The following is an 83,940-nucleotide window of genomic DNA, read 5'->3' as shown; positions in this document are numbered from 1 at the left end:
ATTTGAGACAGCTTCTTTTTTTGGTTTCTAAGGGGTTTACAAATACGTCCCTGCTTCTGCAAACTGACACGATTAGATGTCTGCGTATTTCTGAAAGTCAGCGATTACTCCCGGAGTAGTAGTGGAAAGCTGGTGAAGATTTACGGACTATTTTCTAGAATCGCCTCTACTTTACGCCCGATTATTTTAAGCATCCTTTCAAATCCCACATCTGTAGGGTGGGTGCCATCCACTGTTCCTTCCGAATCATCACCTATCAAATGGTCTGTAGGTATGTAATACAAATTTTTGTAACCTGCCTGTAGCAGTCTTTCATACTGTAGCTTAAAATTCTTATTCTGCTCGGTCAATTGCGCGCTCCATTTTAAATTATAATTGCCGACCTGACGGGTAATACTCTCTATCAGCAATATGGGTACCTGAGGATGGGATTTACGAATCCGTTTCACAAAATTAAACGTTCGTTCTTTGACTTCTTCGGGACTACTATTTGGCACACAATCCATGATGAGTAGACCCATAGAATCAATATCACATAGCATATCAGCCACGGCAGGCTCCATCCGGGCATTGCCACTCACGCCCATGTTGATCACATTGGCGTTCAACCGCCGCCCTAATTGCGCTGGATAAGCTAATCCCGGGCGGCTTGCGGAAGCACCATGGACGATGCTGGAACCATAAATCACGACCTTTTTGTTAAAAGACTGTCTGGTACCAACAAAGGTGGCTTTGTCATCAATAATCAGGTCAAAATCCAATAGCTCTTTATACAAGGGAAAGTAAACAAGAAATTCTTTTTCTGTTTTCGCCATATCTTCAACAAGCGTAGCTTTACTTTCCGCCATGTTCAGATCGGGACGAGCTACCCCTGCAAAGCGCCACCCACTGGGCTCTTTTACATATACATCAAAACCCCGTGACATAATCGGCGTGGAATTATTGCCTAGCGCCGCATCCGCCGTCTTCCATCGTAAAGATAATTTGCTCGTATTGCTCTTAAACGTAATAAACATTCCTGCAGCATGGGTATATAATTTCTTTACCGCAGCAGGAAGTTGCCTGTACTTCGCTGTATCTATCCGATGAAATTTTGATGCGTTTTCAAAAGCTCTTCCCTGCAGCTCAAATTTGGCCGACGAAATAACCTGCTGGGCGTATAAAGATACTGAGCCACAAACAAGAAGGAGGAAAAATAGGATACTTGTCTTTTTTCTCATGATGTTTCAATTAATAGCAATAGAAATGATTCTAATTGAATAGTGGCCATCTCATATTATCCATAAGATGGCCATCTACTTATAAAGGTATCGAATTTATTTCACTGTAAATACCGTAGCTACAGCGCGTTCACCTTCATGGTCAAACTTTCCATTATCTGAAGGATAGTTAACCACGCCTTCGCCCTTCACCCAAGCTGTGGAGGAACCGCCACCATCATAGTTTAACGCGGAAGTGCAGCCCAAGGCAGCCATTAACTCGCCCAGCTGGGGTATCGTCAGTCCCTGTGATTGTGATGAGCGGCCATCAATAACAGCTACAATAAGTTTATTGTCCTTGGTAAGCCCCACTGCTGTACGGGGATGTCTGCTGGTATTGAAATCTACATTCAACTGCTCCAGCACCTGACCATTCTGCATCAATAACGGGCCGCCAGCCAGTGCAGCGGTGGCGCTCAGCGTCCCCCAGCCTCCTGCGGGTTTCGGCACAATCTGATAGCTTTGCCCCGTAAAGGTAAATGCACCATTTTCACGGTAGCTATTAAATCCATTCACAGTCTGATTGATTACCTGGCCATCGTATTTGAAAAATACGGTTGATCCGCCTGTACTGGTATTAAAGTAACTGCCGTTAAATGCCACCAAAGCGCCCTTAGCCGTCGCGGCAGCACTTGTTTTTAGAAATCCGGTCTTCACATAGGGAATTTCCAGCTGCATGCCTTTCTTCAGATCGATCTCAAATACATTGACATATTGTTTGGTTTCAAATATCCGTGGAAATTGGTAATATTTCCACAGCACACCGTCAGCAACCGTTTTTGTATTCCAAGCTGCCGTATTGATAATCTCCGCCAAGTTTTCTTCCTGGGGAATACTGTAGTCATAGGGCAGCTGCGTTCCGCCCTCATTTTTCTTGCATGAAATAACAAGAAAAAGCAGCAATAAGCTATATATAAAATTTCTTTTCATCTGTTTTACTTTATTTCGCCGATCCACTTTAATTTTAATGGAACCACTTTTTCAATTGTTTTCTGGTTAATAGTGTATACGGCCGATTCCATATTGCGGTAAAAGACGACCTTGTTTTCTGATGGCAGTAATCTTGCCGCACTTACGTTGCCCGTCCCCCAGCTATAGGGCCAGTTGGCAAAATAGTGTTGCGGCACAGTTTCCCGCTCATACTGAAAGGCCTTTCCTTTTCGCTCCGCCAATAGCACCTTGTCCTTTCCGATCAATACCAATGATTTTCCCTGGATATACCCTGTATTGATTTGGCTCCAGTTCAATGTGTCTGGCAGCGTCAGCCATTTCTGAATCGGTTGTTCATCCAGCACCTTAAAATCTTTTTTTGAAACTTTACGGCAATAGCCATCAAAGAGGATGTACCATACGACCACGTCGTCAATATATATCGGTGGATTAAACTCTGAACTCCCTTTCAGAAAAGGAAACAGCTTCTCCACTGGACTGACACTATAGCTTGTGTTAGCTACATCCGTTGTGTAGACCATATCCTGTGTGAGATAATAGGTGCTGTCTTTTTTTGTCCATACCGCTTCCGGTGTCAGCCAGGTGCCTTTTAACGTAAAAAGATGGTTGTCATCGTAAGCGTTAAATATTCCGCCATAATCAAGACGGTCTTCCTTTTTGGGCTGAATAGCACCTTCAATAAAAAATTTCGCTGTCACCCCATCGTATTTTTCCAGGCGTGCAGCAACAGCGATCGCATGCCAGTGGTTGGAAACAACATACACCGTATCTCCAGGCTGGATGATTCGCTCTCCAGCGTTATTTTTGAGGCGTCTGCTGAAAATATAATTCTGCACCGTCGTCTTGGAGTTTTCCTCCTTGAAGATCAATGCCGCAGGTACCCCCTTGCTGACCAATTGCAGCGCCATGGACGAAGCTTCACAAATCTTGGAACCGTGCGCACCACAACCTCCAGACACCACAATAGCATCCATCGGCCGGATATGGTAGAGCTGGGCAGCAACATCTACCCGCTGGGCCAATACCTCAGGATCGGCTGAACCCAATAATAGCAGGATATTCTTGTGCTCAGCAGCTCGGCTGTTGCCTAATAGAAGAAGGGTAAGGATAAATAAACAGCTTAATTGTTTCATCTTATTTCACTTTTGCACCCATCCAAGTAGAAGAGCGCGGGTTATTATTGATATCTTGTTGCATGCGACTATCGTCCAATGCCGGCTTATATTTCTTGGCAAGCTCCAGCAATCCGGATGAGCTTAAACCATAACTCATGGACGGATTTTCGGCACCGATGGGCAGGTAATCCGGATTCAGCATGGTCGCAGGTTCAAAGCTTAGCTTTGGAACAATGCTTCCATCAGCGCCATACACCGCCTTCGTAGCAACAGTGTGCTGGATTAATGGAACAACAGCAATGTTATCCGAATAAGCATCAACATCGCTTGAACTGCCCGCCTGAATATTGCCCGAAACGATTGAATTGATCAAAGTCAAGTTGTTGACATTGCTGCGGCGATAGACACCTCCGCCGGGACCAACAACGGCATTCTTGGTAATGGTTGTACTGATTACGTCTGCCTGACAGTTATCATACAGCATCAGTCCGCCACCGCCGTTGGCTGATGTACTTGAATTTTCAGCCAGCAGGCAATTAACAAATACCCCTTTTGATTTTTCACGCAGATAAACCCCTGCTCCATAGGATGTATTTGAATTGCCAACCACCTCACAATTATAGAGTGTAATAGCTGCATTTGGATAAGCGTGTAAGCCCCCTGCGGTGCCTTTGGCACTATTGTGATTAAACTGGCTATCGTAGGCAATCAGTGACCCATCGGCGATCCATAGTCCGCCACCGTTATTTCCGCTGTTGCTATTATTGTTGATGCGACAATTTTCCAACCTGAGCTGGGCACCTGAAAACGCATAGATGCCGGCAGCAAAACCTGCAGTTCCCTTATCTGCGGTCGCTTTATTATCAATCACCTCCACATTTTTGAGCAGAACCCTGGCCATACCAATTAACATACCGCCACCTTGGCCACGGCTGAATTTTACGTTATCGATCGTTGTACTGGCACTGCGGTCGGTGGCATTTCCCCCTTTGATGCTGATATTTTCCAGCATAACCTGATTTTCAGGATCCGGGGTTGCCGTCACTGTGACTGTGTGAAACACCGATTTTCCACTGGAAAGCTTCCCCTGAAAGATGGTTTTATACAAGGCCGGATTGGGCTGATCTCCAGGTTTGACATTGGCCGCGTATCCGCCTATTAGGCTGACATTTTTTGCGATCTCTATGGTTTTATCGGATTCCTCATTCACATCACCATTGCGAATGGTTCTAGTTGGAATATAGGTTCCCTCGGCCAAGAATAGGGTACTGCCTGTCGTTGCTTTTTCGAGTGCCTGATCGAGATCTGTAGCACTACTCCACGAACTGCCATCTCCCTTACCTGCGGGAGTCACATAAAAAACGGGCACTTTTCCGGATTCCTGCAAAATCAAGATCTCCTGCGATACATTATCGTTCAGCCTGAGCAGCAAAGTCGCCGAACGTTCATCCTCCGAATTTTTCGAAACAGAAAACCGGATCTTATTTTTCCCTTTGGGATACACCGTACTATCCAGTTTGATCCAGTCTTTGTCGCTACTGACGGTAATCGTTGCATTCGCCAAGATGTCCAACTGATAGGTATCGGCCCTACTGCCGACCTCCATATAATCCCGATCGACCAGGAGCCGCTGCTCACTTTCGATTTTATCTTTTTTACAGCTCTGTATGCCTAAGGCAGACAAAAGAACCATAAAAATATATAACGATTTTTTCATTATAATCAATGTTTTTTGAACCTACTTATTGTTTTGTGTTGCTATAAATCTGCTGCAGCTGACGGTAACATTCAATCAGCTGGGCTGTGGTTTCATAATGACACTCAAACATGAATACACCTTTATATTTAATTTTTTCCAGTGCGGCCAATATGGTATTCCAGTCATTCTGCCCTTTACCATTACAAGGCAGGTAGTGACTTTCCTTTGTTCCATCCCCATCCGCGACATGAAGCGTCTTGACGCGCGGTCCAAAAGCCAAAAGCAGCCGCTCGGGATGTGCAATATGGTTCATATCCACTGCAATGCCAACCTGATCAGGAAAGCGGGCAAAAAGTTCCTGACATTCTTCTACGGTCCGCAGTAGGGGTCGTTCCCGCTCCCCTACCGTCAGCGAAGGCCCGAGCATATTTTCGATGACGAGTTGAAGCCCTGCCCCCGATACCGCCGTGTACAACTCATTGACAGAACGTACCAGCTGCTCCTTGCGGGCCTCGCGTCTGTTGGGTTCGAGATAATAGGATGGGTGAAACAGAATCACCTGCGGATGAAGACGGTAAAGACCTTCCAGTAGCTGCAAATGCATTCGCATCACCTGCTGCCGCTGCTGTTCGTCCAGCGTAGAGATATCTATTTTGGCGGAAAAGGGCATATGGATAGACCATACCTTCACCGCAGCTTTTTTCAGTACAATGGCCAACGAATCGCATTTAAGCAACCATTCAGCCTGCGGGATTTTTAAACTGAGGTCTGCATTGACGAAGCTTCCGAGACCTGCAATCTCTATATAATCCATACCAGCTTCTTTGTCTGCTTTTAGCTTTTCAAATGCTATCTTCCGGATATCAAGAGAGTAGCCAACGGCATAATCAGGCCGATCCTGTTTTTGACAGTACGTATATCCAGGGATCAAAAGATAACAGAGGATCGAAATAAAAATAAGTTGTTTCATGTTATCTGTATAATTTCTCCCATTCAGGATTTTGTTTCAAATTTGGGTTTAACTTGATATCTTCGATTGGGATCGGTGCATAGTAATCACGTTTTTCATCAAACTTACCCCGTTGATAAAATGGATCAAGTGACCCCTTATTGGCATTCTGTGTATTCGAAACTGGGTCCCAAAGTGTCCGCTGATTGATATTGATCAAGGTGGTCACCGTACCCGGTGCACCCGATGTATTACCTGTATGGACATACACATCCGCCTTGCCATCTCCTGTAAAATCATAAGCTCCGATACCGGGAAAATAAACCCCGACAATAGGCTGATTCAGTTTGGATCCGGCTTTCCATCGCATTAAGTCATCCCAGCGCTGTCCTTCGTTGAACAATTCGATCCGTCTTTCGCGCCGTATTTCCAAAAGAACTCCCCTGAATGCACCAGCATCAACATTGGGATACATGGCCAGCAGATAGGGGTCAGGGTTAGCATTCGCTTCAGCGAGGGATAGCATCGGCATCCCCGCACGGCTACGCAACTTATTGACCGTCAAGTCAAGGTCGCTTTGACTGATCGTCCCAAGTTCGGCTTTTGCTTCGGCATTGATCAGCAGTGCCTCCGCATAACGGAATAAGATGACATCAAAATAGGAGGCCGATACGCCCCATTGCAATTTATCCGGCAATGCCTTGATCAGACGGTAGCCTGTCGTGGTGATCGTCAAGTTGACAGGCTCATTCGCTGTTTCGCCGTTAGCTCGGAAGTCTGGCCCCGCTGTTGTCTGTGTAAGCCTTGGATCTCTATTCTGCATTTCTTGATAGAATTCCATGGTCTTGTAACCTGATCTATCCGTAAAACGGCTTCCATCCTTCATCAGATAGCTATTGATCATATCTTTGGCGATACCGTACGCCCCCGAAGTTGCTGAGGTAAAGGAATAGCCAAGGCCATGCACACGCATGCCCAGTTCAAAATCAATGGCAAGGATAGTCTCCACCTGATCCTGATTATTTCGGGCGAATAGATTCCGATAGGCTTGATCCGCACCGCCCTGGCTGTACAAGGTATAGGCCCCACTATTCATCAATTCAGTCGATGCACTAACAGCCTCATTCAGGAACTTTTCATGTCCTGCGATCTGATGGTATTTTCTAAATGTTCCTTCAAAGAGTGCCACCCTTGCTTTCAGCAGCAGCGCCGTGTATTTAGTGATCAAGTTAAGCTGTTTTTCAGCTGGTATATTTTCGATCGCATAGTCCAGATCGGCCATAATGGAATCCATCACCAGCTGTCGGGTGTCCCTAGCCTTGAAAAGGTCTTCATCTTTGGCACTCAGCACCTTTCCGTACCAGGGCACGTCACCGAAAGTTTTCACCTTATCGTAATAAAAATTCGCTCTAAAAAAACGGGCTATGCCGCCGTATTTCTTTTGTGCTACAGCGTCGGGAACTTTATGGTAGTTGGCCAGAAAATAATTGATCTTGCGCAACTGGCTCCAGGACCAACCGCCCGAACCGCTTCCCACGGGGACAGTTCGATTGCCCTTGATCCGGTCGGCAACCGTAAGGGGTATCATATTATCCGAATTACCATCGTTTGTATACCAGGATTCATTGGGTAAAAAGGTGTAAAAATCATTGGTGGCCACCTCCAGATCCTTTGCTGTATTGAAAAAATAAGGCGCTTCCACCTGGTCCTCCGAGGGACGGTCCAAATAATCTTTCTGACAAGCTGCCAGCGATAGCAAGATCAACAGACCAAGTAGTTTATAGGTGTTTGTTGTAAGTTTCATTATCATTGCGTTGTCAAGTATTAAAGCGTAAGCATTAAACCAAAAGAATAAGTTTTACCCATGGGATAGTCCCGTAGCAGTCCCCGCTCCGAGGAATCCGCAGGATCATTGGCACTTGCAGGCGAATTATAATTGATCATTGCACCTGCTTGTTCGGGATCTATATACTTCGTCAGATGGCCAAAGTTCCAGGTCAACAGATTCTCGCCGCTGAAGTAAAACCGTAATTTTTCAACTTTATAGCGCCTTGTCCATTTCTGCGGTAAGGTGTATCCCAACGTAAAATTTTTCATCCGTAGGAACCCAACATTGGTCAGGTAATAGTCGTTTAATTCGTACAGCGACCTTCCACTCTGCAGCGACGAGTATCCCCGATAGATCTGTGGATACCTGTTCCCTTTATTGTCCGGCGTCCATGCATTATCTACCAAGTCTTTGCGTACAAAGGAAAGATATGGGCGCTGGTAGGAACCCCAGTATAAATCTCCTGTCGGGTACCAATCCTGTTTGGCAACACCAGCAAAGGCTGCCGAGAGATCAAAATTATTCCAGGAAGCACTCATATTGATTCCAAATGGAAATTTCGGCATGGCATTACCAATGGGTTTAATATCACCGTGGTTGGCAAGCGTATTATCGCCTTTGTCGATGCGTCCATCACCATTGAGATCCACGTATTTCACATCGCCGCCGCGCAACATATTCCATTCACTATTTTGCGACACACTCAGAATATCATTATATACTTTGGAGAGGGACAATTGTGGATCCTGGAAACTATTCTGGTAGCTCAATGCCTCCGCATCGGACTGAAACTGTCCGTCGATATGGTATCCCCAGATCTGCCCTAGCACCTGTCCTTCGTAATAGGAGCTCAACAAGCCTTGTGGATTATTATATTTCGTAATGATCCCTTTAAAATTAGTGGTATTTGCGGCGATGTTGAAACGAAAGGGTGAGCCGGCAAGGTCAAATTTATCCTGGTAGCTTACCCCCACTTCAAAACCTTTATTGCGCAAAGCAGCATAGTTTTCACGCAGTTCATTAGCTCCAAATACCGCTGGAAGTGGCTGCCCCGGAAGATACATGCCTTCAACATCCTTCTGATACCAGTCAAAGTTGATATTTAGCTTGTTCTGGATCAGCCCAAGATCAACACCGAAGTCAATGCTTTTGGTCCGTTCCCAGGTGACGACATTCGGCAACGGTGCCGGTGTACTCGCCCCGATAAGACGGGAGCCTCCATTTAGCCAAGCCAACTGCTGCACCGTCATCAATTCTTTAAAGGTATTGACACCTACAGTCTGGTTGCCGAGCTTGCCATAAGAAGCTCTGAGTTTTAAGGTAGGTATACTGCCTTTGATCGATTCCCAGAAGTGCTCACGATCTAGCTGCCAGCCTAATGAGACGGAGGGAAAAAATCCCCATCGGCTCCCGCTTGGAAAGCGTGACGAACCATCATACCGCGAATTTATTTCCAGCAGGTATTTATTATCGTAGGCATAATTAAAACGGCCAAATACACCCTGAATAGCCCAATTTTCAGCTGTTCCACTCAGGCTATACATGGAAGTCCCCAGCGCCAGGTTGGATAGATCTTCGATCAGCAGGTCGTCCATGGCCCCGGCGATACGGTCCCGGTCAAAGGATTCCTGATTGTAGCCTACCAATAATTTGAACTGATGTTTTTGCGCCACACTTTTTTCGTAGGTCGCAAACAGGTTCATCGCGTTATATTTGTCTTTCCAGCGGTATTCTGTCAGACGGTTGAGCCCTGCTGTCGTATAATTGAGCTTGTTGCCCGAATAGTAACTAAAGGGGTTGAGGCGTGTGCTCCGTGAAAAGTTTTCGATACGGTTGCTATAATCAAAATTTACCTGTAGGCCTTTCATTGGCTTGAGCAGGACACGGAAGGTATTGGTAAACTCTTCACTATTGCGTACCTCCCAGCTTTTTCCGGATTCCAGCCCTGCATTGGCTCCCTGACCGCCAGTACCCACACCGATATCCGTTGGAATACCATCGACAAAATTGGGGTAAAAAGGCATTAGATTATACCAGGTCGTCGTGCTCCAAAGTCCCCCCAGACCATTACTGTACCCCCCATATTCTTTATCCTTTTCGTTGATGAACTGCGTATTGTTTGAAATTTCCAACCAGCTGTTGGGCGTGAATACCAAATTGGATTTCATATTCTGGCGATCCATATTCGCATCGTCATTGATATTGTTGATCGTTTCCCGTTTGAATACACGTCCAGAGAGATAGGCTTTCAACTTTTCACTGCCACCTGAAATGGCGATATTATGGAAGTTGGAGGGCTGATATTTTTTAAATAGGTAATCCCACCAGTTGGTCTTATAGAAAAATTTATAGGTTCCGTCTGTCTGTTTCTCATGAAAGGGCGCAATCTCACCTGCAGCCACCATTTTAATTGCGTCCCAGTCCATTGCATTGTAACGTGTATAGGAACTGCCGTTATAACCATACAGTGCGGCATCTACTGTTTTACCATAGACATAGGGATCGGAGATATAGTCGGTACGGGAGGCGGGTGTAGTCCAGGCAAAATTATTGACATAATCGACCTTAACTGTTCCTGCCTTTCCTTTTTTGGTGGTGACCAAGATGACTCCAAAAGCACCACGGGCTCCATAAATGGCCGCCGAAGCAGCATCTTTCAGGACAGAAACACTTTCAATATCGTTGGGATTAACCCGTGTGATATTCCCTTCGATCCCGTCGATCAATACCAGCGGGCCGCCCTCATTGATGGAATTGAATCCCCGCACATTGATATCGGGTGTTTTGGATGGATCACCGCTGTTGAGCTGTATATTCAAGCCCGGCATAAGTCCCTGGAGTGTACCTGCAATATTTGCACTTGGACGCAGCGCGATATCATCCGCATTGACCTGCGACACAGCTCCCGTCAGATTGGCTCTTTTCTGTACACCGTAGCCCACGACGACAACTTCTTCCATTGCATTGATAGCCGGCTTCATGGTCACATGCAATGTCGACTGCTTTGCCAGCGCTATTTCCAGCGGCTGATAGCCAACCATCGTAAATACAAGTATGGCATCCGGGCTGCTGACCTGGATCTGAAAGCTGCCATCCTCCCGACTGAGTGTTTTCTCCTTTTTGCCTTTTTCACTGATAGTAACATTGTCCAACGGTCGGCCCTGATCGTCTTTGACAAATCCTTTGACCGGGTACAGCTGCGGAGCCTCCGTAACCGATACCTGGCGAACGGGCTGATCCACTTGTTTATTCAAGACAATATTTTTATCCGCTTTGACATAAGATAACTGCAACTGGGCCAATAGATCTTTCAAGGCTTCTTCAAAAGAAATATTGTGGTAGCTCACGCTGATACGGTCGTCTTTTGCGATCAGCGATTCGTTGTAAAAAATATTGTATCCGCTTTGCTTCTGCAGTTCTTTCAAGACAGCACTCACTTTCACATTATTCCGCTTCAGATTGACGGTCTGGCCAAAAGAAAATGCATGCAGCTGCAAATTGGCTGCGAATAAGAGAGGAATTGCTAATGACAATTTCATAGAAATTGGTATTTTCTGGGATCTTACCTGACATAATTGGGTCGGTCCGATCAATTTTTTTTTATTAAATTGCATTCGGTTGAGATAAAATTTAACGGTTTTACTATTCATCCATGTCGAGAAAAAGACAAAACTTTCAGGGGCGTTGGCGCGCTCCTGATTGTTATATATGCTTCCCTTCTCATCAGCGTTAGTTTAGCACATATATCCTCCTTCCTTTACGTTCGAAATGTACGCCACCGGCGAGAGAAATTGTTTTCAACAATTTATCGATATTTTCATAGCGGGAGATTGTCCCGGAGAAGTGCTGTCCCTGCAGCTGATCTTGGTAACTGATCTCGACATCATACCAGCGTTCTACCTCGTCCATGACCGTTTGAATGGATGCATTATCAAAAGCAAAATTTCCATTTTTCCAGGCAAGACTATAGAACGGATCCACTTGTTCCTTTTTCACGCTCTTGCGGCTTTTATCGAAAACGACCTGGTCATTGGGCGCTAGGACCTGTTCTTTCAAGGCAGCATCGCCAAAAGATAGCTTGACTTTTCCTTCTACCAACGTGGTAACGATTTGATCCCCAAAACTCCTGATGTTAAAATGTGTTCCAAGAACCTCGAGTGTCTGTGCTCCACTTTGCACGATAAAAGGTACCCGTTTGCCTTTATTGTCCATTTTAGCCACTTCAAAATAGGCTTCACCTTCGAGCTGCACCGACCGCAACTTCGCATCAAATTTTACAGGATATTTGATCTTACTGCCTGCATTGAGCTGCACAAGACTTCCGTCGGCCATCTTTAATGTATACTCTCCACCTCTAGGGGTTACGACCGTATTGTAGACGATGTTATTTGTTGGTGACAACATGTCTTTGAGCTTATAACTGATTTGACCTTTGTTATCTTTGGTGATCAAATATTCGCCTTGGTCAAGGACTGTATCCGCATGGAGCAAACTGAGGTCGATCTGTTTTCCATCTTCAAGAATGATTATGGCTTTATCAGAACCCGGTACGATCGACACCGTAGACAGCTGCTCTTTTGGCTGCATATCCACGGTATAAAAGTTGTAGTAGCCCCATAGCACGGCTCCGCAGAACGCAAGAAAGATTGCCGCCACCTGCCACCATCTACTCCTGAAATTAAAATGTCCATCTGTAGTTCTTTGGTACGTAGATGCAGGTGTTGCTAATCTCGGATCGGCTAATATATTTTCCATCATCCGATGTGGATCGGGGTATGTTGCGGGCTTTGCAGGGTACGAGTTCTCTCGCCAGACTTTCTCCCAAGCCTGCAGAAATGCAGGATCATCCATTAATCCTACAAGCAGTTCCTGTTCTTCTTTGCTGGCTTGATCAGCAAGATATTTACGTATTAATTGGCTGTATTGTTCAATTTGGTTCATTCCTTTGGATCGATTTCAACTACATAATCGCACGAAGCCGGAAAAAGTACCAATAGAAAAAATTTTTTTTTACGGATTTTAGGCGACCTAACTTTTTAGCCCCCTGAGATGGCTAATTACAACTACAGGAAAAGAGGTGGCAACCCGAGTTGCTTAGAAAAAAAAGATGGACAGGATTTTATCCAGCTTGAACCGGACAAATTTTGAGGCGAGACTGAGGTGATTACGCACGGTATTTTTGGAGAGCCCTTCTTCATCGGCAATTTCCTGATAAGATTGATCTTCAAACTTGCTCCGCCGGTAAACTGCCTGCTGCTGTGGAGGCAATTGTGCAATAATAGATTCTAAAATGACCTGTAGCTCTTTGCCATCCAATTCTTCCTGGAGCGAAAAAGAACTTTCAGGCCAACTGTGCTGAAGCGACTGCAGATAGTTGGATCGGACCAGCGATTTACGGAAATTGGATATGGCCATTCTCTTTGAAATAGCAAATAGAAAGGGAAAAATGGCTTCCGGACCGGAGAGCTGCATTCTTTTTAAATAAAATTCAATAAAAACTTCCTGTGTGACCTCCTCCGCATCACTGTCACTTTTGCAGAGTTGTCTGACTTTAAAATAAATAATCGGCTGATAATAATTGAACACAATACCAAAAATAGACTGATCTCCAGCTTGTAATAAGAGAAAATCGTCCATTGATATGGAAATATGTTTCAGTCCAACGATCATGAATTCGGTATATTTAATTGATGCAAATTAACCTAACAGATGTTAATTTCATATAAAATTAACATTAATATCCATAATTTCGAGCTCAATCTCCCTATAAAAAAAGCAGCACTCTCCATGCTACAGGTCTGGCTAATTTCTTAATTAAACAGATTAGTCTTAGTAAAATTCTCAAATTTCAAAGTCACTTTAGCGACCATATAGTCTGCCGATTCCTCGATAATATCAGCGCTTACTGTACAGTTTAGCTTTTCGCCTTTTTGTTTTTTCAAGGATTTAATCACGTCGCTACGGCTATTCGACTGTGCATTGGTAGCTTGGATCTTTTGGTTAAAATCAGCTGCAAAATATCAGCTTTTAGTTTCATTGTAAAACTAGTTTGAATACTATATACTATGGCAATAATAAGTAATTTTTCTAGACTATTTCAATCTCCTATTTACAGAAAACTTTTCTGTAAATGGGTTATAAAGCTTTAAACCTTTGGAATCTCATCAAAATAAGTCCTCATAGGTAACAAGAAAAATTACGACCAATGTTGTGCCACAGGTCAGACTGCGGCACAACATACATGCTAGTTATTCTTTGTCACGAAAAGATCATCAGCTCCCTCATTGATAGGGATATACAATCTTTCCCAGCTTTTTGAATGAACCATTTCCCAGCTATGCCCAGTACCTTTCAAATCTTCAGCCAAAAGAATCGTTCCAGGTTTGATTAAAAAAGTTGAACCATCGCTGACTTTAAATCTGATTTTACCTTTCAGCGTAACCACGTATTGTCTTCTTGGAGCTGGATGAGCATTTTTCTCCCATTCTTCTGTTTTATTGCTTGTCCAAAATGTACTCGTATTGGCGTGTTTCAATGTTGGAATAAAGCCTTTTTGAAACGAGCAGGTTCCATCCGGATTGTTGATCAATCGTACTGCAGGCATTTTACCTTCGGCTTCCACGTTGACCGTCTTAATTTTTCCATGGCCTTCTTGCGCTTTCACAGCGGTTAAGCTTGATGTTGCCAATATGCAAGCAATAGTTAGTTTGGATATCATTTTCATTTTGTAATGTTTGAAATTATTATTTTGTTGTTTTAATTTTAGAATTCATAGACTGTGTCGTGTACCATCATCCGTTCGAAATAAGGTTTGTATTTAGCGACAAGGGCGAGGTGTCCCGGCAGTTTACCATAAGCCTCTAGTTCCTCCAATGTCGCAAATTCCATAGACGCATTGTAGGTAAACGAGTTGTCCAATACCGCCCTTGGTGAAGAAGCAGCTGGCTTTCCATAACGTACATTTTTGACATAGGGAAGCTTTTTAAGACCTTCAAAAAACTGTTTAAACTCTTCTACCTGTTCAGCAGACAATTCAGGTTTTAGCCAAAAAAGCAAATAGTGGAAATACACTTTTTTAGTTTTTGATTTTTTCTCTTTTGCCATCAGTGAGGTGGCCGCAAAGCTCATAACACCAGCAGTACCTAGTGTAAGGATAAAATCTTTTCTTTTCATGTTATTGCTATTTAATTAAAATCAATTCTATATTTAAGCACAAATGCCCACTTGTGATCTGTTACCACAGCTTGATCCGCAGCATTTAAATTATAGATCGGACGATTTTGCGCATCAAAAGTCAGCCGACTGCTATTACCGTGCATCAGTAGCGAGATACCTGCATCATAAATTAGACTTTTGTCTTTCAATGCCTTGTAGTCCCCTACTTGTACAGAAACCGCTGGCTGCAGCTGTAAATTATGTTTGGATGGATTGAAATAAGGGAGTGTACCGCCGACCTGTGCGTAAAATGTATTTCCCGTGCCAGCATTTGGCAAGCTATTTCCCGCACCATTCAGGCTTGCATTGGCCGCATCGATACCTGTCGCCGGGTTGTTTGTCCCTGCAAAGCGGAGATAGTTAGGACCATAATCGCTGTGCATGGCCATACCATAGGCACTAATCGAAGTTCCCTTCACTTTGTCGATGGGCGCGTCATAGATGATATCCGCTGCAAAATTGCGCATATCGTCATTTTTGGTCATCTGCCGTTCATCCAGATGCCAAAGGGCATTGTGCATATACTCAAATCCAGCCCCTATGCTGAGCACATCTTTTTTACCGAGGTATGTACCCGAATTGAATGGCGTTTCGTTACTTTCTTTATCGTGAAATGCGTAGCGGAAGTACCCTGACACATCTTTACGTGCTTCGTTTTTGCTAAAGGTGGCTTTATTTAATTTAGGATCAGCGCTGGCGGCGGAATATGGATCGGCAAGTACCACCCGATAGTCAAATTTTCCAAGCTGCCCTTTTGCATAGATGCTCATTTCACGCACGACCATATCAGTCGCCCCAGTATTGGAAGTCGCATACAAAGGCAAGTCGTAAAGAAGCGTATTAAGTGGTCCTGTTGTAAAACGCGAAAGACCGCGCCAAGTCGAACGGCCGCCACCGATTGCAAGTTTTGGACTGAAACTATATTCTGCATAGGCATCCAAGAGATCCATATATGTATTAGTCTTGCTGTTGACGTTTACGTTGGTAGGCCCCATCTGTAATACAAACAGTAAATTTTCGGTAGGCTTGTAAGTCATCTTTGCCCTAATACGCCGCAAAGAAAGATCAGATACATTCGAAACGGACTCGTTGTTTACCAAGCTTCCCGGATTGAGCTGACTATATCTCGCCCACAGCTCAGCGTACCCGCTGAAGCTGATATAACGTGTATGCTCCTTATTTAAGAAATGAGTAAGTTTTGGATTTCCAAAATCATTGGTTTGCGCCTCGGCGAGCTCTGCGCTACCTAGTCCCAAACTGAGGAACAATGCCAAGGTAAGCTGTTTTTTATTCATGATTCAACCTAATTTTGTTTTTTTGATAAGTCAAAATTAGGCTGAATATGGAGGTGATATTATTAGAAAACCATTAGAATTTTTAGCTTATTCAAGCCCCTTTAGATAGGCCAGTTTAAGTTCGACTGAAAACACAGTCCCTACATGGAGAGTTGAATTAACCGCTACGGTCCCCTGATGCATCTCAATAATCCGCTGAACAATTGAGAGGCCGATGCCATGTCCCTCTTTTGAAGGCGTACCCGCCACACGGTAAAACAAATCAAAGATATGCGGGATATCCTTGCTGTCTATTCCGATACCATGATCTTTAACCTGCACCTGCGCTACGGTTCTATTTCTGGAGAGCAGTACCTGGGCATGCCGATCGGCACTATATTTACAGGCATTCTCGATCAGATTAGCAAAGGCCACTTTCAAGAGGTAGGCATTTGCAGATACCAAGATTTCCTCTTCGTCGATTGCAGCATTAGCATCAAAAGCGATGCTTACCCGATAGTCTTTATTTTTCTCTAAGACCACCAACTTTGCTTCGAGCAGTATTTCATCCAGTCTGAATTCTTCAAAATTTACCTGCGAACTATCGTAGTTTGCCCGGGCAAAATCCAGCAAGGCTGTCGAAAGTACCGTAGCCTCCTTCGCATCGAGCAATGCCCTATCAATAGAGTTAAAATACTCATCCACATTGGTATTCAGCTGCTGCGCCAATTCCAGTTCGGCGATCATAGCTGCCAAAGGTGTTCTAAATTCGTGTGAAATAATGGATACAAAATGGCGCTGGTTGTTGAAAGATTTTTCCAACCGATTGAACGTATTGTTGAATGTTTCGATAAGTTCTGAGAGCTCATCTTTTGCATTACTATAGGAGACACGCGTGCTCAAGTTGTGTTCGGACACATCCTTTATCTGATGTATAATGTAATTGATTGGCTTAAGAATATAACGTGCAAATAGAAATGAAGAGAAAAAAATAAAAAATAGGGCAACGATATAAATCGTTATCAAAATATTTTTCAGCCGTTCCATATGTGCAAAGCCCGTTACATCGTACGCATGTCCGATCAAGAAAAAAGGCTTACCCTCAAATTGATAGTTCAAGCCCATATACAGTTCTTTGCCTTGCTCCCATGTAAAAAAATTAGACGTTTTGAAAGATTCCAATCTAACATCGGGATACGTCGGTTCGCCTATATCGGAAAAAACAACCCTATTCTGCTGATCGAAAACAGTAATCTGTGCTTCGTTGATCAGCTTTTTATTTTGTTCATGAATTCTTCTTATCTGATGTTCCTGCACCTGAGCATCAAAAATAAATTCTGCGCGCCAGATGATCTTATAGCGCAGCCGATCCACAAATTCTTCCTGCCGATTTAATTCCGAGAAGAAATAAACCGCATAAGCGAATAGAAACAAAATGATAGCCGAAGAGAGCGTAAATACCCAGGAAGTTCTATTAACAATCTTCATTCTTTATTGGATAAAATAAATCCATGTCCGGATTTGGTATGAATCAATTTAGGTGAAAAATCCCGGTCTATTTTTTTACGCAAATAATTGATATATACATCAATATAGTTTGTTCCGGTATCAAAATTTTTGCTCCATACATTACGTGCTATTTCATCCTTGCTGAGCATGGTCTCCCTATGTTTCAAAAAGAAGTGGAGGAGATCAAACTCTTTGGGAGTCAACTTGATAAGTTTTCCCTGACTATGAACCTGCTTACTCCGGAGATCAATACTGATACGATCATAGGTCAGCATCCCCTGAATCTCTTCTTCACTGATTTCCCTGTGCCGCTTGAGCAAGACAGCGATACGTGCAAAAAGTTCGCGTATTTCAAAAGGTTTCACCATATAATCATCGGCTCCCGCATCAAAACCAGATATTTTTTCATCGATACTGCCCAATGCTGTGAGCATGATGATTGGGATCCTGGGGTAAGCCGCACGCATCTGTTTACTGAGCTCTATGCCATTCATTCTTGGTAACATAATGTCTATGAGAAGTAAATCATAGTCAACAGATTTGGCTTCTTTGATTGCTGATTCCGCATCACCAAAAACATTGACCAGGTAGCCCTGACTTGTTAATCCTTTTTTCACACTCGAAGCAACGCGTTCATTGTCTTCTACGACCATTATTTTCACCATTCTAGCATGCTTGTATGTATCTACTAATACTGCAGGACAAAGTTAGTTATTTTTCAAAAAGGCTGAAGAGTTAGGTTTCAACTTATTAAATGTAACAGCAGTATAATCAAAATCCTATGCCCTCCTCATAGTAGCGCAGCCTCCATGAACTTTAGACAACGGTCAGGAAAACTCGGTAAATTTACCGTTATCGCTATTGCTAAAATGGCATGGTTACCACTCGTGCATTATATTGACCTTTTTTAATCACAAATAAAACTGCATACCCACCAGCCCCATCGCCGTTAACAGTACTGATGTATAAAATATCATTTGGGTCATCATAGTAGCATGTTGCAAACTCGTTGTTTACATTAAATAGGTTTTCAATTTCCTTTGCCGGGATCTGGATAAATCTCCCCTTTATAGTAGCTTGAATAGAGGTGTAATGGCTTGTAGGGATTTCGCCATCTGTTCCCCAGACCTGCTGCCCTCTAAATTTGTCTACAACGGTATAACCATCATATTGAGTCGATGAAAAATCACCTTTATTTTTTTCATAATCGAAACTATCGGAATTTATTTGCACGGTTATATCTTTTGTCATAAATTTTGCGGTGCCTTCATCAGAAAGTACAGTAGGGATCTGCTTGTAGGATTCTATATATTTAATTCTTGAATGGTGTACATACCCAGTAATGCTCTTATTTCTTTTGTCTGTATAATCAACAATTACCCAATCGCCAAACTTTTCATCAGGAAATGCATAAACAATTTCATCAGCAGCAATTTTTGAAACAACCACGCTATTCACTGTAGCTTGTTTCCTCACATTTACGTAGCCGTCTTTGTCAATGATTTTTGCAAATTGGGCCGAGGCCAACTGGCATACAGTGAGAAAAAGTAGTACTAAAAGATATCTGTGATTCATTTGGTATAAAGTTATTACTGATAATATTTTGACCCCGACTAATAAGATCTTGGACCATACGATCTTCCTTACGATGACTCATATTTACGAATATGGGTGAAAGATAATAAATCCGCTACCTTTATATCATTTATTGATTAAAAATCTTTTAAAATATATGCTCAGACTAGCTTTTTATGAATTTATATAATGAAAATCCTCTTACCCGTTTTCTACTGAAAACTCGCTAGCGTTAATGACTTTTTGTAGATAAATTTCATCACTAAACAATTCTAAATGCTCTTGCAACAATCATTATGTCGTTAGAAGTGGAAGCGGTTTTAATAACAGAACAGTATAACTTATTATTAACTCATTCCATAAGATTTGAAATCATATTCCTCCTCCGTAATGGATTATTAATGATTTCCTGAATGAATAATCCCCAATCCTGTTCCAAATCATTTAGATCGTCAAATAGCGCTGGATAGTTGAATTTAGGAGCAAATGGAAAAGAAAATCTAACAATTAGGTCTTCTTTATGATAAATCAGAAGCTCCATTGTATTCTCCGCTAGTGGTATCAAATTTACTTTACAATGATCTCCCACATGGAACGTTGTTGTACCAAATAAAAAATAAAGTTCATTTTTCTCTACGTACAAAGCTGTCAAAACATCTTCAATCTGTCTGTACCATCCATAAATATTGGTGACTGGCTCCAAATTTTTAAACTCTTCGCCAGATTCTAAATCAAACAGTATATCGTGTAATTCAAAATTTCGTAGTAGTTTCATAGCTATCTATTTTTTAGAAAAGTTGGTATTTTTAACTACTAAATCCCCGGAGATTATTTCATTCAAACCAACGTGTCCCTGAATGGATCTAAATAATTTAATCCTCGTTCTTCAAATATTTCCTCAAGCTTTTCGGCACCATTTTCCTTTTTAAAAGCTACCTCCTCCTCCGTAATCGGCAGCAACCAATAGAAATGGACTGACTTATTGTTATCGAGGGTAAGAATTTCGAGTTTGGGTCCGTCGAGATAAGGTAGCGAAATAAGGCCATAAGAGCAAGAAGAATCCAAGCGCCATCCTCTTCCCCAGTTAATGGTATGCCAATGGCCCAGACTCGCGCCAAATTTATGATAATGTGCTACGACTATTAATGATTCAACTAATGTTTCATCTTGCTCACTAGAAAACATATGCAGTTCGAGGGCAAATTCATCATGCAAGCCAGACATACCTATAGTCGCATAAGCCCACATGTTCCGTTCGGTTGTTGGGGGAAATTCCAGCACCCTAAAATGATCGCCTAGATCCTTATAGGGACCTTTTGGCCAAGTCAAAACGTTATATTCCTTTCCCCAATTACAGGTATAGTGTTCTAAAAGTTTCTGAAAGTATAAGACTGTATCCATTTTTTAATTTATTAAAAATAATCTACTCCTATAAAACTATTTCCATATAACTTTTGTTCTTACTATACAGAACGACAACAAGCTTCATTTCGGCAAGAACATTTAACATAAAAATTGGCGTCGTACAGTGAAAATCCAATAGTCTTTAAAAACATTGGATGACGAAACAAAAAAGAGGAAACGATAGGAAACATAAAAATTACTGTACAAATAAACGCTAAGAGAAAGGGTCTGATGAGAATCAGGCCCTTTTGACGTAAAAAAGCCACCTCTCCCGACGTGGCTTCGAACTAAATTTAAACATATGATTCACTAGTGCTTTATTTGTAACTTGGTTTCGCAACGCACTAGTTTTTAGATACTATTTATAAGAATTGATCGATTTGGATACTTTCCAGTCGTTGCCCACACGCTCCAAAGTAATTAGATCAGTCTTGGTGAAGTTTTCAAATTTTAGAGTCACTTTAGCTACCATATAGTCTGCTGACTCTTCAAGAATATTGGTGCTTACTGTGCAGTTCAGCTTCTCTCCTTTTTGCTTTTTAAGGATTTAACCACTTCACTCCTACTGTGATTTTGTACATTGGATGATTGGATCTTTTGATTGAAATCTTCGGCAAACAATTGTTCTACACCTGCTGATTCCCCCTCAGTAGTTACCGCAACATAGTGTTCTAAGGCAAAATCTGCTGTGGAAAGGTTAACGTTTGCCTTTGCTGATTTTGCTCCTGGTCCTTCAGCTGCCATTGCAAATATAGATACTGCGATTAGGGCTGCTGCCGCGAATGTTTTTACTAATGATTTCATAATGTCTTTTTTATAGTGTTAGTATTGTTGTTCTTATTTGTTGACTCAAAACTACAACACAAGAGGTCCCTAGCCTACGGGCTTTAGACCAACATCAAAAAAAACTCGGTGAATGGTGGAAATTGGGAGGTGAAAATATGTACGGATACCAAGTCTAATTTCTGAGCGGCTTTTAGTTTCCTGGATAAACTAAATATCAACTAAGTAAGGGCGAATATTAGACCAACTCTCACGAATACGAATCGCTCATCCTAGCCAAATATCTTGTGATTACTTTTAGTATTAGATAATTATAATATGCCCAAAAGGCATACATTATTAAACAAATAAAACTTAAAAACAATGAAAAAGTTATTGATGAGTTTGGTAGCCCTAGCTGCGCTATCAAGCACGGCCTTCGCCGGAACTGAAGCAAAAGCCACCAAAGAAAATGCAGAAGTAAAGACAAGTACTTCGGCAGCTGCCGAAAACACCAACAAAGTTGAAGTTGCCGAATCAACAAAGGAAAACAAAGCAACGTTTCTAAGAAAGTGTGTTTACACGCTAACGGTCTACAATACTAGTGGCCAAGTGATTGACACCTTCACTTCGCAAACCTATGTTGAAAATTCCTGTTCAGGATTCTTCGACAACTGCAGAACGATTTACAGGCATATGCTTGCCCACGGTGAATTAGGAATATAGTCTTCAAATTATATTCCATTCATCTTATAATTGATGAAACATAAGCGGGGCTTAGGCCTCGCTTATTATTGATTTAAAAGCCTGAAGGGGAAAAATAAATCAAAATCAAAATCAAAAAATATCTACTATCGTAAGATCCATGTCGCGATTATTTTTAGACTATCAAAGATAAAAATCCAGTGAACGCATACTTTTTAACCCGATTAAATATTTGGATTACCTTATCGAAATTTTAAATATCGAAACAAAAGGGCATAAGTCCGAAAAAGCCACATCGCTCGACGTGGCTTCACAACATATATATTTATAGGGAATAAGCATTATTGGTAGGAATGAATTGACCTGGACACCTTCCAATCGCCATTCTCGTAAACCAAAGTCACGAGGTCTGTCATGCTAAAGCTGTCAAATTTCATTGCAATTTTTGCAATCATATAATCTACTGATTTTTCTACGATCTTGATATTTACTTTGCAATTTAGCTTTTCTCCGTGTTGATTTTTCAACGATTTAATCACAGCGCTACGCCCATAGGTCAATATGCTGTTAGCCTGTATCTTTTGGTTGAAATCGTCCGTAAACAACTGCTCCACGCCTACCGATTCCCCCTTGGTGGTGACTGCAAGATAGTGATCCAGTGCTAAGCCTGCCGTGGAAAGGTTAATGTTTGTCTTTTCTGATTTGTCTCCCCATCTTTCAGCTGCCATGGTGAATGTGGACAAGGCGATTAAAGCTATTGCAGTGCAATTTCTTACGAATGATTTCATGATATCTTTATTTTATTGTGTTAGTTATCGTGTTTCTACTTGTGGGTCCAAAACTTCTGTTTAATATGCATTTACCCCATGGTCTTTAGACCAGTGATCGAAGAAACTCGGTGAATTGTCATTTACCAACAAGAGATTTCGATCCGGAAGCATGCCGAAGAAATTTAGGACACATTTCGACAACCACATGCCAAACACTATACCAGTCGGCCAAAGGCGTATATTTATGCTTTCTGGGCCTTAAAATGGCCTTTTATTAATCTTCTTTTAAAAAATAAATGTGCGCTTGCGAACAGTTTACAAACGTATTGTCCGCATCGGTACAATGGATAAAGCGTTAAATAGAGACCGTATCAGTTACGCAAACACGGCATTTACAGAAGCAAAAAAGGAATGAGAAGGAAGGAATAACAAACATAAAAAAGCCCGAGAACAATCGGGCTTTTCCAAACGGCAAGTGCTACAAGGCCATTGCTATTCGGTATAAATGGACAAACATCCTCAAATCTGTCTTACGGACAAATCTACAACGTGTTACTTCAGTTTCTGTAAGCGCTCTTTCGCCGCGGGCACAATATCATCGTTTTTATCATAATTGTCAATCACACTTTTCAAGGTACTCTTCGCCTGGAAGGTATTGCCTTTGCGCGCATAGGCATCAGCAAGCAATAGGAAGCTCTTGGCAACCCAGTATTCTTGTGCTTCCCGATTGTTGATCACATCAAAGGCTGTTTCCAGCGCCTTATCATATTCTTTGTTATCATACTGCATTAGTGCCACGCGATAGCGCGCCTCTGCTCCGACTGCCGACTGGCTCTTCAACGCGGCCAGGTTAAATTCTTTCATGGCAGCCGCTACATTCTTTTCTTTTAGCAAGGCTTTTCCACTGTATAGGTGCGCTTTCGCAATTTCTTCCTCGGTTGCGTCCTTGTAATTCTTGATCAGGCTTACGTACTTGGCCATTTGCTCCATATCGCCGAGTTCGAAGTAACACACCATCAGGTTCGTTACTGCGTAGCCATAGTTCTTTTTATATTCTTCGTTGAGCTCCAATTTTTTGAGGTGTACAATGGCCTCGTTGTATTCCTTGAGGTCCAGGTACAGCGCAGCCACCGTCAGCAAGGTATTCTCTGAATACTTGCTCGTCCAGTCGTTCAGGATGATATTCAGATCATGCAGTGCTTCCTGTGGATGCCCCGTACGGTACGAACTCACCCCACGGATGTAACGGGCGAATTTTTCTTGTTTGGGTTTTGGAAATTTATCGAAATAAGCATTGATCGCCTCCACAGCGGCTCCGTATTCTCCCCTGGCGAATAGAGACTGTGCGGCCTGAAAAGCCATATTATCCAATTCCGCAGGACTCAGATTACTGACATTGGTACCCACGGCATAACGGATATAGCTTGAAGCATCCCCCTGATCGAGGTAGATGTTTTCAATGAAACGCATGGCCTGCTCTGCCTCAGCAGTTCGGGTATACTTCTCCACCACCTTCTCGAAAGTCGCTTTCGCCGCTTCGGGCTCATCGTTATTGTACTGCACGAGCCCTATGGTCATTAAGGCGCGGGGAATATAACTGCTACGGGGGTACTTTTCGACCATTGCTTGCAGCCCTTCGATAGCGCGGCCATAATCACCCATCGTGAAATAAGTGTAGGGAATTTCAAAGGCAGCATCATCTGCATAGTTCGAAGATGGAAATTGTTTCAGTACGGACCGCAGCGTACTGAGCTTGGTTTCATTGTCGCCTTGTAGACCAAATAAAATACCACGCTGGAAGAAGGCATAATCCTGGTTTGGCGCTTTGCTATTAATCAGCTGGTCGTAGTACTTGTTTGCCCGACCATAATCGCGCAGACACAAATACGAATCACCTAGACGTGCAATAACATCATACCGAATATTTTGATCCACGGTATTTCCTCCGGCAGTCAGAAAGCGTTCAAAATATTTGGCCGCCAACTCAAAACGGTTATTTCGGTATGCCGCATACGCCAGCCCGTAATTTGCATAATTATAGACATCAGTATTCCGAGCGACGGGCAGGCTTAGAAACTCGGAGAAGTTTTCTACAGCTTCACCAAATTTGCGCACTTCATACATGGCTTCTGCTTTCCAATAGGTCGCAAGAGCCGCCATTTCAGCATTGACCGGAAACTTTTCTGATCGCATAAACATAGATATGCTATTTTCGAAAGCACGCTCATTATAAAACTCCAATCCGCGGTAGTAGGTTACCTTTTGATAGATCGCATTGACTTCCCGACCGCGCTCTTTTAACGATTCCAGCATACTGACACCAGCATGGAAATTGGTCGTCCCCCGTAGAATTTCAGCGGATAGTGTTTCCGCACTTTCCTTTCTTTTTGAACCCGGATCGACAGGTTTCACTTCCTGGGCGATATATTTCTCGAGGACTTTTTGCGCAGCCTGGGTGGAGTCCATTGCAAACAAGATTTTAGCATAGTTAAATAGCGCATCGGCCTTCACTTGCCGGTCCAAATCCAGCTTTGTAGCTTTGACAAAAGCATTTCGTGCAGCTTGCTTGTCGCCCGTCTCCAATGCGATATGACCTAAGGTCATGATCGCCCCCTGATAAAAGGCATCCGAAGGTTTTATGGCCTCCAACATACCGCTCGCCCTTTTGTATTCGCCGGCACCGTAAGCTAGGTAGCTGATGCGATAATTATCGACATTGCTTTGTGAAGCGTCTGGATGCCGTTGCATCAATTCGTGGTAATAGGCCTGTTTATATTTTTGCTGTGCTAAATAAGTGGCAGTGGCAATCTGGCGCAGTTCGGTCTCAATAGCATCACGGTTGATAAGCGTCATATCCGGGCTGCGGCGCACCTTAACGGCATCAGCCAGCATGGGCCGGTAATCACGTACGACATCAATGGAATCCATGGTTTGAACCTCACCGGCGCCACTTCGCACACTTTGCTGTTGTGGTTTCTCTTTCTTATCTTTCTGCTGTTTCCCCACTTCCTGCGCATAGCCTGTAAGCAGTAAAGCCGAAAGCGTTCCTGTAAAAAGGTATTTAAGATAGTTGTAGCTCATTCTTTCTTTCAATATCATTGTTCGTCCGTATTTCTGAGTTTTTCCAAACGTTCTTACGCCAAGGAGGCTGTAGTGCAATATTTATCTAAACAAATAGCCAAAACTAAAGAATTCTAGCCACATTCAGTAAATTATCAGCCTGAAAACAGCCGCATTAGCTAATTTTTACCTTACCGTTGTTTGATTTTTACGATTTAGAATAACATAAGCTATTCCCAATGCGTCCTCGGCAACCGAGTTGATTACAATAATGAAGCCACTTTCTATAAATCCAAGAGATAATCGCATGGGCGACCTCAACGGCCAATACTGCCCGCATCTTGGCCTAGATGTACATTTTTTCTACTTCTAAAAAATAGTTCTTTGATCGGAATAAAGTTCTGAGGCAGGGAAAAAATCAGTAAAAAAGCGAGTGTTTAATAGGGCCATTTCAATAGGTGCTTATTTTTCCAATAGGATAAATAAAAAAACATATTCTTATTATTAATGACAATATAATATATTTAGGTATATAAATATAAACATATGTTTAAGCCATTTCTTATTCTCTTCCTAATTTTCATTTCCTGCCACGTGAAAGCTCAAAAAAGCAGTTCTTATTTTTATTTAAAGAATACCGCAGATAGTTTAATTTTTGAAAAGAAGACACCTGAAGCTTATTTGTTATATCGAAAAATGGTCAAGATTAGTGATATAGATCCGTTTATTGATATAGAATTGGTAAAATTAGCACTAAAAGTAAAAGACAGTAAAACAGCGGAAAAATATTTAAAGCAATCTATTTTAAACGGTGCTTCTTTAGGGATGTTAGAGGTTGACAGTAATGTAAATAGTTTTTTAAAACATCATACCAATTGGAGAAAAACCTACGATTCACTTCGTCAAAAACATCTAAGCAAAATAGCTCATTTGGAGGACCGCACAACTTTACTTAATATGTTGGAAAAGGATCAGGCATTGCGTTCCTTATTGGGAGTTATTGAATACAAAAAAGCTGATTCTCTTATTTTCGCTAGTGACACGGCTAATATGGCCGTGATAAAGGAGATTATAGCGAGAACAGAGTTTCCAAATCTTGAAACTGTTGGCATGGATGGCGTAAACGCTATCTTTATATTATTATTACATACTTTAAACAATGGGATTGAGGATGCCAAAAATATTGAAATTTTGACACCATTGATGAAAAAAGCGGTTATAGACCTCAAGTATCCACCTTTCAACATGGCTTTAGTTATCGATAGACACCGGGCCATAATCCGTCAAAAACAGATTTATGGATCATACTGGGAAATGGGTAAACAAAACAAAAGAATTGTTACACCGATTGAGAACATTGATGAGGTAGATGTACGAAGAAAAGAAATTGGGCTACCACCGCTAAGTCTTTTAAGGAACCAAAGAGGGTATGAATTACCTGTGGATTATAAAAACTAAGTGATAATTTCAATTCAGCCAAAAAAAACATCACCTTGATTTAATCTGCCTTTTCATAAAAAAAATCGCAGGTATCATCTACAACAATGACAATACTATTTCCCCGTTTTTTTATGACTAATTCACACGAAGCAGTACCTCCAGAATAACGCAAAACCAATCGCGTATCAAATACGCCGTATGCTACATGGTATTCTCCATTGCCAAAAAAAGAACTTCGATATTTATTGTTATCCAACAAGGTTAGCTCATCATCTCTATCCGGCAGCTCTGCACCTGCAAAGCATTCGTGATATTTGAAGTCATATTTCCCTAATACCATCGAATGCGTAATCAATCTTGAATAAATAATAGCTGTAGCTATTAAAAACAAGATAAGTAAGAATGGCCAACTTCTAGTTTTCTTCATTCCTTTAAATAAAGATATTATTGTTCTTTGGATTTACGATTAAATTTAGAGTTAAAACTTAAAAGAACAAATTTACAATCATAAAAATCTGTGATCATACAAAAAGCCACATCGCAGGATGTGGCTTCTAAACTAAATTTATAAACATGTGATTCACTAGAGCTCGGCTTTTGCTATGACTGAGCTGGCCTCAAATTATGAGCTACTATTTATACGAATTGATCGATTTGGACACTTTCCAGTCATTTCCTTCACGGACAAAGGTTACTAGATCGGTCTTGGTGAAATCTTCAAATTTCAAGGTCATCCTGGCCACCATATAATCGGCTGATGTTTCAAGTATCTCCGTACTTACCCTACAGTTTAGTTTCTCACCTTTTTGTTTTTTCAATGATTTTACCACTTCACTACGTCTATTTGACTTCAACTTTGCTGTTTGAACCTTTTGATTAAAATCTTCAGCAAACAATTGTTCTACACCAGCCGATTCTCCTTCAGCCATGACAGCAACATAGTGCTCTAAAGCAAAGTCTGCGGTTGACAAGTTAACAGTTGTTTTTGCTGTTTTTGATCCTGGGCCCTCAGCTGCCATTGCACATGTTGAAATTGCGATTAAGGCTGCTGCTGCGATTGTTTTTACTAGCGTTTTCATAATATCTTTATTTTGTCGTGTAAGTTTTTCTGTTCTTATTTCTTAATTCAAAACTACGGTTCACTAGAGCTCTAACCGACAGATTTTAGACTAGTTCCCCACAAAACTCGGTGAATGACTGAGATCAAAAGGTGAACGTCAAAATACATTAAGAACATAAGATCCATTTTATTAACTCCGTGCCAAATACTATACCAGCTGTCCCTGTGCGTTCAATAACGCCCCCGATGACCTATTAAAGCACATTTCGTATCTTTTTTCAAAAAAAGTAGATGTACGGGTGCGAACAGTTTAAAACAATATCGTTCACATGCGTACACTATATTAAATGCTGGCAAAAAGATGAACTGAAGCCATAAGAGGTAGATAAAAGCTACGAGCATCGATACAATAAAGCAAGGTCAAATGCTCTTAATTTTTGCCTTGTTGTCTATCGTTATTGCCTGTTTAGGGCTATTCGGTGTAATCACATTCGCTATTCAATTGCGGATAAAGGAAATTGGTATACGTAAAACATTAGGCGCAACATTAAGCAACCTCGTTTATCTACTATGCTCTGATATGGTTAAACTGGTCGGTATAGCACTGTTGATTGCACTGCCGCTCGGATGGTTATTGATGAATCAGTGGCTGCAAGAGTTCGCTTATCGCATTTCGGTCAGCTGGTGGATACTTGCTCTCGCAGGGATTATTGCACTGGTAATTGCTATTCTAACCCTATGTACCAGAGCAATAGCCGCTGCAAAAGCTAATCCGGTCGACAGCTTAAAAGTGGAGTAAGAATTTGAAAACAACCTCTTCCTCAATCACGCCATTCTACTACCCGTACGGCTGTCGCGGGAGCATCAGCTAGACCCTCAGCATCCTTTTGCACTGTAGGCTGCACAAATAAAGCAATTTTACGTTTCTTTTGCCACAACTGGGTATCATATGTAGGTTCCCAGGCTCCTACAGACTGATCACAAAGATCAATAATATTATTAGCCTCTTGCTGCATCCCATTCAACCTCAGTATCGAAGGTCGGTAACCGCGCTCTTGATCCCGAAAGACCAGCGTCAACATTGTTTTATGATCTTTTCCGCGAACCAATAGCTGCGGCCTGGCAATTGGAATATCCTTTGTTCCACCACCACTCAGCGTAAAGGGTGTTTTTCTAAAATCAAAAGACCGGATCTTCCATTCACCCTCTTGTAAATAGATGACCTTGTATTGTGGGATCTCTGATCCTGCGTCACGCCAGTAACTGGCGATAAAAGGATTCCCTTTTTCATCCGCAGCGATAGAGGTTTGATTAATCAATTCGTGCTGTTGTGGGATACGGGCTGCGTATTCAACGGTAGATTCTTTCATAGGTAGCTCGTACCGCATGCCATTACTCTTTTGCCAGGTTAATCCGCCATCGTTTGAACATGCATAAGCCATATCATGATTGCTTTCCACATTGGTACTTTCCCGCCACACCCAAGAAAGATGTATCGTTCCCCGACGATCCACATAACTTTGCCAATAGGCATTTCTCCGCCCCTCGCCATCAATCAGATTGCTATGCATCCGCTCCCACTTCTGTTGTTTACTGTCGTACCTATTAACCACAAGATTACCATGACCGGATCCGCCATCACGATATAAAAACAGCAACTCACCACTGGGCAACTTTAAGAATTCAGGATAGGTCACCTTTGATTCATTTTGTCCCAGCATGGCTTGCTCATAACCTAGCACAAGACTATTGGGGTGAAGGGTACGTGCATATCTCAACTTGCTGTCATGCTGATCCCAGCAAACGTGGAGATATCCTGCCTTATCCACCATAATACTGATCACATTATGGGCATCCTTCACATGCCCAGTATAACCCGAACGTCGCAACTTCCAGACCTTGCCAGAAAGTAACCGCTGACCTAGAACTACATATCCAGCTTCGTCATAATAAGCGATATATTGGTATTTACCATTGCTGGTTAATGAATTTTTACGAAATACGGTTGTGTTGACCGTGTTCTTTGCCCAACCATTTCCGACAAGCGTATTCTTAATTTTCTGCCCTTGTGCATTGTAAATAAACAAGAGGCACGCGCAAGCGAGCATCCCTACTCTTATTAGTTGATTTAGATATTGCTTCATTGAATTTTTTATACATTTGCTGATTCCGCCAAGTCCTTTTGAAAGGAGTCTTATCACCGGAATTTGGGGTTATTGAATGGCTTTGCTCTGATCTTTATGCCAGTCCTGTCCTGACCAGATACGCCGTGCACTCCAGTCGCTCGCTTCACTTGTCCAAAAAGAATCTCCGTCGGGTAATCCCAAAGGCAAAAAAATTACTGAACATAAATAGGGGCTCCCCTGATTATTGTACGGATCGCCCAAGCCCGGCTGATTACCATACATACCCAATGTCAACCAGCCCTTTTCATACGTATTAGGGTTTTCAGTCGATTTTCTCAGTACCGCAGACAGAGCAGCCTTCACCTGTCCTTCGCTAAGCTCCACAGGGAGCCGTTTCTTGAAAGCCATATCGGCGAGATGATGGAAAGCTGCCGCACGATAGATTACAGACCTTCCCGTCGGGGGGAAGCTGCCATCGGCATTGATCATCCGCTCCTGAATTAGGGCATAGCGCGCATTGCGGAGCTTGATTTTTGCAAACATCCCATCATAGTTTTTAGTTTTCAGCTGTATGAAATCCATAATTCCGGCCAGGAAGGGATGGATAACATAACTATTATAGTAATCAAACGCATAATGCGGACCATCCATGTACATTCCATCGCCAACATACCACTGTTCCAATTGCTGCAGCGCATAATCAACGCGCATCACGTCCCAATCATCCGAATACTTCGCTAAAAAAACTTCATTCATCGCTGAAAAGAGCAACCAGTTTGAATAAGCCGGCCGAAATTGGCGGGTAATTTTTATGGATGCTACCAAATTCTTTTTTGTCTGTTTGTCGATATGATCCCACAGCCAAGGACTTCGCATAAATCCCAAAGCGATAAATGAGGCATCAACAAGTTGTTGACCACCGAGATCAAAACGCATAAAATCCCGCGCATTGCTGTCCAAAGCATTTTTAAGTGCTTGAACAGTCCATGCTCTATACTGATCGCGTAACTTTATCTCTTCAGCCGAACCGCCATCCAAAGAAAGCCAGGGCGCTATGCCTGACAATACCCTTCCCAAGACTTCAACATATTGTACTTTGATGCGCTGTTCCTTATTATCCACGTGTATAGAAGTCATTTGTGGCATAGTTAACCGTAGGCTATCATGGGCCAGACTGCGGAGGACAGGACGCAACATCTGATCCATTTCTTTAAGCCAAAAAGCTCTATCCGTCTCCTTTGCTGATACAGGTTTCTCCTTCAAGCCCTGTCCAAGGGCAGTATGGCCTGTCAGAAAAATGACCAAGAACAATAAAATCTTATTTTTCATTTTCAAATCCAATCTATTTTTGAGCTAAATAACGATACATTTCCGAGCCGGCTAATAAAAACGCACCTACACCAAAAGGAGCTGTAGAGTTGGTACCCACCACCTGTCCGGGGATAGCTTTTTCACCGATCGGTTGTACATACCCAACTCTGCCATCGGGTTGTAAAGCGACCTCACTAAGATATTTCCAGCCTTTAACCGCAGCATCTTTAAATTTAAAATCGCTTAGCAATCCATTATTTATTCCCCAGAGCAGTCCATAAGTAAAAAAAGCGGTTCCGCTTGTTTCCCTGCCGGGTGCATGTTCGGAATCTAACATGCTTCGAGTCCAGAATCCCTCCTGCTGTTGACAACTCATGATAGCGGCTGCCATTTCCTTAAAACGCTCCTGATAGTAGGTATAATGTTTATCCTCCTCAGGTAGATCTTGAAGAACCTTCGCAAATGCCGCGAAAACCCAGCCATCGCCCCGGGCCCAAAAATCCTTTTTGCCGTGTAAGCTCTGGTGTTTGGGGAAAACATATTTTGCATCACGGTAATACAATTTCGCTTCCTGATCAAACATGATACTATCGGCATATTGCAAATAAGTATACATCTTATCCAGATAAAGTGAATTCCCTGTCAATTTGTACATTTTAGTCATCACCGGCATCACCATATACAAACCATCGGCCCACCACCAATAGTCCTGTTTATTGGAGTGGATCTGATATTCCATGACTTCTTGAGCACGTGCAATCTTTTCAGGGCTTGGCGATAAATGATAGAGATCGATATAGGTTTGGAAACAGATTTGCCAATCACCAAAAAGAACGTGTTCGTCTGTTTCCCCATAGTTGTATTTCCACAGTTGCGTATCGGTAGACTTGGCTCCTTTCCAATCATTGTATATCGCCCAATCCGTAGAATATTTTAAGTCTCCTGCTGATTTTGAAATCTTATAGAATTCCATATTTCCGGTATGATAAGCTGCCTGATCCCAAAACGCCCAAACTTCGGGCTTATGATGAGACTGCCAGTATTGGTTTGCCTTACTTAGCTGAGCTAGTACGGTCTTTTTGTTCAATTGCTGTCCAAATGAAAAATGTCCTACAAACAATAGACATAAGATTAAATTGATCCGCATATATTTAGATGTATCGTATTTTTTGATAAACTAGCACATAAGCTGCTTAAATTGGTTTGTACACTATTTTAATAGAGACACTTATTACTTTCATCCCGTCCTCTTTTTGCTTTATGAAGCAAAATCTTACTCGTAAAAACTGTTCGTCTTAAATAAACGTACAATATACACTTATTTTAAAAAACAATCGTATCTTTAACCATATAATCTTCAAATTGACTTTTTCTGATCACAAAAGTTGTTTTCAAGATAATAACCTATGATAAGGAAGAATCGATAAATTATCTGATATCGGAAATACCATACTAACATCGCTGCTAACATGCCTAGTTTGAACAGACTCCTACATTCACGTCAGGCCTTGATCCTGATATTCGTTCTCATCCTTGTTCACACAAGCACGCTGACCCGCGCGCAATTCCCCAAGGAGATGAATAAAGATTTATCCAATAGTTCGGTGAAATCTATATTTCAGGATAGCCATGGCTTCATGTGGTTTGGTACCTACGACGGGCTAAACAGATTCGACGGTTATGATATAAAAACCTACAGAAATCAGCTAAATAACGAAAATAGCATTCCGCATAATTATATCTATTGTATAGCAGAAGACCATAATAAAAAATTATGGATAGGAACTGGTCAAGGAATTGGAGTCTACGACCGAAATTTTGATACTTTCACGCGTTTAAATTATATAGACCAAAAATCAAAACGGTCATATCATCTCAATGCCGATACGAAATCCATTCAAATCGATAGTGATAATAATATTTATATCGGCACAAACGGCTGGGGGCTATTTTACAAAAGTCATCAAGAAGCATATGCCATACAAATTGCTTTTAAAGATTATAAATCGAACCTATCCACCTTATACTACCACGTATCGGCCACGCACATTGACGCGACCGGCATGGTATGGGTTTTTATAGAGGGACGCGGTTTATATGCTTTCGACAAAAAAACTCAGCAGTTGAATCTTGTATCGAAGGCTATTACGAGTGCAACCTGTATGGCTAGCACAAACAGCGGTGAACTCTTTATTGGTAATTACGAGGGGCTATTTGTTTGGAAAATCAAAGACCATATGCTTTCGTCCTTGTATCCACAGGAGCTTAAATCGAGCCAGATCAACATGCTGACGCTGGAGGGGCAAAACAAACTTTGGTTAGCCACCCAAAACAATGGCATTTTTATACTTAACCTATCTCATGGAAAAGCAGCAAATAAAAATGTTCTACAGCCCGTACAATTTTCACTGAATAGCAAAACCATTTATACGGTTTACATAGACTCCCAGCGTAAAATATGGATTGGCACCGGAAAGGGCGGCATTGAGACCATTGATAACAATGGCTATAAATTTAATTATTTACAGCAGAAACATTATGCGGGATTTAACTTAGCGCACAAATTTGTACGTTCTTTCGTTGAGTATGATAACAAGATCTGGATTGGTACCGAAGGTGATGGCCTTTATGTATGGGATAACAAGACCAATCAGGTTCAATCTTTTCAAAAAGGGCCACAGCAATTGCCAGACAATACGATAAACCATCTTTTGACCGGAACTAACGGAGATCTATGGATCGCAACCGAAAGGGGCATTGCGCGTTATGCAAAAGGTTCGGCTTTAAAATATTATGTTTGCAGGACGCCAAATGGGGTCGTAAATAACAGTGTACAATTACTTTTTAAGGATCAGGATGAGAAGATCTGGGCAGCGACATTTTCTGAGGGAAGAGTATATACATATAATCCGACAAGCGACCAATTTGAAGTCTTCAGCGAAGACATCTATGATATCAATTGCATGATTGACGATAAACAAGGTAATATCTGGATGGGGAATTACAATGAGATCATACAGCTAAACAAGAAGACACGAAAAAGCGCCAGGTATTTAATCGGAAAACCTGTTCGTGCCATTCGGCTCGGAAAAAATAACAGACTTTGGTTAGGAACAGAAGGTAAAGGGCTCTTGGCATTTGATAGCAAATCAAAAAAGATTGTCGAAAATTATTCCACAAATGAAGGTTTGAGTAACAATGCCGTACTTAATATTTTGGAAGATAAAACCGGGAAACTATGGTTAAGTACCTTTAATGGCCTCTCGAAGTTCGATCCTTCCACTAAAAAAATTGTACGATACGAAGAAACGGATGGGCTTCAAAGCAACGAGTTTTCTTATGGAGCAGCATTTAAGCTCAAAGATGGCCATCTTCTTTTCGGAGGAAACAACGGTTTTAACATCTTTGATGCAGATAGTATCAAACTGAAAATTTATGAACCTGCCTTAGCAATCACAAGTCTTAAAATTAACAATAAAAAGATTGCCGAACTGAGCGACCGGGTCGATATTGGAAAAGATAATACTATTCACAAATTGACCCTTCCCTACAATCAATCTACTTTTTCGCTGGAGTTTGCCGCCTTGGAGTTTGATTCGCCACAAAAGATAAAATATAGATACCGCTTGGAAGGTTTAGACAAGCAATGGAACGATGCCGGGTCTACCCGATCTATCAATTACAACGGCCTGCATGAAGGAAATTATACCCTGCTTATTCAATCGACCGACTCGGAAGGCAATTGGACAAATAAGCAGATTAAGCTCGAGATTCAAATTCTCCCGCCTTGGTATAGAAGCTGGTGGGCTTACCTGCTTTACACGCTGGCTATGATCTATACGGGGCTATGGTATCTGCGCTATCGGAGGAGGCAAATCGCTTTAAATTATGAAATACAGCTTTCAAAATTCACCATCCAAAAGGAAAGAGAACTCAATGAAAAGAGGCACGCATTTTTTACCAATATATCGCATGAATTTAGAACACCGCTGACCCTAATTATTAATCCGATTAAAGATCTGCTGAAGACCAATAAAGAGTCTGAAGACAGGGCTTCCCTTCAGGTAGTACATAGGAACGCCAAAAGGCTTTTGAGCTTGGTGGACCAGCTGCTTGTATTTAGAAAAACAGAGGACGGTGCCGAACAGCTCAAAACCAGCATTTTCGACTGTCAAAGCTTTATGAAAGAAATATTTCTATATTTCGCTGCCCAGGCAAAATTACAAAAGATAAATTATCAGTTCCAGGAAAATTCCGATCCGGTCTTTGTCAATGCCGACAAAGAAAAAATTGAGATCATCTTATGCAATCTAATATCAAATGCCTTTAAATTTACGCCTTCCGATGGCGCTATTCATATTGCTCTATCGCAACAGGGTAGGGAATTAACCATTCAGATCAAGGATTCGGGAAAAGGTATCCCCGAACATCTTGGCGATAGAATATTCGACAAATATTTTTCGGATCCACTGACTGGCCCCAAAAAACAAACGGGATTCGGGATCGGCATGTATCTGGTCAAAACTTTTGTTGAAATGCACGCCGGAAAAATAAGTTATACGAGTTCAACAACAGCGGGAACAACATTCGACCTCGTTTTGCCTATCGTGGCACAACAAATGCCGGCCGAAGAACCATTGGCAGATGTAGCGCACCGCAACGAGTCGGGGATTCAAATGCTATACGATGCACAAGTGGTGACAGAAACAGCTCCCACATTTCCAACGGCCATATCAAGCAAAAAATTCAGTATCTTATTGGTTGACGACGACGATGCGATCCGCAGCTATCTTACCGACATTTTTAAGGTAGAATATACGGTCTATGGTGCCCGTAATGGCGTTCAGGCATTAGCTATGATCAACGAAAAACAACCTGATCTGGTCATAAGTGATATTATCATGGAAGAGATGGATGGATTGTCACTCTGCAAAGCCGTAAAATCTAATGCTACGCTCAACCATATTCAAATCATCCTGCTTACTTCAAGTACTTCCGACGGCACGAAGTTAGCCGGAATTCAATATGGTGCCGATGATTATATCCACAAGCCATTTGATTCGGAAATATTGTTGCTTCGGGTCAAGACATTACTGCAGAACAAAAAGAACCTTCAGGACTTTTTCCTTAACGCTATCACATTACAGTCGAATGAGCTAAAGATATCGATCACAGACAAGCTATTCATAGAACGGTGCATTGAGATTATTGAAGAGAACCTACTGGAAGAATTGACTGTAATAAGCCTTGCCGAAAAAACGGGGATGAGTCATTCGTCACTTTATAAAAAAATTAAAACAATTTCAGGCAAATCGATCAATGAATTTATCAGGTCGGTACGACTCAAAAAAGCAGCAGAAATGCTTATTTTGACAGATTCGAAAATTAATGAAGTAGCTAACTTAACAGGTTTTTACGATCAGCGCTACTTTAGACAACAATTCAACAAATTGTTTGGCGATACACCATCCGACTATGTCAAAAAGTACCGAAAAGCATTTCAGAATGAATTCCATGTAGACCGGCCTTAGTCTGAATTGTTAAAAAGTAAAATAAGTCCTGTACAACAATCACGAGCTCTTTCTGTTGTACAGGACGCTATAATTATTCGACTGGTTTTAAAACGAAGGAGAATGAATAATCTTTGTACGGCAATGTATATTCGTGAAGCGGCCATGCTCCCCAGCTATTGATTCCGCCTACGCCCATTTGTCTGAGGTCAATATTAACTTGCGTTTGTTTCCTTTTGACAAGGTCAGCGGCATGGCGTTGTTGTCGCTTGGGACCGTCGTCCAAATCCTTATCAAAATAATGCAAAGCGCTCATACTGAAAGTAGAATCTGCCGTAAAAAACAATCCCTCACCTTGCTTATTTCTTATTTCCATCCACCTGACATCGGTCTTATTACCTGTCTCCTGTGGCATTACATAAGGAAAATACTGTTGATCGACGGTCTGTTTATAAATTCCGACATGCGATGCAAAATTACGGTCGATGTAATTCTCCTGTGGTCCCCTACCGTAGTAATTAATGGCCTCAAAGCCAGCAGGCATGATCCATTGCATGCCGAAACGTGGCAGAACAGCAACCTTTTTTGTGGTGTCAGCCGTGAATGATTGAGAAACGCGCATTTCACCCCGTTGATTAATGCAGTATTTCATTGCTAACTGTCCATATACCTGAGGCATTTTGTAGGCCGCATAGACATAGACCAGGCTATCGATTAATTCGGATCTAATTTCAAGTAATTCAATAGAATCCGTAACCTGTTTCCAAGATTTCAGTTTTTCAGGTGTATTTGCACCGAAATCGTTATCATTCGGTGCACGCCAATAATTAGTCTTAAATAAAGCATGCTCATCCATTAAATCCCGTCCTTTGTAATGATATCTGGTCAGCCATCCTGATTTAAGGTCAAACTCCATCTGCAGCTGTTTTGCCGAGATAATCAGATTTCCATCTTTTCGCTCAGTCTTGATTTTCCCCTGTGCCACAATGGTTGTCTTAGGTTGAAAAACACCACCTAAAGACAACTGTTCGGTTGCAATAATATGCCCCATAGGAAGTAAGGGTTCGGCTTTTTTCAATCGATAAGTCAGATTCAGAAATTTCTCCCCACGTGCATCTGTTTGATAAGGGATAGACAGCACACCATATTGTTGCGGCAACACATTCAAGTGACTGATTAAACCAGATTGGGCTTTCTTTCCATCAACAATAAGCTCCCATTGAAGTTCAACATTGTCAAGTCCGGTAAAAAAACGTTCATTGTAAACCTGTATCTTTTTCTCCTTCATTAGGCTGCTATGGATATCTTGATATACTTTCTTCATTTCCCAGGCATGCGGATAGGGTGTCCTATTAGCATAAAAAATGCCTTTGGAAGCATAATTCCAGTCCGTTATGGCTTCCTTAGGCTCATAGTCTCCACCATAGGTATAAACCGTATCGCCTTTAGCGTTGATTTTAATAAAACATTGGTCCACAAAATCCCAGATATATCCGCCTTGGAATATTCCTTTATTTGCCCGAATGATGTCCCAATAATCCTTAAAATTTCCTAATGAATTTCCCATGGCATGGGCATACTCACATTGAATAAAGGGCCTTTGGGGCTTAGGATTGCGCGCTGCATAATTTTCCATCGCCGATGGGCTTGCATACATGGGAACAATCAGATCGGTATTCCAATCAAATCTTAATTCCCCATAATTATTCACAGCCCTTTCGTATTGTACAGGGCGACTTTTATCGAGCTCTTTCATCCGGAGGTAGGCCCGATAGAAATTGTAGCCATTTCCAGCTTCGTTGCCCATGCTCCAAATAATTACGCTGGGATGATTCCGGTCGCGCTGAATAAGACGTTCAACACGGGCAACATGTGCCTTTTCCCAGGTCGGCCTATTGGCCATCGTATAAGACAGATCATAGCCCATGCCATGAGATTCGATATTAGCCTCATCAATCACATACAATCCATATTGATCACAGAGTTGCAACCAATATTCGGCATTGGGATAGTGGCTGGTACGGACAGCATTGATATTGAACTTTTTCATGAGCTGTACATCACGCAACATATTTTCTTTGGAGATCACATGCCCTGTTACAGGATCTGTTTCGTGCCTGTTTATTCCCTTGATAAGTATAGGCTGTCCATTCACGTGCAACTGACCTTCTTTGATCTCAACCCGACGGAAGCCCACTTGCTGGGGAACGACCTCGCTGAGTTTACCCTCGTGGTCTATTAGCTTAACAGTCACCTGGTATAAATTTGGCATTTCGGCCGACCATAGTGCAGGACGCTCTATGGTCTGTGCAATATCCATCTCTTGTCCCGAGACTTTAACAGTTTTAACTGACACAAGACGACCATTTCTATGTAATGAAACCTCTGCTCTTAACTCATCTTGACTGCTCTGGTTAAAAATCAGCTTAGTATTTAGCTGTCCTTCATCAAAAGAATCGTTGAGGGTCGGTGCCAACTGAATATCACGTAGATATATCGGTTGCCGTGCCAGCAGATAACAGTCTCGTGTGATTCCACTGAGGCGCCACATGTCCTGATCCTCCAAATAATTTGCAACTCCCCAACGCATGACGCGCATTGTGATTAGATTTTTTCCTTTTCTCAAATATCTTGTTACATCAAACTCGGAAGGTAATTTGCTATCCTCCCCATACCCCACATATTGACCATTTACCCAAACAGATAGATTTGATTTGGCAGCCCCAATATGGAGGATAATAGGTTTGCCCTGCCAATCCTCAGGAATGACTACCTCTCGGCGGTACACAGCCGTGGGGTTGAAATCCATCGGCACAATTGGTGGATTTGGTTTTCCGATCAAATAAGTGAATTCAAAACCGGAGGTCGTATACATCGGGAAACCGTATCCATTGAGTTCCCAGTTTGCAGGCACCTGAAAATTAGCCCAAAGATGATCATCATAAGTCAACGATTCAAAATTGGCCGGTAATTTTGACGGACTATCTGCCCATTTAAATTTCCAGGGACCATTCAAACTTAAATAAGCGGAAGATTCACGCCAATCGCTATTGACGATCTGAGACGTATTCGGAAAGGTCACAAAATCGGTATGCATGGGCAGCCGGTTTTCTTCGGTTATCGTTTCATCCAACCAAGGGATTCCTTTTCGGACAAGAGTATCTAGCTGTTGCATTTTACGCGATCCATGTGTCAAGGTAACACTGGACTGCGCATGTCCAAAATTGAATATCAAACTATAGAGTAGAATAAGCACCAATTTATTCACAAACTGCATGTTTTATTATTTAGCGATTAAGAAATCAATTCAAAAAAGAGTGGTTTGTTTCACAGAATGTAGGTTAAATACGGCCATACGGCAGGCCTAGTGAAATACACTTAAATCCCATTGATCCTTCCAATTTATCTGTACTTTTTCATTCTGGAGATCTACCGGTAGCCAGATATATCTGCTATCCATAAGATCTTTGGGGTTCCAGCGGTCGGCCATAAAGATAAAGGCATCTGTTTTTCCTGCGACAGGAAGAATAAATGTGGATTGACCGCCATAAGTCAAAGCCGAATTTGGCCCTTGCATTGGATCCCCTAGGGATTTCCAGGGGCCAAAAAGACTCTTAGCGACATGGAGCTCTGCACGATTTGGAGCCCAGCCGGTGCATCCGCTGGTGATCAGATAATACTGATCTTTATGCTTGAATAAAGCCGGGGCTTCCCTATGATTCCGGAAGAGTAAGGAATCTTTTGCTGTCACATGCAGGTAATCATCGGTTAATTGAACCAGGCGTAAGGCATAGTTTTCGTCCGATGAATAGATTTGGTAAGCCCTGCCATCGATGTCTACAAATAAACCCATATCACGTGACATATTGTTATTTGGCCGGAAGCTGTGGACAAACTGAAACGGCCCAAGCGGAGAGTCACTGGTAGCAACGGCGGCCCTGGCTGCTGCATAGCCTTGCCCTTTCAACTCAAGATGGAACCACATCACATATTTCTTCAGCTGCTCATGATAGATAACCTTTGGCCGTTCCATAATACAGCCCCAGGCAATATCGCTTGTAGAATCTGCGCTAGGTGTGAGAGCCAATCCTTCAAACTTCCAGTTATACAAATCATTGGATGAGTACACATTGACGCCCTGGGATGTCGTTCCGCCACGTTTCTCACCATACCAATAATATTTTCCATTTTGATGAAGTACGCCGCCGCCATGGGCATTGATCACATCACCGGATTGGTCTTTCCATATTTCCCCTGGCGTAAAGCTATTCATTTCAGCACGTTCTACTTTTTGATAGACCCGGATATAATCAATTTCATATTTAGCGGGAAGTAATTTATCAGCTATCGTGCCACCGTTTATTCCACCGAGGGCCAAATTTAACAGGAGATAATGTGGTTGGGTAAATGGATTGAATCCTGTACCGTCCCGATTGACCAATTGATCCATAGGGACGTGAAGCATTTCCATATCATCCACATAAAGCGTAATGGCATCTTCATCCCAAACCATGCGCCAGATATGAAATTGATCTGCCCAAGCCTTTCCGCCAAGATCTTTGACTGCTTTTGTCTTACCGAACCAATGTGCTTTCCACCGTTGGTCAGTGCCAGTTGCGATATTGGCTAATATATTGCCGCGATAATATTCCATGATATCTATTTCACCATTGGATGGCCATTCCTTGCTCGTGCCTAAAGTCCAGAATGCGGGCCAAAGGCCCTCTCCAACAGGGATACGCGCGCGGATTTCAAAAATTCCGTATTTCCAGTGCTGCTTTCCTAAAGTATTTATCGAAGCCGAAGTATAGGTTATCTTTTTACGGCTGGCAATCCAATCAGAGCTGCCCTGAATAAAACCCGGATGATTACGTTGTTCTTTTTTTGCTTCAATAACCAACAGGCCATTACGACAGGAAGCGTTTTCCTTTTGATACCACTGCTCTTCCCGGTTGCGTTTGAAACCTTCTTCGTAACTCCATTTAGTCGTGTCGGGTGCACCATTATAATCAAATTCATCCGACCAGACCAATTTATACTGCGGTAGGATGGGCTGTTGACTATAGGCGATAAAACAACTTGACAGCAAACTAAGACAGACAGATAAAAGTTTTTTCATGATTTAGTTTAAGTTTCTTTGAGTTAACTGCTCGTGATGATCAGTAAACAAAAATATCCCCCTTTTCCTACGTAGTCAAGGGGGATATTGAGTCAAAAAGAGGGATATATTCGTATTTGTGTAATAATGAGATGACACATATCCCTTTTTATATTTCTACAAGCCGGTTGGGGCAGTTCCACTGATCAGTGACCATCCTGGATTCTGATAAATAACGGAATTTTCTGCTGTTCCATCATCCGAAGCCAACTGGAAATGCTCGACGGCAATAGGTGCAAGATAATGCGCCATGGCAAATTTCACCCCAGTATAAGACAGGGCATTGCTTCGGACCTCCAATGGTCTGAGGTATTCACTCCGTGCAGGATCTGAAACGACAGATTTATCATTGGTAGCGCCATAAATCAGCTGTTCGGGTTTGTACCAATCTTTCATCGGCCCCCAGAGTTTAAAGCCTTCAAAATGGTCTGCTGTTGTAATCAGCTGGTCCATCGCACGCCAGCGCTTGAGATCCATCCAACGTAGACCTTCCGCCATGAGTTCGCTTCTGCGTTCGCGACGTATATTGTACAATGTAGGTGACACAAACTGTCCTGCAGAATACGCGCCCCAATCTTTCTTCTCTTTCTCCATTTGTGTTGCAGCAATGGTTGCATTGAAATCTTGGTCGACCTTAGCACGTGTACGCAATGAGCGCCAATAGGCCTGCGCCTTCGTATCTAAATTTTGATTCTTTTCGAAACAGGCCTCCATATAATTGAAGTAAGCTTCGGTAGCTCGGAAGGTAATACTACCCGTAAATCCCTGTCCGTTTAGCGTTTGTAAACCGTCGTATGAAATACCTTTACGTATAGTATACCCCGTTGTATAACGTCTTTCCCAATCGGTATCGTAAACAGTCGGTGTGGGTTCAATAAGGGTATAGTGCGTACCTTGTCCAATATTGACCAATACATTCTTTTGGCCGGGCTCTTTTAAAAACAATTGTAAACGACCATCGCGATTTTTCCGAACATCTGCGATGTAATCATCGCCCGCATAACCACTGCCGGAAGCGTAAATAGGCAGTCCATTGGACATCAGGAAGCTTTCAACAAGGCCGCGTGTCAAACCAACCGCATAATTGCCACGCTGTGCATATACCGGTACATTGTGTGTCACCAAACTCTGGTTGTATTGTCGCCACAAAAGTACTTCGCCATAGCTGGACATATCCACGGCACCAAACATACTGAAGTAAGGATTCTCATTGTTGGCAGATTCTATTATTCCGGTGTTGCTCACCAGCGGCACATTGTCAGCAACCGCAGCTGCCGATTCCATGGCCTGCGTTAAAAAGTAGTCGATCTCTCCGGCAATACTTCCCGTCGGAAATGCATAATTGCTATTGTATGATTTTGCCGCACCAGGCCATCCTGGTCCTTTAGGGACGAATGCGGTTCCGCTAAAGTATTTGAGCCAGGTACCTTCGTACAAAGCTACTCGGGACTTGAACAGCTGGGCTACATTTTTTGAGATCCGCTGTTTCTTGCCATCGGGAGAACTTTGGTTCAGCAAGGTAATGGCCGAATCCAAGTCTGAAAGTATAAAACGCGCGACTTCATTTCTTGGTGAACGCTTGCTCGCTTCCACTAAAATACTCTTATCCTTATCCGACATCACATTGCGAATAATCGGAAAATCGCCCAAGGCCTGCAATTTCCCAAAGTAAACATAAGCCCGTAAAAAATAGGCTTCACCGATATAATGTGCTATGTTACTGGAATTTCCGAGAATACGATTTTCCTTCCATTTGGGAACCACCGTATTGATAAAATAATTCATCTGATAAATACTTGAAAAATCCCAGTCACCGCCGTTCGATCCAACGCGCCATTGGCCTGGAATAAACTTATTATCGAGTGTTGGAGTAGCCATATTGTCTGTATTTCCGTCGATGCCGAACGTGCCAAAGGACCAGTTGCCATGCGAAGGAAACAGTCCAGCATATTGATTTACGGTATAAGCAGCAAGTTGTGATTCCTCATCCAGATACGCTTCAGGTATGATGGACGAAGGGGGTGCAATATCCAAATATTTATTGCAGGAAGCTAGGCCTACCAAAGCGACAAGGCCCAATTGCATCAATCTAAAAATAGTACTATTGAATTTCATAATGAATCGACTTAAAATGTAACACTTAAACCTGCAGACCATACTTTTGTCAATGGATAAACCGTTCCGTTGCTTCCGCCATCAATAGTTTCGGGATCAAACATTCCCGCTACACTTGAGCCGGTCCAGATATTTTCTCCGGAAACGTATACGCGTAGACGCTCCACACCAAAACGTTTGGTTGTTTCTTTCGGTAAGGTATAGCCTAGCTGAATATTTTTTATGCGGATATAGGCTGCATTTTGCAAAAAGCGCGTCTGCGTCTGTTGATTTTTGGAGGTTCCAAAAACAGGACGTGCGTAATACGCATCAAGATTTTCGCCCAATGGATTGTCTGCGGTACGGAAATAATCAAGATGATCGACCAAGCCCGTTGACCACCATTTTGAAGTTGCTCCCCAAAAATAATAGCCACCTTGCCAATAGTCGCGTTTCATGACACCTTGCATGAAAACACTAAAATCAAAATTTTTGTAATCCGCATTCAGATTCAATCCAAAGGAGTAACGCGGCGTGCTGTTTCCAATCACACGACGATCACCAGGATCGGCCTCTGTATTGCTTCCACCATCTATTTTTCCGTCGCCATTCAAATCCGCATACATGATATCGCCTGCCCCCCATTGTGTTCCTAATGCATTTTGTCCACCATTGGGCAAGCTCGCCAGATGTTGACTCATCTGTTCCTCTGTCTTTGCGATACCAAGGGTTTGATATCCCCATATTTCACCTAACTTTTGGCCTTCCCGATAGTTTGATAATGACCCTATTGCGTTTGGATAGCGTGTTACTGTTGTGGTATAATCCGACAGGAGAAACTTTGCTCCATATGCGAAACCACTGGCTGTACGGTCATTCCAGCCCAGTGTAGCTTCAAACCCTCTTGTTTTTAAGTCGGTATTATTTGTTTGAGGAACCTGGGTTCCTAATGTATTAGGCAACTGTGGAGCTGGGCCGACCATATTAAATGTTTTCCGTTCGAAGACCTCAAAAGACCCAGAAAGTCGGCTATTTAAAAAAGCAAAATCGACGCCTAAGTTTTTGGTATTGATGGATTCCCAGGTCAATAAGGCACTTACCAAGCCTGGAGCCGAAGCAGAATTTGGTCGAGCATTATTAATTAGCCAAGCGCCATTGGCTGTACCCGTTGGTTGCGTGACATAAGTCGGATACCAGACATCGGTATTTTGATTACCCAGTTCTCCGTAGGAAGCTCTTAATTTCAGCATATTAATAAATGGTGCCGACTCTGCAATAAAGTTTTCTTTGGCGATGTTCCATCCTGCAGAAACTGAAGGAAACCAGCCCCAGCGGCTATCGCTGCGGAAGCGTGATGAACCGTCATAACGCAAATTAGCTTCCAATAGGTATTTTTCTGCATAATTGTAATTCAATCGGCCGAAGAAACCCGCTGTTGCCCATTTTTGATATTCGCCAGATACAGAAGGCACTACTGCTTTTCCATTGATGTCTGTGCCGGAGGTCAGATTCAATACCGGTTGATCCGGGATAATGATTCCGTCGCGTTGCACACCGAGATTGCGATAGGCCGTGTGTTCAATCTGACCACCGACCATAACTTTAACATGATGGTCGCCCCAGCTCTTATCGTAATCAGAAAAGATATTAATGTTATAGTAGTTTTCCTTTAAACCAAATTCGTACACATTGGATGAGTTTTTATACAGATACGGATCACCATTCACGTCATGGTTGTAAAGACGCTGCGAGTCCCAATGACGAAATTGAGTTGTGGTTCTATAGTTAAAATTACCAGTTGTACGCCATCCTTTAATAGGTTCGAGGATGAGTTGTAACTGTTGGTAAATGTAATCCTTACTTGATTTATCCTGTCCGCCTTCTTTCATGGCAAGTGCAGGTGAGGGAGAACTGAACAAGTATCCATTTGGATCATACAGAGGCAGCGTTGGCCAGCCCTGTCTGCCTAAATCATCATAAAAACTATTGGTCAATGCAGCCGGACGGTCGTAGTCTTCACGCACCAATCGCGCGTTGTAATTTACCTGAAAGATGTCAGATACTTTAGAATTGATTTTAGCAGCAACAGCGTAACGGTCGTAATGATCCGTATTGAAGGCCATCAACCCTTGTTGTTTCATAATATTACCTGAAAGGTAATAAGTTGTTTTTTCGGTTCCACCATTGAGGCTTAGGTTGTGCTCCTGAGCAAAAGCCTGATCCCGATACATGACATCGAACCAATCGTTGTTGTCGTTACCATAGGCATATCCTTCAGCCCAATACAATTTATTGTTTGGATCGACTATCGTCGAATTTTTCAGGCTTCCGTTTTGATAATCCAGGATGCGCTGCAGATGCTCCGCGGAGAAATGTGGTGAACCACCTGCGTTGACTTCGGCCTGATTAAAGTATTGCGCAAATGTATAAGAATCCATCATCTTCGGCATTAATGTTGGGGCATTCATACGAAAGCTATTATTATAATTTACCGATGTACGTCCAGCCTTTCCAGATTTTGTAGTAACTAAAATAACCCCAAAGGCAGCTCTAGAGCCGTAAATTGAAGCCGCTCCAGCATCTTTTAATACAGATACGCTTTCAATATCCTGTGGATTTAGTGCCGCCAAAGACCCTTCAGAACCATCGATTAAAATCAGTGGTGCCGAAGAAGAGGTTCCGATGGTGCCCGTCCCCCGGATATTAATGGATGGATTGGTTTCCATCGTTCCCGAGTTTTGGGAAATATTTAGTCCTGGTGCCAGTCCTTGCAGTGCCTGGATCGCATTTCTTACCGGCCTATTTTCTAGTTGCTTGGCATCCACCACCGCAACCGAACCGGTCAGGTTTGTTTTTTTCTGCGAACCGAAACCGACCACCACCACTTCATCCAAAACATCTCCTTCGGAAGCATCAAGTTGCACGTTAAGCTCGTAGTTCCCTTGGCTGATCTGTTTGAGCTGACTGAATTCAAAGCGCTGTTTCGCATAACCTAGAAAGGTAAATTCTAATGCCGTGACTGTGGCAGCACTGATCGTATATTTTCCCTGTGTATCTGTTTGTGCTTGCACTGTGGAACCGATATTTTTGACGGTCACTCCGGCCAGTGGCCTATTATTTTCGGTAACCTGGCCCCGTACAGTTATTGACTGCGCATAAGTCTGCTGTAAGCTTAAAAGTAAAAAGCAGATACAACAAAGCCAGCACGGTGTGAATACTATTTTTCTTTTCATAAGTAAAACTGTTTAGTAATTAAAATATTTTGATGAAGCGTAGTACGGCAATATGAGGTAGCATTATTGCGTTTCTTTGGGAATTCAAGGATCAAACAATCCACTTTTGATTGGTAAATTCATCATAATTAAACTTGGTTATTTAGCTGTTTTTGAGTTTTAGCCAGCTTACTTTTCCTACACCTATTTTTTATATGATTTGGAGCGGGTATTCAGCTAATCAGGCAAACACTCTTGGTTATTTAATATTGCCAACACCATAAAATGTCGTATTGACACTTGCAATATTATCAAAAACGTTACAACGGAAGGGGGGTAAAATCTTCTTATTTTAAGGGGCAAATTCGTCAAATCAGGCTTTTTGCCCTCAAAAAAAGCCGCATCTCCCGACGCAGCTAAACAACCTATATATTTATTTATAGTGAATGACTAAAATGAAAATTGAACTTCAAAATGCATAAAGAACATAAGATCAATTTTGTTAGCTCCGTGCCAAATACCATACCATAGGGTCCTCTAGTTCATTTATACCTTCTGAAGCGCATTATAGCCTAATTTAGGATCTGCTTCAAAAAATGAAATGTACGTATGCGAACAGTTATTATTCGAATTGTTCACATACGAACAGCACATTAGAAATGAAATAGAAGATTAGTACGCCCAGAGGCGCTCCCTGATGCGAAGCTGTACCGAACATGCCCCAAACGAAAGCCGAGCGATTCCGCATTACAAACTCATTCCCAAGGTAAACACAACGCCTTTAGATTCCAGATCTACATTTCCGTAACCTATCCCTGTCAAAGGCATTTTAACAAAAGGTTTTACGCCAATATTAATTTTATCGTTAATTTTCTTCTCAATGGAGATCGAGAAATCGGCAACACCAAAGATATGCTGGTTCTCTCCATTCACTTCATAGACGGCACTTTTCTGAGATCCGCCATAGCTACCTCCACCTTCGTAGTCGAAGGTATATTTTTCCTTTAGCATAAAATAGCTCGAAAGTCCTGCACTGACATTGAACTTCACTTTTTTACCTTTCAAAACCGTATAACTCGCTGTCAGTGGTACATCAAGAACATCACATACAGCGCTCACATTGCTCGGCAATTGTGCCATTTCCGGTGGATTTGATGGCGCATAAAATTTATACGCTGACGTATAATTCTTTTTAGCGTAGGTAGCACCCACAGACACACGCAGTGCTTTTGTGAGGGGATAGGAATAGGCCAAACCGATATTTTCACTAAGGGAGGATTTACCTGCCCCCCGCACGCTTGTCAGATCTGGCCCGGCCAAGAAACTAACAACCGACCGCTCTCTTTCCTGCGCATTGGATCCCACACTTTCTTTAGGCTGATAAATGGCTGCCAGACGCTCCCCTGTCCCTTCAACCGGTTCTTCTCTTAAGTTGAAATGAGGCAATCTTTGATTGTTATATTCCATGGTTGGAATTGTGAATACAGTATTTAGTTTTCTTTCTTGCCCGATTATCGGATTTGCATCGGCTATCTTCTCCAAACGGATATCTTGCAGTACGATGGTTTCATTTGAAATCTGGAACACATTATTCGCACGTTTGTTCGGCTGAAATGCAATCCAATCTTGATCCCGTTTGGTTTCGTCTGGCGAATACTCCTTAGGTTGAACAGTTTTGTTCTCCGGAACCTCCTTTTCAGGCGAAATACCGGCTGTATTTATTTCACCTGGTAAATTATTGGTTTTAAATAACGCGCTATTCCAAACAAAAAAGATCGTTAAAACTGCTGCAAGTGTAGCTGCCAAGCTCGTTAAGACGACGATCTTTCGTCTCTTTACACGCCTTTCATTGTCCAATCGCGATTCTATATCTTGCCAATGTGATTCATCAAAGTCAAAGTTAGCATCACTTAAGCCCGACCTAAATAGCTCATCAATCTTATTCTTATCCTTTTCCATCATCTTTTCTCCTCCGTTTTACCAAATTTTACCCCTTGAACTTCCACCATTTCCGCCAGTCTACCACGTGCTTTATGCAGATTAGATTTTGATGTTCCAATGGCAATTCCCAGCATGCCACTAATTTCTTCGTGTCCATAACCATCGATCGCATAGAGATTGAACACTGTTCTGTAGGCAGGTGGAAGCTGCTGTACCATCGCTAATAAATCTTCATAGTTTAACTTTTGACTGATGCTATCATCCTCAATAATGGTATGCTCATACATGGATACATCTACCAAGATGCCCTGTTTAATCTTTGCCCGATAAAAATCAATTGCAGTATTTGTCATGATTTTTTTGATCCATATGGAAAAAGGCTTCTGAAAATCATATTTGTTGATATTTTTAAAAACCTTGAAAAAGCCTTCATTTAAAATACTGATAGCATCTTCCCTGTTATTAGCGTAGCGCAGACATATCCCTAAAGACATAGCGTAGTAGATGGTGTAAAGATCTTTCTGAGCCCTGCGGTCCTCATCAATACATCCTTTAATAATATGGATAGATTTTTCGTCAACTTCTGTTATCGCCACTCGATATTGCTTCTTTCTTTTGATAAATATAGTATTAAGTCTTATACGAGAGGATAATCGAAAAGGTTGCCTCCAAAAAATATTTTTTTTCAACTCAATTTCCAAGCAACCTTTTCACTGACCTGATCGTAATATCAAGACATTATTTTAAAACATACCATTATGAAATCAAACCAAAAACAAGTCAAATTAACTTTTATAGGTGGTCTATTGACCTTAACATTGTTTTCTGCATGTTCAAAAAGCGATGGTGAACCTGGCAATGTCGAAAATAAAAACAAGGGCGTGCAAATGTCTGCCAATACCCAATTTGGTAATATTCTGACCGATGCCGACGGTAAAACACTCTATTTCTTTTCGAATGATACAAAAGGAGCTTCGACCTGCAGCGGTAATTGTTTGACCACTTGGCCGGTTTATTACAGCAGTGAAACAAGCACAGACCTAAAAATTGACAAAAGCCTGATCGGTGAAATAACACGTGAAGATGGCTCGAAACAAAACACATTTAAGGGCTGGCCGCTTTACAATTATGCAGGCGATAGTCAATCCGGTCAGGTGAAAGGAGATGCTGTCAATAAAATATGGTACGTGGCCAAACCTGATTATTTACTCATGGTTGCGAATGCGCAACTTATCGGACACGATACTAAAAACTATTTAGGCGACTATACCGAAGGAACCGGAAAAACAATTTACCTGACCGATGATAAGGGCAGAACGTTGTATGCCTTTAAACCCGACAAATTCAACAAAAACAATTATACTGCTGCAGATTTCAGTAATGATGCGATCTGGCCTATCTTTCAAAAAGAGACTGGAGCTCTGCCTTCGCTTGTTCGTACGGCTGACATCGCTGTCATTACCGTCTATGGAAAGAAACAATTAACGTTCAAAGGATGGCCCTTATATTACTTCGGCCAGGATACACAGCGTGGAGATAATAAAGGGATAAGTTTCCCACGCGTTGGCGTTTGGCCAATCGTAAACGACAACTCTACCGTTGCCCCTGCTAACTAAACCAAAACTAACTATTCAAACTTATGGCACAAAATCTAAAAACCGTAAATCCTTGCCTCAGAGCACATCGTTACCTAGTCATTTTTTTCTTTACCTTAACAGTTCTCTCCTTCTCCGCCTGTACCAAAAAGCAGGCGCAAGAACTTACGAACAATCCGGATAACGGCACTGAAACTGTGACGGTACTAAATGTGTCTTACACGAATTTTTCTAAAGCACTCTTTGAAACGAAATGTAGTTCGTGCCACGCGACAGGACGTTCGGCAAGTGGACGATGGACGTTCAGTGGTTATATCTCCGTCAAAGACAATATTGCAAAGATTAATAATGCGGTACTGGTGACCAAATCCATGCCACTAGGCAGCTCACTCTCCGCAAAAGAAATAGAACTGCTGGATGCATGGATCAAAAGGAATTCACCTGAAAACTAATGTTAGGCATATGAAAAAAATCAACATGTACATAGCGCTCTTCATGATGCTCATCGCTATGACGACCTTTGCGCAGCAAAAGGCTTCTTTTGTTTCAAAAGAGACCAGCATCACCTTTTTTAGTAATGCGCCATTGGAAGACATCGAAGCCAAAAGTACCTTAGGCGCTTCGGCGATGAACCTTCAAACCGGAGATATCATCTTTCGGGTAAAAAATACATCTTTTCAATTTGACAAAAAGCTCATGCAGGAGCATTTCAATGAAAATTACATGGAAAGTGATCAATACCCCCTATCAGAATTTAAAGGCAAAGTCGACAACGCGGACAAATTAACAAAGGATGGCAGCTATACGCTGAACGTAAGAGGCACACTTCTAATCCATGGGGTTACTAAACCTTACAGTACAAAGGCAACATTTACTGTTACAGATGGCACGATAAAGGCGGTAGCAAATTTTCAGGTCAAACTTGCAGATCATAAAATTTCTATTCCTTCCATCGTTGGAAAAAAAATTGCTGAAGTAGTCAAAATCACCGTTGATGCGACCTACAAACCATAATACGAATTCATTACAAATGAGAAAAATACTACTTATACTCCTTTGCTTTCCTTTCGCAAAGTCATTTGCGCAGGAAGATCTCGATAAATTAATCCATATCGATGCACCCAAAAATGAAAAAGTCACGGCGACCTTTAAATCCGGCAATTTGATCAATCTCAAGACCACAGAAACAATTCATCGTAATGAAATGGACTTTAGAGTAGATCATCGCTTTGGCGATATCGCGGGCAGCGCGGGTGGAGGTAAAAATTTCTTTGGCCTCGATAATTCGACCGACATCCGAATAGGTTTTGATTATGGTTTATTCGATAACCTGAACATTGGAATCGCCCGCGCGAAGGGCGCAACGGCTGCTCGGCAGCTATTTGAGGGTAATGTGAAATACCGATTTATCGAACAAACGGTCGACAATAGCATACCTGTTTCCGTAGCTTTTTTTGGAAGCACTACCCTATCCGCGATGGAAGCTAGTACGGATAAGTCTTCAGCAGCAAGCTTTGAGAACTTCAATGACCGATTGAGTTATGTAACGCAGCTCATCATCGCCCGAAAATTCAGCTCAGATCTTTCGCTCGTTGTAGTTCCTTCTTATCTTCACCGAAATTATACGGCTTTTAATGATCAAAATGATGTATTCGCTATCGGTATCGGTGGGCGGGCTAAGGTTAGTAATCGAATTGCGCTAGTCGCAGACTATACATTGCCTTTCCGAAAAGCATCGAACAAGAAGTACCGTGAAGAAGTGGGTGGTCAACGTTACTATAATGCTTTGGGTGTCGGTCTAGAAATGGATACCGGAGGCCATATCTTCCACCTCAATTTTACCAATGCGACCGCAATACAAGAATCTCAGTTTATCAGCGAAACAAATAGCTCATGGGGCAAAGGGCAATTTCGCTGGGGATTTAGTATTGCGCGACGATTCAATTTTAACAAAAAATAAAAGGTATTGCGCTGTTGATGATTTGTAACGAAAACAATCCGTACAAGGCAATAGGAATTCAACAAGCATAAAAGTTCATTGAGGAAATTGTTATCAAATTAAAAAAGCGGATAACAATGCTGTTATCCGCTTTTTATCACACAATACTAAACCTACAAATCGTTCAACCACTTATTTACCTCATCCTGTGTTTTACCGGTCTTCTTTTGAAGCTTACCTACCAATTCGTCTTCTTTGCCCTCAGCATACAATAGATCATCGTCGGTAAGGTCTGCATATTGTTGTTTTACCTTGCCTTTGATTTCGTTCCAACGGCCTTTCCATGTTAATTCGCTCATAATTACTTTCGTTTTATTGTTTGTTAATAGAACAGTATCGCTCCGCAAATCGTTTAGAAAATAATGTTATAAAATGTTAAACTCACAACATTCACCTGGCAAACAGGCGCTTTCTATTTTTCGCAGGACTATTTCCGATTACAATTGGCCGTCCATGCCTTGCCGTCTTTTGTATAACCAATTGTCAATTTACCGGCATCAATACGGATAAATCCCGTACCTGCTGAGCCGATATTAACTAAGACGTTATCCTTTTTTTCAAAATCTACTCCATTGAGATTAGGAATGCCATTTCCAAAAGCAAAATTATAGGTATCGCCAACTTTTGTTACAGTAACCGTTCCTTCTCCCGAGGCAACATCGTTATCATTGTTGTTCATGTCATCAAAGCCAATAGTGCCTTCATATTTTCCAACAAAAAGATCGTTATCAGCCGGATCATCATCTTTGCTACATGATGTAAAGCCTACTAATACTGTTAAAATAAGCATACCTAGTCCCAGTGTTTGAATTAATTTTTTCATACGTCGATGTGTTATTGTGAATAATTTATGTATTACAGCAGGGTAAAATTCAAACTTTGTGCCAGTCCAAATACAAGATTCGAAACATACGTATCAAAACGCCCAAGAAGAGGTATAAATACAGTCTAAGGGTATTAATACAATCCGACCAAGACGAAACGCCCAATTGAGAGTCTATAACCGTACATCGAAGATCATTCAGAAAACAAATCTCATCCACTAAGAAAAGAGGCAAAATATTTTTTAAAAAACTTGGAGCGAAAGCGCATTATCGCTAAATTCATTTATTCCAAGCCTACACTATGGAAATCAATTATGCGTCTATTGTCCGAAGATTTGAGGAATACTTTGACGTATGGAGTTCCAAAGTATACCAATATGCGCTCAACAAAACCAAATCTTCTTATCTAGCCGAAGAAACTGTGCAGCGTGTATTTATCAAACTCTGGAAAAATATGCGTGACAAAAATATTGATTCCAGCATAGAATCCCAGATATTCTGTATCACCCGAACAGTAGTGATTGATTTGGTCAAAGCAGAGTATAATCGAAAGAAACTTTTGGATCACGATCAGACAATTGTCTTGCGGCATAGTCCTCATGATGATTTTTATGCCAAACAACTTTCATCCACACTCCATGAAATTGTCGATAAATTACCAAAGAAACGCAGCTGCCCTTTACCTGTTTCAATATATGCTTCTAAACTTTTCACAAATTGTCGCCATCCATCTGTACAAATATCATAGCATTCGATTTCAGGGGATAAGCCAATATGTTCAAGTTGCAACACAATCCCTTTTTCTTTTTCTGTGATGTCCCAAACGATCGTTGTGCCAATCCATTCTTTTTGATTATTCATTCCGGGAAGGGCTATCAATGAATCTTCGACATGCCAAACAACTTTTGCATTTTCATGTAAGTCTTCCACTTGCATTACTTTGTAAATAAGATCTCCAAATCGAATTGTAAATCTATCGTCCTTCTTATTGGAAGAGCCCTCAAACATGACTGTCCACCAAAATGGTATTTCATCGGTTAGTGCTTTAAAGACCCGATCCTTTGTTACACCCAACTGGATAGTTTGACTATAATTTTCCATTGCCAATTTTTTTTTAATATTAAATACGGCCTCGATTTTCCGTTATTATTAACGAATTTATAGATAGATTTTCCAATCGATCTTAGCATAAGACAAGTTTTTCTTTAGTTTTAGGGTAGTACATGACGCTTTTATAAAATTTATAGCGGATAATAGCTATATTACTTTTATACTCCAAACAACACGTTACTAATCAAATATAAAACCATCTATGAAGACTATGCTTCAAAAATTAGGATGCTTCAAAAATTAGGAATATTAGGATTTCTGATCGTACTAAATCTCTCCACATAAAAGCCACGTCTCACGACGTGGCCTTAAACTAAACATATGAAACAATTGTATTTTCTGTATAGCGCTGATCATAGCGCAAAATATATTCTTTCGGTGTGCAGCCGATAATCTGTTTAAATACGCGGTTAAAATTTGTAATGCTATTGAAGCCGCAGTTGTAAGCAATAAATGAGATATTTTCCAAATGTAAAGGATCTTTTCCCAATTGACTACAAACTTCATTAATTCGTATCCGGTTTAGATAACCAACTAAGGTGATTCCACAGTGTTTTTTGAAATAACGGCAGAATGCCTGTGGCGACAAATGTGCTCTTTCTGCTACACTTTCTAAAGTAAGCCCATGTTTAAAATGTGTATTGATATAATGACAAACCTTCTCTATGCGGTTATTTTTTCCAGTGGAAACGACTACAGTCTCCATCGGTTCGGGACAGAGCGCATCTGTTCTCTTTGAAATTTGGGCTAGTGTCCGGAGCAAATAGAAGAAATGCATCATTTTATCGATCTTTTCCGATTGTTTTAATAACAGCATACGCTTAGATACCATGTCGAAATCCACCTCCGGAATCTTAAATCCCCTGGAATCCTGACTTAAAAATTGCTCCAAGGATTCAAATTCACCCAACATAAAAAGTTGTTTCAACCTCCCTTCCGGATCAAAAAAGATCGAAATGGATCTAGCGGCATCACCAGCCTTATCCTCGGATACAGATTTAAATACATGTGCTTGGTGAGCAGCGATGAAAAATATATCGTTTTCCTTAAAGGGATGGAGGGTTTCATCCACAAGCAACACACCTTTTCCTTTCGTAATCCACATTAACTGGGCTTCTTGATGACGATGCAAATGTGGATAGAACGATTCCGAGATATCCTCCTGGACAGTGATGCTTTGTCCTTTAATTACAGGAATATTAAATTGTAACGTTTTCATAGCATGTTAGTATTAGGTTACTCAACATTGGTTTTACTAAATATAGACAACAAGCGTAACATATTGAGAAATGTCAATCGCACATCTAATAAAATGTCAAAATTTGCTCATAATTGGTTAATTTTCGCACTGTGGGCATCTAAGTTTAATATAGATCTGGGTTTAATAAAGTGTGGGGAACTTACTATGCTCCCCTAATCTTTATTGTGTAATACGCGTTACCGTTGGCAGTTTTACCTGAACCTCATAAGTACCTTCCATCAATAGCTGGAATCCAAAAACAGGGTTGACATTATTAGCACTTAAGCCGTCGATTTGGGCATACTTCATGGGGATGCGATAGTAATTGAGAAAACCCCAATCTGTTCCATCTTTTCCAATTAATTTAGCAAGCGGAAAAGGTGCAACCTCAAAATCACAGATCAACGAATTATCTGTCACTTGGACTGGATTAAACTTCACATGAGATTCAAACATCGGTCGATCCCCCCGGTTGATCACTTCTCCATTTTTAGGATTGAATGCATTTCCATTTTTATCGACGATCTTTAGGATAACACGAGCGCCATCGTTTGAAATTTTTGTACAAGTCACCTTTGGGGCTGTAATTCCGGTAAAAACTTCTGCAGCGCTCGATCCACTTGCCGCTTGATAGGTTACTTTAAACATATCATCAATCGTAGGTTCTACAATCTCGATAGTTGCCAATTTAGGGAATACACGCTCTCCTCTAGGGTTGGTCATTTTGACATCAAAATTAAAACGCCCTAAAGGTAGATTGGCAGAAGCTCGATTAAAAACCAGCTGTCCACTGACTGTATTAAATTCCATCGGGGCTTTCTTTACTGTTTCTCTCTTTTTATTGAGTAGTTCGACCGTGGTATCTGTCTCGGCATTGAACACTAAACCAGGCTTAAAGGTTAGAATGTCAAATTCTTTAAAAAAGACATCCGGTGCGGGCTGACCTGTTGCTTCATCGTTTAAGTTTAACAATTCGAATGTATAGGGGGGCGTAGAACCATCTGTATTAATACGGTCAGACATCGTTAGGGACATTCCACGTTTGCAAAAGATGGTATTATCTTTATATCGTATACCTTCGCTCAAAAAGCCGTTTTCAATTTTCTTGCAGCCAGAAGTCAGCGCAAAAGCAAATAGCAAGCTATATAAAATTTTTAAATTCGTTTTCATATCAGTTTCTAATCAGCCATTTTTCCGGCGTTAAAAAATAAACGATGTGTGTTTTGCAATACATGCAATACACCTGTCGTCGTCCTAATTCCCGAGGTTTGACAATCATAGGATTTATCAAGTTGATCTTTTGGAATCGCATTATAATCGGGTTCCTCAGCATCAAGAGTACCGATCACCTTTGTGAAATTGAGATAATCTACATAATCCAGATAATCGCTGTAGTCACGTGTTCTGCGCAATTTGATATTGAACCTGACATTGGGAATTGCACCAAGCTTGCTTACAAAATATTTGTTGTCAGGGCTGAGATTTTCTCGTGTGATCTTTCCATCGAATAGGTAGATCATCATCGAATCACGTAATTCTTTGACTGGGATGTTATTGATCCCGAACTGAATATTTTCGTTTCCCACCTCAATGATCCTTTGTTGTTTTTTGGCGGCTACATAATCCCGTACGCCATAATCGCTCGTTGCAAAGAACGTGACATCTGAATTCACAATATCTTTAATACCGGCACGGTCTATAATCTTAACCAACGAATCAAAGCTACCATGCTGCTTCAAAAAATCATAAGTTGTCTGGTTCACGTTGGCATCGCTCTTTCCACCATCGACTTTATAATTATCCTTCTTACATGCGAAAAGAAAAATTAATATTGACGCAAACAATCCTGTTATCTTTTTCATAATTCTTTTTTTAGTGCTTAAACCTTTCCTCTCCAGTATGAGGTCTGTGTCAACTTGTTATTATTTTTGAATAGGGCTGGATTAATTGGCCAATAGAATCCTTCCTGACGGAAGCGGGACTCCGAGAGCCATGGAACAAAATTGCTGTATTGCCTTGTTCGCAATAGATCATAAAAAATATGCCCTTCGAGATAAAGTTCTTTTCCTCTTTCAATAATATATTCGTACATGACATCGTCTTTACTCGATGTATTATCCACGAAGGCAGATTCATCGGCGCCATTCCTTTTTCTAAATTCATTGATGATGTCTATTGCTTTGGAAACTTGATTTCTATAAAGTGCAATTTCGGCTTTCAACAAGCGCATATCCGCTAACCTAAAGACAATCAGATTATTGCTAACATAAGCATCTTGCTTTTGTGAGGGATTACGGTAGACAACACTTTGATATTTTACGCAAGTAGGTTTATCACTGTTTAGATCGGTAAAATTACGTCTACAACGAATATCACTATCGTCGAAGACCTGTGAAGGCATCGCCTTCCACTCCCACTGCTGCAAACTTGTATTCCAATACCAGTCCCAAACCTGGTCTATTTTATAAAAATGATTTGTCAGATAATCTGCATTGACATAACACCTCGAATTTGTTCCAGAAGTTGCCAGCTGCGCAGTTCTCAAAAACATATTGGCAATATGTTGATTGGTTCCTTCGCGTGTATTTTCACTCATTGCAATTTCAAAAATACCTTCACTCGAAAGTCCTTCGAAAGTCTTATAATAATTAGATGTGTCGGTCAATGAATACATACCATTATTTAAGATTTCATCGATGGCTTTATCTGCTTTGTCTACCGTTTCGAGATCAGGTTGGTTTGAATTGACATCACTCATTGTTGCCTTCCAAAGGTAGAAATGAGCTAACAATGCATTCACCGCGCCTTTATTGGCTGTGACTTTGGCGTTCCCAACAAGTGAATATTGCCAAGGCAACAATTCATGTGCCTGCAGTGCATCCTTCTCGATCTGCGCCATAACCTCTTTTTTGGTACTCCGTGCTAATTCTGGAGCAGAAATAGGGCCGTCGTATTCTTCCGTTACCACGGGCACGTCTCCCCACACGCGTAGCATCATAAAATAAGTGAACGCCCGTAAAAAATAAGCCTCTCCAAGCATCTCATTTTTGAACTTCGTTGGATTGGTCACATCGGTCAGTAAATCGTCCGCCACCTTAGGAACTCGATTAATAATGATATTGCTCATCGTAATCGCTTTATAGTACTTGGTCCAATCTCCAAAATTCTCTACATTGTATTGAAATGTAAAATCTCCATTTTGGATCCCTTCGAGTCCATCACCATTATATTGGATTGTAAAATAATTCTTGGCAATTGCATCGCCATACATAAAGTATCGTGGACTCGGATTCCAGTTACCCGAATTCATCACATCCCGTACCAAAGCATAGTTACCTGCCATAGCACTCCGTAAATCCCCTGAGCTTTTCCAATATGCGCCCGCGAAAGTCGAATTGACGGGTTCTTCCACCAAAAACTTTTTACATGACCCTAGCAAGAAAACCAGCATCAATAGCACCGCTAGTCTATAGTTTAAAAAAAATCTTTTCATCGTCTTAAAAAGTTAGTTCAAATCCTAATGTATATTTTCTTGGAATCGGATAACCACCACCGTTATACTCTCCATATGGGTTTACAGCCTCGGCATCCGGCAATTTTTTTGATTTTTGCCAACGGGCAACATTATCCACTATACCAAAGAATCTCACTTTGGAAATACTCCATTTCTTGCTGATCCGTTCAGGGAGGTTGTAAGAAAAAATCAGGTTCTTAAATCGCATATAGGAACCATTTTCTAAAAAGAAAGTCTGCGCAGAGGTGTAATAGTAACGATAGGTGCCGATATCATATTTTGCGTATTCGGCCTTGTCGCCGGGCTGTTTCCAGATATTGAGTTTGTCCAGATCCCGTATCGAATAGTAAGCAAAATTTGAAGTCGCATCGCCCGAAGTGGAGTTACTGAATTGATCTGATTCAAAAAGATTCAGTACATCCCTCCCAAAACCGTAGGTAAAAAACAAAGTAAGCGAAAAGTCTTTATAACTAAAGACGTTATTCCAGCCTCCGGTCCACTTAAAATTAGGATCTCCAATCGCCCTTTTATCTGGATTAATACCACTATTAAATACGTCTACAAAATAATCGCCATCTATATCTTCAAAATAAAAATCTCCGGGATTGAATGTTCCATTGGAATTTCGATAGCGTTCGCCTGTATATGGATTGACCGGAATATCGTCCAGGGTCGAGAAAACCCCCAGAGTTTTATAGAGATAAAATGCATTGATCGGGCTGCCCACCGAGAGGATATGAGATTTATCAAATCGATCGCCATCCATGACCATATCGCGGCCGCCATTTGGCAGATTCATGATCCGATTCTTGACATAGGAAATATTTAAATTGGACCGCCAGCTCAATGTGGAGCTACGTGGGAACATATCAACAGACAATTGAATATCGACACCTGAATTGCGGATTCCTACCGAATTTGTTTTGGCGTAATCGTATCCGGACGTGACGGGAAGCATGACGTCAAATAGCCCATCATAGTTTTCCTTATTAAATACATCTACCATAGCTGTAAAACGTCCCTTGTACAATTCCATATCGACACCTAAATTCCATTGCCTATTGCGCTCCCAGCTGAGATTTTTTTGGGCAACGCCATTATTAAAGTTTGGTGTAATAGCCACTTGGCCATTATAGGAAGTTGCTCCGGAATTACCCTGATACCCCCCATTATTGACATTATAGAGATTATACTGCAAATAGTTACTTTTAGGGAGAGATCCGGTCAATCCATAACTTCCTCTAATTTTAAGTAAGGTGAATATAGGATTGTTTTTCAGAAAATCTTCTTCAGTTAAAATCCAGCCGACAGATGCGGACGGAAAATATCCCCATTTGTTGTTTTCTCCAAATCGGGACGATCCATCCGCACGGACAGCCCCTGAAAACAGGTATTTACTATCAAAATCATAGGAAAAGCGACCGAGATAGGACAGCTGTGACCACTTTTGCAAATCGGAGTTGGCACCGATGTTATTTTGCAGAAATCCTGTAACCACTTGGATCTGATCCGATACCCCCTGACTACCCCATGCGGATACATTTTGCATTTTATTTTTTTCCGCTTCCTGACCCAGTAGTACATTTAAAGAGTGTTTTCCAAACTGTTTGATATAAGTTAAAAAGTTCGATATCCTGACTTGGCTATTCTCATAAGAATAAGCTGACGAATAATTACCGGCACCGCTCATCAAAGCTGATGGCCTATTATAAGCCCTATTGGCCATATCTTTGATATAGGCGGATTGGGAAGTAAAAGTTAATCCTGGTGCAATATTGAAAATCAGATTTAGATTGGTATTCAGATTAGAAGATTCATTGTTATCAAGACTACTATTATAGGTACCCAAAAGGTAAGTTTTTTTTGCATCTGAAAGATTAAAAAGTGATGATGGCATACTACCGGCACTCAAGGCAATTGGGCTCACGTCACTCCCGCTTCCTCGCGCTCGCTTATTATACGAATAGGCCACAATGGGATTGATCGTTAAACGTTCATTGATTGCCTTACTGGACAAATTGAGCCTTCCAGTATAGCGTTTAAATCCGGTTGCTTTAATGATTCCCGCCTCATCGTAATAGTTCCCACTAAAACGATATGAACTAATCGCTGACCCGCCGCTAACAGAAAGATCTGCACTCTTAATCTTTCCTTTTTGGTAGAATAGATCCTGCCAATCTGTATTCCCATTGAATGCAGGGTTCAACGAATCGGTAAGCATAAAGGGCAGATTTCTGAAATCGTTGGAAGAAAGCTGATTCTTTAGTATCCTCATCTTCTGCTCACGCTCGGTTCTTCCGAGTGTCACTTCACGGAGTTCGGGCCGTTGCGTTAGACCACCATATCCGGTTAACATAAAACGCGGATCTCCGTTACGCCCTTTTTTCGTCGTGATCATGATCACCCCATTTGCTGCCCTAGAACCATAAATTGCGGCGGCAGAAGCATCTCGGAGCACATCCACAGATTCGATATCATTCGGATTCAGACCTGCTAGATAATTTGTTCCTGTTCCTGTATTCGGGCCTACAAATTGTTCCGTTGGCTGCGGAACTCCGTCAATAACATAGAGTGGATTACTAATGACATTGTAATAATCGTCATTGGAGTAATTCAGGCTAACGGCCGATGTACCACGAACAGCCAATGTCGGCGAAGCACCTGGAGCGCCAGAAAAATTCTGAACGTTGACGCCGGCCAATCTTCCCTGAAGCAACATATCAAAACTGGCTGCCGGAAGATTTTCCAGATCTTTACCCGAAATACTTGAAATCGCAGCGGTCGCTTTTTTGCGGGAGGTACTCTGGTAACCGATCACTACGGCTTCATCTAGAATACTCAATGTTTCGACCAGGGTAAAGGTCATTTTGCCTGCCTCGGGAATGGGTTGACGAGCCCGCTCGTATCCGATAAAACTTGTCTCTAAGATATCTCCGGATTTACCTGAAATCTTAAAATTCCCCTGATCATCGGTCTGTGTACTGTTGGAAGTACTCGTGTTTCTCAAAGTTACTCCGGCCAATTGTTTACCATTTTTATCACGTACGGTTCCCGTGATCTGCTGGCCCAGTGCAATTAGTGAAGTTAGAAACACAGATAAAAATAAAACTATCTTTTTCATTTGTGTTTGATTAGGTGCTCTTACTTAGGTTATTCCAAATATAAGTGCCAAACACAGGTCACATTTTCTTAATTATTACCTGTTTACAGCACTTTTTTAGCAAAAAACAAAACGAGACATCTTTTAGTCTAGCAAGACTGTTACATTTCAATCCATAGCTTGTTCACACAATTTTATATCTTTAGCGCAAGAAAAAACCGATTTAGGTTCCAAAATCAATTATAGACCCAGGTAATACAATGACTAAACTAAAATGCATCATCCTATTGTTGTTCTTCAATTGTTTTATGGCAGTTGGTCAGGATGCGATCAGAATAAATCACTTACCTTTCATTCAAGGATTAACAGAGCAATCTGTTTCCATTATTTGGACGACAGACAAGCCTGCTACTGGCTGGGTTGAGCTGGCCCCAGATGACTCCAGTCACTTTTACTTTAAGGAAAGACCAAAATATTATGCGGCTGCCTATGGCTTCAAAAAAGTAGGTACGTTGCATCAAGTTACATTGAACAACCTAAAACCTGGAACACGCTATAGATATCGTGTGTATAGTCAAGAAGTCCTCAAACATGTTGGCGTCAATGTACAATATGGAAAAGTAGTAGCCAGTGATGTTTATCAAAAGGCTCCCTTATTTTTCCAAACCTTTGGCCATGCCAGCTCCACCCATTTTACAGTTGTCAATGATATTCATGAGCGCAATGAGGTACTCGATAAGCTACTGGATATCGGCAATCTAAAGACAAGTGACTTTGTGGTATTCAACGGTGATATGGTTAGTAATCTACTCAGTGAAACACAACTGTATGAGGGGTTCATGGATACCGCCATTAAAAAGTTCGCCAGTGAAAAACCAATGTTTTATGCAAGAGGCAATCATGAAACACGTGGACCTTTTGCCATTGAATATCCCAAATATTTCCCAACACCAACAGGTAAACTATATTACCAATTTAAGCATGGGAATACCGGTTTTATCGTCTTAGATTGCGGTGAAGACAAGCCCGATACCGACATTGAATATAGCGGTATTGTAGACATGGATAACTATAGAAGCGAACAAGCGGCCTGGTTAGCTCAAGCAGTTGAGAACCCGTCATTTAAAGATGCTAAATATAAGATCGTAATCTGCCATATGCCCCCTTTTGGTGGCTGGCACGGGGAACAGGAGATTTTGGAGAAATTTGTTCCTATCCTCAACAAAGCAGGGGCACAGATCATGCTCTCGGGTCATTTACACAAACACATTATCAAGGAAGCAACAAATAGCGTACAATTTCCAATTATTGTGAACTCCAACAATAATGTGCTACGCGTGGATTTAAATGATGAAAAAGGAATTTTTAGAATTCTCGACCAGCAAGGAAAAATGGTCGATCAGGTGGTCATCAAACCGTTAAAATAAGCGATATTGCTTATCGCTAATGAGAACAGCAGACAAATTCATAGCTGGTGAAACGAAATTAGGGCACTATATCCTTTATTTATTTTATTAAAATTCTATTAATTGTGGTATAATGCAGGAAACCTAATCATTAATTAGAGGATTGATATAACAATTTCAGATACACAAAGTATTAAATAATGATCAACTTAAAACCACTTTCTCTTAACGATATCTCACCATTTTATGAATGGATCAATGATGATATGTCTATTAAATATTCGCTTTCACTTTTTCAGTCATTGCACACAAAGGATCAAATCGACCATTGGTTTCATTCGGTTATCAATGACTTAACTAATTTTAACCGGGGAATTTTCCTCAACGACTCAAATAGATTGATAGGCTATGCCGGCATTTGCAATATTTCCAAAGCAAATAGATCGGGCGAGTATTTTATCTTTATAGGAGATCGTCAAGAGTGGGGAAAAGGGATAGGTTCAGAAGTCACTAGATTAATCCTCGGTATGGGATTTGAGGAACTAGGGCTCCACAGGATTATGCTCACTGTATCGGAACCAAATTATGCTGCAATAAAAGCCTATCAAAATGCAGGCTTTAAACTCGAAGGGAGAATGCGTGAAGCCTGTTTTAGAGACAATCAATTTCACGATAAACTATTCATGTCAGTTTTGGAAGAAGAGTGGAACAACGAAGTACAGCTAAGTGTAAAATGAAATTAAACACCGTATAGCCAGACTACTCCTTTGAATAGACAGTTTTTGGATACAGTTTCTTAAAAGCATTGTAGACAGCTTGATGTATTACTGTTGAATGCAATTCATCAGGTATGTAATCAAATACAAAATGAGTCTTATTATTTCGTTTAAGAATCTCAGATAACGCTATAGCCTCATCATACATTCTTATGTCTTCTTCCTTGTTGGGGATACCGAGGTAAACCTTTATATTTTTTTTCAAATTAGTTTGCAGAAACTTCTCCGCATTCTTCGATAAAGACACTTCTCCCCACCACAAACTTGGACTGATAATAATATAATCATCAAATAGTTCAGGTTGTTTCAGTAATATTTCTACGGAAAAAAGTCCAGCTAGTGATTCTCCGATTAACGTCTGTTTTCCGTTCGATTTATAATTGCCACTTAGGTAAGGAATCAATTCATTTTTTAAGAATGCCCTATATTTTTCAGAACCGCCATAAGAAGGAAAACTAGCTTTTTGAAAGCCTTCCTTTTCTATAAAATCTGTATTTTCAACAGGAAAGGTAAAATCTCTTCTTCGTGTGTTTCCTCCTATTCCAACAACAATGCTTTGAGGAAATCTGTCGATCCAGGGTTGTGTACTAAAACGTACAATACCTGCAATATGGAAGAAATCTTCATCCATACTACCATCAAGAACATATACCACTGGATAGCGAACAGAATCATTGGGGTTATAATTGTCGGGAAGATGAATGTTGATCATTCTGTCTTCAGCCAAAACTTTTGAATGCAATATCTCTGTTGTGCCTATCGTTAACGGTGTTCCATTTTGTGCAAAACAGTCTGTATTAAGAATAAAGAGCATTAAAAAAATGAGCATGCTATTGCCTATCATATCCGATATATTACGCTTACCAACAATGTTTTTTTGAGTAATCTTATATTGAAATACTTGACTATTAGACATAACATCCTTAGGGACTGCCAACAGTTTTGTTCAACAAATTACCAGCGCAATTTACAACGAAAATTAATATAATAGTTAGCTTTTTATTTTTCATGAATGATTAAATGATTCTTTCGCAACGATAACCCCACTCAAACATCTTTCTAACAATGCTGTTGGTCTCAATTTCCAATTGCGAAGATTCAATTCTTAGAATACGTTCTTCATCTTCAAGATCGAAGTTAATTTTATAAGATGAAAACAGGCTGACAAGAGTTGCAACAATTTGCTGTGCATCTTTCATTCGATAAACATTGGTTTTAAATATTTCGACTCGTTTCATTAGATCTGATTAAGTTCCATTCAAGAAATACGGTATTAGTCCTATTCCGTTTACTCATTCTAAACTACAATACGGGGCGTGCAACAGCTACAAAATTTAGATAAAGACAGTAAAAAAATCGGTAAATATGGGAAATTAAACGGTGAACATCGAGTTGCTATTTAATAACTGAATTGTAACCGTTCATAAATCCCTGAATAAGTTCTGGTAGATTCAATAATAGAAATACGCAAATGACAATAGCAATAATGGCATAAAAAAACCACGACGAACTTTTCTTTTTCATAACAAGCTATTTAAGAATAATCAATTTAAAAATATAGGCTTCCCAAAGCTAGAAATTACGCTAGAGCTCTACACAAATGAACAGATGCCGTAACATACCCTTTGGATTTTTCACTATAACTCAATATACGAAATTAATCTATATAACAAAAAAGTAATTTAAAAATTATATTTTTCAAAAATAAAAACAGCAGCTTCAAATAAGAAAGTTCATGTTATAAAATGGAATCTTTGCAGTCGGTATATAAATGAATCTTATCTTGCCGCATACTGTGTAAGGTATTAGGCTTTACAGTGCCATTGATTGAAGATTTATATTCTACCATCGTGTCTCCAATATTGGCCTGGGAATCTTTAGTTTTCACATTGGTAGAGAGGCTTACCAATCCTACTATAGTTAAAATTGCTAATGAATTAAAGAAGTGTATCATAAATAAAGATTGAATAGTTTATCCGCCCAATTTCAAAAAACAAACTGTAAAACACCATAATTTTTCGGTGAAAAAACAATTTTCATCGGTAAACAACAGAGTTTTACCTATTAACCGATCACCCCTTGTTATAAACGATTACAAAGAGTATTCCGTGCAAAATTTTCTGATCAGTCCTGTATTACAGATTTTCAGAGGCCCTTGACCATACTAAAAAACAGCGCGTCATCACCTACACTAAGTTCGCGGTCCAATATTAAGTTTTCTTTAATTTTGAAGCTTCCTATTTAGTCTGACTACTCAATTTCGTAAATATGTCCCATGAAAAGAATAGGAACATTTATTTTGACAACGTGTATGTTTGCAACCTCACAACTCACATTCAGTCAAAACAATATACAAAATAGGATTAGTTCAATTTTGGAAAGCAATAAAGTTGGACTACCAAATGGCTGGACACTAACCCCTGTTGGGAAACAGATAGAGCTCGGAGATTTACCGCTGAACTTAGTTATCAGTCATCATAAAAAGCTTGCAGCTGTCAGCAACAATGGACAAAGTACACAAACAATAGATCTTATCGATCTCGCTTCACAACGAAAAATCGATAGTATTGCTATACCAAAATCTTGGTATGGATTGGCTTTTTCGAGCGATGATAATACACTGTATACTTCTGGGGGACATGATAACATGATCAGGATCTATAAAATCAACGGTGGAAAAATTGCATCCAAAGATTCTATTGTTCTTGGCAAGCCATGGCCCAATAAAATAGGAATAGCCGGATTGGCTGTAGATGATAAAAACAAACAACAATTATATACTGTCACCAGAGAAGATAAAAAACTATATGTCATCGACTTAAAAACCAAAGCAACGAAAGCAACTTATGATTTGGGAGCTGAGGGGTATACCTGCCAGCTAACACCTGATGCAAAACAACTCTATATCAGCGTCTGGGGCGGAGAAAAGATTTTAGTATGGGATGTTACACAAAATAAGATAACCAAAGAGATCCCTGTGGGTAGCCACCCAAATGAAATTACGTTTAGTAAAAATGGTAAATGGCTTTTTGTCGCCAACGCAAATGACAACTCGGTATCCATAATCGATACTAAAACAGGAGCAGTCGTAGAAACATTGAATGCAGCATTGTATCCTAATGCTCCAAGTGGATCGACCAGCAATGGTGTTGCTTTGTCCACAGATGGTAAAACCCTTTACATAGCCAATGCAGACAACAATTGTTTAGCAGTATTCGACGTAAGCAAGCCTGGGAGATCTATTTCGAAAGGATTTATTCCAGTGGGCTGGTATCCAACGAATGTAAAAGTAGTCGATAAAACAATTCTGGTTACAAATGGTAAAGGCTTATCATCCAAAGCTAATCCAAAAGGTCCCAATCCGACAGACCAAAAGGAAAAAGTCGATCGTCATGCAGGCGACCTCAACAAACCAAAAGAGATACAATATATTGCTGGTCTTTTTAGGGGAACGTTAAGCTTTATACCTGATCCTAAACCAGAAGAACTCGCCCTATATTCTCGTGCGGTATACCGGAATACGCCCTATTCGAAAGAAAAAGAGCTGCAAACAGAGGGTGAAGCCGGCAACCCTATTCCAATGAAAGTTGGAGCCCCCTCTCCGATCAAATACGTATTTTATGTCATCAAAGAAAATCGTACCTACGATCAAGTTCTAGGTGATGTTAAACAAGGAAATGGAGACGCTTCACTTTGTTTATTCGGCGAAAAAATCACGCCTAATCAACACAAAATTGTCAATGAATTTGCACTTCTAGACAATTTCTATGTCGATGCGGAAGTTAGTGCGGATGGGCACAATTGGAGTATGGGTGCTTATGCCACCGACTATCTGGAGAAAACCTGGCCATCAAGCTATGGCGGTCGCGGCGGCACTTATGGAGGAGAAGGGGAACGAGAAATAGCCAACAATAAAGGCGGATTTATTTGGGATAATGCCAAGCGACATCAGGTATCTTATCGCACCTATGGTGAATTCGCAGATAAAGGAAAACCCAACGTAAAATCTTTGGAAGGGCATGTTGCCACTGGATATACAAGTTATGACCTGAGTGTTGCCGACACCACACGTATAAGACAATGGAAAGCTGATTTTGATCAACTCATCCAAAAAGGAGAAATGCCCCAATTGACAACCATTCGAATCAGCAACGACCATACGGAAGGGATGCGTGCCGGCAAAAAGTCCCCTTATGCTCATGTAGCGGACAATGACCTCGCTGTTGGGATGTTTGTTGACCATATCAGCAAGAGTCCAATCTGGAAAGAATCTGCGATCTTTATACTGGAAGATGATGCCCAGAATGGTCCTGACCATGTGGATGCACACCGTAGTCCTGCCTATTTGATTAGCCCTTATGTAAAAAGAAGATCTGTAGATCACACCATGTATTCAACCTCAGGGATGATTAGAACGATAGAGCTGATTTTAGGGATGAAACCAATGACGCAATACGACGCTGCTGCAACACCCATGTGGCGATCGTTTAGCAATAACCCCGATTATACTCCATTTGATCATGTCGACGCAAATGTAGATCTCAATGAGCGCAATCCAAGTAAAGGGAAACTAGCTGTATGGAGTGACAAATATGATTGGTCGAAAGAAGACGCGGTACCTGATTTGGTATTCAATGAAATTCTATGGCAGGGACTTAAAGGTGAATCTGCTCCAGCTCCAAAAAGAGCCGCCTTCCTAAAGGTAAGCGAACAAAAAGAGGATGATGACGATTAATGTATATTTATAAAACCACAATGGTCAGCAATAGTATCGGGATTACTGCTGGCCATTGATGAGTACCCTACCTACTCTCCTTTTTTCAGAATCCCCCGAGCAACTCCAGCATCAATCAATTTTTCTGCATATTCCCACAATACTGCTGAGCCATCCTTAATGACAGATTTTTTTTCATAAACCTTTTCATAATTTACACCAGGTTCATTCCAGGTTCCACCATCATTGGAACTATTCTGTAAAATTGGCTCCAATCGATCCATCGCTCGTGCGAACTGTGCTTCCGGCGTTTGACCAGCTTCAAATTCTTCCCAGATCGCAATGAGTTCCTCTGCTTGCTGCCCAGGCAAAATTCCAAAAATCCGCTGAGCTGCCAAACGCTCCGCACTTGTATTGGTATGGTTTTTTCCTGTATCATAGATAAAAGTATCACCTGCATCGATTTCGACGATATCATGTATCAATACCATTTTGACTACCTTCAATAAATCCACTGATTGATTTGCATGTTCTAAAAGCACAATAGCCATTAGGGCAAGATGCCAACTGTGTTCAGCGTCATTTTCGGGACGGTCACTATTGAAAAGTTTTGTCCTGCGCTGGATATATTTAATCTTGTCGATCTCCTTAATAAACTCGATCTGTTGTAATAATTTGTCTGAAAGCATCACTCTGAATCACTTATACAATTGAATAATACATAAAATTACTCTTTTTGAGCCACAGCCTACTTGTCATTTGGCAAATTCATTCAAACCATATATTATTGACACCCATCGGACAATCCAAACTACCGATATAATCGCAACATTTATTAAATTTGATTGACATCAAATCCCATTGTGATTTATGAAAAAAATAGGCTTTTTATCTTTTGGCCATTGGTCCAAGCATCCCGCATATAGTACGCAGACCGCAAGCGATACTTTATTGCAATCCATAGATCTAGCAGTAGCTGCTGAAGAAATAGGCATAGATGGTGCATATTTCCGTGTACACCATTTTGCGAATCAGCTAGCATCTCCCTTTCCTTTATTATCGGCCATTGGAGCCAAAACCTCAAAAATTGAGATCGGCACCGGTGTCATTGATATGCGCTATGAAAACCCCCTTTATATGGTGGAAGACGCTGGAGCTGCAGATCTAATCTCCGGGGGCAGATTGCAGCTCGGCATCAGCAGAGGATCGCCTGAACAAGTAATAGATGGTTGGCGTCACTTTGGTTACAATATCAACGAGGGCGAAACAGATGCTGATATGGGAAGGCAAAAAGCATTGGAATTTTTAGAAAAACTTAAAGGAATTGGTTTCGCTGAACCAAATCCCTATCCAATGTTTCCAAACCCGCCCGGTCTGCTGAGGCTCGAACCCCATTCGGAAGGGTTACGTGATCGTATCTGGTGGGGAGCAGCATCGAACGCCACGGCTGTATGGGCTGCTCAAAACAGAATGCACCTGCAAAGTTCCACTTTGAAATATGATGAAAATGGCAAACCTTTTCATATTCAGCAGGCCGAACAAATACGTTTATACAAAGAGGCCTGGAAAGCAGCAGGGCACCCTGGTGAACCCCGCGTTTCAGTCAGTCGATCCATATTCGCTCTGGTCGATGATTTAGATCGTTATTACTTCGGGCAAGAGGCGGACAAAACAGATAAAATTGGGATAATCGAATCGGACAAGCGGACGATTTTTGGGCGAAGTTATGCCGCAGAACCAGATCAACTCGTGAAAGAATTAGCGCAAGATGAAGCAATACAGGAAGCAGACACGCTATTATTGACCATTCCAAATACGCTAGGGGTCGACTACAATGTCCACATTCTTTCAGCCATTTTGGAACACGTAGCTCCCGAACTTGGTTGGCGTTAACTCCTCTTTCGTATGATAAAGAACATTCGCTACAAAACAAAAATTGCAGTCATTGGTGCGGGTCAGGCTGGACTTTCTGCTGCTTATCATTTGAAGAAGCTCGGACTTAAAATCGGGCCGGATTTTATCATCCTGGATGAAGCCTCTGCACCAGGAGGAGCCTGGCAATTTCGCTGGGACTCCCTTACCTTAAGTACAGTCAATAAAATATACGATTTGCCCGGCATGTCGTTTGAGGAGACTTTATCAACAAAAGGGGCGGAAGTTCAAGCCAACACCGCTGTTCCCCATTATTTTAAACTTTATGAAGAAAAATTTGGACTTCAAGTATATCGACCAGCTAAAGTAGAAAAAGTCTACATGTACCAAGATCGCTTTCATATCGATACGGCAGAAACTCTTTTCTCAGCACTCGGTATTATCAACGCCACTGGAACATGGGAAAACCCCTATATTCCTACCTATCCAGGTGCAGAATTATTTCGGGGCGAGCAACTCCACACAAAGGATTTTAAAACTGCAGAGTATTTTCGTGGCAAACATGTTATTGTTGTTGGAGCCGGTATTTCTGCCATTCAGCTATTGGACCAAATTTCCCAGGTTACAACGACAACCTGGATAACACGACGACCGCCTTTATTCAGAGAGGGGCCATTTGATGACATGGCCGGGCATAATGCGGTTGCTATGGTAGAGGAACGTGTACGATTGGGGCTTTCACCTTTGTCTGTCGTTTCCGTTACGGGCCTCCCCTATTCTACAGAAATCCAGGAGATGGAAAAACGGGGTGTCCTTCAACGTTTTCCAATGTTTCAAGAAATAACAGAAAAGGGGATCAAATGGGCCAATGGAACAGAACAACAAGCAGATGTTATACTTTGGAATACAGGCTTTAAAAGTTCATTGAGCCATCTAGACGCAGTGCTACCAAAAGAAAAACAGGGTGGCATTCAAATGGCAGGCAGACTAGCGACCATGGTCGCTAAAGAACCAAGAATTCACCTCGTGGGTTATGGTCCATCAGCATCGACAATCGGTGCAAACCGTGCAGGTAGCGCCGCAGCTAGAGAACTTCTAAAAACGCTTTCAGCTGCCGACCTGAACACAAATAAATTTAGTGGGAGCCAACTATAATGGTAGTTTCAATTTTGAGTACAATAATAAAAAGTCAAAGCAGTGGATTCGGTCGTTTTAAAAAGTGACCTGAGTCATTACAACCCTTCATTGGATTCAAATTGGATTGCCAATTATTGGCAAAATAATTATGTTAAATTACTGGAACATGCACAATTATTTCAGGTGAGAAGAAAAAAACCGCTCTACTATTTCAAATAAGTTGAATCAACGACATATACTTTAAACACTACGGGTCACAGTAAATCCACTAATCGAAATCCAACGATTATCCATATATTCTTATTTCATATTTCTGTATATTTAAAATTATAAAAAGTCGTAAAGCAAAGCCAAACAATTTATAAATGAAGCCTCAGATTATCAGTCCAGATACATCCATTGCATTATTCGTAAAGGCGATCCTAGTGTTTGAAAGTCAGAAGAATGATTGCGTAAACTTACCTTTTTATGCTGATGGTTACCCTGGTTTATTGTTTCAACGATGCTATGGTGATTTTACAATCAAGCCTCATGATAAAAAGATGCCGACGATTTTTCTCTATGGTCAGACAATAAAACCGATTTCAATCGATGTAACAGGGCCTTTTCAGATTATCGTTTTTCAATTTTACCCATTTGTATTACGGACATTTTGGGGCATCTCGCCCGAAAGCATAAACGACGACTGTTATGATCTAGATACTCCTTCAAATACAACCTTCCACCAACTTACCGGCACATTATCCTCATCTTCAAGCACTGAAAACAGCATCCAACTATTGATACAATCTCTTCTCAGCTTTTTCGATAGCAAGAAAAATAAACTTGATTTTTCGATTCAGCGAGCAATCCTTGAAATCATCGAAAACCAGGGCCAAATCATTATTAAAGAAATTGCAAAAAGAGAAGCATTGAACATCCGAACTTTTGAAAGAAGGTTTTTCAAGGAAACTGGAATATCCGCTAAACAATTCGCTAAAATGGTACAATTTCAGGCCGCTTTTAAACAGCTCAATAGCAAAGACTTCCGAAAGATAACGGAAATTGTTTATGAAAATGGATTTTCCGACCAATCGCATTTTATTCGTGTCTTTAAGACTTTCACAGGCACAACTCCAGAGTCATTTAACAAAAAATAGATTACTGTCGTTTTTATTCTATATTGACTCCCTGATTATCATAACTTTTGTATTGTCTAAGGTCGAGTGCAACGAAAGTGTGTATTTTTTTAGCCTCAACTCCTTCGAAAAATTTACGATAAGAAAACAATGCTTTGATAAATCAGAACGCTTAGACAATTGAGTTCAGCAAAACATGATACATCAAAAAAATATAGACATGAAATTACAAGACATCATTTTAGCGCTGGCAACAATATTTTCGGCTATCATATCAGGCTTATTTTTTTCGTATACCTTTTCGGTCAATTTGGGGCTACATAAACTCAACGATAAAGCCTATCTGACCGCCATGCAAAATATTAATAAAGAAATACTAAACTCAGCTTTTTACTGCTGTTTTCTGGGCGCCCCAATTTTATTATTGATGGCTACAATATTATTTTTTGATCTATCGTCACCAAAATTTTATCTAATACTAGTAGCATGCCTAAGCTATATCATTGGTGTATTTGTAGTCACAGGCACACAAAATGTCCCCTTGAACAATCAATTTGCCTCGATCGACCTATCTATATCTCCAGAAAAATCTTTAAGACTTGCACGTGATGCCTTTGAAAAACCCTGGGTATTTTGGAATAACATCCGAACTTGCTGCTCTTTACTTACACTCACTTGTTTAATTATTAACTTGGTATTTTTTAAAGCAAGAAATTGATCATAATATGAGGTAATAGTTTAGGATCAAATACCATATAGCCCGTTTACTGGCATTTCCACCGAAAAAAACTTGCTATTATTTACCGACCTCTTTTAGACGAAAAAAAGTCCAATGTATGCGAATTTAAATCCATTCCCCCCGAATTTAAATCAAGTGCTAAAACCTCTTCCTCAATACCTTACTTTTATAAAAATTAATCGACGGATGTTATTGAATGTGAGTGTAAATCAGCATGAAGGCAGGTATATCGAAGATTCCAAAAAATCTTCGATAGAGTACCAAAACATAAATAAGCAGAAGTTGTCTATCAATAAAAATAGTCTTTACAATTAATGAAATTTTTCCCATGAAACCAAAACACTTAATTTCAACATCACTGTTGGTATGTTCCGGCATCGTGTTGTTCACATCTTGCAATGGCAGTTCTGTCGATACGGTAAAAGCGATCGAATCAAACTATGACAATCAAAACAAAACCATCACGTTAACAGGTGAATTTGATGCGCCTTCTTTTACATTCTCATCAGGAAAATCAAAAACTATGGCCATGAATTTCGTAGTTAAATCCCATGCATTTAGTTCTGAAAAATTCACTGCATTCAGCGTTATATTACCTGTAGGGACAGAAAAAAACAATGTTTTATTTGAAATTCCCGAAGACCAGAAAAATTATACGCTTAAGAACTTTTATGTATTTGACGATAAGGGAGAAAAAATCAACCTAGATTCTCATACAACATTCAAGATGACGGGAACAGTACACTACAATGAGATGGAAAAACCTGAAAATGAACGGGAAAAAGATAATTTTTCCTATAAAATAACTGATGTAAGCTTTGTAAAAGATTAAAACTGACAACAATTGATTGCATAAGAAATAAAAAAGCCAGATTTCAACACCTGGCTTCAAAAATAAACATATGATGATTAGTAAATGGCAAGTCCATAGGTACAACTCAGTAAATAGTTGGTTTATTCGAAAATGCCTCAACCCCGTTCTGATAACCTAAGCACATGTACCTATTATTTCAATTGAACGCCACGGACATGCCTGAATAATGAGCAACCAATATTCTCGTCACGTTATCAGCCTTCTTAACGTTAAATATATACTAAGAGCGCCAAGACAGCAAGCAACAACATGTCCGCATACGTTCAATTTATAGCCAAATATAGAAATAAAAACTAATATAATTAGTTTTTATTTCTATATTTTTTAGTATAACCCTAGAGACTTAATACCGAGAACTTTCAGCTTAACAGCGTGTGATTGGGTTAATTTATCGCACATATAGCTGAAACAAAAAGGTCCACCTATTAACTTTGGTGCGAAAAGATGAACTGTCAAAACGAAATTAATCTGAGCTAGGCTATTCCTAAAGCGAACGGCTGATATCTACAACATTAAAAATTTGGTCAACATCATCCAAACTTACCTCAAAATCTGGGTACCTTGTTTTATCAGCATTTAGCGAACGAAGGGTAAGAATTCCGTTATTGACATCATGATGAGCAATTTCTTTAATAATAACTCCTTCATATTTATGTACAACAACCCAATACCGATATTTGTGGGTATGAAATTTTGATTGCCATAACTCTCTTTTAATCAAACGTCCCGTCACAATATCGCCATCCAATACACTTGCGTCTGTTCCATCGGTCATACTATCACCACTAACTTCAAAAGAACGATAGGCACCTTTATGAAACTCAGTGACTGTAATAAAATGTGCCGGTAAATCGTCCATATATTCAGCATCAGAAAAGCCAGAAAGATACCCGGCTTTAGCTTTCTCTGTGACAAGTTTTGTCTGCATCAAATATCGTCCTGGGGAAACTTCAAAAAATATATTATTCTTATTTTCGTCAATAAACTTGACGTCCTCCGAAAAATATCCTATTGACTTACCATTACCAATACTAAGCATGGCGATCGTGTCGGGTTGCACTAAAGGAGCTACCTCCATTCTTTCACCTTTTCCATACAGCAACCAGTCATACTGAACATGAGGAAAAGCCGCTTGAATACGTGTTTTCATCGTAAGTCCAATAGGATACTCTCCTTTTTTAATACGCGAGTACACCTGCTCGCGTACCCCTAGTAAAGACGCGAATTCACGGTTAGTAACGCGCATCTCCAAGCGTAAAACTTCAAAGTTATTATTTGGATAAGTTTCCATAGTCGATCGGGTATTTAACAAATGTTACACAAATATATAACAATCTGACACTAAGTTACACAACTTATTAAACCTAAACAAATAGACAATCAAAATAAAACAATAAGAACCTAATTATCAATATATTACAGTTAAACAAATAAGTTTACAATTTCATATAAAAAGTAAAAATTAGGTTTTAATAAACTTGCAAGATTAACAAATTTGTTTAACTTTGTTAAACAATAAAAAAATATAGACCCCTAGAATAGATAAGCCGGGTAGTAAGCAGATCAGCTATTCGTTGGATTTGCAATTTGCGAGACAAAAATCAGTTCATACTTAAAGATAAAAGAAAATGGAACAGCTCATGTCACAACATCTCAGACAGCCCACTGTATACACAGTGGATTATTATCAACTACAAAAAACCAGCAATATTTTACGAAAAGAGGAAAGCAGTATAGTAACCGACAAAAATCGTTCACAACGTATGAACACATTATATTATTCATTCATCATGAGTTTCTTAAAAGAAAATCATCCCGAGATACTAAAATCCATCGATAAGATCTATGAATCAGATCTTTCCAAAATCAGCCAAGTAATTGACTGTTATTGTCAATTTGTGGGTATTCCTTCTCAGCAGATTATGGGAGAATATATCAATTACAAGGACATACAGCATCGTTACAAAGCTATCGCCGTTGTTCTACGTATCTTTCAGCCGGAAAAATTAAATAATCTGAAAACAAAAGTAAGAAGTAGCATATACAAGGAACTTGGTCCTTACTTAAAAATAAACAATGACACATTACAGAAATCTATCATCTGCGCTTGCAATCAATTTGACCTCTATCGTGATTTCAAAAAAGAGATTAAACAGATTGCCAATTATTACCTTATTGACCGGCATTTCGATGGGGATTAATATTATTTTATACAATCACAGCAGCTCTGCTCATTCAGCAACTGTATCCAGCTCTACAAAATAGTCCTTGAATTTTATACTCAAGGACTATTTCGTGTTATTTACTGAATTTTATTAAAATATAATGGTAACGATCTTTTTAATGGGTAACTACCAAATTCTAATCAACTTACGTTTATTTATCCACCAAATAATCAAGCCGACCAATATACTGCACCCCATTAAAAAATAAAGAAGACTTGACACTGCTGGTTTTGCAACCTCTTTTGATTGTTCTTTAGTTAGCTCCGTTTTCGTTTCAATTTGCTGACTACTTTTTGCTTTGTGATCTTTCCAATTGGTATTTAACCTTCTTTCAAGCTGCAGCTTTTCAGAATAATGTTCCTTTTTCGCATAGACTTTCCCCTTATGTAGCTGAACAACGCCATCCTGCATAATCTGAATCCCCTCACCTTCAACTTGCATCACATATTCATCTGTTACCAAAGCCTCTTTAGCTAATCCAACAACTTGTATATGTCCTGTCTTCTGTGCTATAGTAGCAGACTCTGTATTTTTTTCTTTGATGCCAAACTCTTGTGATGCATTGGTTTTCTCAACCTTTTTAAACAAACCGCAGCTGCTAACCAGTAGCAGCATTGCGATTATCTGTAGTGTATTTTTCATTTTTAACGCGCTTTAATTCAATCTGTAGCCTATTATAAAGTTTCATAAGATCATCATATTTTACCTGCAAATCCGCTAAAGTCTTAGCACAAGACATACGTTCGTCATTTGCCAAATGTAACCCTTCATTAAGATCTTCAATGATCGTCCGTAAATGCTCAATATCTTTCTCTAACCTATTGGCATAGCCTTCCCATTTTTCAATTACCTTTCCGGCATTCTCAACATTTGTCGCCTCCACCTCGGCTTGCTGCTTAGGCCTTCCAACAAGATACCCCCCTACAGCTGTCGCTACAGGGATAATCAATTTCTCTAAAATCTCAAGTAATTCCATTATAATTTCCTTTTGTTAACGGTTTAAATTTTTCCCAGGGAAATTGTACCCCTGGATCCTCCTTTCTTTCAGGTGCAATATCCGAATGCCCTAAAATCTCTCGAATCGGATAAGTACGGATAATTGCTTTACATACTGCTATCGCCGCATTGATCTGCTTTTCAGTGTAACTCTCCATCCCTTTATTTTGCAATTCGATTCCAATGCTACAGTTATTCAAATTTTTTTGACCGGCCCAAGTACTAAGGCCTGCATGCCAACATTTTGTATTAAAAAGCGCCAATTGCGTTATGATACCATCACGACTAATATGAAGATGAGCGGAAACCTTGCTCCGGGAATCGGTCATCCAATCAATTGCACTTGTAGCATTGGACGCACCGTCGTAATGCATAATAATATAAACGGGTTTAATAATCCCACCTTTGTTTGGTGTTTCTCTATAAGAAACACCGATAAGTTTGTTTTCTTTAATTTCCATATCACGATTTTTTTATGAATTAATCTGTCTTACACTAAAAAACTTGTATTGAGAGAAGGAAAACACACTTTATTAGAGTTATTTAGCTTCTATTTTATACAAAGTTAAGCGTGATCCTGCGCAGTGAAGCGCACTATTAGCTGGATGTAAGCGGTAGGTTACAGATACCGAATATTGTGCAAAATTTTCATCGATGTACGTATACACCAAAAGCGAGCTTAACAGGACTTGCTCTTCATAGCACTCTCAAAAGCGAGAATAACACAACAAAATACTACTATAATTTATGGGAATATGTTGCCAAGACCGTGATATCATTGTCAAGCCATATCACAACAGACCATCCTTGAAGAGACATCAAACATTTCCTGTATTCCTTTGTTATTTGTTTGTTATAGCATAGGATAAGTTATACCGTGAAGGCTAGGAAGTTGGTTCGCCTAGCCTTTTTTGACGAATAAACCAACATATTTGACTGATCCGTCCATCGCAATGACGTAGCCATTTTTTACAGAAGTTTCAATTTACATCACATTGTTTCCATGCGGTATATAATGAGATTAAGAACGCTTTCGTCGCTGTGGTCATGTACAAAATCCTTCGATTTTTTATTAAATTCGTATGGAAGAAATCTAAATTCAATCGATTAAATGTTATATCAAAAGATGCGATCGATTGACATCTTCATTTAACTTTACAGACGTAAATCTTGATTTACAATACAATGAACAAGTTTGCTTTATTAGTCGGGAACGACATTAATAATATTTCACCAGGGATAAGCTGGAGTGATTTGCTACACAACATCAAAGAAAAGTATAAAGTTAGCTCATTGGAAAATGGACAAAAACCGTTCCCTATGTTGTATGAGGAAATATTCCTTAACGCAATTCGAGAAAAGCATATTAATGAAAGAGAACTTAAAAGCTATATATCGGATTGTGTCTCTCAAATCAATCAAAATGAAATCCACCAATTAATTCGGGATCTCTCGATCGAAAATATCATCACAACTAACTATGAATTCAGTTTAGAAGGAGAAACCGCAACAGCAAATGCTGGCCTTATCCGTGAAACAACCTACAGTGTATTTCGTAAACACCAAATCGGCAACACGAACTATTGGCACATCCACGGCGACTGCCTAAATCCCTCTTCCATTAACCTCGGTTATGAACATTACTGTGGTCAATTGCAAAAAATGAGGGATTATGTCGTTAATGGGACAAATTATAATTCGCAAACAGTCTACAAGGCTGCATTAATTAAAAGATTAAGTCGAAAAAAAGATACTAAACTCCAATCATGGATTGATTTATTTTTTACAAAGGATATCCATATCCTAGGCCTATCGCTTGATTTTGTAGAAATAGACCTTTGGTGGTTGCTAACCTACCGCGCCAGAAATAAGTTTTATAGACGAAGTACCTTTATTGAAAATAAACTCTTCTATTATACAACAAAAAAATGGTACGCGCTCTCCAAAGATAAAATGCAATTACTTCAAGCAAACGATGTTGAAATTGTTGTTATTGACGAAACCGATAAAACGAAATACTACAAGAAAGTCCTCGCCAGCATCAAAAAAATATAGGTTATCCAGCAAAATATTAAGTTGAACCTCAAAGCAATTTATAGATTTCTAGCTTGTTATCATGTCACTAATAGAAAAAAATTTCGCGTTACCAAACAAAACAAATTTATATTAAGCATTGAAAGTTTGCTGAATCGTCGAAAATCTGAACAGAAAGTTCCTTAGGCACATCATCCATTAGTTTATTTCATCAACACAAGTCAAAAAGACACTTATAAATCAGAAAACCAAATATTTATAACATATAAAAGTATTTTATTAAATCGATTTTGAGAAATAAAAAAAATAAATCATTTTTGCTATCATTTAGCTAAGATTAACAGGAAAAGTCATACCGTAAGGGATTATTATTTATATTTTATTTTTATTGATCTATATGTCATTTAAGAGAATTACCTATTTCTTTTTAGGCTTTTTGTTATTTATTGGTTGTAAAAGAGATATTCATCCAGGAATTGTACCACCGGATCCAGAAGTCATTGAAAAAGATAAATTACCCATACCTACAGGTTTCACAACTGACCTCAGTTCAATAAAAATTAATACAACTGCCAATGCAAACCAACCTGGCGAAGAGTTGCCAGGCTGGATACGCGATATCTCTGGCAATAGTGCGAGTTATTGCCACCCAGATGTTGAATATTTCCCTGCCGGTTTTAAAGGATACAAATATTGGATGGTATTTACGCCATATTTTGGCATAATAGGGTCAGATCGTACCGCCTCACTCTATGAAAATCCGACTGTGGTAGTTTCTAATGATGGAAAAGAATGGATCACTCCGGCAGGATTAATAAATCCTATTCAACGACGTCCGGCACTAGAAGATTCTTTCATCCAAAAAGATGGTAGCCCCAATCAAGGTTATTGGTCCGATGTAGACTGGAATTTCAACGGTGAGGAATTCGAACTATATTATAGAGGTTGCTTTTTCTCAAGCAAAATTTTAAAAAAATGGGGTGCCAAAAGCGCAAACAACAATAAAAAATTAAATGAAGAAGCTGAACGTGTTATTGTAAGGCAGACATCAAAAAATGGGGTTGACTGGACACCGCTGGAACTCGTGTATAATAGTAATGAACCAACGTCTTTCCAAGATAACCACATCCTTTCACCAACATTTGTGAGAAATTCGACAAACCTAACGACGAGTTACGAAGTGGATTTCATGCCAAGCTACAAAGCACCAATTATGACGAATATCCTATCGCGTATTTCTACAAATGGATTAGATTTTACAGCATATCGCGACAGTAAAAAAGTTGAATTTATGAACAAACCTTGGCTAGAATTCAACAAGGGATATTCGACTTGGCATCTGCAAGGTTCCTATATTGATGGATATTATTTTTTATGTCTGGCAATTGGAAACGTAGATCGGTTTACCTCAGATATGAATTATCTCGCCTATTCAAAGGATGGTATACACTTTCGTGTATTCGAAAAACCTTTAGCTGCGGCCAATGTATACCGCTCTTCTGTATTTCCAAAGACATCTTCCTCAAAAAACATTGAATTTGGTGCTGTAATTGGTTATAAATCCGGAGCCTTTGGTTATCGTGAATTTATCATCAGCAAACAGGTATTGGAAGATGGTTTAAAATAAAATAGTTATATTTAGGTTCAAAATCGTTTCGATGGAGTTATTTCCAACAATAGATATTCAAGAATTTAGAAAAGACCAGCTTGCGGGTAATCAAGGATATTTATACTCGGAATTACGTGGTGAACATCATATAGCGCGTCCACACCAGCATCATTTTTTTTTATTGGTACTTTTTGACCAGGCAGAAGGTGTTCATACGATTGATTTTAAAGATTACCATATTGATCGTCATCAAATCCATATCCTGTTTCCAAAGCAAGTTCATAGTTGGAAATTAGGGGCCAATACAACTGGTTTCCAATTGATGGTCGATAGGGAACACTTCGAGAAATTTTCGCCCAATTTCCATTTTTCATTTGCTTACTATCAACGTACTCCTGTTATCTCACTCTCTAGCGAAACATTTGCTCTGCTTTATTATGAATTTAATGCAATAAGAAAAGAACTTGAGGATCACAATTGCGTTCCTGCAATTATCTACTCTCGCACAGCTGTCGTCGCATCGATATTAAGCAAAGAGGTACAGAAAATAGTACAAAATGAACAAAATAATGACTCCAATCCACGTCTTTTAAAGTTGCAAGAGTTAATTGACATCCATTTTCAGCGTGAGAAGTCGGTATCTTTCTATGCGAAACAACTTAATATTTCCACCCCACACCTTACTAAAATATGTCGCCAGAAGCTCGAAGTATCTCCGAGCCAGCTCATTCAACAACGAACTATCTTGGAAGCAAAACGATTGTTAAAAGCAACCGACTTATCTATCAAAGAAATTTCGTTCAAACTTGGTTTCTTTGACTCCCCTTACTTCTCTAATTTCTTCAAACAACACACAGGTCTGAATCCAAAACAATTTAGAACGCACTGAGGTTCATCAATACTTCGTATAAATTCATCAAGGCTTCTTTTAGTTTTTCCTGCTTAGTTTGGATTGCAATTCCTATTTTTATCTTTTGACTTTAACGCGCTAAAAATGGCAATAAAAGATATTAAAATTGTAAAAACTGAAATTCTATCAGACAACTGGTACACTTTAAAAAAAGTGACTTATCAATACAGCAAACCCGATGGGACGGTACAGCAACAAAGTGGATATACTGGAGCATATTG

General features: G+C 40.5%; 69 protein-coding genes and 1 pseudogene. 21 read left to right on the top strand and 49 right to left on the bottom strand.

The features are described from left to right. Positions 1-140: 140 nt before the first annotated feature. The 18 genes from B2O97_RS15880 to B2O97_RS15795 form a co-directional block, all read right to left on the bottom strand. Positions 141-1,220, bottom strand: a complete 1,080-nt coding sequence (locus B2O97_RS15880; RefSeq protein ID WP_286767688.1) for an SGNH/GDSL hydrolase family protein — start codon at positions 1,218-1,220, stop codon at positions 141-143. Between the two features lie 96 nt (positions 1,221-1,316). Further along, positions 1,317-2,189, bottom strand: a complete 873-nt coding sequence (locus B2O97_RS15875; RefSeq protein WP_286767687.1) for a phosphodiester glycosidase family protein — start codon at positions 2,187-2,189, stop codon at positions 1,317-1,319. Between the two features lie 5 nt (positions 2,190-2,194). Next, a complete protein-coding gene (locus B2O97_RS15870; RefSeq protein WP_070566352.1) occupies positions 2,195-3,343 on the bottom strand; it encodes a YdcF family protein in 1,149 nt (382 codons plus the stop codon). Position 3,344: 1 nt separating this feature from the next. Continuing rightward, complete coding sequence (locus B2O97_RS15865) at positions 3,345-5,042, bottom strand: right-handed parallel beta-helix repeat-containing protein (protein ID WP_070566355.1); 1,698 nt, start codon at positions 5,040-5,042, stop codon at positions 3,345-3,347. Positions 5,043-5,067: 25 nt separating this feature from the next. Then, the gene (locus B2O97_RS15860) at positions 5,068-5,994 is read right to left on the bottom strand and encodes a sugar phosphate isomerase/epimerase family protein (protein ID WP_115049872.1); all 927 of its coding nucleotides are present in this window, start codon (positions 5,992-5,994) and stop codon (positions 5,068-5,070) included. Between the two features lies 1 nt (position 5,995). Beyond that, positions 5,996-7,777 (bottom strand): RagB/SusD family nutrient uptake outer membrane protein, encoded by a 1,782-nt coding sequence (locus B2O97_RS15855; RefSeq protein ID WP_115049870.1) that lies wholly within the window; start codon positions 7,775-7,777, stop codon positions 5,996-5,998. A gap of 20 nt (positions 7,778-7,797) precedes the next feature. Further along, on the bottom strand, positions 7,798-11,340 hold the full coding sequence (locus B2O97_RS15850) for a TonB-dependent receptor (RefSeq protein WP_286767686.1): 3,543 nt from the start codon (positions 11,338-11,340) through the stop codon (positions 7,798-7,800). A gap of 190 nt (positions 11,341-11,530) precedes the next feature. Then, entirely contained in the window at positions 11,531-12,742 is a 1,212-nt protein-coding gene (locus tag B2O97_RS15845) for a FecR family protein (protein ID WP_286767685.1), read from the bottom strand. Between the two features lie 153 nt (positions 12,743-12,895). Next, positions 12,896-13,438 (bottom strand): RNA polymerase sigma factor, encoded by a 543-nt coding sequence (locus tag B2O97_RS15840; protein ID WP_159332797.1) that lies wholly within the window; start codon positions 13,436-13,438, stop codon positions 12,896-12,898. Positions 13,439-14,045: 607 nt separating this feature from the next. Beyond that, entirely contained in the window at positions 14,046-14,525 is a 480-nt protein-coding gene (locus B2O97_RS15835) for a hypothetical protein (RefSeq protein WP_286767684.1), read from the bottom strand. Positions 14,526-14,563: 38 nt separating this feature from the next. Continuing rightward, positions 14,564-14,974, bottom strand: coding sequence for a Dabb family protein (locus B2O97_RS15830; RefSeq protein WP_286767683.1), 411 nt, complete (start codon positions 14,972-14,974; stop codon positions 14,564-14,566). A gap of 11 nt (positions 14,975-14,985) precedes the next feature. Beyond that, positions 14,986-16,311, bottom strand: coding sequence for a hypothetical protein (locus B2O97_RS15825; RefSeq protein WP_286767682.1), 1,326 nt, complete (start codon positions 16,309-16,311; stop codon positions 14,986-14,988). An 87-nt stretch (positions 16,312-16,398) separates the two neighbouring features. Next, positions 16,399-17,778: a sensor histidine kinase gene (locus tag B2O97_RS15820; protein ID WP_286767681.1), complete on the bottom strand. Its 1,380-nt coding sequence runs from the start codon at positions 17,776-17,778 to the stop codon at positions 16,399-16,401. Beyond that, complete coding sequence (locus tag B2O97_RS15815; protein ID WP_286767680.1) at positions 17,775-18,464, bottom strand: response regulator transcription factor; 690 nt, start codon at positions 18,462-18,464, stop codon at positions 17,775-17,777. The genes B2O97_RS15820 and B2O97_RS15815 overlap by 4 nt, the downstream gene beginning before the upstream one ends. A 199-nt stretch (positions 18,465-18,663) precedes the next feature. After that, positions 18,664-19,374, bottom strand: coding sequence for a hypothetical protein (locus B2O97_RS15810; protein ID WP_286767679.1), 711 nt, complete (start codon positions 19,372-19,374; stop codon positions 18,664-18,666). 352 nt (positions 19,375-19,726) lie between these two features. Then, complete coding sequence (locus tag B2O97_RS15805) at positions 19,727-20,149, bottom strand: hypothetical protein (RefSeq protein ID WP_286767678.1); 423 nt, start codon at positions 20,147-20,149, stop codon at positions 19,727-19,729. Between the two features lie 62 nt (positions 20,150-20,211). Continuing rightward, positions 20,212-20,775: a suppressor of fused domain protein gene (locus B2O97_RS15800; protein ID WP_201639634.1), complete on the bottom strand. Its 564-nt coding sequence runs from the start codon at positions 20,773-20,775 to the stop codon at positions 20,212-20,214. A 519-nt stretch (positions 20,776-21,294) separates the two neighbouring features. Further along, complete coding sequence (locus tag B2O97_RS15795; protein WP_201639635.1) at positions 21,295-21,582, bottom strand: hypothetical protein; 288 nt, start codon at positions 21,580-21,582, stop codon at positions 21,295-21,297. Positions 21,583-21,939: 357 nt separating this feature from the next. Here B2O97_RS15795 and B2O97_RS15790 point away from each other — a divergent pair, with 357 nt between their 5' ends. Then, positions 21,940-22,266: a hypothetical protein gene (locus tag B2O97_RS15790; RefSeq protein ID WP_286767677.1), complete on the top strand. Its 327-nt coding sequence runs from the start codon at positions 21,940-21,942 to the stop codon at positions 22,264-22,266. A gap of 320 nt (positions 22,267-22,586) precedes the next feature. Here the strand turns inward: B2O97_RS15790 and B2O97_RS15785 are convergent, their stop codons facing one another. Continuing rightward, on the bottom strand, positions 22,587-23,033 hold the full coding sequence (locus tag B2O97_RS15785) for a nuclear transport factor 2 family protein (protein WP_201639637.1): 447 nt from the start codon (positions 23,031-23,033) through the stop codon (positions 22,587-22,589). A 534-nt stretch (positions 23,034-23,567) separates the two neighbouring features. After that, positions 23,568-26,114, bottom strand: coding sequence for a tetratricopeptide repeat protein (locus B2O97_RS15780; protein WP_201639638.1), 2,547 nt, complete (start codon positions 26,112-26,114; stop codon positions 23,568-23,570). Positions 26,115-26,669: 555 nt separating this feature from the next. Between B2O97_RS15780 and B2O97_RS15775 the strand changes: the two genes are divergently transcribed. Continuing rightward, positions 26,670-27,533 carry a DUF6624 domain-containing protein gene (locus B2O97_RS15775; protein WP_201639639.1) on the top strand — a complete coding sequence of 288 codons (864 nt, stop codon included), beginning with the start codon at positions 26,670-26,672 and terminating at the stop codon, positions 27,531-27,533. A gap of 40 nt (positions 27,534-27,573) precedes the next feature. On the opposite strand, the gene B2O97_RS15770 is transcribed toward B2O97_RS15775, so the two are convergent. Together B2O97_RS15770 and B2O97_RS15765 are read right to left on the bottom strand one after the other, a co-directional pair. Then, complete coding sequence (locus tag B2O97_RS15770; protein ID WP_146752988.1) at positions 27,574-27,942, bottom strand: hypothetical protein; 369 nt, start codon at positions 27,940-27,942, stop codon at positions 27,574-27,576. A 205-nt stretch (positions 27,943-28,147) separates the two neighbouring features. After that, positions 28,148-28,594 (bottom strand): nuclear transport factor 2 family protein, encoded by a 447-nt coding sequence (locus B2O97_RS15765; RefSeq protein WP_201639640.1) that lies wholly within the window; start codon positions 28,592-28,594, stop codon positions 28,148-28,150. Between the two features lie 405 nt (positions 28,595-28,999). Here B2O97_RS15765 and B2O97_RS15760 point away from each other — a divergent pair, with 405 nt between their 5' ends. Further along, positions 29,000-29,374, top strand: a complete 375-nt coding sequence (locus B2O97_RS15760; protein ID WP_201639641.1) for an ABC transporter permease — start codon at positions 29,000-29,002, stop codon at positions 29,372-29,374. A gap of 22 nt (positions 29,375-29,396) precedes the next feature. Here B2O97_RS15760 and B2O97_RS15755 read toward each other — a convergent pair whose 3' ends face one another. The 3 genes from B2O97_RS15755 to B2O97_RS15745 form a co-directional block, all read right to left on the bottom strand. Further along, on the bottom strand, positions 29,397-30,719 hold the full coding sequence (locus B2O97_RS15755) for a BNR repeat-containing protein (protein ID WP_236586114.1): 1,323 nt from the start codon (positions 30,717-30,719) through the stop codon (positions 29,397-29,399). Positions 30,720-30,788: 69 nt separating this feature from the next. Next, entirely contained in the window at positions 30,789-32,030 is a 1,242-nt protein-coding gene (locus tag B2O97_RS15750; RefSeq protein ID WP_201639642.1) for a DUF2264 domain-containing protein, read from the bottom strand. A 13-nt stretch (positions 32,031-32,043) separates the two neighbouring features. Then, positions 32,044-33,159 carry a glycoside hydrolase family 88 protein gene (locus tag B2O97_RS15745; RefSeq protein ID WP_201639643.1) on the bottom strand — a complete coding sequence of 372 codons (1,116 nt, stop codon included), beginning with the start codon at positions 33,157-33,159 and terminating at the stop codon, positions 32,044-32,046. A gap of 331 nt (positions 33,160-33,490) precedes the next feature. On the opposite strand from B2O97_RS15745, the gene B2O97_RS15740 reads away from it, so the two are divergent. Continuing rightward, positions 33,491-37,543, top strand: a complete 4,053-nt coding sequence (locus tag B2O97_RS15740; RefSeq protein WP_201639644.1) for a hybrid sensor histidine kinase/response regulator transcription factor — start codon at positions 33,491-33,493, stop codon at positions 37,541-37,543. 73 nt (positions 37,544-37,616) lie between these two features. Here the strand turns inward: B2O97_RS15740 and B2O97_RS15735 are convergent, their stop codons facing one another. From B2O97_RS15735 to B2O97_RS15710, 6 genes are all read right to left on the bottom strand, one after another. Continuing rightward, entirely contained in the window at positions 37,617-40,799 is a 3,183-nt protein-coding gene (locus tag B2O97_RS15735) for a glycoside hydrolase family 2 TIM barrel-domain containing protein (protein WP_236586115.1), read from the bottom strand. A gap of 87 nt (positions 40,800-40,886) precedes the next feature. Next, a complete protein-coding gene (locus B2O97_RS15730; protein ID WP_070565246.1) occupies positions 40,887-42,641 on the bottom strand; it encodes a family 43 glycosylhydrolase in 1,755 nt (584 codons plus the stop codon). Between the two features lie 156 nt (positions 42,642-42,797). Further along, on the bottom strand, positions 42,798-44,795 hold the full coding sequence (locus B2O97_RS15725; RefSeq protein WP_286767676.1) for a RagB/SusD family nutrient uptake outer membrane protein: 1,998 nt from the start codon (positions 44,793-44,795) through the stop codon (positions 42,798-42,800). Between the two features lie 11 nt (positions 44,796-44,806). After that, positions 44,807-48,007, bottom strand: a complete 3,201-nt coding sequence (locus B2O97_RS15720; RefSeq protein ID WP_083295897.1) for a SusC/RagA family TonB-linked outer membrane protein — start codon at positions 48,005-48,007, stop codon at positions 44,807-44,809. Between the two features lie 726 nt (positions 48,008-48,733). Beyond that, the gene (locus B2O97_RS15715; RefSeq protein WP_286767675.1) at positions 48,734-49,948 is read right to left on the bottom strand and encodes a hypothetical protein; all 1,215 of its coding nucleotides are present in this window, start codon (positions 49,946-49,948) and stop codon (positions 48,734-48,736) included. Beyond that, complete coding sequence (locus B2O97_RS15710; protein ID WP_236586116.1) at positions 49,945-50,523, bottom strand: RNA polymerase sigma factor; 579 nt, start codon at positions 50,521-50,523, stop codon at positions 49,945-49,947. Before B2O97_RS15710 ends, B2O97_RS15715 begins: the two co-directional genes overlap by 4 nt. Positions 50,524-50,685: 162 nt before the next feature. Between B2O97_RS15710 and B2O97_RS15705 the strand changes: the two genes are divergently transcribed. The 4 genes from B2O97_RS15705 to B2O97_RS15690 are packed head-to-tail and all read left to right on the top strand — an operon-like array spanning position 50,686 to position 53,482. Further along, positions 50,686-51,543: a hypothetical protein gene (locus B2O97_RS15705; RefSeq protein WP_070565241.1), complete on the top strand. Its 858-nt coding sequence runs from the start codon at positions 50,686-50,688 to the stop codon at positions 51,541-51,543. Between the two features lie 23 nt (positions 51,544-51,566). Next, positions 51,567-51,974, top strand: coding sequence for a c-type cytochrome (locus B2O97_RS15700; protein WP_070565240.1), 408 nt, complete (start codon positions 51,567-51,569; stop codon positions 51,972-51,974). 10 nt (positions 51,975-51,984) lie between these two features. After that, positions 51,985-52,536 carry a YceI family protein gene (locus B2O97_RS15695; protein ID WP_070565239.1) on the top strand — a complete coding sequence of 184 codons (552 nt, stop codon included), beginning with the start codon at positions 51,985-51,987 and terminating at the stop codon, positions 52,534-52,536. Between the two features lie 16 nt (positions 52,537-52,552). Further along, positions 52,553-53,482, top strand: coding sequence for a DUF5777 family beta-barrel protein (locus tag B2O97_RS15690; RefSeq protein WP_070565318.1), 930 nt, complete (start codon positions 52,553-52,555; stop codon positions 53,480-53,482). A gap of 152 nt (positions 53,483-53,634) precedes the next feature. Here B2O97_RS15690 and B2O97_RS15685 read toward each other — a convergent pair whose 3' ends face one another. Both B2O97_RS15685 and B2O97_RS15680 read right to left on the bottom strand, forming a co-directional pair. Then, a complete protein-coding gene (locus B2O97_RS15685) occupies positions 53,635-53,820 on the bottom strand; it encodes a CsbD family protein (RefSeq protein WP_046672091.1) in 186 nt (61 codons plus the stop codon). 128 nt (positions 53,821-53,948) lie between these two features. Next, positions 53,949-54,344, bottom strand: a complete 396-nt coding sequence (locus tag B2O97_RS15680) for a hypothetical protein (RefSeq protein ID WP_070565238.1) — start codon at positions 54,342-54,344, stop codon at positions 53,949-53,951. Between the two features lie 302 nt (positions 54,345-54,646). Here B2O97_RS15680 and B2O97_RS25270 point away from each other — a divergent pair. Then, positions 54,647-54,823: pseudogene (locus B2O97_RS25270) on the top strand (RNA polymerase sigma factor); the annotation flags it as partial. Here B2O97_RS25270 and B2O97_RS15675 read toward each other — a convergent pair. The 7 genes from B2O97_RS15675 to B2O97_RS15645 all read right to left on the bottom strand — a co-directional run bounded on the left by B2O97_RS15675 (position 54,752) and on the right by B2O97_RS15645 (position 63,330). Beyond that, on the bottom strand, positions 54,752-54,937 hold the full coding sequence (locus tag B2O97_RS15675) for a hypothetical protein (protein ID WP_070565235.1): 186 nt from the start codon (positions 54,935-54,937) through the stop codon (positions 54,752-54,754). The pseudogene B2O97_RS25270 and the gene B2O97_RS15675 overlap by 72 nt on opposite strands. 17 nt (positions 54,938-54,954) lie before the next feature. Beyond that, entirely contained in the window at positions 54,955-55,446 is a 492-nt protein-coding gene (locus tag B2O97_RS15670; RefSeq protein ID WP_286767674.1) for an SRPBCC family protein, read from the bottom strand. Positions 55,447-55,768: 322 nt separating this feature from the next. Beyond that, positions 55,769-56,674: an AraC family transcriptional regulator gene (locus B2O97_RS15665; protein WP_286767673.1), complete on the bottom strand. Its 906-nt coding sequence runs from the start codon at positions 56,672-56,674 to the stop codon at positions 55,769-55,771. Positions 56,675-56,875: 201 nt separating this feature from the next. Further along, on the bottom strand, positions 56,876-57,865 hold the full coding sequence (locus B2O97_RS15660) for a DUF5007 domain-containing protein (RefSeq protein ID WP_286767672.1): 990 nt from the start codon (positions 57,863-57,865) through the stop codon (positions 56,876-56,878). An 8-nt stretch (positions 57,866-57,873) separates the two neighbouring features. Then, positions 57,874-58,557, bottom strand: a complete 684-nt coding sequence (locus tag B2O97_RS15655) for a hypothetical protein (RefSeq protein ID WP_070565225.1) — start codon at positions 58,555-58,557, stop codon at positions 57,874-57,876. A gap of 17 nt (positions 58,558-58,574) precedes the next feature. Then, on the bottom strand, positions 58,575-60,188 hold the full coding sequence (locus tag B2O97_RS15650; RefSeq protein WP_286767671.1) for a RagB/SusD family nutrient uptake outer membrane protein: 1,614 nt from the start codon (positions 60,186-60,188) through the stop codon (positions 58,575-58,577). A gap of 4 nt (positions 60,189-60,192) precedes the next feature. After that, positions 60,193-63,330, bottom strand: coding sequence for a SusC/RagA family TonB-linked outer membrane protein (locus B2O97_RS15645; RefSeq protein ID WP_112373579.1), 3,138 nt, complete (start codon positions 63,328-63,330; stop codon positions 60,193-60,195). Between the two features lie 239 nt (positions 63,331-63,569). On the opposite strand from B2O97_RS15645, the gene B2O97_RS15640 reads away from it, so the two are divergent. Together B2O97_RS15640 and B2O97_RS15635 are read left to right on the top strand one after the other, a co-directional pair. Beyond that, positions 63,570-64,736, top strand: a complete 1,167-nt coding sequence (locus tag B2O97_RS15640; RefSeq protein ID WP_286767670.1) for an FN3 domain-containing metallophosphoesterase family protein — start codon at positions 63,570-63,572, stop codon at positions 64,734-64,736. Between the two features lie 179 nt (positions 64,737-64,915). Then, positions 64,916-65,452 carry a GNAT family N-acetyltransferase gene (locus tag B2O97_RS15635; RefSeq protein WP_286767669.1) on the top strand — a complete coding sequence of 179 codons (537 nt, stop codon included), beginning with the start codon at positions 64,916-64,918 and terminating at the stop codon, positions 65,450-65,452. A gap of 22 nt (positions 65,453-65,474) precedes the next feature. On the opposite strand, the gene B2O97_RS15630 is transcribed toward B2O97_RS15635, so the two are convergent. The 4 genes from B2O97_RS15630 to B2O97_RS15615 all read right to left on the bottom strand — a co-directional run bounded on the left by B2O97_RS15630 (position 65,475) and on the right by B2O97_RS15615 (position 67,445). Beyond that, a complete protein-coding gene (locus B2O97_RS15630; protein ID WP_286767668.1) occupies positions 65,475-66,407 on the bottom strand; it encodes an alpha/beta hydrolase in 933 nt (310 codons plus the stop codon). Between the two features lie 100 nt (positions 66,408-66,507). Next, entirely contained in the window at positions 66,508-66,729 is a 222-nt protein-coding gene (locus B2O97_RS15625) for a methyltransferase type 11 (RefSeq protein WP_070565219.1), read from the bottom strand. Positions 66,730-66,886: 157 nt separating this feature from the next. Further along, positions 66,887-67,015: a hypothetical protein gene (locus tag B2O97_RS15620; RefSeq protein WP_256602545.1), complete on the bottom strand. Its 129-nt coding sequence runs from the start codon at positions 67,013-67,015 to the stop codon at positions 66,887-66,889. Between the two features lie 214 nt (positions 67,016-67,229). After that, entirely contained in the window at positions 67,230-67,445 is a 216-nt protein-coding gene (locus B2O97_RS15615; RefSeq protein ID WP_070565216.1) for a hypothetical protein, read from the bottom strand. Positions 67,446-67,766: 321 nt separating this feature from the next. Here B2O97_RS15615 and B2O97_RS15610 point away from each other — a divergent pair, with 321 nt between their 5' ends. After that, on the top strand, positions 67,767-70,226 hold the full coding sequence (locus B2O97_RS15610; RefSeq protein WP_286752512.1) for a bifunctional YncE family protein/alkaline phosphatase family protein: 2,460 nt from the start codon (positions 67,767-67,769) through the stop codon (positions 70,224-70,226). A 71-nt stretch (positions 70,227-70,297) separates the two neighbouring features. Here B2O97_RS15610 and B2O97_RS15605 read toward each other — a convergent pair whose 3' ends face one another. Continuing rightward, positions 70,298-70,894 carry an HD domain-containing protein gene (locus B2O97_RS15605; RefSeq protein WP_286767667.1) on the bottom strand — a complete coding sequence of 199 codons (597 nt, stop codon included), beginning with the start codon at positions 70,892-70,894 and terminating at the stop codon, positions 70,298-70,300. Positions 70,895-71,075: 181 nt separating this feature from the next. On the opposite strand from B2O97_RS15605, the gene B2O97_RS15600 reads away from it, so the two are divergent. The 5 genes from B2O97_RS15600 to B2O97_RS15580 all read left to right on the top strand — a co-directional run bounded on the left by B2O97_RS15600 (position 71,076) and on the right by B2O97_RS15580 (position 75,903). Continuing rightward, a complete protein-coding gene (locus tag B2O97_RS15600) occupies positions 71,076-72,098 on the top strand; it encodes an LLM class flavin-dependent oxidoreductase (RefSeq protein WP_115049776.1) in 1,023 nt (340 codons plus the stop codon). A gap of 12 nt (positions 72,099-72,110) precedes the next feature. Beyond that, a complete protein-coding gene (locus B2O97_RS15595; protein ID WP_286767666.1) occupies positions 72,111-73,232 on the top strand; it encodes an NAD(P)-binding domain-containing protein in 1,122 nt (373 codons plus the stop codon). Positions 73,233-73,579: 347 nt separating this feature from the next. Next, positions 73,580-74,353, top strand: coding sequence for a helix-turn-helix domain-containing protein (locus B2O97_RS15590; protein WP_286767665.1), 774 nt, complete (start codon positions 73,580-73,582; stop codon positions 74,351-74,353). A 199-nt stretch (positions 74,354-74,552) separates the two neighbouring features. Then, entirely contained in the window at positions 74,553-75,050 is a 498-nt protein-coding gene (locus B2O97_RS15585; protein WP_286767664.1) for a DUF1772 domain-containing protein, read from the top strand. Between the two features lie 349 nt (positions 75,051-75,399). After that, complete coding sequence (locus tag B2O97_RS15580; protein ID WP_286767663.1) at positions 75,400-75,903, top strand: hypothetical protein; 504 nt, start codon at positions 75,400-75,402, stop codon at positions 75,901-75,903. Positions 75,904-76,429: 526 nt separating this feature from the next. Here B2O97_RS15580 and B2O97_RS15575 read toward each other — a convergent pair. Further along, on the bottom strand, positions 76,430-77,236 hold the full coding sequence (locus tag B2O97_RS15575) for a LexA family transcriptional regulator (RefSeq protein WP_286767662.1): 807 nt from the start codon (positions 77,234-77,236) through the stop codon (positions 76,430-76,432). Between the two features lie 337 nt (positions 77,237-77,573). Here B2O97_RS15575 and B2O97_RS15570 point away from each other — a divergent pair, with 337 nt between their 5' ends. After that, the gene (locus B2O97_RS15570; protein WP_286767661.1) at positions 77,574-78,146 is read left to right on the top strand and encodes a hypothetical protein; all 573 of its coding nucleotides are present in this window, start codon (positions 77,574-77,576) and stop codon (positions 78,144-78,146) included. Positions 78,147-78,296: 150 nt separating this feature from the next. Here B2O97_RS15570 and B2O97_RS15565 read toward each other — a convergent pair whose 3' ends face one another. From B2O97_RS15565 to B2O97_RS15555, 3 genes are read right to left on the bottom strand one after another with little or no spacing between them, the layout of a single operon-like run. Further along, positions 78,297-78,812, bottom strand: coding sequence for a hypothetical protein (locus tag B2O97_RS15565; protein WP_115049766.1), 516 nt, complete (start codon positions 78,810-78,812; stop codon positions 78,297-78,299). Then, positions 78,769-79,146, bottom strand: a complete 378-nt coding sequence (locus B2O97_RS15560; protein ID WP_046671699.1) for a hypothetical protein — start codon at positions 79,144-79,146, stop codon at positions 78,769-78,771. Before B2O97_RS15560 ends, B2O97_RS15565 begins: the two co-directional genes overlap by 44 nt. Next, a complete protein-coding gene (locus B2O97_RS15555) occupies positions 79,133-79,627 on the bottom strand; it encodes an N-acetylmuramoyl-L-alanine amidase (protein WP_070565190.1) in 495 nt (164 codons plus the stop codon). Before B2O97_RS15555 ends, B2O97_RS15560 begins: the two co-directional genes overlap by 14 nt. A 724-nt stretch (positions 79,628-80,351) precedes the next feature. Between B2O97_RS15555 and B2O97_RS15550 the strand changes: the two genes are divergently transcribed. The 3 genes from B2O97_RS15550 to B2O97_RS15540 all read left to right on the top strand — a co-directional run bounded on the left by B2O97_RS15550 (position 80,352) and on the right by B2O97_RS15540 (position 83,698). Beyond that, positions 80,352-81,221: an SIR2 family protein gene (locus B2O97_RS15550; protein WP_286767660.1), complete on the top strand. Its 870-nt coding sequence runs from the start codon at positions 80,352-80,354 to the stop codon at positions 81,219-81,221. 376 nt (positions 81,222-81,597) lie between these two features. Next, positions 81,598-82,827: a hypothetical protein gene (locus tag B2O97_RS15545; protein WP_286767659.1), complete on the top strand. Its 1,230-nt coding sequence runs from the start codon at positions 81,598-81,600 to the stop codon at positions 82,825-82,827. Between the two features lie 31 nt (positions 82,828-82,858). Continuing rightward, positions 82,859-83,698 (top strand): helix-turn-helix domain-containing protein, encoded by an 840-nt coding sequence (locus B2O97_RS15540; RefSeq protein ID WP_286767658.1) that lies wholly within the window; start codon positions 82,859-82,861, stop codon positions 83,696-83,698. Positions 83,699-83,940 lie beyond the last annotated feature (242 nt).

This window comes from Sphingobacterium sp. UBA865 (genome assembly GCF_002295765.1).
In the GTDB taxonomy this organism is placed as follows: Bacteria; Bacteroidota; Bacteroidia; order Sphingobacteriales; family Sphingobacteriaceae; genus Sphingobacterium; species Sphingobacterium multivorum.
Note: the sequence above shows the minus strand (reverse complement) of the source record. Positions and strands in the feature narration are given on the sequence as shown.

What these genes read in the sequence shown, in the direction of transcription:
- B2O97_RS15880 (WP_286767688.1), bottom strand. Translation starts at nt 1,220, where the DNA reads ATGAGAAAAAAGACAAGTATCCTATTTTTCCTCCTTCTTGTTTGTGGC.
- B2O97_RS15875 (WP_286767687.1), bottom strand. Translation starts at nt 2,189, where the DNA reads ATGAAAAGAAATTTTATATATAGCTTATTGCTGCTTTTTCTTGTTATT.
- B2O97_RS15870 (WP_070566352.1), bottom strand. Translation starts at nt 3,343, where the DNA reads ATGAAACAATTAAGCTGTTTATTTATCCTTACCCTTCTTCTATTAGGC.
- B2O97_RS15865 (WP_070566355.1), bottom strand. Translation starts at nt 5,042, where the DNA reads ATGAAAAAATCGTTATATATTTTTATGGTTCTTTTGTCTGCCTTAGGC.
- B2O97_RS15860 (WP_115049872.1), bottom strand. Translation starts at nt 5,994, where the DNA reads ATGAAACAACTTATTTTTATTTCGATCCTCTGTTATCTTTTGATCCCT.
- B2O97_RS15855 (WP_115049870.1), bottom strand. Translation starts at nt 7,777, where the DNA reads ATGAAACTTACAACAAACACCTATAAACTACTTGGTCTGTTGATCTTG.
- B2O97_RS15850 (WP_286767686.1), bottom strand. Translation starts at nt 11,340, where the DNA reads ATGAAATTGTCATTAGCAATTCCTCTCTTATTCGCAGCCAATTTGCAG.
- B2O97_RS15845 (WP_286767685.1), bottom strand. Translation starts at nt 12,742, where the DNA reads ATGAACCAAATTGAACAATACAGCCAATTAATACGTAAATATCTTGCT.
- B2O97_RS15840 (WP_159332797.1), bottom strand. Translation starts at nt 13,438, where the DNA reads ATGGACGATTTTCTCTTATTACAAGCTGGAGATCAGTCTATTTTTGGT.
- B2O97_RS15835 (WP_286767684.1), bottom strand. Translation starts at nt 14,525, where the DNA reads ATGAAAATGATATCCAAACTAACTATTGCTTGCATATTGGCAACATCA.
- B2O97_RS15830 (WP_286767683.1), bottom strand. Translation starts at nt 14,974, where the DNA reads ATGAAAAGAAAAGATTTTATCCTTACACTAGGTACTGCTGGTGTTATG.
- B2O97_RS15825 (WP_286767682.1), bottom strand. Translation starts at nt 16,311, where the DNA reads ATGAATAAAAAACAGCTTACCTTGGCATTGTTCCTCAGTTTGGGACTA.
- B2O97_RS15820 (WP_286767681.1), bottom strand. Translation starts at nt 17,778, where the DNA reads ATGAAGATTGTTAATAGAACTTCCTGGGTATTTACGCTCTCTTCGGCT.
- B2O97_RS15815 (WP_286767680.1), bottom strand. Translation starts at nt 18,464, where the DNA reads ATGGTGAAAATAATGGTCGTAGAAGACAATGAACGCGTTGCTTCGAGT.
- B2O97_RS15810 (WP_286767679.1), bottom strand. Translation starts at nt 19,374, where the DNA reads ATGAATCACAGATATCTTTTAGTACTACTTTTTCTCACTGTATGCCAG.
- B2O97_RS15805 (WP_286767678.1), bottom strand. Translation starts at nt 20,149, where the DNA reads ATGAAACTACTACGAAATTTTGAATTACACGATATACTGTTTGATTTA.
- B2O97_RS15800 (WP_201639634.1), bottom strand. Translation starts at nt 20,775, where the DNA reads ATGGATACAGTCTTATACTTTCAGAAACTTTTAGAACACTATACCTGT.
- B2O97_RS15795 (WP_201639635.1), bottom strand. Translation starts at nt 21,582, where the DNA reads ATGAAATCATTAGTAAAAACATTCGCGGCAGCAGCCCTAATCGCAGTA.
- B2O97_RS15790 (WP_286767677.1), top strand. Translation starts at nt 21,940, where the DNA reads ATGAGTTTGGTAGCCCTAGCTGCGCTATCAAGCACGGCCTTCGCCGGA.
- B2O97_RS15785 (WP_201639637.1), bottom strand. Translation starts at nt 23,033, where the DNA reads ATGAAATCATTCGTAAGAAATTGCACTGCAATAGCTTTAATCGCCTTG.
- B2O97_RS15780 (WP_201639638.1), bottom strand. Translation starts at nt 26,114, where the DNA reads ATGATATTGAAAGAAAGAATGAGCTACAACTATCTTAAATACCTTTTT.
- B2O97_RS15770 (WP_146752988.1), bottom strand. Translation starts at nt 27,942, where the DNA reads ATGAAGAAAACTAGAAGTTGGCCATTCTTACTTATCTTGTTTTTAATA.
- B2O97_RS15765 (WP_201639640.1), bottom strand. Translation starts at nt 28,594, where the DNA reads ATGAAAACGCTAGTAAAAACAATCGCAGCAGCAGCCTTAATCGCAATT.
- B2O97_RS15760 (WP_201639641.1), top strand. Translation starts at nt 29,000, where the DNA reads ATGCTCTTAATTTTTGCCTTGTTGTCTATCGTTATTGCCTGTTTAGGG.
- B2O97_RS15755 (WP_236586114.1), bottom strand. Translation starts at nt 30,719, where the DNA reads ATGAAGCAATATCTAAATCAACTAATAAGAGTAGGGATGCTCGCTTGC.
- B2O97_RS15750 (WP_201639642.1), bottom strand. Translation starts at nt 32,030, where the DNA reads ATGAAAAATAAGATTTTATTGTTCTTGGTCATTTTTCTGACAGGCCAT.
- B2O97_RS15745 (WP_201639643.1), bottom strand. Translation starts at nt 33,159, where the DNA reads ATGCGGATCAATTTAATCTTATGTCTATTGTTTGTAGGACATTTTTCA.
- B2O97_RS15735 (WP_236586115.1), bottom strand. Translation starts at nt 40,799, where the DNA reads ATGCAGTTTGTGAATAAATTGGTGCTTATTCTACTCTATAGTTTGATA.
- B2O97_RS15730 (WP_070565246.1), bottom strand. Translation starts at nt 42,641, where the DNA reads ATGAAAAAACTTTTATCTGTCTGTCTTAGTTTGCTGTCAAGTTGTTTT.
- B2O97_RS15725 (WP_286767676.1), bottom strand. Translation starts at nt 44,795, where the DNA reads ATGAAATTCAATAGTACTATTTTTAGATTGATGCAATTGGGCCTTGTC.
- B2O97_RS15720 (WP_083295897.1), bottom strand. Translation starts at nt 48,007, where the DNA reads ATGAAAAGAAAAATAGTATTCACACCGTGCTGGCTTTGTTGTATCTGC.
- B2O97_RS15715 (WP_286767675.1), bottom strand. Translation starts at nt 49,948, where the DNA reads ATGATGGAAAAGGATAAGAATAAGATTGATGAGCTATTTAGGTCGGGC.
- B2O97_RS15705 (WP_070565241.1), top strand. Translation starts at nt 50,686, where the DNA reads ATGAAATCAAACCAAAAACAAGTCAAATTAACTTTTATAGGTGGTCTA.
- B2O97_RS15700 (WP_070565240.1), top strand. Translation starts at nt 51,567, where the DNA reads ATGGCACAAAATCTAAAAACCGTAAATCCTTGCCTCAGAGCACATCGT.
- B2O97_RS15695 (WP_070565239.1), top strand. Translation starts at nt 51,985, where the DNA reads ATGAAAAAAATCAACATGTACATAGCGCTCTTCATGATGCTCATCGCT.
- B2O97_RS15690 (WP_070565318.1), top strand. Translation starts at nt 52,553, where the DNA reads ATGAGAAAAATACTACTTATACTCCTTTGCTTTCCTTTCGCAAAGTCA.
- B2O97_RS15685 (WP_046672091.1), bottom strand. Translation starts at nt 53,820, where the DNA reads ATGAGCGAATTAACATGGAAAGGCCGTTGGAACGAAATCAAAGGCAAG.
- B2O97_RS15680 (WP_070565238.1), bottom strand. Translation starts at nt 54,344, where the DNA reads ATGAAAAAATTAATTCAAACACTGGGACTAGGTATGCTTATTTTAACA.
- B2O97_RS15675 (WP_070565235.1), bottom strand. Translation starts at nt 54,937, where the DNA reads ATGCCGCAAGACAATTGTCTGATCGTGATCCAAAAGTTTCTTTCGATT.
- B2O97_RS15670 (WP_286767674.1), bottom strand. Translation starts at nt 55,446, where the DNA reads ATGGAAAATTATAGTCAAACTATCCAGTTGGGTGTAACAAAGGATCGG.
- B2O97_RS15665 (WP_286767673.1), bottom strand. Translation starts at nt 56,674, where the DNA reads ATGAAAACGTTACAATTTAATATTCCTGTAATTAAAGGACAAAGCATC.
- B2O97_RS15660 (WP_286767672.1), bottom strand. Translation starts at nt 57,865, where the DNA reads ATGAAAACGAATTTAAAAATTTTATATAGCTTGCTATTTGCTTTTGCG.
- B2O97_RS15655 (WP_070565225.1), bottom strand. Translation starts at nt 58,557, where the DNA reads ATGAAAAAGATAACAGGATTGTTTGCGTCAATATTAATTTTTCTTTTC.
- B2O97_RS15650 (WP_286767671.1), bottom strand. Translation starts at nt 60,188, where the DNA reads ATGAAAAGATTTTTTTTAAACTATAGACTAGCGGTGCTATTGATGCTG.
- B2O97_RS15645 (WP_112373579.1), bottom strand. Translation starts at nt 63,330, where the DNA reads ATGAAAAAGATAGTTTTATTTTTATCTGTGTTTCTAACTTCACTAATT.
- B2O97_RS15640 (WP_286767670.1), top strand. Translation starts at nt 63,570, where the DNA reads ATGACTAAACTAAAATGCATCATCCTATTGTTGTTCTTCAATTGTTTT.
- B2O97_RS15635 (WP_286767669.1), top strand. Translation starts at nt 64,916, where the DNA reads ATGATCAACTTAAAACCACTTTCTCTTAACGATATCTCACCATTTTAT.
- B2O97_RS15630 (WP_286767668.1), bottom strand. Translation starts at nt 66,407, where the DNA reads ATGTCTAATAGTCAAGTATTTCAATATAAGATTACTCAAAAAAACATT.
- B2O97_RS15625 (WP_070565219.1), bottom strand. Translation starts at nt 66,729, where the DNA reads ATGAAACGAGTCGAAATATTTAAAACCAATGTTTATCGAATGAAAGAT.
- B2O97_RS15620 (WP_256602545.1), bottom strand. Translation starts at nt 67,015, where the DNA reads ATGAAAAAGAAAAGTTCGTCGTGGTTTTTTTATGCCATTATTGCTATT.
- B2O97_RS15615 (WP_070565216.1), bottom strand. Translation starts at nt 67,445, where the DNA reads ATGATACACTTCTTTAATTCATTAGCAATTTTAACTATAGTAGGATTG.
- B2O97_RS15610 (WP_286752512.1), top strand. Translation starts at nt 67,767, where the DNA reads ATGAAAAGAATAGGAACATTTATTTTGACAACGTGTATGTTTGCAACC.
- B2O97_RS15605 (WP_286767667.1), bottom strand. Translation starts at nt 70,894, where the DNA reads ATGCTTTCAGACAAATTATTACAACAGATCGAGTTTATTAAGGAGATC.
- B2O97_RS15600 (WP_115049776.1), top strand. Translation starts at nt 71,076, where the DNA reads ATGAAAAAAATAGGCTTTTTATCTTTTGGCCATTGGTCCAAGCATCCC.
- B2O97_RS15595 (WP_286767666.1), top strand. Translation starts at nt 72,111, where the DNA reads ATGATAAAGAACATTCGCTACAAAACAAAAATTGCAGTCATTGGTGCG.
- B2O97_RS15590 (WP_286767665.1), top strand. Translation starts at nt 73,580, where the DNA reads ATGAAGCCTCAGATTATCAGTCCAGATACATCCATTGCATTATTCGTA.
- B2O97_RS15585 (WP_286767664.1), top strand. Translation starts at nt 74,553, where the DNA reads ATGAAATTACAAGACATCATTTTAGCGCTGGCAACAATATTTTCGGCT.
- B2O97_RS15580 (WP_286767663.1), top strand. Translation starts at nt 75,400, where the DNA reads ATGAAACCAAAACACTTAATTTCAACATCACTGTTGGTATGTTCCGGC.
- B2O97_RS15575 (WP_286767662.1), bottom strand. Translation starts at nt 77,236, where the DNA reads ATGGAAACTTATCCAAATAATAACTTTGAAGTTTTACGCTTGGAGATG.
- B2O97_RS15570 (WP_286767661.1), top strand. Translation starts at nt 77,574, where the DNA reads ATGGAACAGCTCATGTCACAACATCTCAGACAGCCCACTGTATACACA.
- B2O97_RS15565 (WP_115049766.1), bottom strand. Translation starts at nt 78,812, where the DNA reads ATGAAAAATACACTACAGATAATCGCAATGCTGCTACTGGTTAGCAGC.
- B2O97_RS15560 (WP_046671699.1), bottom strand. Translation starts at nt 79,146, where the DNA reads ATGGAATTACTTGAGATTTTAGAGAAATTGATTATCCCTGTAGCGACA.
- B2O97_RS15555 (WP_070565190.1), bottom strand. Translation starts at nt 79,627, where the DNA reads ATGGAAATTAAAGAAAACAAACTTATCGGTGTTTCTTATAGAGAAACA.
- B2O97_RS15550 (WP_286767660.1), top strand. Translation starts at nt 80,352, where the DNA reads ATGAACAAGTTTGCTTTATTAGTCGGGAACGACATTAATAATATTTCA.
- B2O97_RS15545 (WP_286767659.1), top strand. Translation starts at nt 81,598, where the DNA reads ATGTCATTTAAGAGAATTACCTATTTCTTTTTAGGCTTTTTGTTATTT.
- B2O97_RS15540 (WP_286767658.1), top strand. Translation starts at nt 82,859, where the DNA reads ATGGAGTTATTTCCAACAATAGATATTCAAGAATTTAGAAAAGACCAG.